Source organism: Chitinophaga sp. NPDC101104, from assembly GCF_050277495.1.
Classification (GTDB): domain Bacteria; phylum Bacteroidota; class Bacteroidia; order Chitinophagales; family Chitinophagaceae; genus Chitinophaga.
On record NZ_JBNNSF010000005.1, the window covers coordinates 173,014 to 286,421 of the forward strand.

The window sequence follows — 113,408 nt, forward strand, 5'->3', positions numbered from 1 at the left end:
TTATCGTAATAAGGTTACATTTCCTTTTAGGGTAAATCGCTCGCCGGTATCGCAAACCGCATCCAGCAGCCAGATGTAGACGTCGGGCGCAAGGAGCTTCCCGTTCTGCAGGCCTTTCCAGCCCGCTGCCGGATCGTTCATCTGGAAATTGCTCCTGCTGAACACTTCCTGGCCGCTCCTGCTGTATATCCGGAAAGAATTGACGCTCCGCACGCCTTTGCCACGGGGGTAGAAGTCGTCGTTCATCCCGTCGTTGTTCGGCGAAAAACCGCTGGGAAGGAACACGTTGCCCTGGTCGCAGATCAGCCTTACATTCATCACGTCCGACTTCTTGCAACCCTCGTTATTCGTCACTTCGTAAGCGTAGTCGATGCCGGAACGCGGTGCGGCCACGGTCTGCGGACAGGTAGCGCAATCGATCCAGGTGTTGGGCTTCCATTCGCCGCGCACCACATCGGCGCTATACGACGCTTCGAGCACTACGGTATTGCCGGCCACAAGTACCTGGTCTGGCCCGGCGTTCACGGTGGGCGAGGGTTTTACCGTCACCTTCACCTGCCGCGTTTCCGTGGGGCAGGCGGGATCGTTGCCGGCCGTTACGGTATAAGTGGTGGTAACCGTGGGCGTGATGAGGGGCATCGCCGTGTTGCCGCCTTCGGTTACCGTCGGCGCCCAGTCATAGTAGGCGGCACCGCTCGCGCGGAGGCGGGCGCTGCTGCCTGCGCAGATCGCGGTATCGGGGCTCACGGTGAGCAATATCTTTGGCACTACACGCAGGGAAAGGGTGTCTTTTACGGTACAGCCGAACGTATTGATGGCCGTTGCGATGTAGGAGGTGTCTTCGTCAGGGGAGGCCACCGGTGTAGGGCAATTGCTGCAACTCAGCTGCCATGCCGGTTCCCAGGTTACGTTGCCGTTGGAAATGGCCTGGAGGTTGGAGGAGCCGCCCTCGCAGATTTTGACAGCGGAGGCCTGTACGTTGAGGAAAGGCGTGGGATTGATGGCCACATTGAGGGTGATGGAATCCATACAATTCCGCGCGTCCGTGATCACCAGTTTCACGGGGAAGTTACCGCTGGAATGGAAGGTAGGCTTGTCTGGCGTGGATTTGTCGGACGTAGCCACGTTCCCGAATTCCCATTTCCAGCCGATCAGGGGAATGTTGGGCGTGGGAACGGATTGCTGGATGAACAGCACCGGTTGCCCCGCGCAGGCGGACGCGCCGGTTGCGAAACGTGCTTCGGGCGCCATGACGGTGAGATGGTCTTTTTTGATGATCGTGTCCGGGCAAAGCGCGGCATCGTTGTAGAAGATAATGAGTGTGTCGGAGAATACGCCTTTGGTATTGACCATCCTCCGTATATCCACATCCGTAGTCACGATCCGTTCGCCGTCGCCGAACCGCCAGTCGTAGTGGCGCACCAGCGCATGGGGCACCTGCACCACGCCGTAATGCACCTGGCTGTTGCGGCAGATGGAGCCCACGCCGGTATGGTAATCCGCCGCAAACACCTGGATGGTATGGTAAATAGTGCTCATGCAGGTCTGTGCCGCATTCCGCACAATGAGACGGACGTTGTAGGTGCCGGGCTGTGTAAACGTATGGGTGGGATGGATGGTGTTGACGGACGGGGAATTGTCGTCGAAATTCCATTCATAGGTATCGCTGGTAGTGGCGGTGGACGTGTTCGTGAAAGTATATGTCATCCCCCCGCTCCCGCAATCCCTAGCATACCTGAAATCCGCTACAGGACCGGTATTGGTTACCGTAACCGGTGCGGCGTCCGTATAGCAGCCGTTGTTTCCCGCGCTCATCCTGGCCGTCACGTTGCCGGCTGCACGAAACGCGTGGTTGATATCGTTTTCCGGCCCTTCGTAGGTGGTCCCGTCCCCGAAATCCCACCGGTACCGCGACGCATCCACCGCACTGGCGAGCAACCGGGCCATGGTGCCGGCGCAATCGTCCGGCCGGGAAACGGTGAAGCTTACGTTAGCCGGTTTGCTGCCGGTTTTCACCTGTTTCGGGAACGTCTGCATCACGGCGCAACCCTGCTGCGTGGTAACGGTCAGCGTCACGTTGAAATCGCCGGCGGTCGTGTATTGATGGGTGATGACAGGCGTGGTGGAACTGGCCGTGGTATTGTCGCCGAAGCCCCAGCTGTAGGAAGCCACCGGGTCGCCGGTGGGCGCCTGCACGGAAGCGTCGAACACGGCCGTAAACGGGAGACAGCCTTCCTGCGGTGTCGAATTCATGGTGATAACGGGCGCGGAAACCATAATGAAATCGTCTTTCCGCAAAGTCTGCGTACAGCCGGTGGAATTGGTCACCGTTAAGGAAACATCGAAGGTGTCGATCTTGCTGAAAGTATGCTGAACAGTGGGCGCGCCCGACGTCACGGGCGCCGTTCCATCCCCGAAATCCCAGGTGCGGACGGTTGCGCCCGGCGTTTCGTCGGTAAAAGTGGCGGTGTAAGTGCCGCAGGCTTTTTGTTTATCCACCTTGAACGCTACCACAGGCATGGCATATATCGTGAAATTGGCGGTAGCCGTGGCCGTGGCCGCGGTATAATATGCCGTGAGCTTGATGGAAACGGGGCCCGGTGTGTTGAAGGTCACCTTGGGATCGGTTTCCGTGGAACTTCTCCCGTCGCCGAAATCCCAGAGGTACGACGCCGCACCGCCCGTGCTGGTATTTTTCAGCGTCACCGTGGCCGGCGCGCATTGCGACACCGGCGCCACCGTATAGGTAAACCCGGCCTGCTGGGCCGAGGCGCCTGCCGGCAATGCCAGCAACGCCCACAACAATCGGATCAGGTTTTTCTTCTCAGGTGCTTTCATTTTTCACAGGATATGGGAAAGTATAGGTTTATGGATTACACAAATTTATTATATTTTTTCCATTTCCCTATCTCAGCAAGGTCACATTTCCTTTGAGGGTCATGGGCTCCCCGCTGTCGCACACGATTTCCGCATAGTAAACGAATACGTCCGGCGGAAGGGCCTGTCCGGCGAAACGCCCGTCCCATCCGCATCCCGGGTCGTCCGACTGGCAATTCGCCCGTTCGAACACGAGTTGCCCCCAGCGGTTGAACACCCGGAACGATTTAATGGTCCTCACTCCACGGCCGCGCACATAGAAAATATCGTTCTGTCCGTCGCCGTTCGGCGTGAAAGTGTTGGGAATGAACGCGGTACTTCCGGAACAGAACAGTTTTACGGGCAGCAGAACGGTCGACTGGCAGCCGTAAACGTTGGTGGCGGTGATCTGGTAGGTCACCGGCCCCTGCGTCTGCATTTCCGGCTGCGGACAGTCATAGCAGCTGAGCCATTTCTCGGGGTACCAGGCCCAGGTGATGATGTCCGGGCTGCCGGTCACCGGCGCAGGCATCACGGTGCCGCTGGGAACGTTCAGGCTCTGCGGAACGGTGATCACCGGTGGTTGATGCACGGTTACGGTCACGCGGGCGGTATCTGTAAAACAGGCGTCGTTGCCATAACCCACCACCCGGTATTGCGTGGTGGCCTGCGGCGTGGCCACGGGGTCCTGGAGGCCCGCGTCGTTCAGTCCGTCGGCCGGGATCCAGCGGTAGCGGACGGCCCCGGAGGCGCGGAGGCGGGTTTGTTTGCCTTCGCAGATCTCGGCGTTAGATGCATTGACCGTGAAAGGATGCGATACGCGGATGCGGAGGGAGTCGGTGGCGCGGCAGCCGAACTGGTTGACGGCGGTTACGCGGTAAAGGGTGTCTATCACCGGGCTGATCACGGGGTTCTCGGCCGTGGCGCTGGAAATATTGTAGGGCGTCCAGCTGTATTGCGCGGGGCCGCCGTTGCTGATGACCTGCAGCGATTGCCCTTCGCAAACGAGCGCCTGGCGCGGCGTTACGGCGAGCGATGGCAGCGGGTTCACCACCAGCCTGAATTCCGCCGTATCAGGACAGGTGCCTTCGGAATTGCGGATCACGAGGCGGACGTCGTGCGGGCCGGCCTGCTGGTAAACGAGGCTCGGGGGAAGGGAGGGGCTGTTGCCGGGTTGGCCGTCTACCGTCCACGTCCAGCTGGTGGCGGGCAGCCCGCGGTTGTCGGAACCGGAGAACTGCACGGGCTCGTTGACGCAAACGGGGCCTGCCGGGGCAATGGCGGCCTCCGGTTTCGGGTCGATCTTCAGTGTCAGGAAAGCGGAATCCTCGCAACCATAACGGGTAACGGTCAGGAGTTTAATGCGGTAATCGGCCGCGCCGGTATAGTCGAAACGCGGGTGCTCGTCGGTGCTGACATCATCCGTTCTTCCGTCCACCCCAAAATCCCAACGGTATTGCATGGCATCGCCGTGGCGTTCGGCAGACAATGATGTGGAAGCGTTGGTGAACAGCACATCGGCTGCGTCGCAGGCCGCGAGCGTGCTCATGGTGAAACCGGCCGTGGCCTTGTCTACCACGATGCTGTCGGGCAGGCCCTGTGCGGGCACCTTGCAGCCTTTCGCGTCTTCCAGCACCACGCGGGGATAGTAAACGCCGGGCTGCGTGTATTCGTAGGAGAAAGTATTGGTACTGGTGGTGGTCACGGTACCATTGTCCATGTCCCAGGTATATTTGGTGGTGTTGGGCGAACTGGCGCTGAACGAAGTAGTATGCGGTGCGCAGCCGATTTTATTGGTGATGGTCTTTGTGCCGATGGGGCCTTCGATAAAGATGTCCTGCGTGGCAGTGCTTATGCAATCGCCGGCGGAATACACGTTCAGGGTAATGGTATAGTTGCCGGGAAGGTTGTACACGTGGTCGGGCTCGTCGTTGGTGGAGCGGCTGTTGTCCCCGAATTCCCATACTACGCGTGCATATCCGGTACTTTGGTTGTCGGGCGAAACGAGGGCCGGAGGGCATTGGGCCACCTGGCCGGGAACGGTGAACTTCGCCTGCGGATCGGGAACGGTGATGAACTGGTTTTTGGTTTCGGTGGACGTACAACCCTCGTCGTCCGTCACTGTCAGTTTTACGGTGTAAATACCGGCAGTGGTAAACGTTTTCAGCGGGTGCCGGTCGGTGGAAGTGGAATTATCCCCGAAATCCCAGGCATAGGTGAGATTGGTACCGGTAGAGGTATTGCTGAACTGGAATGCGGTATTTTTACAGGCCACCTGCGCGGGCGCCTGGAACCCCGCTTTCACGTCGCGCACGGTCACCGGCCGTGAGATCGACGTCAGGCAGCCGGCTTCGTCTTTCACCTGGAGCACTACGTTGAAAGTGCCGCTGGAAGCGAAAGCGTGTTTGTAATTGGTGGGTTTGGTTGTCACGGTTTCGTCGGCCGTCCCGTCCCCGAAATTCCAGGTCCAGTTTTCGATCGCTTTGCCGTGGAAGGAAGTGGACGCATCGTTGAATACCTGCTCATCGCCCTCGCACCGCCTGCCCGTCACCGAGAAATTAGCCGTGGAACCGTTCACCTGGATGTCGAGCACGTTAGACGAAGTCACGCAGTTATTGCGGTCGGTCACCGTCAGCACTACATTATAGCGCCCCGGTTGCGAGAAAACCTTGGCGATATTGTTGCCGCCAACGGGCGCGTAAGTGCCGTCTCCCCAGTTCCACTCCCAGCGAACGATATTGTTTTCGTCCACATTGCTGCGCGAGAACACGAGCGGATTGGCGGCGCAGACTTCCAGTGCAGAGCTGATCACGGGCCGTTCATCGATGATGTCTACCACCTGCGTCATTTCCGATTCGCAATTCCCGTCGGTCACGACCAGCCTCACGCTGTACGTGCCGGGCGTCGCGTAAACGTGGGTAGGCGATTGGGCGGTGGATGAATTTCCGTCGCCGAATTCCCATCTCCAGAATCGCGGCGTTCCGGGAATGGGGCCGAAGTCGGAGAGGTCGGTGAACGTTACGCGCATTTTATCGGAACAAGGGTTGCTCATCCCGAAATTGGCGATGGGCGGGAGGATGCGGATAAAATCAGGCTTGGTGAGGGTGCGGCGGCAACCGAAGTTGTTGACGGTAAGGGTTACATCGTGCAGGCCGAGATTGCGGAACCGGTACACGGGGTTTTCGGTGCGCAGGATCATCCCGCCGTCTTCCGGCAAAACCCATTCCCATTCCGTGCCGCGGGGCTGGGAAAGGTTGGTGAAGCTCACGGGGTCCCTTTGGCAGGGCGCTTTGGGATTCGCGTCGAAATCCACGACCGGGATGCGGCCCGCCCGCGCGGTAGTTTGCAGATCTACCCGGCAGGTACCGTTCACCATGAGCACCAGGCGTACCGTATAGGCGCCTTCGTTAGTATAGGTGTGCGATGGATTGGGCGAGGTGGAGGTGTTGGCGGCGCCGGAAGCCGGGTCCCCGAAATCCCACTGGTAGCCGGTAATGACGCCGGCCGTCAGCAACCGGGCGCTGAATGCGGCGGTGTGGGGGATGCAGCCTTCGGGATCGGGCACGTCGATCACCGCCTGCGGCCGCTCGGCGATAATGAAATCGTTCATGGAAAGACGGTCGGTACAGCCTGCGGCGTTGGAAACATCGAGCGTGACGTCGAACTGGCCGAAGTTGTTGTAGGTATGCAGCGGGGAAGGGCCGGTGCCGGTGGTGCCGTCGCCGAACGTCCACTGGTAGGTAGATGCACCGGTAGAAGTGGAGGTGAACTGCACATCGAACGGCGCGGCGCAACCTGTTCTGGGCGTTGCCGTGAAACCCGCCGTGGGCCTGGGGTGCACGGTAATCGCTTTGGTCACGGTTTCCAGGCAGCCCGGCCTGCCGGACGTGAGTGTCACGTTATAGGTGCCGGGCGCCGTAAAGTTGAAAGACGCGTCCCTGCCGGAGGATGTGCTTCCGTCCGGGAAAGTCCAGCTGGAAAGGGTGGGGACCGGCGATGTGGTATTCCGGAACCGGGTAGGCGCGCCGATACAGGCGGTGCCGTCTACCACAAAATCCGTCCGGGTGCGCTGGATCACGACGAATGCCGTTTTGGAAACGGTATTTTCGCAACCTTCGGGCGTGCGTGCCCTCAGGGTGACGGTATAACTGCCTTCGTTGGCATAAGTATGTGAGGGGTGCTGCGCGGAGGAAGTATTGGCGGCGCCGGAAGCCGGGTCCCCGAAATCCCATGCGTAGGTGAGCCCGCCGGGCCCGCTGCTGCGGAAATTGACGGTGAGGGGCGTGGTGCAGGAAGTCTGCACGTCCGACACGAAATCGATCTGCGGCGTGCTGCCCACGCGGATGTATTGGGGCAAAGTGAGACCTTCCTTGCAGCCGAAGCTGTTTTCCACGATGGTGGAGATGGAGAAGGCGCCGTTGACGTTGAAGGTATGGAAAACGCCGGCCCCGGAAGCGGAGTTGCCGTCGCCGAAATCCCAGGTGATGGAGCGGATGGTGCCGGATCCGGGAGTGGAAGCGTCGGTGAACTGGACGGTCATGGGCGTACAGCCGGACAGCGGCGTAGCGGAGAACCTGGGCACGGGGTTCTGGTACACGGTGATGGTCTGGGTGGCCGTCCGGGTGCCACCGGGGTAGGTGGCCGTTAAGCGGACATTATAGGTGCCGGGCACCGTAAACACCTTGGAAGCGTGCTGGTTATTGGAATGTGCGCCCAACTGGAAATCCCAGTCCCAGGTGGCGCCGGCGTCGGAAGTATTGTTGAAGGAAACCGTAAGCGGTGCGCAGCCGGCGGTAACGTCGGCGGAAAACGAGGCTTGTTGTGCACGGGCGGTGAACGAACAGAAAATTGTCAGGCAGCAGCATATGGCCGCAATATGGCTTTTCAGTTGGCGTCGGTTGATCATAGGTTTACCCGAAAATTGGAGGTATAACCCGCTCGGGGCTTTTGTGTCAAAGAGGTAAAAATAATATTTAAAAAAGAATTATCTGTTTATATTAACATTATGTTTTCATCGTGTTAAGCGATTAATTATTTATTTGCCCCCATAACGGATGTGTAAGAAGTACATTTACTTGGATTTACGTCCGAATTCCAAACCAAATGGATATGGCTGAATTGGATAAAGCTTATTGGAATGCGCGCTATGAGCGCGGGGAAACCGAATGGGACATGGGAACCGTATCACCCCCTTTGCGGGATTATTTCGACCAGCTGCCCAACAAAAACCTCCGGGTGCTTATCCCGGGCGGGGGTAACAGTTATGAAGCCAAGTATTTGTGGGACAGCGGGTTCCGCGATATTACCGTGCTGGATATTTCTTCCGTGATCATCGACCGTTTGAAGCAGAAATTTTCCGGGACGGGGATCAAGTTCGAAACGGGGGACTTTTTCGAGCATGAGGCCGAGTATGACCTGATCGTGGAACAAACCTTCCTTTGCGCGCTGGACCCGGCCCTCCGGCAAGCTTACGCGCGGCATATGTACGACCTCCTTTGGGAAGAAGGCCGCCTGGTAGGGGTGCTCTTCAACCGCGAGTTCGACGAGCCCGGCCCCCCGTTCGGCGGCGGCATCAAAGTCTACCGCAGGATGTTCGAACCGTATTTCGCCTTCAAAACCTTCGCCCCCTGCTATAACTCGCATCCCGCAAGGTCTGGACGGGAAGTGTTCATCAATTTCCGGAAACTCGACAGCGTAGGCCGCCGCCGGTCGTAACGTTTCCCATGGATTGTGTATCTTTATGGATTAGCCGTTAAAGACAAAACAATCAAGGAAACCGATGAAAAATCTCATAGCCATTGCCGCTTTGCTCTGTAGCGTAACCTTTGCCAACGCCCAACAGACCGTTTCGGCCGATATGTTTGAAAAAGGCCTTCGCCAGTCAGACGTTCAGCTGCTCGATGTCCGCACTGCCAAGGAATTCAAGACCGGCCACCTGCCCAACGCGCTCCAGGCCGATTTCACCAATAAGGAAGAATTCGCCCATCGCGTCAAATCCCTCGACAAGTCCAAACCCGTATTCGTATACTGCCTCGTAGGCGGACGGAGCGGCGCTGCTGCCAAATGGCTGGCAGATAACGGTTTCAGGGACGTGACCGACCTTTCCGGCGGCATCAACGCCTGGAGAGCCGAAAGCAAACCCATCGCCGGGGGCGAAAAAGTGCCGCAAATGAGCATGGACCTCTACAAACAGGCCATCTCCAGCAGCGACTGGATCCTGGTGGACGTTGGCGCCGAATGGTGCCCGCCCTGCCGCAAAATGGCGCCCATCGTGAAACAGTTCACCGAAGAAAAGAAAATCAAAATCCTCAACGTCGACGGCGGAAACGACACCGATGTCATGAAGGCCATCAACGCCACCGAATTGCCCACTTTCATCCTGTACAGGAACGGGAAGGAAGTCTGGCGGAAATCCGGGACCGTGGAGCCGGAAGAATTCCGCAAAGCGATGAAATAAATGAAAAAGGGGCCGTTAAGCCCCTTTTTTTATGCCCGTCAGTATCCGATCGGGATGATGAATTTGAGGATTTTGATTTACGGCCCAGGATGTCATGCCGCCAAATCAGGCAAATCCGGTTAAATTACCGCATATCCCACGGAATATAATTCTCCCAATACCATGGCGTATATACATCACCGATAGCCGCCTCGAGCAGGTATTTGAAAATACTCTCCCCGTTGTCGGAATTGGTCAATATCACTACCGCGATCTTTTTGTCGGGGTAGGCGATGGTATAATGCCCCCAGCCCTGGTCGTTACCTTCCTTGAAATAAGCCCTGCCATACGGCGATTGCAGCACCCCGAACCCTAATCCGTATCCCAGCTGTATGCCATCGTTCAACGTGGAATCCCGCCACGACAAAGGACCGAACTGCTGGATGGAACGGATGCGGATCTGGCTGCCCGTCATTTCGTTGAATGCCTTTCCCGACAACCGTTTCCCATTGATCAGCATAGTGTAGAACCGGTTGAATTCGTCCATGGTAGTAGTGAGGGAGCCGGCCGCATTGGCGAGCGGCCGCCGCGGGAAGAAAGTGCTGTCGCCCGTTTTGTCGTGCCCCACCGCATAGGCTTTCTCATATCCGGCCTGGTACACGTAGCTCGACGTTTCCATGCCGCAGGGCCCGAAGATATACCGCCTCGCCAGCGATTCCAGGTTTTCTCCTGTCATTTCCTGGATCACCATTTGCAGCAGGTACATCCCCTCGCCGGAATAACTCACGCGGCTGCCCGGCTCAAACTTGATCCGGAGCTTCTTGTCTGGCTCAAACCACCGGAAGTTGGGAAACCCGGTCGTATGATCGAGGCACATCCGGGCCGTGATTTTTTTGTAGCGCTCGTCGCCCTCCAGGTCTTTAAAATTGGATAGCTTGCCGGGAAAGGTATAATCCATCAGCGGCCGTGGCAAATATTCCACCAGCGGTTTATCCAGATCGATGATTTTCCGGTCGGCCAGCTGCATTACCAAATGTGCGAAAACCGCCTTGCTGAGGGAAAGCCCATACAAATGCGTGGAAGGCGTCATCGGCTCCATGGTAGCCGCTTTCGCATAACCGTACGCCTTCGCGAAAACGGGCCGGTTATCGTTGAAAATGGTCAGGCAAAGCCCCGTGACCTTCGCATCCGCCATCAGCTGGCGAACCCGCGCGTCGAGCGCCGGCGCTTCTATGCCGGACCCGTCGATCCGCCGGATAGTTTGGGCAAAACCGCCGGCCCATGCCATGGTGAGCAACAGGGCCGGCAGTAAACAGGTGATTGAACGCATACAGAACTTATTTTCAGTAAGCGTGAGCTCCGCGGCTACTATGCTTCCAGATTATACATCTTCCCGTATTTCTCCTGCGCGTACGCCATGAAATGTTTGAAATTGAGCTTCTCGCCGGTTACTTTTTCGCATAACTCATTGGACGTGTAATACCTGCCATGGCGGTGGATATTATCCCTCAGCCAAAGCAGCAGGCCGTTGTACCGGCCATCGGCGATGGCGCTGTCCAGCCCCGTGATCTGCTTGCGGGCGGCGGAAAAGAACTGCGCCGCATAAAAACTGCCGAGCGAATACGTCGGGAAGTATCCGAAAGCGCCGTGGCTCCAGTGAATATCCTGCAGCACCCCGTGCATATCGTCCGTCACTTTCACGTTGAGGAAATCGAGATAATATTGGTTCCAGATGTCGCGCAGGTCTTTCGTCTGCAGATCGCCACCGATCAATCCCTTTTCGATCTCGTAACGGATCATGATATGGAAATGGTAGGTGAGCTCATCGGCTTCGGTGCGGATCAGCGAGGGCTGCACCTGGTTGATGGCTTTGTAGAAATCCATGATGGGCACGGCTTGCAGGTTGGCGCGGAACAGCCCCTGGAGATGGCCGTAATGTTTCTGCCAGAAAATGAGGCTCCTGCCCACATTGTTCTCCCAGAGCCGGCTTTGCGATTCGTGGATGCCCAGGCTGGCCGCTTCGCCGCAGGGAAGGCCATACTGTTCCACGGGCAGACCTTGTTCGTACAGGGCGTGGCCGCCTTCGTGGATACAGCTCCAGGTCATATTGCCGAGGTCCTGCTCGTCGATGCGCGTGGTCACGCGGACGTCCAGCGGATTGAAGCTCGTCGTGAAGGGGTGTTCGGACACATCCTGCCTGCCCGCGCCGAAATCATAGCCCATGGCTTTGAGGATATCGATCCCGAACTGCCATTGCTGGTCTTTGGGATAGAGCCGGTTCAGGAACTTCTTGTCTGGCGGGGTTTGAAGGGCAATTTGCTGCAGCAGGGGGAGGAGCGACTGGCGCACGTCGCGGAAGATGGCGTCGAGCATGGCTACGTCGGCGCCTTTTTCGTATTCATTGAGCAGCGCGTCGTAAGGGTGGCCGGTATATCCGAGGATGTCGGCCTCCCTTTTCTTCAGTTCCACCATTTTGGCCAGCATCGGTTCGAACACGGAAAAGTCTTTTTCCTTGCGGGATTTGATCCAGGCGTGATAGGCGGCGTTGGAGGCGGTGGAGAGCTCGGCTACGAAGGAGCCGGGGTATTTCCGCTGTTTTTCGAAGTCTTCGGCAGACAGTTCCACGTTGCGGCGCTGCACGTCGTCGAGGTCCTGGCGGCTTTTCAGTTCCTGTAGGAGATCGCCGAGGGCGGGGGCGGTAGACAGTTCGTGGGAGATGGTGCTGAGCGTGGTGATCTGGCGGCCGCGGAATTCCGCGCCTTTTTCGGGGAGGTAGGTTTCCTGGTCCCATCCGAGGATGGACACGGAATTGCGTACGTCGGCGATTTGCTGCATCCGGGCGGTATAGTCCTGGTAAAGGTCTGCTGAAGTTTTTTGCACTGTCATGAAAAGCGGTTTATTTTACAAATCTAAACAACTAATCCGCGCCAGCAATTTCGGATGCGGAATGTTGACTATCTTGAAGATATGACGATTCAATCCATCATACAAGTGATCGAGCGGTTTGCGCCGCCGGCTTACCAGGAAAGTTATGACAATGCGGGGTTGCTGTTCGGCCATGCCGGATGGGAGGCGAAAGGTGTGCTCCTCACGCTGGATGCTACCGAAGCGGTGCTCGACGAGGCCATCGAAAAGGGTTGCAACCTGGTGATCGCGCATCACCCGATCGTTTTCGGCGGACTGAAGCGCATTACGGGCCGCAATTACGTGGAAAGGGTGGCGATCAAGGCCATCAAGAACGATATTGCGGTGTATGCGGCCCATACGAACCTCGACAATGTGCGCGCCGGTGTGAGCGCCATGATGGCAAAGCAGCTGGGGCTGGAGAAAACCCGCGTCCTCGACCCGAAACAGGGCCTTTTGCGCAAATTGTACACCTTTGTGCCGGCCGGGCACGCGTCGGCCGTGCAGGATGCGCTGTTTGCCGCGGGGGCGGGTCATATCGGGAATTACAGCGAATGCAGTTTTTACCATGAAGGAACGGGCACTTTCAAGGGCGGTGAGGGAACGGACCCCTTCGTCGGCAAGCCCGGCGAGCGGCATGGCGAGGCGGAAGTGAAGGTGGAGGTCATATTCCCGGCACAGTTGGAAGGAGCGGTGACGGCCGCCCTGCGCCAGGCGCATCCTTACGAGGAGGTGGCGTACGACGTGGTGAAGCTGGAAAACCGCTGGGCCGAGGTGGGATCGGGGCTGATCGGCGAGTTGCCGGAAGGGATGGACGAAATGGCATTTCTCCGGATGGTGAAGGAGCGTTTCCGCACGGGATGCGTGCGCTATACCCCCCTGCGGGGCAAAAATGTGCGGAAAGTGGCGGTGTGCGGCGGGGCGGGGAGCTTCCTGCTCAGGCAGGCCCGGAGCGCCGGGGCAGACGCCTACATTTCGGCCGATTTCAAATACCACGAATTTTTTGATGCTGAAAATCAATTAATTATCGCAGATGTCGGACATTTTGAAAGCGAACAGTTCGCAGTAGACTTATTTTATCATATATTGACTGAAAATTTTAGTAACTTCGCGCCTCTAAAATCTACCATCAACACAAACCCGGTAAATTATTTATAATACATGGCTACTGTAAAAGAATACAACGTCGAGGAAAAGCTGGTTTCTGTACTGCGGTTACAGAAGATCGATTCCAAGTTGGATGAAATCCAGATCCTGAAAGGGGAGTTGCCGATCGAAGTGCGGGATCTTGAGGATGAGATTGAAGGCCTGAACCACCGTTTGGCCCATATCGAAGACGAGATCAAAGGCATCCAGGATTTCGTAGCCGCCAAGAAAAACGCCATCAAAGATGCGGAAGCGCTGGCCAAGAAATACGAGAAGCAGCAGGATAATGTGAAGAACAGCCGCGAATTCGAAGCCATCTCCAAAGAGATCGAAATGCAGCAGCTGGAGATCAAACTGGCAGAAAAGCACATCCGCGACGCTAACGACGATATCAAGGAAAAATCCCGCTCCCTCGAGGTAGCCAAGCGCACCATCAGCGACAAGGAAACCAACCTGAAACATAAGAAAGGGGAACTGGAGAAAATCATCGGCGAAACCGAAAAAGAAGAAAAAGGGTTCGAAAAGCAGAGCGAAGAAGCCCGCACCAAAGTGGATGCCCGCCTGCTCGCCGCTTACGAAAAGATCCGCAAGAACTACCGCAACGGCCTGGCCGTGGTAACCGTCGTGCGCGATTCCTGCGGCGGCTGCTTCAACGCCATCCCGCCGCAACGCCAGGCGGAAATCCGCCACCGCAAAAAGATCATCGTTTGCGAACATTGCGGACGTATCTTGGTAGATAATGATCTCGACGCCACCGTAACCATTTAAGTTCCGGTCGCCGAAATAATAACATGTTAGGAACTCCGCGCATATCCATTGCGCGGAGTTCCTTATTTTTGCCCCTATGCGTTTTATCCTCCTCTTCGCCCTGATATGCAGTATAGTCGTGCCCGTGAGCGCGCGGCAGCCCCGTTACGATTTCAACGACCGCTGCCAGCAAGCCTATCACGCGATCATGCAGCTCCGTTTGCAAACGGGCATCGGGCTCCTGGAAGCGGAAAAGCGCGAAAACCCCGACAACCTCCTTCCTTATTTCATCGAGAACTACGCGGATTTCTTCACCCTGTTTTTCAATGAAGACGCCGGCGCCTACGCCCAGCAACGGAAACTGCGCGCCACGCGGCTGGACAAGCTCGCGGAAGGCCCGGAAGACAGTCCGTATTACCTCTACACCCAGGCGGTGGTGAAATTCCAGTGGGCCCTCATCAAAGTGAAATTCGGGGAAAAGTGGGACGCCGTATGGGAAGTGCGCAAATCGTACATCACCCTGAAAGAGAATGAGCGCAAATATCCCGGTTTCCTGCCCAACAAAATGATCCTCGGGCCCATGCAAACCGTGTTCGGCACCATCCCCGAAGGCTATAAATGGATCACCAACATCCTCGGCCTCCGCGGCAGCATCAAACAGGGGATGGGCAACCTCTCGCAGGTCATCGAAAGCCGGGACCCCGTGGCCGATATCTTCCGCGAAGAATCCTACTATTATTATTGCTACCTCAAGCTGTTCATCGAAAACAAACCGGAACAACTCTGGGATTTCGTGGAGAAAAAACAGCTGGACACAAAAAATAACTATCTTTTCGCCCTGATGGTGGCCAACCTGAGCCTCAATAACCAGAAAGCCGACCAGGGCATCCGGGTGCTGGAAGAACGCCGCCCGAGCCCTGAATACGCGCACCTTTGGTACAGCGAGTACGCCATGGGCCTCATGAAGTTCGAACGCGGCGACGCCGACGCCATCGCCCACCTCGAAAAATTCGTGAACGGCTTCAAGGGCAAATTCTATATGAAGGAAGCCCTCCAGCGGCTGAGCTGGGCGTATTACCTGAAAGGCGATATGGCGAAGGCGCAATATTACCGGAACCTCGTTCCCCAACGCGGCAACATGGAAACGGATGCCGACAAACAGGCGCAGAAAGAAGCCAAAAGCGGCAAATGGCCCAACGCCATACTGCTGAAAGCCCGGTTGTTGAGCGACGGCGGATTTTATACCGAAGCGCGCGACCTGCTCCTGTCCAAAAAAACGACCGATTTCTCCCTGGTGGAGCAAAAGCTGGAATACGCCTACCGCCTGGCCCGGATTTACGACGAAATGGGGAACGATTCGGCCGCGCTTCGCCTGTACGAAGCCACCATCAAGATCGGCACCAACCGGCCGGAATACTTTGCCGCAAGGGCAGCGCTCCAGGCCGGGTACATCTATGAAAAAGCGGGCGACAAACAAAAAGCCCGTACCTACTTCCAGACCTGCCTCGATATGGAAGGCCACGATTACAAAAATTCCCTCGACCAGCGCGCCAAATCCGGCATGCTCCGGCTCGACGGTAAATAAAACACAACGGAACAACACTGATATGTTATACCGCCTGGTTATTCAGAATTACGCGATCATCGACGAGCTGGAAGTCGATTTCGCCGGCAACCTAAACGTCATTACCGGCGAAACCGGCGCCGGTAAATCTATCCTTTTGGGCGCCCTCAGCCTCATCCTCGGTGAAAGGGCAGACCCGGCCGTGCTGTTCGATAAAACCCGGAAGTGCGTCATAGAAGGCGCTTTTCGGGTAAAAACGGCACAGGTGCAACCCTTTTTCGAGGCCAATGAACTGGACCTCGACGATCCTGTGATCATCCGCCGCGAGATCAGCGCCGCCGGCAAATCGCGCGCGTTCATCAACGATACGCCCGTCAACCTGTCCCAACTCCAGGAACTGAGCTCCCTCCTCGTTGACCTCCACCAGCAGTTCGACACGCTGGAACTGGAAAAATCCAACTTCCAGCGCGAAGTGATAGACGCGCTGGCGGGGCATACGGAGCTTTTGCAGGCCTACGGCAAGCGGTTCAGCCAATATGCCCGCCTGCAGCGCGAATTACGGGAAATGACGGCCCTGCGCGACAATGCCAACAAAGAAGCCGACTACAACCGGTTCCTGCTCGACGAATTGCTCGAAATCAACCTGCAGGACAATGAAATAGAACAACTCGAAGCCGAACAGCAACTGCTGAGCCACGCCGAAGAGATCAAGGGCACGCTGAACCGGATCTACTTCCAGCTGAAGGAAGACGAACAGCCCCTCCTCCAGCAGTTGCGCCAGCTGCAGCAAAGCCTCCAGGGGCTGTCGGCCTTTCATAAAGACGTGCCGCCCATCGCCGAAAGGATGCAGTCGAGCTACCTCGAGCTGCAAGACCTCGCCGCAGAAGTGGATCGCCTTAACGACGGCGTTCAGTTCGACGGCGAGCGGATGGAACAGCTGAACGAAAGGCTGGCCGTCGCTTACAAGCTCCTGAAAAAGCACGGCGTGCAGGATACGGCCGCGCTGCTGGCCATCCGCGACCAGCTCCAGGAAAAGCTGGACGGCGTCCTCAACCTCGACGACCGCATCCGCGAAACCGAAAAGCTACTGGCCGAAAGCCAGGAAGTGCTGGAGAAAGACGCGCAAAAGCTCTCCGACCAGCGCAAGGCACAAACGGCGCCCTTCGAAGCGAAAGTGAACGATCTGCTGGCGCAGGTGGGCATGCCCAATGCGCGCATCCGGGTGGAAATCGCCGAAGGCGCGCTGCAGGCTTTCGGGAAAGATACGATCGAGTTCCAGTTCGATGCCAACCGCAGCAACCAGTTCGGGCCCATCCGCAAGGTGGCCTCGGGCGGGGAGCTCAGCCGTTTGATGCTGTGCATCAAATCGCTGGTGGCGCGGTCGGTATCATTGCCCACGCTCATTTTCGACGAGATCGATACCGGTATTTCCGGCGAAGCCGCCAAACAGGTGGGGATCATCATGAAAGAACTGGCGCGCGGGCACCAGGTAATCTGCATCACCCACCAGCCGCAACTGGCCGGTAAGGCAGACGCACACTACTTTGTGTATAAGCAGTTGGTGGACGATAAGGTGAAGACGGGCGTACGGCTGCTTACGCAGGAAGAGCGGATCACGGCCATTGCGAAGATGCTGGGCGGGGAGAAGCCTACGCAGGCGGCGCTGGAGAACGCGCGGGAGATGGTTACGCAATAAGATTTCAATTTTCGACTTTAACTGCTAAATTTGCCCAAATTTTAATCAATGGCTCATAACTTATTACAAGGGAAGAAAGGGATCATCTTTGGTGCGCTGGATGAAAATTCCATTGCCTGGAAAACAGCCGTGCGTTGTGTGGAAGAAGGCGCGCAAATCGTGCTGACGAACGCTCCCATCGCCATGCGCATGGGGGAGATCAACAAGCTGGCCGAAACCTGCAACGCCCCGGTAATACCTGCAGACGCCACCAGCATGGACGATCTGAACAACCTGTTCACCAAGTCCATGGAACATTTCGGTGGTAAAATTGACTTTATCCTGCATTCTATCGGGATGAGCGTCAACGTTCGCAAAGGAAGACCCTATACCGACCTGGACTACGACTTTTTCCATAAAGGGAACGATATTTCGGCCATGTCTCTCCACCGCGTGCTGCAAACGGCTTACAAGCTGGATGCGATCAGCGAATGGGGCTCTGTGGTGGCACTCACCTACATCGCCTCTCAGCGCGTATTCCCCGATTACAGCGATATGGCAGACAACAAGGCCATGCTGGAATCCATCGCCCGGAGCTTCGGTTTCCATTACGGCGTGAAGAATAAAGTACGCATCAACACCATTTCGCAGTCGCCCACCCGTACCACGGCAGGCAGCGGCGTAAAAGGGTTCGACGGGTTCATCAGTTACGCTGAAAAAATGAGCCCCCTCGGTAATGCGACCGCCGACCAGTGCGCGGATTACACCGTTACCCTGTTCTCCGACTACACCCGCATGGTAACCATGCAGAACCTGTTCCACGACGGCGGTTTCTCCTTCACCGGCGTATCCCGCGACGTGATCGAACAAATGGAAAAATAAGCCTTTCGCCTTCGGGCCAAAAAAATAAAAACCGTCCCGGGAGTTGCTCACCAGGACGGTTTAATTTTTTGCAGCATAGGCATACGCTAAGGGGCGAATGACAATGGGGCAGGAATACGGCGTCTTTTAGTATTCGTCTTCGTTGAAGAAGAAGTCGTCTTGTGACGGGTAGTCAGACCAGATATCCTCAATGCCCTCATAAATTTCCCCCTCGTCCTCCAGTTCCTGAAGGTTTTCGATAACTTCGATGGGTGCACCGGAGCGGATGGCGTAATCTATGAGCTCGTCTTTTGTGGCCGGCCATGGAGCATCCTCCAGGTACGACGCTAGTTCTAAGGTCCAGTACATCGTATATAAATTTTTACTTTTCCAAATTTTCGCAAAAGTATTATTTAATTTGAAATAAACAACTATTACTATTTTAACGGTTATTTATCGTTCGGTTATGCTTGTTGCTCGCAATGTCACCAAAAATTATTCCAACCTGCCTGTTTTGAGGGGGGTGGATATTTCTGTCAGTAAAGGGGAGATCGTTACGATCGTAGGGTCGTCTGGCGCAGGGAAAAGCACGTTGCTGCATATCCTCGGTACGCTGGATGCGCCTTCCGGCGGGGAAATCTTCATTAACGATGTGCAAACCAGCCATTTGGCAGGCGATGCCCTGGCAGATTTCAGGAACCGCCATATCGGCTTCATCTTCCAGTTCCACCACCTGCTGCCTGAATTCAGCGCCCTCGAAAACGTGTGTATCCCGGGTTTTATCGCCGGCACCCGCAAAAACGAAGTGCGTGAAAGGGCAACATACCTGCTTGAAACGCTCGGCCTCAAAGACCGCCTCCACCACCGCCCCACGCAGCTTTCCGGTGGCGAACAGCAGCGCGTGGCCGTTGCCAGGGCCCTCATCAACAAACCCGATGTGGTAATGGCAGACGAGCCCACCGGTAACCTCGACTCCCATAATGCGAAAGAGCTGCATCAACTCTTTCTGCAGCTCCGCGACCAGTTCGGTCAAACTTTTATTATCGTTACCCATAACGAAGAGCTGGCCACGCTCAGCGACCGGCAACTCGTCATGAAGGATGGGAAAATAGTCGCTTAGCGGACTATTTTCCCAGGCATACTGCCAAACTGTCTTTCCAGTAAGGTATTTCCAGTCCGAAAGCCGCCTTGATCTTGCCTTTGTTCAATACGCTGTAAGCCGGGCGTTGCGCCGGTGTGGGGTATTGATCGGAGGTGATCGGCTGCACTTTACAGGCCGCGCCGGTCAGTTCCCGGATCGCCACCGCGAAATCGTACCAGGTGGCTACACCTTCATTGCTGTAATGGTACACGCCGCCTTCGGGGGCGGGGTGGGAGAGTATCGTGAAAATGGCTTCCGCCAGGTCGGGCGCATAGGTAGGCGTTCCGGTCTGGTCGAACACGACGTTGAGGCTTTCCTTTTCTTGCATAAGCTCCTGCATACGCAGCAAGAAATTCACGCCATAGCGGGAATACAGCCACGATGTGCGCACCACGATGGCGTTGGGATAGGAGCCCAGTACCGCCGCTTCTCCACGGAGCTTGGACGCGCCGTAAATGCTCTGGGGCGAGGCATCGTCGCTTTCGGTGTAAGGCCGGTTCTGACGGCCGTCGAACACATAATCGGTAGACACCTGGATGAAAGCGATACCTTTCGCCTGGGCGGCTTCGGCCAGCAGCAGGGCTGCCTGGAAGTTGAGCAGGAAAGCCGCTTCTTCGTCGGTTTCCGCCTTGTCAACAGCCGTATAGGCGGCACAGTTCACCACCCCGTCGATGTCCTGGCTATCCAGGAAACCGGCAACGGCGTCGGCATCGGTGACGTCGAGCTCTTCACGGTCGGTCAGCACCAGCTGGAAATCGGGAAATTTGGAGGAAACGGCTTGCATGGACAGGCCTAGCTGACCTTTGGCACCGGTTACCAGTATTTTTTTCATGGCGTCTTTTTTTAAGGCTGGAAGGTGAAATTATGCCGGCAGTCTGCCAGCAAAGGCAATTCCGCGTCTTTCCCGGAAATGATGGCATCGGCCAGGGGGAAGCCCCAGTCGATGTTCAGCGAGGGATCGTCGTACCGGATGCCGCCTTCGCTCGCCTTGTGATAGAAATTATCGCATTTGTAGAACACTTCAGCAGTAGGGCTCAGTACGGAATACCCATGTGCAAAACCCTGTGGTATCAGCAATTGCTTTTTGTTTTCAGCCGAAAGCTCGATGGTATATACTTGTCCGTACGTAGGCGACCCTTTGCGGATATCCACCGCAACGTCCCATATACGGCCTTCCAGCACGCGGATCAGCTTCGTTTGGGAATGTGGGTCCAGTTGGTAGTGCAACCCGCGCAATACGCCATAAGTGGAGCGCGCCTGGTTGTCTTGTCTGAACTGGATGTCCAGGCCTCCTTCCCGAAAAGTGTTGGCATTGTAGCTTTCGAAAAAATACCCGCGTGCATCGGTATGCACAACGGGTTCGAAAATATACAGCCCGGGGAAGCCGGTGGCGGTTAAAGGCATTATCGTTGTTGGTATTGTTCTTCGTAATATTTTTTATAAGCGCCGCTGGTCACATGGTCCAGCCAGTCCTGGTTGGCCAGGTACCAGTCTACCGTTTTTTCCAGTCCTTCCTCGAATTGCAGGCTCGGCGCCCAGCCCAGCTCCTTATTTAGCTTGCTGGCGTCAATCGCATATCGCTGATCGTGGCCTGCACGGTCTTTCACAAAAGTGATCAGTTGCGCGGAGGTTCCCGGTTCACGGCCCAGCTTGCTGTCCATGATCTTGCAAAGCAGACGGATGAGGTCGATGTTCTTCCACTCGTTGAAGCCGCCGATATTGTATGTTTCGCCGGTTACACCGTTGTGGAAAATGGTATCGATGGCGCGGGCATGATCGTCCACAAACAGCCAGTCGCGCACGTTTTCGCCGGTCCCGTAAACGGGGATGGGCTTATTGTTGCGGATATTGTGAATGGCCAGCGGGATGAGTTTTTCCGGGAAGTGATGGGAGCCGTAGTTGTTGGAACAGTTGCTCAACACGACCGGAAGATGGTACGTATGATGATATGCCCGCACGAAGTGGTCGGAACTGGCTTTGGACGCGGAGTAGGGCGAACGGGGATCGTAGGCGGTCTCTTCCGTGAAGAAGCCTTCTTCGCCGAGGGAGCCGTACACTTCGTCTGTAGACACATGGTAGAAGCGTTTTCCGTCCATATCGTCTTTCCAGTATTTACGCGCAGCGTTCAGCAGCACGGCGGTACCGAGCACGTTGGTACGGATGAACGCCAGCGGATCGAGGATCGAGCGGTCTACATGGCTTTCTGCAGCGAGGTGGATCACGCCGTCAAAATGATATTTTTCGAAAGCTGCATAGACGCCGTTCTCGTCCGTAATATCAATTTTCTCGAAAACATAGTTCGGTTTATCCTGGACATCGTTCAGGTTTTCCAGGTTCCCGGCATATGTGAGCGCATCCCCGTTAACGATGGTGTACGATGGATACTTGTTAACAAAAAGCCTTACAACATGGGAGCCGATAAAACCGGCTCCCCCTGTAATCAAAATGGTTTTCTTCATACGGTGTTTATTGGCTCAGGCTTTCCCGAGCGCCTGTTTGAAATACTCGTAGGTGATCTTCAATCCTTCCGCACGGTCTACTTTCGGTTCCCATCCGAGCAATGCTTTCGCCTTGGTGATGTCGGGCTTGCGTTGTTTCGGATCGTCTTTCGGCAGCGGCTGGAATACGATTTTCTGTTTGGTCCCGGTCAGTTTGATGATCTCTTCCGCGAATTCGAGCAGGGTGATCTCTGCCGGGTTGCCGATGTTGACGGGCATATGGTAATCGCTCATCAACAGGCGGAAAATACCTTCCACGAGGTCGGCCACGTAGCAGAAGGAACGTGTTTGCGAACCGTCGCCGAAAACGGTGAGGTCCTGGCCGGTAAGCGCCTGGCTCATGAACGCCGGCAAAGCGCGGCCGTCATCGAGCCGCATGCGCGGGCCGTAGGTGTTGAAGATGCGGATGATGCGGGTATCCACGCCATGGAAGTTGTGGTAAGCCATGGTGATGGATTCCATGAAACGCTTCGCTTCGTCGTACACGCCGCGCGGGCCCACGGGGTTCACATTGCCCCAGTATTCTTCGGGCTGCGGGTGAACGTTGGGGTCGCCATATACTTCGGAAGTGGACGCCACAAGGATGCGGGCATTCTTTTCCTTGGCCAGCCCCAGCAGGTTATGCGTGCCGAGGGAACCCACCTTCAGCGTCTGGATCGGCATCTTCAGATAATCGATCGGACTGGCGGGTGAAGCGAAATGCAGGATGTAATCCAGTTCGCCGGGTACATGGACGAATTTGGTCACATCATGATGGAAATATTCGAATTCCTTTAAAGGAAAAAGGTGTTCGATGTTCTTGATATTGCCGGTGAGGAGGTTATCCATCCCGATCACATGAAATCCTTCTTTGATGAAGCGATCACAAAGGTGGGAACCGAGGAACCCTGCCGCACCTGTGATGAGCACACGTTTTTTTGTCATTTTACTACAGAGTTTAAACGGGTAACGGCTTGTCTTCCTACACTTTCATAATGGAAACCGAGTTCCTGCATCCTGGGAACATCGAACAGGTTCCGGCCGTCGAAGATAACCTGATCTTTGAGGTGGGTACGGATCTTGTCGAAGTCGGGCGTGCGGAATACGCTCCATTCCGTGGCAATGATCAGGGCATCGGCATTTTCCAATGCTTCATATTGATGGTCCACGTAACGGATACGGTCGCCGATCAGCTGTTTCACGTTGCTCATGGCTTCCGGGTCGAACGCGGAAACGGTAGCGCCCGCCGCCAGCAACCGGTCGATGATGTATAATGCGGGTGCTTCGCGGATGTCGTCCGTATTGGGCTTGAACGCAAGGCCCCACAGCGCGAAATGCTTTCCTTTCAGATCGTTGTCGAAATACGCTTCGATCTTGGGGAGGAGAAACACTTTCTGTTGCTCGTTCACGTCCATCACCGCATTGAGGATGCGGAAATCATAATCGGCATCCTGCGAAGATTTTACGAGTGCCTGCACGTCTTTGGGGAAACAGCTGCCGCCATACCCGATGCCGGGGAAGAGGAAGCGTTTGCCGATGCGGTCGTCGCTGCCGATACCGCGGCGCACCATGTCTACGTCTGCGCCCAGGCGCTCGCAGAGAATGGCGATCTCGTTCATAAAGGAGATCTTGGTGGCGAGGAACGAATTGGCGGCATACTTGGTCAGCTCGGCGGATTTTTCGTCCATGAAGATCACCGGGTTTCCCTGGCGAACATAAGGCGCGTACAGTTCGCCCATCACCTTGCGGGCTTTTTCCGAAGATGTCCCGATCACAACGCGGTCGGGCTTCATGAAATCTTCCACGGCCACGCCTTCGCGGAGGAATTCGGGGTTAGACACCACATCGAATTCTACTTTCGCGTTCCTGGCGATGGCTTCGCGCACCTTTTCGGCCGTACCAACCGGTACCGTGCTCTTGTCGACGATCACTTTGTAATCTTCCAGGATGTAACCCAGCTGATCGGCCACTTTCAGGATGTAGGAGAGATCGGCGGAGCCGTCTTCACCGGGAGGGGTAGGGAGCGCGAGGAATATCACGTCGGCATCGCTCACGCCTTCCTTCAGTTGGGTCGTGAACTGCAGGCGGCCTTCCTTGAGATTGCGCTCGAACAATTTTTCCAAACCTGGCTCATAAATGGTAATCTGTCCGGCGGCGAGTTTCGCTACTTTGCCGGCATCGATGTCGACACAGGTAACATTGTTGCCTGTTTCAGCGAAACAGGTGCCGGTCACAAGACCAACATAACCGGTGCCAACCACTGTAATTTTCATGGGGGATCATTTTAAGAATGAAAGAACGGATTCAATGATGTGATTCAGTTGGTCTGCGTCCATTTCTGTGTGAATGGGAAGGGAGATGACCTTGGTGGTCAGTGTATCGGTAACAGGAAGGTGTTGATGGGTTTCGGTCATGCCTTCGAACATTTTCTGGCGATGCCCGGGCACGGGATAATAGATCATCGCCGGCACTTTCTGCTCGGCGAGGAACGCCTGCAGCTCGTTGCGGTCTTTCCCTTCGATCTGGAGCGTGTACTGGTGGAACACGTGCACCTGGTTGGGCGCCTGGTAGGGTGTGACGATATATTTGTTTCCGGCGAAAGCCTTGTCGTAAGCGGCAGCCACTTCGCGGCGCGCGGCAATGTATTGGTCGAGCTGTTGCAGCTTGATGCGGAGCACCACGGCCTGCAGGGTATCCAGCCGGCTGTTGACGCCTACTACGTCGTGGTAATAACGGGCAGACTGGCCGTGATTGGCTACCATGCGGATCTTCGCGGCCAGGGCATCATCGTCGGTAAAGAGCGCGCCGCCGTCGCCATAGCATCCCAGGTTTTTGCTGGGGAAGAAGGATGTGCAGCCGATGTGGCCGAAGGTCCCGGCTTTTTTGATAACGCCGTTTTTCGAGGTATAATCGCTGCCGATGGCCTGGGCGTTATCTTCGATCACGTAAAGGCCGTGTTTTTCGGCGATTGCCATGATGCTGTCCATATCTGCGCTGTGTCCGTAAAGGTGTACCGGCACGATGGCTTTCGTTTTCGGCGTAATGGCCTTTTCAATCGCCTGGGGATCAATGCAGTATGTTTTGGGATCGATGTCCACGAACACCGGTTTCAGTTGCAGCAGGGCAATCACTTCGGCGGTGGCGATGAAGGTGAACGACGGGGTGATCACCTCGTCTCCGGGCTGAAGCCCCAGCGCCATCATGGCGATCTGAAGGGCGTCGGTCCCGTTGGCACAGGGGATGACATGCCTGGTCCCCAGGTATTGCCCCAGTTCCTGTGCGAATTGCTGGACGGGGGCTCCGTTAATGAATGCGGCGCTGTCCAGCACTTCCAACATGGCTGCGTCTACCTCGGGCTTGATTTTGTTGTATTGGCGTTTTAAATCCACCATCTGAATTGGGACCATGAACGATGTCTTTTTATGAGAGGGCAAATTTACAAATTTTGGGTTAGGCTGCAGAGACTATCTTTGCAGGGCAAATAGTTTTTATCTGGTTAAAGTTCAATAACGTGGGCGTATCGATTTTTCTGTATAACATGGGCATCCGGATGTACCGGGCCGTGGTAGGACTGGCCGCCGGCGCCGGAAAAGCAAAGGCGAAAGCCTGGATCGAAGGCCGGGAGCGGCTTTGGCCCGAACTGGAAGCCGCCATGGCCAGCCGTAAGCCCGCTATTTGGGTGCACGCCGCCTCGCTGGGGGAGTTCGAGCAGGGGAGGCCCATCCTGGAAGCCCTCCGTACGGAATACCCCGGTCACCGCATCGTGCTGACCTTTTTTTCGCCATCCGGCTATGAAGTCCGCAAAAACTGGCCGGGCGCGGACTTTATCTGCTATCTCCCGCTCGATACCCCGGCCAACGCAGCCCGGTTTCTCGGCCAGGTGCGCCCCCAGCTGGCTATTTTCATCAAATACGAATTCTGGTACCATTTCCTGCAAGCCCTTTACGCCCGGCAGGTACCGGTACTGCTCATATCCGGTATTTTCCGTCATAAACAGCTCTTTTTCAAGCCATATGGCGGCATGTTCCGGGATTTGCTCAGGAAAATGGACCATCTCTTCGTCCAGAACGAAACTTCCATCACCCTGCTGCATAACATCGGCATCCGGCAGGTGACGCTGGCGGGAGATACGCGGTTCGACCGGGTTTGGGCGCTGCGTCAAAATCCCGTCGGGTTGCCCGCTATCGAAGCGGCGCTGCGGGTGGAAAAAGTGCTCGTGGCCGGCAGTACCTGGGAAGCGGATGAGGAAGCATTGGCCAAATGGTGGTACGGCGGCGGAAAGGAAGGCCGTCAGCTTATATTGGCGCCGCATGAGATCCATGCCGCCCATCTCGATAAAATTCAGTCACTTTTCCCCGACGCCGTGCGTTTCTCGCAGCTGAACGGCCGCCAGCCGGATGTGCTGGTGATCGATAATGTGGGAATGCTGTCGGCCCTGTACCGGTACAGCCGCATCGCTTATGTGGGCGGGGGATTCGGGAAGGCGGGGATCCATAACCTCCTGGAACCGGCTACTTACGGCCGGCCGGTGATCATCGGCCCCATATTCCACCAGTTCCACGAAGCCATGATGCTCGTGCAGCTGAGGGGGGCCATCGTGGTGCAGGACGCCGATGAGCTGTCGAAAGCGATCACGGCGCTCAATGATCCGTTTTATTACGGGCAGACCGCGGAAATCGCCGCCCGCTTCGTGGAAGACCACAAGGGGGCAACCGGGAAAATCATGGGCTATATTCAGGAAAAACGCTTCCTGACGAGCGAGTAGAAGTGCTGTGCCACGGCATCGGATTCGTCCCATCCCAACTTGATCTTCAGCTCCCGTTCGATCCAGTATTCGGCTTCCTGCAGCGATTGGCATTCGTTGATGGTTTTCACCGAACGCTCGTAATGGTCTTTATCACCGCGGAAAAGTTCTTGCATGAACTGGAACTTGTCGTTGATCCCGATCGCGCTTTTCAGGTCGGGCACGCCCATACTGCCGATCTTTTCTCCCACTTCCATGTTTTTACTGCTGAAGCGGTCGTTCAGCGAAGCGGCAGGCTTGCCTACCAACTCGTTGAGATCGCGGCGGATGCCGTTGCCTTCGGGCACCGGGACCGGCTGTTGCTGAACGGGCTGCGGCTGTACAAACTGTTGTTGGACAGGCTGTTGGACAGGCTGCGCTGGCGCGGGCGGGTCGAAAAGGGTGGCGCTGGCGGCGGGTTTCTCCGCCGGGCGGGTGGGCTGTTTTACCGGCACACGGTCGGGCGCGTAACCATTGGTATGGCCGTTGGAAGACGGCGCCGCAGCGGAATTCGCAACCGCGGCGGGTGCAGCGGGAACAGGTGCGGGAGGCGGCGGCGCGGGGACGGGTTCAGGGATATGTTCCGCAACATGGACGTGCGCCGGCATGATCACTGCAACGTGACCATGGGAAGCGTGCTCCTGTTGTTTCTGAAGGTTCCGCTGATGGAGGATCTCCGCCTGCAGCAACTGTGTGTAGTAGGACATGGATTGCAAACTGCCGGCCGAGTTCTTCAGTTCCTGCAGTTTGTCAATTAAGGCATATATCTTTTCCATGCGTTAATTGAATTTTGTTCCGTAAATCTGTGATGATAACGTAGTCCGCAAAAAATTATTTTATTTGCAACTAAGTTATACTTTTTTAACCACTTGTTTATCAAAATAGTACAATATGTTTATTGAACCTTCGCTTACAGGAGGCCGGAGAGGATGGATCGAAGTGATTTGCGGATCGATGTTTTCCGGTAAAACGGAAGAACTGATCCGCCGGCTGAAACGGGCGAAGATCGCTAACCTGACCGTCGAGATTTTTAAACCTGCGATGGACGTCCGGTACGATCATGAACATATCGTGTCTCACAACGAATCGCGCATCCTTTCCACACCCGTCGAAAGCTCGCAACAAATCCTGCTGCTGGGGCAGGGGGTAGACGTAGTCGGTATCGACGAGGCCCAGTTCTTTGACGCAGAATTGCCCAATGTGTGCGACCAGCTGGCGCTCCAGGGCATCCGTGTCATCGTGGCGGGCCTCGATATGGACTTCCGCGGGCAACCTTTCGGGCCCATCCCTGCCTTGCTTGCAAAGGCCGACTACATCACCAAACTACATGCCATTTGTGTGCGATGCGGTAACATTGCGACACATTCTTACCGGAAATCTGCCGGATCGCAAACGGTTTTACTGGGTGAAAAGGACCACTACGAGCCCCGGTGCCGTCATTGTTACGCGCTGGGAGAAGATGCCTGAGCCTTCGTTTCCGCAAGGCTTTCGGGGTCTACTTTCACCTTGAACGTGAATTTCTTCTGCGTGATGTAACTGAAACATACGACAACGACCGTAGTAAGGATTTTGCTGATGGTGGGATAGAAGCCGCAGTAATCCACGAAAAGCTTCATCAGCACGTAATTCATCATCAGGCAAACCGCCACCAGCAAAAAATACCTGGCCAGCTGCACCCGCCCGCGAAGATTGGAGTCGGAGAAAACGATGTATTTATTTAACAGGAACCCTGTCGGAAAGCTCACCAGGAAAGCCATGAAAACCGCCGCAATGTGGGGGCTCAGCGCAATGAAAGGCAATTGCACCACTTCTTTCTTCAGCACGAAATTGTAAAAAACGAAAAACAGGAAAATATCCAGCACGGTATTGCCCCCGCCGCATGCCAGGTAACGGAAGGTCTGGAAGGGCATCACCTTCGCGAATGGCCGGTAGAAAAAGGCCAGGATATGTAAAATCAACTGCTTCATCGTAAAAAACGGGGCAAAGCTACGAACGAAAAAGGAATTCTTCCTGCCGGAATACGGGTTTTAACATCCCTTTTGCCGCGGATCAACGCGCTTTTCTCCGCTGTTTCCACCGCGACGGGGCTTTCACGTTGCCGGTCACCTGTAATGGGGCCGCAGCGGGCTGTTCCCAAAGAACGGCGGCCAGGATGGCGGCTGCGCGGGCGGCTTCATCGTCGGCCGAGGCGTCGAGCGCCTGCGGCGTAAAATACCGGCCGATGAAATTCGTATCGAAGTTCCCGTCGATGAACGGCGCCTGCTGCAACGCCCACCGGCCGAAAGGCAGGGTGGTCTTAATACCCGTCACCCGGTATTCGTCGATGGCGCGGATCAGCCGGAGGCGCGCTTCTTCCCGGTCTGCCCCCCAGGCGATCAGCTTGGAGATCATGGGGTCGTAGAAAATGGGGATGTCCATTCCGGCTTCATACCCGTCGTCTACCCGCACGCCGGGGCCCTGTGGCCGGATATAGGTTTCCAGCCTGCCGGTGTCGGGGAGGAAATTATTGGCAGGATCTTCCGCGCAAAGCCGCAGTTCTATTGCATGTCCGTTGATTTTCAAGTCGTTCTGCCCGAAAGGAAGCTTTTCTCCGCGGGCTACGCGGATTTGTTCCTTCACCAGGTCGAGCCCCGTGATCATTTCCGTGACGGGGTGTTCCACCTGCAGGCGGGTATTCATTTCGAGGAAATAGAAATTCAGTTGTTCGTCGACGAGGAATTCCACCGTTCCCGCGCCATAATAATTACAGGCGCGTGCCACGTCGACCGCGCACTGGCCCATGGCCTGCCGGATGTCAGGGGTGAGGCAGGAGGAGGGGGCTTCTTCGATCAGTTTCTGGTGCCGGCGCTGGATGGAGCATTCCCTTTCGAAGAGGTACACCACGTTGCCGTGCTGGTCTCCCAGCACCTGGATCTCGATATGCCGGGGCGATCCCACATATTTTTCGATGAAAACGGCGTCGTCGCCGAAGGCGCTGAGGGCTTCGCTTTTGGCCAGCCTGATCTGTTCTTCCAGTTCGCTTTCCTTTTCCACCACGCGCATGCCTTTGCCGCCGCCGCCCGCGGAGGCTTTGATAAGAATGGGGAACCCGGTTTTTTTGACCACTTCCCTGGCTTCTTCGATGCTCGTGAGGGGCGTTTCGGTGCCGGGCACCATGGGTACGCCGAATTTTTGCGCGGCCTGTTTGGCGGCGAGTTTGCTGCCCATGGTCTCAATGCTGGAAGCGGAAGGCCCGATGAAGATGAGCCCTGCGTCGGCCACGGCCTGTGCGAATTTCGCGTTTTCGCTGAGGAAGCCGTAACCGGGATGGATGGCGTCGGCGCCGGTGGATTTCGCTACTTCGATGATCCGGTCGCCCAGCAGATAGCTCTGCGAAGAAGGGGCGGGGCCGATGCACACGGCTTCGTCGGCATATTGAACGAACGGCATGGTACGGTCGGCTTCAGAATAAACGGCTACGGTGGCGATTCCCATCTCGCGGGCAGAGCGCATGACGCGCAGTGCGATCTCTCCCCGGTTGGCGACAACGATTTTCTTCATATGCTTGGCATTGCGATAAAACGCTAAAGTTAATGGATTTCAAATTGGCGGATCAAAGTTATCTTTGCCGTTGTGAAAAGTCCCATTTCCCAGATTTACGCGCTTGTCCGCAAGGATGTGCTGCTCGAGTGGCGGCAACGCCACGCCCTTTTCGGCATACTCCTGTATGTTTTCTCGACGGTGTTCGTCATCAATCTGATGGTGCGGGAGCCGGAGGAGCGGATGTGGAATGCGTTGTTCTGGGTGGTGCAGCTATTTGTGTGCGTGAATGCGGTGGCGAAGAGTTTTCTGCAGGAGAGCCGGGGGCGGCTGTTGTACTTTTATTCGTTGGTACACCCCCGTTATTTCATCGCGGCGAAGCTGATTTACAATGTGTTGCTGATGCTGCTGTTCAGTGCGGTGACACTCCTTTGCTGCATGATGTTCCTGGGGAACCCCCTGGTGAAGCCCTGGTATTTCCTGGGGGTGGTGCTCCTGGGCGGGGTGAGCCTGAGCCTGCTGTTTACCATGCTGGCGGCCATTGCGGCGCAGGCGAGCCAGAATGCGGCGCTGATGGCGATCATGGGTTTCCCGCTGATCATGCCCATCCTGATTTTGCTCAGCAACGTTTCCCAGAGCGCGTTTTCGCCGGTGGTGCAGCCCGGGCTGGGGGGGATGTTCCTCATGCTGGCGGGGATGGACCTGCTGGTAGTGGCGCTGGCGCTCATTCTCTTCCCCTTCCTCTGGAAAGAATAATTTTTAACAAAATACCTTCCGGGGTGCGGATTATTCAATGCGGAACGGATGCTTTGCAGGTTCATCAAAATCCTCAATTTGCTTTGCCGTTAGCGGATAATCGTGTAGGTTTGCCCCCAATATTTCAATTTGAGAAATGGCTAGAAATTGGTGGAAAATACTCTCCGTGATGTTGCTCCTGTATGTGATCATCGGAGGGTTCATGGTCCCGGTTCCCGTGATCGGCAACAACCAGCAGGCTGCCCGCAGCATCTTCTTTCACTTGCCGATGTGGATGGCAATGTATACCCTGCTCACGATCTCCGTCGTAAATTCCATATGGTACCTCGCAACCAACGATCTCAAAAGGGACGTCCGCGCTTCCAGCGCCGGCAGCGTAGGCGTACTGTTCGGCGTGATGGGGTTCCTGACCGGCATGCTCTGGGCCACCTATACCTGGGGCGGCACCATCGTGAACGATCCCAAGCAGATGACCACCGCCATCGCCCTGGCGATCTACATGGCGTACCTGGTGCTCCGCATGTCGTTCACCGATATCGACAAAAGGGCCCGCGTTTCGGCGATCTATAATGTTTTCGCCTTCGCCCTGCTCATCCCCCTCACTTACATCATCCCGCGGACGGTGGATTCCCTTCACCCGGGAAGCGCCAGCAGCCCCGGCTTCAGCGATAAAGACACCGCCGGCACCATCAAAATGGTGCTCTGGCCCGCCTTCATCGGCTTTACGCTCCTCGGCATCTGGATCTACACCCTTCGCAACCGTTATAAAAGATTGGCTCTTAAAAATATCCTTCATGGTTAACAGAATATCCTTTTCCATTTTCACCGCTCTCATGCTGCTCGTAACCGCCGTTTTCGGACAGGAAGGCGCCGAAACCGTACAACAGGCCGCTACCCAGCAAAATACAGAGACCGGCCCCGTGAACGAGTTTTTCCGCAGCAACAGCAAAATTTATGTGGCCGTGGGCATCCTGGTGATCATCTTCAGCTGTATCACGATCTACCTCGTCCGTCTCGACCGGAAGATCTCCAGGCTCGAAAAAGAAAAATAGCCCGCTACGCCGCCCCAACTACAAGTCTGCTTACAACACCAAAACAACATATCTAAACCGTTTTTTATGGCTAAAGCAAAAGCGCTGACGCAAGAACCGCATTATAACTTCTTCCACAGCGTGGAAATGAGTTTCGACAAGGCTGCGCAATTCACCAAATGGGAGAATGGCATCCTGGAGCAGATCAAAGCCTGTAACGCCGTATACCGCATGAAATTCCCCGTTCGCGTGGGCGACGGGATCGAAGTGATCGAGGCATACCGTGTGCAGCACTCCCATCACAAACTGCCCTGTAAAGGCGGGATCCGCTTCAGCGACGAAGTGAACCAGGACGAAGTGATGGCCCTCGCCGCACTCATGACCTACAAATGCGCCATCGTAAACGTGCCCTTCGGCGGCGCGAAAGGCGGCATCCGCATCAATCCCCGTAACTACACCCCCTTTCAGCTCGAAAATATCACCCGCCGGTACACCGCCGAGCTCGTGAAGAAAAACTTCATCGGCCCCGGCATCGACGTTCCCGCCCCCGATTACGGTACCGGCGAGCGCGAAATGAGCTGGATACTCGACACTTACATGAGCCTCCGCCCCGGAGAGATCGACGGCTACGGCTGCGTGACCGGCAAACCCGTTTCCCAGGGCGGCGTTCGCGGCCGTAAGGAAGCCACCGGCCTCGGTGTGTTCTACGGCCTGCGCGAGCTCTGCAACGTGAAGGAAGATATGAAACGCATCGGCCTCGAGCCCGGCCTCGAAGGCAAAACCGTAGCCGTTCAGGGCATGGGCAACGTGGGCTACCACGCCGCCAAATACTTCCATGAAGCCGGCGCGAAAGTAGTATGCCTCATCGAATGGGATGGCGCCATCTACAACCACAAAGGCCTCGACCCCGACGCCGTCCTGAAACACAAAATGGAAACCGGCTCCATCACCGGCTTCCCCGGTGCCAAAAACCTGAAAAAGAACACCGATGGCCTCGAAGTGGATTGCGATATCCTCATCCCCGCCGCCCTCGAAAATGTGATCCACGCTGAAAATGCACCCAAAATCAAAGCAAAGATCATCGGCGAAGCCGCCAACGGCCCCCTCACACCCGAAGCAGACGAGATCCTCGCCAAAAAAGGCGTGATCGTAGTTCCCGATATGTTCCTCAACGCCGGCGGTGTTACCGTGTCTTACTTCGAATGGCTGAAAAACCTCAGCCACGTGCGTTACGGCCGCCTCGGCAAACGCTTCGACGAAAACATGAACATCCACATCCTCGGCCAGATCGAAGAACTGACCGGCAAAAAAGTGTCCGAAAAAGAAAGGAAATTCATCGCCCACGGTGCAGACGAAGTAGACCTGGTATATTCCGGCCTGGAAGAAACCATGATCACCGCCCTCCACGAAGTGCGCGAAAAATCGCTCGAACACAAAAAAATCAAGGACATGCGCACCGCCGCTTACGTTTGCGCCATCGACAAGGTGGGCGCCGCTTACGAGCAGCTCGGCATCTTCCCCTGATTTTTATTCGATAAAGGAACTGTATTACCGGGGTGGCCACGATCGTGGCCACCCTTTTTTAACTGTAACAGCCTAGAAAATAGCCAGGCATAGCTATTTTTTAATTAAAAGAGTGGTTGTTTATTCTACTTTATGCCGTAATGTTTTAACTTGGCTACAATCATTTTCATTTCATATACCTACTGAGGTTCCTGCAAATCAACCTACAAGAAAGCGATATCATTAATTAAGCTGTCAAATCCCCAAGCATGAGCAATAAAAATGATTTATACCTGGAAGTAAAAAAATATTGGGCGAGCGTAGCAGGTAAAGAGGGCAATGTAGACTTCAGTACGCTTCAGGCGCAAATTGAAACACATAAGCGATTATTTAACATTTTTCAGGCAGGGAGCTATTTTTTTCTATTATTCGACATCTACAATGGCGAGATTGCTGAAGTAAGCCCAGGACTTTTCGATGTATTGGGGTATACCCAGGGAGAACTGAATATGGAGGAATATGTAAACAAGATCCATCCGGAGGATATGCCCTTTTTCTTAAAATTTGAACAACATCTCTTCAATTTTTATCATGGGCTTACGGTCGATCAAATAGGCCAATATAAAGTACAGTACGATCTGAGGATTAAAAAGAAGAACGGAAATTATGCCCGAATCCTCATACAATATATAATCGTTAATCATCATGGGCATGATTTGAAACATAGTTTTCATTTGCATACCGATATTACGCATATTAAAAACGAAGGGGAGCCCCATTTCTCCGTGATCGGGTTGAACGGCCTGCCATCCTACTACGATATTCAGAAAACGATAACCAGCAGTTCTTCAAAAAGCTTGTTCACCGCCAGGGAAAGGGAAATCCTGAAAGGAGTAGTGGAAGGTAAAAGCAGCCAGCAGCTTGCAGGAGAATTATTTGTAAGCATTCATACGATCAATAGTCACCGCAAAAATATCCTGGCGAAGGGTAATGTTAAAACGCCGCTTGAGCTGGTGAGAAAAGCGATTATAGAGGGGTGGATATAATCCGGGTGGTTAAAGTGGCGTGATCGTTTGCACCGGCGGATAATCCGGCAGATCCTGCTCGAAAACCCAGCTCCCCGCGGCCCCGTCTAACCGGCAGCACCAGGTGTTCACGCCATTGGTGATCACCAGCCAGGGCGCGGGCAACGCCATATGGTACCGTACGATCTGCTCCAGCACAGGCTGTTTCAGCGGAACGCCCATTTCCTTGCACTCCACGATCATCCAGGGCGTGGCTTCACGCGAATACACGACGATGTCGCACCGCTTGCGGAGTTCCCCGAGATGCAGTTCCTTTTCGATACTGAGCAGCGCCCCGGGATACTGGCGGGATTTTACGAGGTAATTCAGGAAATTCTGCCTGACCCACTCCTCCGGCGTCAGCACCACGTATTTCTTCCGGTAAGCATCGTAAATCATGTCTTTACCGCCATTGGCCGTGATCTTGAAGTCGGGTTGCGGGTATCGGATGGAAATCATGCCGTAAAACTAGGGATTGATGCCGGATTGCCGAAAAAACATTACATTCACTTGTCAAAAGGCTATGAAGACGAAAGAAGAGATAGTAGCTAACTGGCTGCCCAGGTACACGGGCGAGAAGCTGGAGAACTTCGGTTCACACATCCTGCTGACCAATTTTTCCAACTACGTACTGCAATTTTCCCAGTGGCATAACGCGAAGATCGTGGGTGCCGACCGCCCCATGCAATGCTGTACCGCCGGAGACATCACCATCATCAATTTCGGGATGGGAAGCCCCGGCGCCGCCACCGTCATGGACCTCCTCAGCGCCATCCAGCCGAAAGCCGTGCTGTTTTTGGGGAAATGCGGGGGGCTGAAGAAGAAAAATACCATCGGCGACCTCATCCTGCCCATCGCCGCGATCCGGGGCGAAGGTACCTCCAACGACTATTTTCCCGCCGAAGTGCCCGCCCTTCCTGCGTTTGCCCTGCAAAAAGCCATTTCCACGACCATCCGCGAATATGGCTGCGATTATTGGACCGGCACCTGCTACAGCACCAACCGCCGCGTTTGGGAACATGACGCCGACTTCAAAAAATACCTCGAAAAAATCCGCGCCATGGCCATCGATATGGAAACGGCGACCATCTTTTCGGTAGGTTTCTATAATAAGATCCCGACCGGCGCGCTCCTCCTCGTTTCCGACTCGCCCATGGTCCCGGAAGGCGTGAAAACCGAGGAAAGCGATAAAAAAGTGACGAGCGAATTCGTAGACCGGCACCTCCGCATCGGGATCGACTCCCTGAAAAATCTCATCAACAGTCACCAAACCGTTAAACACCTCCGATTTTGAGCCCTGTACCGCTGGTTTCCATCCGCAACCTGACCGTCGAATTCCGCGGCGACGGCCATACGGTCACGGCCGTGAAAAGCATTTCGCTGGACGTTCGGCCCGGCGAAATCCTCGGTATCGTGGGTGAATCCGGTTCAGGAAAATCCGTCACGTCGCTGAGCATCATGCGGCTCATCGCGGAACCGGGGCGCATCAGCGGCGGTGAGATCGTCTATCAGCCGGAAAACAAACCGGCGGTGGATTTGCTTCGCCTGCCGGAAGCGGCCATGCGCAGCTACCGCGGGCACGAGATCGCGATGATCTTCCAGGAGCCCATGACCAGCCTGAACCCGCTGCACACCTGCGGTAAACAAGTGGCGGAAGCCATCATCCTCCATAAAAAAGTATCCCCGCGCGAAGCCCGCCGGCAAACCATCGCCCTGTTCGAACGGGTGAAACTGCCCCGGCCGGAAGAAGCGTACGATAAATATCCGCACGAATTGTCGGGCGGACAAAAGCAGCGCGTCATGATCGCCATGGCCATTTCCTGCGGTCCGCGCCTGCTCATCGCCGACGAGCCCACCACCGCGCTCGACGTCACCGTCCAGAAAACCATCCTGGAGCTGCTGCGCGAATTGCAGCGCGAAATGGGGATGAGCGTGGTTTTCATCACACACGACCTGGGCGTGATCGCAGCAATAGCGGACCGGGTAGCCGTCATGTATAAAGGTGAAATCGTGGAAGAAGGAACGGTGGAACAGATTTTCTCGCGCCCCGGCCACGCCTATACGAAGGGGCTGCTGGCTTGCCGCCCGCCGATGGACCTTCGCTTGCGCCGCCTTCCTGTTGTGAAAGATTTTACGGGCAGCCGGGAGCCGGTGGAGGTGGAGGCGTTCGTCCGCTCGCTGGAGATGCCGGCGGAGGAAATGAAAGCGCGCGCTGACATGCTGGCGGAAAGGCCGCCATTGCTGGAAGTGGCGGGCCTGAGCACATGGTTCCCGACGGGGCGGTCGCTCTTCGGGAAGCCCAAAAGCTGGACGAAGGCCGTGGACGATATCAGTTTCACGGTGCGGGAAGGGGAAACGCTGGGGCTGGTGGGAGAATCCGGTTGCGGGAAAACCACGTTGAGCCGGACGCTCCTGCGGCTGGTGGAGCCCACGCACGGGGCTATACGCTATCGCGGCCGCGACCTGTTATCGCTTTCCGCCGGAGAAATGCGGGAGATGCGCAAGCATATCCAGATCATTTTCCAGGACCCGTATTCTTCGCTGAACCCGCGGATGACGGTGGGGCAGGCCATTTTGGAGCCGATGCAGGTGCACGGGATGTTCGGCAACGACAGGGAACGCCGGGAGCGGGTATGGTCGTTACTGGAAAAGGTGGGATTGCTGCCGGAGCATTACAACCGTTATCCCCACGAATTTTCGGGCGGTCAGCGGCAGAGGATCGTCATTGCCCGGGCGTTGGCGCTTAACCCGGAGTTCATTATTTGCGACGAATCGGTTTCGGCGCTGGACGTGAGCGTGCAGGCGCAGGTGCTGAACCTCCTGCGGTCGCTTCAACACGAGTTTAATTTCACGTATATATTTATATCTCACAATCTGTCGGTTGTGAATTTTATGAGCGATACCATGATGGTCATGCAGCGGGGAAAGATCGCGGAAATGGGGCCTGCGGAGGCGGTGTACCATCGTCCGGCTTCGGATTACACGCGCGAGCTGATCGCTGCGATCCCGGGGCGGTGAACCTTATTTCATGATATGCGTTATTATTCCTACCTTTGCAGACTTTAAATTCATTCATACCGTAATATGAAATTATCACAATTCAAGTTCGATCTGCCTTTAAACCTGATCGCACAACATCCCTCCAAGACAAGAGACGAGAGCCGCCTGATGGTAGTAAACCGCGCCACCGGCAAAATCGAGCACAAGGTTTTCAAAGACATTCTGGGTTATTTCAACGACAAGGACGTAATGATCGTGAACAACACGAAAGTGTTCCCTGCGCGTTTATACGGCCGTAAGGAGAAAACCGGTGCGAAGATCGAAGTGTTCCTGCTCCGCGAGCTGAACAAGCAGAACCGTCTGTGGGACGTTATCGTGGACCCGGCCAGGAAGATCCGTGTAGGCAACAAGCTGTATTTCGGGGACGATGAGAGCCTGGTGGCGGAAGTGATCGACAACACCACTTCCCGCGGCCGTACCATCCGCTTCCTGTTCGAAGGGAACGACGAAGAGTTCAAGGCCGTACTGGACAGCCTGGGCGAAACCCCGCTGCCGAAGTACATCAAACGCAAGCCGGAAGAAGAAGACAAGGAACGTTACCAGACCGTGTACGCCAAGTACGAAGGTGCGGTAGCCGCTCCCACCGCTGGTCTTCACTTCAGCCGCGAACTGATCAAACGCCTCGAGATCAAGGGCGTGAAATTCGCCGAAGTGACCCTTCACACCGGCCTGGGCACCTTCCGCCCCATCGAGGTGGAAGACCTGAGCAAGCATAAAATGGACGCGGAATATTTCCACATCGATGAATATGCGGTGAAAATCGTGAACAAGGCGAAAGAAGAAAACCGCAAGATCTGCGCCGTAGGTACTACCTCCGTACGTGCCGTAGAATCTTCCGTTACCGCGCAGAACCACCTGAAAGCGGCCGAAGGATGGACGAACACCTTTATCCATCCCCCGTACGATTTCTCGATCCCTAACGCATTGGTAACCAACTTCCACCTGCCGAAAACCAGCCTCCTCATCATGGTTTGTGCCTTCGCCGGTTACGACCTGATCATGGAAGCCTACCAGCAGGCCATCAAGGAAAAATACAGGTTCTTCAGCTATGGCGACGCCATGCTCATTCTTTAATCCGGTTTCCGGATGTGTAAAAGGCAAACAGTTTCCGCTGTTTGCCTTTTTTTGTCAAAATATCCTTACTTCGCAATATGCCAGACAGGAATAAGATAGCGGTCATCGTTGCAGGCGGCTCCGGCCTCAGGATGGGCAGCGCCGTTCCCAAACAATTCATGGAAATCGGCGGAAAACCCGTTCTCCATCACACCATCAACGCTTTCCGGACGGCTTATCCAGACATCCGCATCGTGCTCGTCATCCCCGAGGCGCACCGCGCATTCATCGCGCCACTGCTGGTTTCTTTCGACGAACCGCCTTCCATGACCATCGTTCATGGCGGCGAAACCCGCTTCCATTCCGTGAAAAACGGTCTTGCCACCATTACCGGACCGGCCGTTGTGTTTGTGCACGACGGTGTTCGCGCCCTCATTTCCCCGGAGCTCGTCCGCCGTTGCTGCGAAGGTGCCCTGGCGAAAGGGAACGCCATCCCCGCCATAGAAGTGAAAGACAGTCTGCGCGAGGTCGACGACGAAGGCAACCTGGCCGTAGACCGCAGCCGGTTCCGGATCATCCAGACGCCGCAAACCTTCCTGTCCGAACAACTTTTGCCCGCTTTCGAACAGCCCTATGATCCGTTGTTTACCGACGAAGCCAGCGTGGCAGAGCGCTTCGGCGCGGAAATCCACCTGGTGGAAGGAGAGGAGCGGAATATCAAGATCACCCGTCCGCTGGACCTTGCCATCGCGGAAGTTTTCCTGAAAAAATAATTACGGTTTCCTGAATCCCAGGTCGAGGAATTTTTGTTCCGACCCAGCCGGCGGCCAAACGTAAATCACGTTGCCGGTGGTGCAGGAGCATGCGTAGCAAAGGATGGCCTTGTCTTTGAAGAATTTTATGTAAGGTTTCCCGATAGCTGCGCCGGTTTTGGTTTCCAGCCAGCTTTCCAGCCGGGCGGGGAAATCGTTGCCGCGTTCTACATCTTTGGCCCAGGGGTCGCTGCACTGGGTTTCGGTGTATTGAAGGGCGTCCTTCAGATCGGGGGATTTGTCCTTTTTGCAGGCAGTAAAGAAGGCGAGGGCGAGCATCAGCGGCAGTGTGTAGCGCATGAACATAGTTTTGGGAGTAGCGAAATTATTGTGGTTTAGAGAAGCCGAGGTCGATGAATGGCTGTTCGGAGCCGGGTGCCGGCCAGATTAAGAGCTTATAACCGGAAGAACAGGTGCAGGCATCACATACGATCAGGTTGCTGCGGGGCGGGATGCGTTTGATGTTGTCGATAGCGGCACCGGTTTCCTTTTCCAGCCACAGCTCCAGGTTTTGCACAAACCCTTCTGTGCCGGGCGCCGTTACTTCTCCGCGCCACGGGTCAGAACATTGGGTTTCATAAAAAACCAATGCGCCTTTCATGCTGAGTTTATCTTTCTTCTTGCAGGAGAAAAGGAGGAGGGATGCGGCAGTGAGGAATAACAGGTAGCCGTTTTTCATAAACGCGTGATTTATTCCTGAAACGTCCCCGTAAATCGAAAGGTTACAGGATGCCAGGCAGGCACGCCTGAAAATAACGGTGGAGAAGCATTGTTGCCCCTGGCTATTTAAAACCCAGCGCGGTGAATTTGGCGTCAACGCCCTTGGGGAGCCAGATGGTCAGCACATTCCCTGTTTTGCAGGTGCAGGCCGAGCAGGTGCCGGCGTTTCCGGGGTGAAATTTTAGTTGCGGCTCTGGAATGGTGATCCCGGTTTTGGCTTCCAGCCAGGCGTCCAGTTTTTTAAGAAAATCGGGGTCTGTCCGCTGGATGTCGTTAGACCAGGGATCGTTGCAATAGGTTTCGGAAAACTGCAGCGAGTGGTCTAATGAAGGTATCTGTTCACTTTTTTTGCAGGATGATCCGATCATCAACATGGCAGCTGCGAAAAATAGCATCCGTCCGAACTTCATGATTTCTATATTTAATTGGGGCAGGTTTTGAGTGAATATGTGACGAAAAAGGTTATTCCGACTGGCCTTTCCCGATTTTTTGAAGGATCTGGTGAGCCGCTTCCAGCGCCTGGAACCCGTCGCGCACGTTTACAGGCACGGGTTTGTTTTCGAGGATGCTGTCGCGGAAAAATTCCAGTTCCATGCGGATGGCGTTCGATTGTTTGATTTCCGGGTTGGCGATGGCGATGGTTTTTTTGCCGTTGTTGGTAGCGATGTCGAGTGTGAACAGGCCTTCGTCTTCCGGGGTTTTCAGTTTGATGATCTCGGTTTTTTTGTCGAGGAAGTCGATACCGATATAGGCATCTTTCTGGAACAGGCGCATTTTCCGCATTTTTTTGAGGGAAATGCGGCTGGAAGTGAGGTTGGCGACGCAGCCGTTATGGAATTCTATACGAACGTTGGCGATATCGGGCGTGTCGCTCATCACGGCAACCCCGCTGGCGGAGATGCGGCTGATGCTGGATTGTACGATGCTGAGCACGATATCGATGTCGTGGATCATGAGATCGAGGATCACGCTCACGTCGGTACCTCGGGGGTTGAATTCCGCCAGGCGGTGCACTTCGATGAACATGGGCTTGAGATCGACCCCTTTCAGGGCGAGGAATGCGGGGTTGAAGCGTTCCACATGGCCCACCTGGAATTTGATATTGGCTTCTTCCACCAGTTTCACCAGCAGCCGGGCTTCTTCCATGGTGTTGGTCATGGGTTTTTCCACAAAAACATGCTTGCCCATCCGGATGGCGGTTTCGCATAGCAGGAAGTGCTGGGTAGTAGGCGCCACGATATCGATCGCGTCGGATGCACGGATCAGTTCTTCTGCGGCGTCGAACCGGCGAAGATCGGGATACGCTTCCCGGATACTCTCCGCATTGGCATCGCTGGGGTCGAAGTATCCTGTCACTTCCACGTCTTTCATCGTCGATAATTGGGACAGGTGAATTTTTCCCAGATGCCCTACTCCAAACAAGCCGATTTTAAGCATTCGCTGTTATTTTTATGAAAATTCCTGCAAATGTAACAAAACGACATGTTATTACTTTATATATATTCGCAGGACCCCCATAACAACCAAATGCGTTTTCTAGTACTGGCCATATGTTTACCGCTATTATGCTCGCTTCAGGCGGCCGGACAGGCATGTCCCAACCTTGGACAGACGCCTCAGAGCGCATTTCCCATTTGTGGCACGAAGAACCTGGTGCAAAATTCCGTTCCGCTTTGCAGCGGGCGTGTGCTCCGGCTGGATTTCTGCAGCAGGGTCGATCCCAGGACGGATTACACCGACCGTAACCCTTACTATTACAAGTTTACCTGTTACCAGGCCGGCACCCTCGGCTTCACGATCACGCCGAAAGATTTGGGCGATGATTACGACTGGCATGTTTTTGACGTGACGGGAAGGAACGTCAATGATATTTTCACCGACATGTCTATGCAGGTTTGCGGGAACTGGAGCTCGAACCCCGGCGTTACCGGTGCCAGCGCGGCGGGGCAGGGGCTCATCAATTGCGCCGGGCCTACGTATCCGAACTTCAGCAGTATGCCCACGTTGCAGGTGGGGCACGAATATCTTTTGCTCGTCAGCCATTTTACCAATACGCAAAGCGGATATTCCCTGGCGTTTGGTGGCGGCACGGCCGTGATTACCGATCCCAAAACCGGGGATTTCGTGTCTGCCGCGTACAAATGTCTCGATAACCGCGTGGCCGTAAAATTGTCCAAGCGCTTCCGTTGCGCCACACTGGCCGCCAATGGCAGCGATTTCGAGCTGCTGGGCACTGCGGCGCGCATCACCGGTGCGCAGGGCGTGAACTGTGGAAGCGGGTTCGATATGGATTCGGTGGTCCTGCAGCTCGACCGGCCCCTGACGCCGGGCAACTATACCGTCCGCATCAAGCAGGGCAGCGACGGCAATACCCTGCTCGATGCCTGCGATAACCCCATGACGGCAGGGAAGACCATCAACCTGGACATTCCCATCTTTCAACCCGCGCCTTTCGATTCCATCAAGCCCGTAGAATGCCGGCCAGACAGGCTGATGGTTAGATTGAAGTCGCCCGTGCGCTGTAACTCCGTAGCTGCGAACGGCAGCGATTTCGTGATCGCGAACCTGGGTACCGGCCCCAATGTTTCCGTCGTAAGCGCGAAAGCATTCTGCAATAACCAGTTGACGGACAGCATCGAGATTTTGCTCAGCGGGACCATTCTACGGCAAAGCGACTATCGACTGAACCTCGTGCGCGGCAGCGATGGCAATACGTTGATCAGCGAATGCCGTGTGGAAACGCCCCTTGGCCAATTCATCCCATTTTCCACCAGCGATACCGTGAATGCGGCATTCGCTTACCGGACGAGCCTGGACTGCGATGCCGATACCCTGTATTTACGGCATGATGGCGCTCACCAGGTTTCGCAATGGGCCTGGGAATTCGACGATGGTACTACACTGTCCACACGCGAAGCCACCAAAAATTTCGTGCGCGGGCCCAATAGTTTCCGGGACATAAAGCTTACGGTCGCCAACAGGCAATGCCAGGCGGTCCACAGTGAAAGGATTACATTGCCGGTGGAAGTGGTGGCGGCCTTTACGCTGGGCGCTACCGTATTGTGCCCGTTGGACATGGTGCGGGTCACGAACGAGAGCCACGGGAACATCGCATCCTATCGCTGGAGCATGGGCGTCGGGCCCGGTTCGATCCTGCGGACGCCGGCTGCATGGCGCTACCCCATGTCTTCGCGGGAGGAATCATATAACGTCAGGCTGATCGTAACCGATAATCTCCAATGCGAGGATACGGCCATTCATGTGCTGAAAACCGTACCCAGCTGCTATGTGACAGTGCCCACGGCATTTACGCCGAATAATGACGGGATCAATGATTTCCTGTACCCGGTTAATGGGTACAAGACGGCGGACCTCCTTTTCAGGGTGTTCGCACGAAACGGGCAGCTCGTTTTCGAATCCCGGAACTGGCAGCACAAATGGGATGGCCGGATCAACGGCTCGCCTGCATCTGTAGGCACGTATGCCTGGATGCTCGAGTTCACGAACACCGAACTGAACACCAGGATTTTCCAGAAAGGCGTCACGACGTTGTTGCGATGATCCGGTTCGGTTCATCCGCTCCATGTACGTAAATGACCTGGACAAGTTGTCGAAATGCGCTGCACCTTCATGCGCTCTTCGTATGTAAAAGTCAGGAAAATGTTATCGTATGCGCTTCACTTCTTCCGTTCCACGTACATCAAAACCGGGTAATCATCACAGCTTACGTTATCGTATGCGCAGCACTTCATCCGCTCCAAATATATAAAAACCGTGTAATCCTCATAGCTTACGTTATCGTCTGCGCAGCACTTCATCCGCTCCAAGTACATAAAAACCGTGTAATCATCACAGCTTATTATGTCGTATGCGCAGCACTTCTTCCGCTCCACGCACATAAAAAATACCAGGTGATCACCACAGCTTAGGTTTATCGTATGCGCAGCACTTCTTCCGCTCCACGTACATAAAAAACACCAGGTAGTCACCTCGGCTTACGTTTATCGTATGCGCAGCACTTCTTCCGCTCCACGTACATAAAAAACACAGGTAGTCACCTCGGCTTACGTTATCGTCTGCGCAGCACTTCATCCGCTCCAAGTACATAAACACCGGGTAATCACCATACCTTACGTTATCGTCTGCGCAGCACTTCATCCGCTCCAAGTACATAAAAACCGGGTAATCATCACAGCTTACGTTATCATATGCGCAGCACTTCTTCCGCTCCACGTACATAAAAAAACACCGTGTAATCACCACAGCTTACGTTATCGTCTGTGCAGCATTTCTTCCGCTCCACCTACATAAAAACCGTGTAATCACCACAGCTTACGTTATCGTATGCGCAGCACTTCATCCACTCCAAGTACATAAAAACCGTGTAATCACCACAGCTTACGTTATCGTTGCGCTACACTTCATCCGCTCCACGTACATAAAAAAACACCGTGTAATCACCACAGCTTACGTTATCGTATGCGCAGCACTTCTTCCGCTCCACGTGCATAAAAACACCAGGTAATCACCGCAGCTTACAATACTTCCGACCGTAAATTCCGTTGCGATACAACGAAGCCGGAATCAGTGCGCAACCATTCGTTGCCGATTTAACGCGCCCCAAGCCCACGATCATCACAACGCCCCATCTTCCCGCAAGCTGTAATAACCGCTTTCCGTGACGATCAAGTGGTCCAGCACCTCGATGTCGAAAAGGCGCCCGATTTCCTGGAATCGGCGGGTCGTGTTCATGTCTGCCTTGCTCGGGCGTAATGTGCCGGAAGGATGATTGTGGCAGAGCAACAGCCGCGTGGCCCGGTACTCCAGCGCAATACCGAACACGATCCGGGGATCGACGGTCGTGGAAGTGATACCGCCCGAACTGATGCAAGCCTCGTGCACCACCTTGTTGGCATGATTGAGATAAAGCACAAAAAAGCGCTCGCAGGCATGCTCCGACAACAGCGACCTGAAATAATCGGCGATCTCCGGGATAGACGTAACTTCCCGCTGCTCCCGCTGCTGGCTTTGCTGGCGCCTGCGGCATAACTCAAGCGCCGCCAGGATGGTTGCGGCCTTTTTGAGACCGATCCCCGGAAAACTCCGCAGCTGCCGGATGTTCAGGCGCCCCAGCTCCCGCAGGTTGTTGCCGCAGTAAGCCAGCACTTCCCGCGCCAGGTCCAGCGCCGACTTATCCCGCGTTCCCGTATTGATGATAATAGCCAGCAACTCGGCCAGGCTGACCGATGCGGCACCCGTAGAAAGCATTTTTTCCCGCGGCCGGTCATCTTCCGGCCATTCTTTTATGCGACGGCGCCTCAGCACCTTCAAATGCCTTACCGGCGCGGGCTCGCGGTAGGCCGGGTTAACAAAAACGGCTTGCATATATCTTAGGAATTGTCCATCAAAGTACACCTTTTTTCGCAAATGCTAAAATTTTTAGTAATCTTTTCCCCACGGCCCGGATTTTTTTTCTGCATATCCATGATTAAATCCTTAGTTTTGCAACCTCTTTTCTTTGTCTTTGTCATGAATCCATCGGTTAAAATCTTTACGGGTAACAGTAACCCCGCCCTGGCTGAGCGCATCGCCGCCAGGTATGGAAACGGTCTGGGTAAAGTGAATATCCAGAAGTTCAGCGACGGCGAATTCCAGCCGGTTTTCCTGGAAAGCATCCGCGGTGACTATGTTTTTCTCGTCCAGGGCACCAACGCCCCGTCCGACAATCTCATGGAACTCCTGTTGATGATCGATGCCGCCAAACGCGCGTCTGCCGGGTACATTACCGCTGTAATCCCGTATTTCGGGTTTGCCCGGCAAGACCGGAAAGACAAGCCCCGCGTAGCCATCGGTTCCAAGCTGATCGCCAACCTGCTGACCGCAGCTGGAGCTAACAGGGTGATTACCATGGATTTGCATGCTCCGCAGATCCAGGGTTTCTTCGATATCCCGGTGGATCACCTCGACAGCTCGGCCATTTTTATTCCATATATAGAGAATCTCAAGCTGAAAAACCTTACCTTTGCGTCCCCGGACGTGGGCTCTACCACCAGGGTGCGTGAAGTGGCCAGCTATTTCAGCGCCGAAATGGTGATCTGCGACAAGCACCGCAAACGTGCCAACGAGATCGCTTCCATGGTAGTAATAGGGGATGTGACCGACAGGGACATCGTTTTGATCGACGATATCTGCGACACCGCCGGTACCCTCACCAAATCCGCCGCCTTGCTGAAAGAGAAAGGCGCCCGCAGCGTAAGGGCTTTTTGTACCCACCCCGTGTTCAGCGGCAAGGCATACGAAAATATTGAGAACTCCGTCCTCGAAGAGCTGGTTGTCTGCGACACCATTCCGCTCAGACAGGAAAGCGCGAAAGTAAAAGTGATCAGCGTGGCCGAACTTTTCGCCGTTGCCATCCGCAACATGTACGAAAACAAATCCATCACCAGCCTGTTCATTCACAGCCAGCGCCGGATGCCTTAACCAAGTGTATTTTTTTACAACATAAATGTTTAAACAATGAAAACAATAACCATCGAAGGACAACTCAGAAGCGAATTCGGCAAAAAAGCCACCCGCCTTCTCCGTTCTGAGGAAAAAGTGCCTTGCGTTATTTATGGGGGTGCAGAAATCGTTGCTTTTTCCGCTCCGGCTACTGCTTTTAAAAATCTGGTGTACACACCCGAATTCCAGATTGCTGAAATCAAACTGGAAGGTAAAACTTACCGCGCGATTCTGAAAGATCTGCAGTTCGACACCGTTACCGACGAGCTCACGCACATCGACTTCCTGGAACTGGTAGCCGACAAGAAAGTGGTAGCTTCCCTGCCCATCCGCGTCGTAGGTCAGTCCGTAGGTGTTAAAGCCGGCGGTAAACTCGTGGTAAAACTGAAAACCCTCAAGGTGAAGGCGTTCCCGAAAGATCTGCGCGAATACCTGGAGCTGGACATCACGAACCTGAACCTGAACGAAAACCTCCGTGTGGAAGACGTTAAGGCTGAAGGCATCGAGCTGATCAACTCTCCCCGTATCCCTGTTGCTTCCGTGGTAATGACCCGTCAGCTGAAACAGGAAGAAGCTGCGGCAGAGAAGGAGTCCAAGAAGAAATAAATTGGCAAAATAATTATATTAAAAAGCCCGGCAGAATATCGGCCGGGCTTTTTATTTTTGGCATCCCGTATAACCGGGATATTTTTCATCGCCTCCCATATGAAATATTTGATCGTAGGATTAGGGAACATCGGGCCGGAATACCACCACACCCGCCACAACATCGGATTCGATGTGGCAGACGCGTTCGCCGCCAAACATCAGGCTGTTTTCCGGAGCGACCGGCTGGCAGACGTGGCAGACGTCCGCTGGAAGGGCAAAATCTTTGTGGTCATCAAACCCACTACCTACATGAACCTCAGCGGCCGTGCCGTGAAGTACTGGATGGACAAGGAGAAGGTCCCTGTCGAAAACGTACTCGTGATCATGGACGAGCTCGCCCTCCCGCTGGAAACGCTCCGCCTCCGCCCCGGTGGCAGCGACGCCGGCCACAACGGCCTTAAAAGCATACAGGACAGCATCGGGACCAACCAGTATCCCCGCCTCCGGTTCGGTATCGGCAACGATTTTCCGAAAGGCCGGCAGGTAGATTATGTGCTCGGCAGATGGTCGGCCAAAGAAGAGCCGGTCGTACAACAAAAGATCAATACATGTGTGGAAATCGTGGAAAGTTTCGCCGCGATCGGCCTGCCGCGCACGATGAACAATTATAACAACCTTACTTTTCCAATATAGAAATGTAAATTGTATATTTCATGCCGAAAGGTGCCCCTACCTTAACCGCTATAGGTCATGATCCGTGTACCACTGATCGTTATATCAACCGGCATAGTTTTTCCAGACATCCGGATGATAGTGCGCACAGTGGGCAATGTGTTGTGGGCTATGGGTCTAACCATAGGCTTTATTAACCTTACAAAATACACGCATTATGAAAATTATCTGCGTTGGAAGAAACTATGCCAAACATGCAGAAGAATTGAAGAACGAAGTGCCCTCCGAACCCGTGATTTTCATGAAACCAAAGAATGCCCTGCTGCAAAACAACCATCCATTTTATTATCCGGAATTCACGGATAACCTGCATTATGAATGCGAGCTGGTGCTGAGGATTTCTAAAAACGGGAAACACATCCAGGAAAGATTTGCCAGCAAATATTACGACCATATCTCGGTTGGCATCGACTTCACCGCCCGCGATCTCCAGGAAAAACAGAAAGCCAAAGGCCTCCCCTGGGAAATCGCAAAATCGTTCGATAATTCAGCCGTTGTCGGCAAATTCATCCCCATCACGGAAACGACAGACCTGAAAGACATGAACTTCTGTCTTTACAAAAACAAGGAAATCGCCCAACAGGGCAACACGGCCGATCTCCTGTTTTCTTTCGACAAACTGATCGCCTACATTTCCCGTTTCTTTACGCTCAACATCGGCGACCTCGTCTTCACCGGCACTCCCGAAGGCGTAGGCCCCGTTGAAATCGGAGACACCCTCGAAGCGTTCATCGAAGACGACAGCCTGCTTGAATTCATGGTAAAATAATTGACCCGTTCACCTGTTCGCCAGACTAAAAAGTAAAAATTAAAAAGTTAAAAGAGTACGGGCTTTTTCCTTTTTAATTTTTTCTTTTTACGGGATATTGGAATAAATCACGTCCAGGATCCGCGTCATCTCCTGAAAATCCCCTTCCGTCAGGTTCTTCCAACCGATCTCGCGCATCTCCAGCACCAGGGGCCTCACTTCCTTATACTTGTTCACCCCCTCGGGCGTCAATTGCAAAAAGACCTTCCGACGGTCGTCCGTAGACCCCTGCCGCTCCACCAGCTCCTTGCGCACCAATAACTCGATAATCCGCGAAACCGTAGTGATATCTTTCGACGTGAGCCGGGCTAACTCATTGTGGGTTATGCGCTTATGCTTGTAGAGATTCTCGATCAGCAACCACTGGTCCACTGTAATGTCTAGCCCGCGGGCATCGAAACTCTTCTGCCAGTAATTCTTTATTTTTTTTAATGTGGCATCCAGCTTAAAAAAAGACGGATTACTCACGAAAGATTCATGCATATTCATTAATTTGCAGTAGCAATAGTTGCTATGGCAACTAATTGAACGATCCGGCCATCATCACCAAAACAATATTGCGTGCTTAAAGATAACATAAGCGTTCCTGTTTTGAAAGCCACCATTACGCACCGGGAGGAAGACCCCGATTTCCAGGCCCTCCTCCGCAAAGCGTACGGCCTCATGTGCACCGCGCGCCGCATGGCAGACCAGTACGAAGCCAACCGGCCCATCTGTAAATACGTCCACTCCACCTCCGCCGGCCACGAAGCCATCCAGGTGGCCGCCGGCCTCCAGCTCAAACCCTGCGATTACGTAAGTCCTTATTACCGGGACGATGCCATGATGCTCGCCCTCGGTTTTTCTCCCTACACCCTCATGCTGCAACTCCTCGCCAAAGGCGACGACCCCTTCAGCGGAGGCCGATCTTATTACTGCCACCCTAGCTCGCGGGACGCCGACAAGCCGATCATCCCTCATCAAAGCAGCGCCACCGGCATGCAGGTCATCCCCACCACCGGCATGGCCCAGGGCGTGCAATACCTGGAACGGTCCGGCCTGCTGGCAGATGATGAGAAACCGGTAGTCCTCTGTTCCCTGGGCGACGGCAGCGTGACCGAAGGCGAGGTAGCCGAAGCTTTCCAGTTTGCCGCGCTGAAACAATTGCCCATCATTTTCCTCGTGCAGGACAACGATTGGGGCATCAGCGTGAGCGCCGACGAGGCCCGCGCCATGGACGCCTACGAATACGCCGCCGGGTTCAAGGGCCTGGAGCGCATCCGGGTAGACGGGGCCGATTTCGAAGCCAGCTACCGCGCCATGGAATCCGCTATTTCTTTTGTCCGCTCGGAACGTAAGCCCATCCTCGTTCACGCCACCGTTCCGCTGCTCGGCCACCACACTTCCGGCGTTCGCCGGGAATGGTACCGCACGCCGGAAGACCTGGCCCGCCATCAGTCCCGCGACCCGTTGCCACGCCTCCGCAGCCAGATCGGCAGCGTCCGGGAAGCGACGGATATCGAGCTGGACGCGCAACGCGAAGTGGAAGAGGCTTTTTCCGCCGCTGTGGCCAGTCCTGACCCGGATATTTCCACCGTTCGCGATCATGTTTTCGCGCCCACGCCGGTGACGGAAGAACACGGAGAACGTACGCCCGCCGGCGGTAGTAAAGTAGTGATGGTAGATGCGGCGTTGCATGCCATCGAAGAGATCATGACGGCGCATCCCGAAGCAATTTTGTATGGGCAGGATGTGGGGCGCAGGCTGGGAGGGGTTTTCCGCGAAGCGGCCACGCTGGCCGAGAAATTCGGGGACGACCGTGTTTACAATACCGCCATCCAGGAAGCATACATCATCGGCAGTACCGCCGGGCTTTCCGCTACCGGCGTGAAACCCATCGTGGAAGTGCAGTTCGCCGATTACATCTATCCCGGTTTCAACCAGTTGGTGACCGAATTGTCGAAAAGCTGTTATTTATCCTGCGGGAAATTCCCCGTTCAATCGCTCATCCGCGTGCCCATCGGGGCTTACGGAGGCGGGGGGCCGTATCATTCGGGGAGTGTGGAAAGTACATTGCTGACGATCAAGGGCATCAAGATCGTATACCCGTCGAACGCTGCCGACCTGAAAGGCTTGATGAAAGCGGCTTTCCTCGATCCGAACCCCGTGGTGATGCTGGAACATAAAGGGCTGTACTGGAGCAAGGTCCCGGGCACGCAAGACGCGATGACCATCGAGCCCTCGGCCGATTACATCCTGCCGCTGGGCAAGGGGCGCGTGGTCCAGGAAGCGGAAGAAGGCATGACCGTCATTACCTACGGAATGGGCGTTTACTGGGCAAAAGCCGCTGCGGCGCAATTTCCGGGGAAGGTGGAAATCATCGATCTGCGGACGCTGTTCCCCCTCGATGAGGCGCTCGTCTTCGCATCCGTGAAGAAACTGGGCAAATGCCTGGTGCTGACGGAAGAGCAGCTCGGCAATTCTTTCGCGGAGTCCCTGGCGGCGAGGATTTCCCGCCAATGCTTCCGTTTCCTCGACGCACCGGTTTTCACTTATGGCGCGCTCGATCTGCCCGCTGTTCCGCTTAATACCGAACTGGAAAAACAGATGTTGCCCACGCCGGAAAAAGTGACCGCACAAATCCGCGAGATCCTCGCTTATTGATCCTTACTCGGTTTTCAGGCTGATCGCAGGGTTCATCAACGCCGCGCGGACAGACGTGTATCCTACCGTGAGCACGGTGATGGCCGCGCAAAGCGCGATGGTTACTGCATAAATTTCCGGTCCTATATCGATCCGGTACTGGAACCCTTCCAGCCAGCTCGTCATCAGCCACCACGAAATGGGGGCCGACAGCACGAAGCCCGCCACCAGCATAAATGTAAATTCGCGCCCGAAGAGCCAGATCACCGATGGAACGCTGGCGCCGAGTACTTTCCGCACACCGATTTCCTTCTTTTTCTGGATGGCCATGAAGCTGATCAGACCGTACAGCCCGAGGCAGCCGATCAGCACCGCCACGATGGCAAAGATCTGCACCAGCTGCATCAGCATGGTTTCCGCTTCGTACATGCCGGCGATGTCCTCGTCCATAAAGCGGGATCGATACATATAGTCGGGGAAGGTTTCGTTCCAGATTTTATCGATGGCGGGCAGGAGGATGGAAGCCTGCTGCATATTGAGGCGGATGGCCAGTTCATCGAACTCATCGATATTGGAATATACGACCAGGGGTTCTACCTCGCTGTGGAAACTATGATTGTGGAAATCCCGGAAAACCCCGCGCACAACGGAACTCGTTCCATCGATACGGACCTGGTGGCCGATAATATCTGCCGGAGATGGCACGTTCAGTTTGCGGAGCAGCACTTCATTGACGAGCATGCCGTTGACAGTATCTGACGCGGGAATATTGCTGCCGGCGATAAGCTGAATTCCGAAAGTCGATAAATAGTTATCATCACCGAATTTCACACTAACCTGCCAGCCTTCGTCGGCTGTTTTGGCGCCGTACCGGATCGACGTTGCCCGGTTGGTATTAGACAGCGGTGCAGACATGCAATAGGATGCGTTTTGTACACCGGCCAGTTGCATGATGCGGTTGCGGAGCGTGTGGAGCGTGGCGGGTTTTCTGTCCGGGATATTGACGAGGAGCACACCTTTTTTGTGCATGCCGTCGTCTGCCGTCATGGAATAATTCATTTGCCGGGCAATGACGAGCGCGCCGACGATCATGACCTGCATGATGATGAACTGCATGACGATGAGCGTTTTCCGCATCGTGAAGATTTTCTTGCCGGTGGTTTCGCCCTGGGCGCGGATGGCTTTAACGGGGTTCAGTTTTGACTGCATCACGCCGGGGAAATATCCCGCCAGGAATACTACCGCCAACAGGAGGACAGCGGAAAATACGATGAGGGTAACAATGGTTTGTTGATCGAGCGAAATATCGGTGAACAGCGATTTGTTGAGTTGTGGAAGGGTGAGGGTAACAATGGTGCCGGCGATGATCACCGCGGTGGCTACGATGAGGAACGTTTCGGAAAGGAATTGGCTGAAGATCTGCCAGCGCGTGCTGCCCAACGCTTTGCGGACGCCCACTTCGCGCATGCGGCGGAGCGATTGTGCCGTGGAAAGATTGATGAAGTTAATGCAGGCCGTGAACACGAGAAATGCACCCATCCATCCCAATGACCATAAGTATTTCCGCTGGATGGTCCCACTGTAGCGCGTATCGTAATGAAGGTCGCGGATGGGCACCATTTGGAAGAACATCAGATTGATTTCGTTCGGCTGGTATTTTTTGAGTACTTCCGGAAACACGGCTTCCACCTGCTCCGGCGTTACGCCGGGTTTCAGTTTCACGTAACATTGGATGGAGCTGGCGATACTGCCCCAGCTGCTATCGCTGGCCATGTAAGGGTTTATGTCTTTGTGTGCCGAATAGGAGACGAAAACGTCGATTTTATGGTCGGTATTTTTCGGGAGATTTTGAGCGATGCCTCTGACAGTGAAGTCCTGCGTATTGGAAAGGCGGACCATTTTGCCGATGGGGTTTTGGCCCGGGAAGAATTTTTCCGCCATTTCCTGGGTGATGATGGCGTTGTTGGGTTCGTTGAGGATTTTATCCGGATCGCCGGAAATGAGCGGGAAGTTGAGGATGCGGAAATAGGAGGGTTCCACGTATGCGGGGCGTACGTCGTACTTCCGTTTTTGCCCGTTTTCCTGCACCGTGAGGAGCCGCCGGCCATAGGCGACGCGCATCGCTACTTCGTCGAAGTAAGTATAATCGTTGCGAAGCGCCTTGCCGAGCGGTTGCGGCACACCATCGTTAAAATCTTCGATCCCGCCGTACATCGTGCGGGTGCTGATACGGTAAATGCGGTCGGCATCAGGATGGAAATTATCGAACCGGAGGTGATAATTGATAAACAGGTAAAGCAAAATGGCGCAGGCGAGGCTGGCACCGAGACCGGCGATGTTGATGATCGCGTAGGGTTTATTGTTTTTAAGGCGGCGCCAGGCGGTCAGCAATTGGATTTTCCACATACATGAACGAATATGAAGCAGGGAATCGGCATAAAAAAGGCCAAAATCATTAATTATTGATAATCAATATGTTGATGGGATGGAATTGTCCGGAATGGTACAGGTGGTTGTCCGGAAACGGACAGTGGGGGCATAAAAAAGGAGGCTATGGGGCCTCCTTTTCTGAAATGCTTATGGGCAGGATTACTTCAGGTGCTTGTTCACGATTCCGGCCAGTTCGAACATCGAAACCTGCTTTTTACCACCGAAGATTACTAGCAGTTTGGCATCGGCATTGATCATGCGTTTGTTTTTTTCATCCTGCAGTTTGTTTTTCTTGATGTAGTCCCAGATTTTTTTGGTGGCTTCAGTTCTGGGGACGGCTGCGGCACCGATTACGCCAGCGAGGTCAGCGCTGGGCGTCAGGGGGGCCATGAAAGCCGCATTGGGTTTGCGGGCAGTTTTGGCGGCAGCCTTTTTGGGTGCAGCTGCTTTGTCAGCGGCTTTCTTAGGGGTTGCGGCTTTCTTCGCCGTTGTGCTGGTTGCGGCCTTCTTTGCGGGCTGCTTCACCGATTTTGCCATGATACGCGATATTTAATGTGGTTAAAAAGGATTTGATAGCACTAATATAAACAGTCCAATCCTATCCTGGTTCAACTTTTCCTATCAAAATCATGCCATTCCCCCCGGAAATGCAGTTTTTTTTGTCAAAAGGGGGGGATTCGGCGGTTTGAATTATGCAATTTTTGGTTTCCTGCGTGTAAAGTCCCTCCCGCCCGGGCCCCTAACTTTGCATTCGTTCACTTCTTAGAACGATCACCTTTTAACTGACAATCAATGAACACGCAAGTCTGGTTTGTAACCGGGGCCTCCAAAGGCCTGGGCCTTTCTTTGGCCAAAACCCTTATCAGCAGAGGCTTTCGAGTAGCCGCCACTTCCCGCCGCCGCGCCGATCTCGTGGCTGCCCTCGGCGAAACCTCCGCAAATTTGCTCCCCATCGCCCTGGATATCCGCGACGAACCGGCCGTTAAACAGGCCGTTGCCGCTACCGTAGCGCATTTCGGGCGGATAGACGTTATCGTCAATAATGCCGGGTACGGACAAGTTGGCGCGATCGAGGAGCTGACAGACGCGGAATCCCGCGCCAATTTCGACATCAACGTCTTCGGATCGCTCAACGTGATCCGCCAGGCGCTCCCGTTCCTGCGCGCCCAGGGAAGCGGTCATATCTTCAACATCGCGTCTATCGGCGGTTTCACTGGCGGGTTCCCCGCTTTCGGGATCTATTGTGCCACCAAATTCGCCGTGCACGGGCTTTCCGAGTCGCTGGCCCAGGAAGTGAAACCCTTCGGCGTGGGCGTTACCGTTGTATCTCCGGGCTATTTCCGGACAGATTTCCTGGGCGGATCGCTCGGCGTTCCGGCCAACGAAATGCCCGAATACAAAAATGTCCGCGAAATGCAGGCCCTCCATCAGCAGGATTACAACGGCCAGCAGCCCGGCGATCCTGACAAGGCGGCAGATGTAATGATAACTGTCCTGGAAAACGGTACGGCACCGCTTCACCTCTTCCTCGGCGCAGATGCCTATCAGCTGGCCGAACAGAAGATCGCAGCAGTAGGCCACGATCTCGCCGCCGTCAAAGCCCTGGCCACCGCCACGGCCTTCGGAAATTAATGTTTCGCGGAGCCTCCATCCACCCGCATTCCAGCCGCCGTGTCTGTATACGGCGGCTTTCTTTTTGGCATGGCAGGAGCGCTGCAAATGCGGAAGTTCACCAGGACGGAGATTCCCATCCCGGGGCGGCTGATCTTCTTTTCATGTAGCAGGAAATTTGAAATTGCAGGATGAATATTCCGTAAATTGATAGGAATAATCCCTTCAATTAACGTTATGCTATCCCGATTACTTCCTTTATGCCTTGGCGCTATCGTCCTTTATTCCTGTAAAAAATCCGAACATTCCGATCAGTTGCCCACGACGCGTGTAGACAGTATGCTGGTGATGTACACCAAACAGTATGTAATGGTATCTCCCGTGCCCGGGCCCGTTTTGGTGATGCCCAAATATGCGCTCCATTTTTCGCTGGAACATATCACCAGAAGGGTCGGGGTTGTTGTACCGGGCAGTTTACCGGGGAGTTATATTTTCGATCAGCGGCGGTATGAAAAAGTATCCTACGAAAAGGATTCCATCGTTATCGGAACCTATGTGGAAGGACAGGATGGGCCGCCCACCTCGAGGAGGAAATATCTGCTCGATAAAGGGAACGTTTGGGTGCGGGTGCGTTACAGCGACGCCACGGGGCTGCCGACCGATACCGCCTGGTATTATTTCAAAACGATGACTAAACTCGACCGCATCGAGTGGAAAAATGGCAACATCTTAACGAGGAACACCTTCCAGCACGACAGGCGGGGCAATGTACATACCAGCACCGCTGAAACCTATATCGACGGGAAACTCGTAGGACAGGGGGTTACGCAATATCTGGAGTACGACGACAAGATCAATCCCGTCAAAGGCGTTGTTTTGTTTGAAGATATGCTCGAGCGCGGACAGTCGGAGAACAATGCGCTCCGGATAAATGCTTATGGCTGGGCGACAGGGAGTGGAGGCGGAATGAGCCGGTACCAGTCAACCGAATCGATAAAATATTTCTACGATGGGCGCGGCCGGGCGGATTTAAGCAAACCGCCCCGCTTCTGAATAAAACAGCCGGCATCCCAGGGAGCCGGCTGTTTCGTTTCTATGGCAATACAAACTTAGCTGATCGCTTTGCCCATGACGGGGTCCGTAATGGATTCCTTCCCGCTTTCCGCGCGCCCCGCGAAGCGTTGGCTCCAGCCGGGAAACTTGTCTGCCAGCACGCTGAAATCGTACCAGCCTTTATGCTCGCTTTTCGTCACGATGATTTCTTTCCTTGCGCCGGGAGCGATGGTGAAGGCGTTGTCGGATTTGCCGTAGCCATGGTCCAGCAGCCGCATGGCTACCGTTTCTGCACCGCGGTTTTCCAGGGAGAGGAGGAGGTTGCCGGTCGGGGATTTCGTTTTTCCCGCAGTTTCATAATTGATATCTACCCGCACGCCATGGTCTTGCTTGCCGCCGCGGAACTCGCGGTAGAAGCCGTTGGGGCCGTGGAGGCGGAGCGCGTAATTCCCCGAACCGAATTCAGCGAGGGGCCATTCGTAGGTGAACTGGTCGCCCGCTTTGGCCGCGAAGTGCCAGTTGCGGCAGGTTTCGCCGGCAAAGCTTTCCGGCGCGTAGACGGTGAACGGCGCGCCGGCCGAACGTTGCCCGAATAACTTATTGCCCGCGCCCATGATGATCACGAAGGCTTTTTGGGCAGCATCGTACCCGCCGCTGGCATACAGCTCGTAAGGCAATGCCGTAGACGGGCGGGTGCCGGTTTCCTGTTTGGCAAGCGGATTGGCTTTCTCCGGATGCGCGATCATGTTGTCCAGCTCGCTGCCGCTGATTTCGCGGAAGCCGGACGGCAGGTCTTTAAACTGCGCGGAATAAATCTCCGACACGAATTTTTGCTGGTCGAGGAAAGGCAGTTTGGACGAAGGAACGGCGTTGGTTTCGCTGAAAGCCGATGTGAGATCGCCGCAGATCGTGCGCCGCCATTCGCTGATATTGCCGCTGCGGATTTTCTTTTTGAATTTCTTTTCGACGTACGTTTCGAGGAACTGGAGGGTAGAAGTGTGATCAAACACTTCGGAACATACTTTACCGCCGCGGCTCCAGGGCGATGCGATCAGCAGCGGGACCCTGTACCCCAGGCCTATCGGGGCTTCGCGGGCGTGTTTCTCCGCAACGCCTTGTGCCACTTCGTTTTCCTTGCGCACATGCTCTATTTCCGTGTCGATACCGGCCGAAACCTTACCGGTGCCGGGCTTCCTGCTGTCGGGGATGGAGAACGGCGGCACGTGGTCGAAATAACCATCGTTCTCGTCATAGGTAACGATGAAAATGGTTTTCTTCCAGACTTCCGGGTTTTTCGTCAAAATATCCATCACTTCAGACACATACCAGGCACCATACCAGGGCGCGCTGGGGTGATCGGAGAAATTCTGCGGGCTGGCGAGCCACGACACGGTCGGCAGTTTTCCTTTTTCCACATCGTCGCGGAACTGGAAGAATAGATCGCCGGCGGGAACGGGCAGGGTGCGCTTCGTACCGTTGTCGTCATATTCGAGCTGCGAGAGCTTTCGGAACTGGGGATCGTTGGTATTGATCACGAAAGCGCGGTGGAACAGTTCTTTCTGCTTGTTGTCGAGCTTCGCGTAGCTTTCTTTCCCCCATTTCGCCATTTCAGCGGTAGCATTGTCCAGCACTTCCTGTTTCTTCTTAATGGCGGCCTGGTTTTTCTTCGATACTTCGTCAGACGAAGGGCTGGCTTCCGTCAGCGCGCGGATTTCGGCCGGCAGTTCGTCGATCTGTTTTTGCAGATTGGTGACGTACCGGTCGGAGAATTGCACATTATACACTTTAAAGAATTCGAGCAGGTTGCAGCCAAAGTTCGCGAGCCAGGAACGTTCTTCGCCCTGGAAGCCGCCGCCGCATGAGAGATCGTTCTGGTAGAATTTCCAGTCGATCCCGTTTTGGGACAACAGTTCGGGGAAAGTTTCCCATCCGAGCTTGCCGTAACTGTAATCGGTGTTGCGGATGTGCGCTTTGGGCGCGCCGTTTTCCGGAACGGTGATTTTGCCTGTCCAGAAAAACGACCGGTTGGGCGTGGTGCTGGTCATGGCGGAGCAAAAGTTCTGGTCGCAAATGGTGAAAGCGTCTGCCAGAGCGTAGTTGAAGGGAATATCTTCGCGGGTGAAGTAGCCGAGGGTGAGGGGCATGTTCTTCCAGCTGGCCTTTCCGGATTGTTTGACGAGGAGCCACTGGTCGTATTTGCCTTTGTTGTTGGCGTCTACCTGGTCGTGCCGCCCGTGCGGCAAAGCGCCCATCCAGGTGATGCGGCTGTCTTTCAGATCGAGCCGGAAGGGCGAATAGGTTTTGCCTTCCTTATCGGTTTGCAGCCAGACCGGTTTGCGGTTGGGGAGCGTAATGGCGCGGGGATCGTTGAACCCGCGGACGCCTTGGAGGGTACCGAAGCAATGGTCGAACGACCGGTTTTCCTGCATGAGGATGACGATGTGCTCGGCATCCGCCCAGCTGGAGCCCGGCGCCGGCTCGATGGCCATGGCACGCTGAATGGAGGCGGGCACGAAAGAAGACAGGCCGGCGGCGCCGGAGAGGAGCATTGATTTCCTGAGGAATTCCCTTCTGTTATCCATGTTGACGTGGTTTGAGAGATATAGGACGTTAAAATATAAAAAAACATTTTTTAAGTATATTAAAATAATGTGAACGGAAATAAAACCTGAAATCGAAACAAAAAAGAGGTTGGAAAATCCCCGGGGAATTTTTCTAACTTACGGCATCCAATCAACCAGCATCATCGGGAATCAATTTCATTAGACGACAGCAATCATCGGGGTTAAGGAATACGTTATGGACCAATCTCCAGACATATTATTGGTAGACCGGCTGAAAGAGGGAGACGTTACCGCGTTCGACGCATTGTTCCTGAAATATTATAAGGTTCTCTGCGCCAACGCTTTCTGGTTCCTGCAGCAGGAACATGAAGCGAAAGACCTGGTGCAGACTTTCTTCATGGACATCTGGGACAAAAAGCTATATCTCCAGTTCAACGGGGATGTGAAGGGCTATTTGCATATGGCCGTGAAAAACCGTTGCCTCAACCACCTGAAGCGCCAGAAGATCCGCGACGGGCACCAGGAAGCGTTTTCCAGCCTGCAAGACGAAAGCTGGCGGCCGGAGCAGGAGGGCAGCGGCGGGGAATATTACCGGCAACTGCAATCGTCGCTCGAGCAGGTGACCGGCCAGAAACGTATGGCGATCCACATGGTATATATGGAGGGCAAGCGTTACCAGGAAGCGGCAGACGAGATGGGGATCAGCGTCAATTCATTCAAAACCCACCTGAAACGCGGGCTAAAACTCCTTCGTTCGGTCATTCATCAGAAAAAACCATAACTTGTTAACCGGCATCATGGAGTACCAGGACCACATATTTCAATTATACATGGATAAACTTTCCGGCGGATTGTCGCCGGAAGAGGAGGCCGTTATCGAGCGGAAGCTGGAGGAAGACCCCGCGTTCCGCGAAGCCTGGGAAGCCCTATCGGCCGACGCGCGCTCGCAGCGTACGGCGGTATACGTGAAGGCTGTGGAGCCGGTAGAAGGGCTGGACGAGCTGAGGCTGCGCAGGAAGCCCCGCAGGCCCCTCCGCGCCTGGATGCCTTACGCCGCCGCAGCAGCGGTTGTGGGCGCCGGCATTTGGTTCGCGTTCCATTTCGATGCCAAGGAAGGTGCGAAAACCGCTCAACACGCCGCGGCGCCTTTGCCCGGCATCAGTTTGACCATGGCCAACGGCAAAACGGTCAACTTCCATCCAGACAGCGCCGCACAAACCGTATCCCTCGGCCAGTCCACCCTGCGCTCGGAAAACGGCCAGCTCGACTACGAAAGCGCCGATACCACCGTGACCATCCTCAACGTTCCGGCCGGCGGAAATTACCGGCTGACATTGTCCGACGGTACCGAAGTATGGCTCAATGCCTCCACACGCCTGCATTTCCCGTTCCAGTTCGGCGCGCGGCAACGCGAGGTGACGGTAGAAGGCGAAGCGTATTTCCATGTGGCGAAAGAGACCGAACGGCCTTTCATCGTGCATACGCCGCAGGCGGACGTGCGCGTGCTGGGCACTTCTTTCAATATTAATACCTACACGGCTGGTTCCGATAAAACCGCGCTGGTGGAGGGGAGCGTACTGCTGCAGGCGCGCAACGGCCGCCAGCTCAGGCTTACGCCCGGCCAGCAGGCGGAAAGCTCAGGTACGGGGCTTACGGCCGCACCGTTCGATGCAGACGACGTGCTCAGCTGGATGAACGGCATCCAGTATTTCCATCATGCCAGCGTTCCCGATCTGCTGACAGACGCCTCCCGGTTCTACGGGCTTCCGTTCGAAGCCGCCGCGGGCAAGTTCGACGGCGTGAAGGTGACAGGGCTGATGGACAGGGCGCGCCTCCCTGAATTCCTCAACGATCTCGCCATTACTACCGGCGGAAAAGTGGATTACGACGGCCGGACGGTCCGCCTCCACTGATTTTTCTTCCTTCCCCGAAAAAATTTTTCGACCCCTGTCACCCATTCCGGTGGATCAGGTGTAGTTATGTTGATTTGATATCAACCAAAACCAATTTTTCCACATGAGAAAATGTATGCGCAATTGCCGGCAGGCAGTGCGATCCCTGGTGATTGTATGTTTGATGTTTTCCGCGTTCATCCCCGCATTTGGCCAGGAAAAAGATCCTGCCCTGCAGAAACCGGTGACCGTGACGGGCAGCAACATGCCGATCGTCCAGGTGTTCCGCTCGATCAAGAAACAGACCGGCTTCACGCTGGTGTACAGCAATCAGCTGTTGAACGACAACGACAGGCTGAACCTGGATTTTCGTAATGCGAAACTGGAGGAAGTGCTGGATTTCGTGCTGAAAGGCCGGAACCTCGCTTACCAGGTGCGCAGCAACCGCATTGTGCTGGAGCGCAAGGCGGCGCCTGCCGCAAAACCGGCCGTAGCGCAGGAAGCGCCGAAGGAAACCACCGTGCGCGGGCAAGTCATGGACCCGGAAGGGAACGCGCTGCCCGGGGCCACGGTGGCGGTAAACGGCACCTCGCGCGGAACGGCTACAGACGAAATGGGCGTGTTCAGCATCGCCGTTTCGGAAGGGCAGACGCTGCGCGTAGCCATGATCGGGATGAACCCGGTGGAAATCGCCTACAACGGGCAGCGCACCCTCAAAGTGACGCTCTCCGCGAAAGTGGACAAGCTCAATGAAGTGGTGGTTGTGGGTTTCGGTAAACAGAAAAAAGTAACGGTGACCGGCTCCGTAGCTTCCGTGAACATGGCGGACATGCGCACGCCCGTTCCCTCGCTCACCAACGCCCTCGCAGGTAAAGTGGCCGGCGTGATCAGCATGGGCAGCGGCGGGGGAGAACCGGGATACGACAACCCCACGTTCACCCTGCGCGGCATCGGCACCTTCAGAGGCAGCGTGAGCCCGCTCATCATTGTCGACGGCGTTCAGCGGAACGACGTGAACAGCACCTATGGCGGCGCTTTCAACAACATCGATCCCGAAGATATCCAGAGCATCTCGTTGCTGAAAGACGCGTCAGCCACGGCCGTGTACGGCGCCAAAGGGGCGAACGGCGTGCTCATCATCACCACTAAACGCGGAATAGCCGGGAAGCCGAAAGTAGCTGCCAAGGCGGAAGCCGGCGTTAACGGCCTCACCAGGCTCCCCCAAATGGTGGACGGCGTGAAATATATGCAACTGTATAACGAAGCGCGCACCAACATGGGCGAACAGCCGCAATATTCCGAAGAGACCATCGCTAAGACCGCCAGTGGCCTGGATCCCTATATTTATCCGAACGTGGACTGGATCGGCGAGATCTACAAACCCTGGACGCCGATGACCAACTCGAACGTGAACGTGTCTGGCGGTGGAGAGGCCATGCGGTATTATGTGTCCATGTCGTTCTACAACCAGGACGGCCAGTACGACGTATCGAAAAAGAACGGTTATAATCCCAACCTGAATTTCAAACGTTACGACTTCCGCAGCAATGTGGACCTCAATGTGACCAAAACTACCACCTTATCCCTGAACCTCGCGGCGATGCTCGTCAACAGCCGCTACCCGGGCGCTTCGGCCGGTAATATCTGGTACGCGGCATACGCCACCAATCCGATCGCTTACCCGATCGAATACCCTGGCGGTTTTGCGGCCGGCCCGCCGAATACCGCCGGTGTGAATCCCTTTAACCTCGTGCAGAACCAGGGGTACGCTACGGAATTCAAACCTTCCGTGCAATCGGTGCTTTCCCTCACGCAGAACCTGGACGGGGTACTGCACGGGCTTTCGGCTACCGGCCGGTTCTCGTTCGACTCCTACGGCGAATTCTCCAACCAGCGCCGTGGCCTGAACGATCTGTGGTATGCCAACCGGCGCGATGCGAACGGCAACCTCGTGCTTACGCAAACGCGCTTCGGCGACCGGTTCCTGGGATATGGATCGTCTTCTTCGGGGGAAAGGATGATGTACCTGGAAGGGAACCTTAATTACGACCGCACCATCGGTCAGCATACCATCGGAGCCATGGTCGTGGGCGCGATCCGCAACCGCGTGATCGGCAGCGCCGGCGACCTGAAAACTTCCATCCCGTTCCGCAGCCAGAACGCCGCGGCCCGCGTCACATACGCTTATATGGATAAGTACCTCCTGGAAGGCAACTTCGGCGCCACCGGCTCCGAGAACTTCCAGAAAGGGGAACGTTGGGGCCTGTTCCCCGCCGTTTCCGCAGGTTGGGTGATCTCTAAGGAAGCTTTCATGGAACAGCAAAAGGCGTTTTCGTTACTCAAGCTGCGCTTCTCCGTAGGTAAAACCGGTAACGACGTGCTCGACGGTAACCGCTTCGGTTACCTGACCTACCTGGAATCCGGTAAATCCGGCATTGGATTCGGAACGAACCCTACCGACTTCGGAGGTATCGCGGTATCCGTATTCGGGACGGAAGGGCTGACCTGGGAAACATCCCTCAAAACGAACGTGGGCCTGGATGTGGGATTGTGGGAAAAGGTGAACCTGACGCTGGACGTGTTCAAAGACCGCCGCCGCCAGATCCTCATCGGCCGCCAATCCATCTCCTCCATCGGCGGTTATGACGGCAGCGCCATCTACGCCAACCTCGGTGAAATGGAGAACAAGGGTTTCGACGGCAGTATCGAATATAACACGAAACTGGGCAAGGATTTCACGCTTCGTTTATTCGGAAACGTTACTTACGCGCGCAACAGGATCATCAATGCCGACAATCCGGTCGCTTTATTCCCCTACCAGCAATTCGAAGGCACCATGTACGGCGAGTTCAGGGGGTACAGGAACCTGGGCCTGTTCACCGACGACGACGACGTGGCCCGGAGCCCCGAACAGATGCGCCCCATGCATCCCGGTGATATCAAGTTCACCGACCTGAACGGTGATGGCGTGGTGGATGCCAACGACAGGGACTACCTCGGCAAATCCAGCTTCCCGGTTTGGTCGTACGGTTACGGCCTGAACCTCGGTTACCGCAGGTGGGAGATCTCCGCACTGTTTGCCGGTGTGGCGGACGTTGGTATTATGGCCAACGGTTCCGTGATCGATCCGGGGACCGGCGCGTCCGCCGGCGTGGGCGTGGTACCTTTTGCGGGTATCGGCCTGTATACCGCCAGCGTCCTCAGCAAAATGGATGACCGCTGGACGAAGGAGAATCCCCGCCAGGACGCGTGGTACCCCCGCCTCACGGTCGCCAATACGTCCGACAACAACTACGTAGACAGCGACTGGTGGCTGAAAGACGGGAGCTTCATGCGCCTCAAGCAGGCTTCCATCTCCTATAATATCATCACCTCCGCCAATCATATCAAGGGTATCAGCAACCTGCAGGTATACGCCAACGGCACCAACCTGCTGACGTTCTCCAAATTCAAACTGTGGGACCCCGAACTGGGCTCCTACGGCGCGAGGTACCCGTATTCCAGGACCATCACCCTCGGGCTGAGGGCGCAATTCTAACCGTTACAAAGATCCGATATGATCAAGAAGATAATTTTTCCGCTGCTGGCCATTTGCTTCGCATCTTGTACGAAATATCTCGACAAACAGCCGGATAACCTGCTGACCGAGGAAATGGTTTGGCAGACCAAAGCCAACGCAGAAGGCTACCTGTACAACACCTATAGCCACATGTACCTGACCGATGGCGGCGACTTCGCCACCATGGGCGCTTCCGACGAATCGCACGTCTCTATCGGCACCACGGCTGCACGCCAGATGGTGGCCGGGAACTGGAGCCCCGCGTCCGGATACTTCAACAACTGGGGCAGCATGTACGCCGGCATCCGGAAAACTTTCGTGTTCGAACAGAACATCGATAAAGTCCCCTCCAACCAGCTGAGCGACGAACTGAAAGCGCAATACAAAGCCGAAGTACGCTTCCTCCGCGGGTATTACTATTTCTTCCTCCTCCGCCAGTTCGGTCCGTTCGTGCTCGTGAAAGACATCATGAGCCGCAATGACGATTATAACAAATACCCCCGCGCATCGTTCGACGAATGTGCGGCGTACATCAATGAAATGATGGACGCGGCCGCTGCGGGGCTCCCGGTAGCCTGGGAATCCATCAGCAACAACGGCCGGCCTACGAAAGGGACCTGTCTGACCATCAAAGCGAAAGTGGCCCAGCTGGCGGCGAGCGAGCTGTGGAACGGCAATCCCAATTTCGCCAACTTCAAGAACCAGGATGGTAAGCCCCTGGCACCGGCCTCCAAAAATCCCGACCGCTGGCGCGATGCAGCGGCGGCCGCCAAAGCCGTGATCGACCTGAACGCTTACAAACTGTTCGTGAACACCGATAACGGCGGCAGCTCCTTCAATCCCTACGAATCCGTTCGCGACGTGCATACCACCGCCTGGAACGACGAGATCATCCTCGGCGTGGTTACCTGGTGGCGCTGGGGCTTCACCAAATGCGCTTCCCCGCAGCCCGGCGGCTACGGCATGTATTGCGCCACCCAGAACCTGGTAGACGCGTTTGCCATGAAGAACGGGCGCATCATCAGCGATCCTGCATCTACTTACCAGGAAACCGGTTTCGCGGACGACAACCAGGCCGAAAGCTGGGGCCACAAGAAAGGCCAGTGGAACATGTACGCCAACCGTGAGCCACGCTTCTACGCTTTCATTCAATACAACGGCAAAACCATCGTTCCCGCCACTACGCCCGATGAGCGCAACCGTTACTCTTCCGGCGGAAACGCGGACGGAACGGGCCGGATAGAGTTTTATTACTCCGGGAAGTCGGGCCAGCGCGAGAACGGGAGCAACAGCATCACGGGATACATGCCCCTCAAGCGTATCAGTAGCACCAGCAACATTTATACGGAGCTCGTGCCGCATAAGGCGCCGTTTATTCTTTTCCGTTATGCTGAAATTCTGCTCGACTATGTGGAAGCCCTCAACGAATACGATCCTTCCAACCCCGACATCGTGAAATACCTCAACCAGGTGCGCACCCGTGCAGGACTGCCCGGCATTGAAACCGTGTATGGCGGCGCTGTGGGCAATAAAGACGAAATGCGTAAGCACATCCTCCGCGAAAGAATGGTGGAACTTTGCTTCGAAGGCGACCGCTACTGGACGCTGACCCGCCGCCTCCTGCTCGGGAAAGCCGAATACTCCGCCGTGTATGCGCTCGACGTGAATGCGCCGGACAATGGACAGGGCTTTTCCTTCACTGGTTTATATACCCGTAAACTGTTGCAGCAACGCTACTGGAAAGATAAGATGTATCTCTTCCCCATCGGCCAGGGCGATATGGAGCGCGACCGCGCGCTGGTACAAAACCCCGGATGGTAATTTCATTCCTCATTTCAATGAAAGCAAACATGTTAAAAACATTCTCACGATACCTGCTGGCCGCCGCCGTGTTGCTGACGGCCTGCTCGAAGGACAAGGAGCAGCATGAGGCCGGGGTGCCCATGACCATCTCCGGGTTCATCCCGCAAACGGGCGGGCATGGCACGTCTATCCTTATTTCCGGTTCCAATTTCAGTAACGATTCCAACGAAGTGGAAGTGACCATCAACGGCAAGAAGCTCGCCATCGTTGGTTGCAATACCCGCCAGATCATGGCCATTGTCCCCAAAAGATGCGGCTCAGGCGCCGTTTCCGTGAAAATCGGGGGGAAGGAAGTAGTCAGCTCCGGTGAATTCGATTACATCTTCACCCGCACCGTTACTACTTTTGCCGGTAGCGGGGTAGCAGGATACCTCAACGCCAAAGGCGAAGATGCCATGTTCAATTTCGGCGGGACCGACTGGCAGCGCGGCTCCGGCATCGTGACCGATAAAGACGGAAATGTGTACGTGACCGATGTGGGAAATACCTGCATTCGCAAGATCGACCCCTCCGGCCGGGTAAGCACTTTCGCCGGCACCAACTCCCCCGGCGATGCGAACGGCACCGGCACGGAGGCCCGATTCCTCCTGCCTTACGGCCTCGCCATCGATAAAGACGGCAACCTTTACACCGCCGATCCCAGCACCTGGAAAATCAAGAAAATATCCCCCCAGGGCGTAGTGACCGACTATCACGGCGCTTCGCACGAGCCCTGGCACGTTACGGTGAATAAAGCCACCAACGAAGTTTTCTACAGCTCCACCGGCGCAGGCGGCGTTTACCGCATCAAGCCCGGCGGCGGCGAAGAAACCGTTGTCAGCGGTGTGCTGTATGCCGCTGGCATCGGGTTCGATAAAACGGGGAATCTATATCTTTCGGGCAGCGGAGACAACGTGATCTTCAAATATGCGAAAGATACCTGGGCGCGCTCCGTTGTAGCCGGAAAACTCGGTGCCAACGGTTCCTCGGCTCCCGCGGGTTACAGGAACGGAACGGCGGAAGAAGCGCAGTTCTCCCTGCCCTGGGCGCTGTGCGTAGACGATGACGGGAATATCTACGTAGCCGGGAACGGCAGTTGGAACGGAGGTTCGGGCAACGCCGACCAGAGCATCCGTTATATCGACGGCAGGACCGGCCGCGTGAGCACCTACGCCGGCAGCAACGCCTACGGCTATGCCAACGCACTCGGCGAAGCCGCCAAGTTCGCCGGCGCACAGGGCATCACTACCGATAACAACGGTATTTCATACGTGCTGGATAAAAACAATAACCGGGTCAGGAAGATCGTATCTGAATAATTAAAGTATGAAACGGATGATTATACAAGGATTTGCGCTCCTGGCGCTGCTCGCGGCTACCGCTTGCAGCAAGGGAGGGAACGGTGGAGAAAGCCCGAAACCGCAAAACGGGCCCCGCACGCTGTATGTGTCAACCTCCGGAAACGACAATGCGCCCGGAACGAAGGATGCGCCCTACGCGAAAATCAACGACGCCCTGGCGAAAGCCGTGGCCGGCGATACTGTGATGGTCAGGGGAGGGAAGTACTTCGAAAAGGTACGCTTCCCGCGAAGCGGCCGCGAAGGAAAGCTGATCACCCTCAAAGCATATCCCGGCGAGCAGCCCGTGATCGATGGTACCGGGCTGGGCGTTTCCGGGAAAGACGCCATGGTATTCATCCGTAACGCCAGTTACGTGGTGCTGGAAGGTTTCGAGATCTGTAACCTCATCAGCAGCGCGCCCTGGGTGAGCCCCAATGGGGTGTTGGCAGACGAAGGCTCGGGCAACATCATCATCCGCCGGAACAAAATCCATCATATCGAGCACAATGCCGCGCCCACAGACGGCCGCAGCGGCCACGCCATCGAGATCATCGGCAATACGGCCGTGGCGATGAAAAACGTATTGGTGGAAGATAACGAGATCCACGACTGCAACACCGGTTACAGCGAAAACCTCACCATCAACGGTTTCGTGGATGGGTTCGTCATCCGCCGCAATAAAATTTACAACGCCGAAAACATCGGGATCGACGCGGCCGGCGGGTACGCCGGAAACCCCGTGCCAGAGCGCAACTACGCCCGCAACGGCGTTATCTCCGAAAACGAGCTCTGGAACATCGACATGACCACCGGCCCCATCGGCGGCACGCATGGCCACGGCGCTATCGGCATTTATGTAGACGGCGCGCGCAACATCATCGTGGAGCGCAACCGCATCCGCGATTGCGACCGCGGCATCGGTGTGGTCAGTGAAACCGACGCATTCCCGACCAGCGATTGCATCGTCCGCAACAACATCGTAACCGGCAGCCATCGTGTAGGGATTTACATGGGCGGATACCTGAATTACACCGGCGGCGGTTCCCGCAGATGCTACGTGCTCAACAACACACTGGTGGGCAATAACCGTGAAAGAGGCGCCTATGGCGAGATTGAAGGGGAACTGCGGATGACGGAGCATTGCTTCGATAATGTTTTCCGGAACAACCTCGTGGTAGCCGGCGCCGACGATCTATTCTTCCACAAATACACCAACACCGGCAGCGGGAATGTGGTGGATAACAACCTCTACTTCGCGCCGGCGGCGCCCGCGGGCTGGATATGGAATTCGATCAACGGTCCTGCCATCACCGATTTCACCACCTGGAAAACGACTTCCGGCGTAGACGCGGCGAGCATCCACGGTAAAGACCCCCTCTTACCGGGCGACTTCCGCATTCCCGCCAACTCCCCCGCGAAGAACGCAGGTTTCGTGGTGGCGGACGAAAAAGCCGGAACGGTCGATTTCTACGGTCAACCGCGCGTCGTGAACGGAAAAACGAGCATCGGCGCGGTGCAATAAATTTTTTACAGAAGGAACGGGAGAACGGCCCCGATGCCGACCATCCCGCCAAGAATGCTGGCAAAGGCGTCCATTACATCGTAATGCCCTTTGCCAGTTATTTTTGAGAACAACTCAAATCCATAACTGATGCCGACAACCGGCACAAGCGCCAGCGCAGCGGCTTTGATTGGGGCCGAAGGGAGGATGTAAGCGCAAAATCCCAGGAGCACGGCGCCCATGGGGATGCCTACGAAGAAGTGTTTCCATTTGTCTGGAGCGATTTTCATAAGGTCGGACACGTTTACGGGCCGAAACTACATAAAAATGCCGGGCTTGCAACTTTCCCCGCCGGGCCGTAATTTGACGGTGCATTTTAAAAATTCCATATGAAACATTTCCTGTTGGCAGCCGCGCTGCTTTGCTCCATGCTGGCGCGAGCCGCATCGCCCGAGATTTACGAGATCCGCATTTATCATTTCAAAACGATGGCCCAGCTGCAAAAGGTCAGCGATTACCTGCGCACCGCGCACCTGCCCGCGCTGCACCGCAACGGCATCGCGTCCGTCGGCGTTTTTCAGCCCATCGTGCAGGATACGGCCGATCTGCGGATCTACGTGTTCGTCCCTTTCAAATCCCTCGAACAGTTCAGTTCCCTGCAATCGCGCCTCGACCGCGACCAGCAGTGGCTTTCAGCCGGGAAGGATTACATCGACGCGCCCCACGACCAGGTTCCCTACACCCGTTTGGAGACCATACTGCTGAGAGCGTTTTCCGGCATGCCCGCCATGCAGGAGCCGCAATTGACCGGCCCGAAAAGCAAGCGCGTGTACGAATTGCGGAGTTATGAAAGTCCGACGGAAAAATATCATCGCAACAAAGTGAAGATGTTCAACGCCGGAGACGAGATCGGCATCTTCAAAAAACTGCATTTCAACGCCGTGTTTTATGGCGAAGTACTGGCGGGTTCCCGGATGCCGAACCTCATGTACATGACCACTTTCATGGACCAGGAAGACCGCGATGCCCACTGGAAGGCATTTTCAGCGGATGAGGACTGGAAAAAGCTCCAGGCCGACGAGCAATACAAGAACAACGTGTCCCGCAACGAGAAGTTTTTCCTGCGGCCGATGGAATATTCCGACATTTAACGCGCGCAACCTTATTTGCGAAGCCTCCCGGGAACGGGGGGCTTTTTTATTGCCGCCGGAATAACGGCGGGCGCGTAACGGTGTGTATCGGGGAGACTGTCACATACAGAGAACTTGACCGATGCTAAGGAAAGGATACCATTACGACAAGCATTTCATTTTCTGGGCGGGCTGTGCCGGGCTGCTGCTGTTGGGGGCGTCGCTGGCGATACCGGGCGCCATGGCATTGGACCTGCGGCTGGCGTTTGCCCTGGGCGAGGCGGAGATGCGGGCCCTTTCCCGGTGGTTGCTGCTGGGGATGCTCGTGGGCACGCTGCTGATGGGGCCGGCCAGTGAGCGATGGGGATACCGTTGGTTGCCGGGGCTTGCGGCGGCGGGTTTTTTCGCGGGGTTTCGCGGGATGGCGGCTGCGGAAAGTGCCGCTGCGCTGGCGTGCTGGTTGTTTTGCATCGGCGTTTCCGGCGGTATGATGAACGGCGCCGCGAATGCCGTGGTGGCCGACATATCCGTGCGGGAAAAGGGTGTGCGGTTAAGTTTGATGGGGGTGTTTTTCGGTCTGGGAATGCTCGCGATACCGCAGGTGGTAGCGGATTTGAAGCCGTTGTTGACGTGGAGGGGCGTATTGCGGTGGATGGCGTGGCTGGCCTTCGGGCTCGCATGGTTGTTTGTGTGGATCCGTTTCCCGGCGCGCCGGCCATCCGGAGAGGGGCGCTGGCTGCGGGATCCGGCGGTATGGCTTACGGGAGGGTTTTTGTTTTTGCAGGCCGGTTTCGAGACGGTTTTATATAACTGGTCGATGATGTATGTAATGGCCGGCCACGGCATGAAGGAGCGCGACGCGCTGTATGGGCTTACGTTGTACGCTGCGGGGTTTACGGTGATGCGGATGCTGGCGGGCAGTGTATTCCGGAGCGTTCCTGCGCGACAGCTGCTGGCAGTGAGTATGCTGTTGTTGCCGGCGGGAATTTTGTTGTTGAAGGTGGGCGGAGGATTTTTGCCGGTGGGGATGGGGATGATATTGATGGGAGGGGGTTTGGGGGGAGGGTTTCCGATCATGTTGGGATGGTTGGGGGAGCGTTATCCTGGCCGGTCGGGGATGGTGTTCGGTGTGGTGTTGTCTGTCGCGGTGACGGGCCGGTTGCTGGTGGATATCTGGATGGACTGGGTGGTGAGGGAGTTGGGGATTCAATTCCTGACGACGGTGGCGCTTTCGGGGTGGATGTGGATGTTGGTGCTGGGGGGCGCAATGCTGCGGCGGATGCATTAAACCCTTGCGGGGCGTGTCTTTCAGGGACCGTAAAACTTTTCCATGATTTTTTTTGACTTTTAAAGGATAGCCGTTATCTTTGCACTCCGATTTTGAACAACCGGTAACGGATCAGGATCGAACCGGCGAGATAGCTCAGGCGGTTAGAGCGCAGGATTCATAACCCTGAGGTCGAGGGTTCAACTCCCTCTCTCGCTACACAGCCCGATAACAATTGATAGTCAATTTGTTGTCGGGTTTTTCTTTTTAGTTTTATTTGAAATGATGATACCAATTTCCGTTAGATTCCCTATCGACAGTTTCTTAAGGCTCAAATGATATTTCAACATGCAATCTCGCTTCGGCGGGATAATCATGAAAATCCGATAATGCAGGACTTGGTTATCTGTGGTTCTTTTTTCACTTTATCGCTCTTAACACAAACCGCAAATAATTTTTTATCACAAACTTCTTCAATTTATTTTTTGTAAAATCTTTTTTACGTTTTTGAAGACGCTGATACAGGAAGGCCACTTTCTAAGATCTCGGAAAATTCGATGAAAGTAATTGGAGCATATCTTAAAAAGGTAATTAAGTAATTAATCTGATCAACTGTTAAGGCCGGCTATGAATAGTTCGCGCAGTAGATTACGCGCATGTAATCTTCCAAGCATTCTTCACTTTCTTATCGTACGAAAATCAGAGACTAAAATTTTCAGTACGATTTTCCTATATTTAGGAAACCGAAAGCCCTATAGGCCCCGAAACACAAACCATAAAACGTTAACCAATACCTAATATCCCTTTTTATGCGATCATTTGTCACCATTTTGAGCATTCTGCTCTATTGCGCCACAGTGAAGGCGCAGATCATCGAAGAAGATACCGTTAACTCCAGCCGGACCGCCTTCCGGGACCAGTCATTCGGCTTGCTGAACCTAACTGCTTCCCAGATACCGTCAGGATATCTGCTCGACTACAGTCTGGCAGATTTTCCCAGCGAAAAGTATGACGGTGTGGGAACACCCGGAGATACGATCCGTTCGTATCGCGACTTTCTCTACCTATACAATATCCTGGAGATGGCGAAAGTCAATTCCAATGGCACGCTGATCCCGACAGACAGCCTTTACCTTATTGCCAACCGGCGCAAACGCAGTGGAGCAATTCCTTTTGTCTTCCTTCGACAGGGATATCAGCGGGTGAGCCCTGGCGCACTTTCGGCGAACTTACTAGCAGTATCCGCGGATGAAAAGCGGCTAATGGATGTTCCCAACCGAACGGCAAGTCCGTATCTTAATAAAGAGCTATTCCTGTTTGCTCCGTTCGAAATGTCTATCACCTCTTCAGAGGCATTGGGATTTACATTTCCGGCAGAATGTTGGCTGATGCCGGGCATTACGGCCGTGTCTGTGGATTTTGGTGATGGGGCCGGCGCCCGGTCAATCAACAAGGGCGACAGTGTGGGTGTGTATTACAGCACGAGTGGCACAAAATATATCACGGCTACCATCCAAACCACAAGCGGTACTCGCACCGCCAAATCCCTGATCCACTATACCCGGCCTTCCTTCTTCTTCAAGGCAGACCAAAGTGTAAGTTTCGACGTTGATCCTGTATTTACCAGTATAGACCAATATCTGGATCCCAAAGCTTCCACCGCATTAAGGACAACGTCCCTCTGCCTGCGCGATGACATTTTTACCCAAGGTGATTCAGACATTAGGCCAGGCGCAGATATCCAGGTAATGCTGAGTTGTGATAAAATCTTCGACCGTCCGGTGATCATTCTGGAAGGGTTTGACGTGATCGATAATGTCGGATTGGGCGACCAGTTCAATATGTATAATCAATTCAACTTCCTGACAAGGTTGTTCTCGCAAGGGCACGACATCGTGTTCGTGAACCTTCGGAGGCCGCGAGACTTCATAGAAAACAACGCTGCAGTGCTGGAGCGGGTCATCAACTGGGTGAACCAGAATAAAACCGGGACCTTCAGAGGATCTGTAATCGGGTTTAGCATGGGAGGGCTCATTGCCCGTTGGTGCCTCAAAGATATGGAAGATCGCGGCATCGATCATAAAATTGCGCATTACTTCAGCTATGACGCGCCGCATCAGGGCGCCAATATTCCATTGGGGCTACAATATATTATGCGTGAAATGATTACCGACTTTCCTTTTCTGCGATGGAACTGGCCTTCCGGAGAGCCGATTGCCGGCGACTTGAAAGCATTATTGGAATCATATGATAGCCCCGCCGCACAGCAGATGCTTGTCACTATGGCCAATTATGACTGCTCATACGCACTGCCGTTCACCCTTAACCCGGTTCGAGCCAAATTCGCCTCGCAGCTCGCTGCAAAAGGATATCCGCAGCAGGCTGTCTGTCATGGTATATCGAAAGGACGAGGCAACAATACTGCGGGCACTCGCAACGCCGGAAACGGCGTCCAGTTCGGCAATTTCGGGCCTGGTCACAAACTCTTCGACGGGCAGATCGGGTATGTGCTGGTGAATTTGCAATGTGCAGCATATGCAGTGCCCGAAGGCGCAACAGAGTATATAGCCCGTTACAGATTTTCGGGGCATTCCGTCCGCAGGATCTTCGGAATTTTCGTACCAGCGCTCCTTCCCGATATTCGCGTAAGAAACTTCAAACTGAACGGCGTCTATCCGTACGACGATGCACCGGGGAGCTACGAAGCTTCCCAGACGGAGTTCATGGCGTCATTCAACCTCAGTCGTGGATTAGGCAGGGAGGCAACGAACATGGGACATCACGGGCATAATTTTATTCCCACCGCGAGCGCTCTCGATCTCACGAACCAAGGTTATAGCGCAAGCAACCAGTGGCAAAGCGGTAATATGTTTTTCAATATTGATAACTTTATCACGCCGGCGCAATCTACTACGGGGAACCAGTTAACTAACCCAGCCCTTTCTCCGTTCGACTTCGTGCATACTTATACGTCCGATTGTGGCGATGCGAATATTTTTTGCCAGGGTGATAACGATGAAGCATTATCGTCGCAGGATCCGGATTGGCGTTTTAACGACTGGAACCAGTATCATAATGGTCCCATATCCAATCAGGCGAGCGTTTATATCGTGCGAAAAATTCTCGGGGCTTTCGCAAATTCCGATTGTGAACAAACCTGCGCCAATACCACACAAATTCACGGTACTAATAAGCTGTGTACTTCAGCAATATATTGGGTGGACATTACCAGCCAGGGTGTTCAAATCGTATGGGAAAACCTGTCTCCATCGCTTATTACACTTGTTTTTGGCCAGTCAAGCAACCAGATCGAATTGCGGCGGGTACCGAACGCGCATGGTACCGCAAGTATCCGCGTAACCATTACCAATCCTTGCGGCATATCGAGACAGCTAACCGCAACGATCGTCGTTGGCTCACCAAGCCCGGTATTTACGTCGGTATCGGTTGACCGGAGTGGTAAAATAATCGCTAATACGGCGCCTATGACCGGTGTCAACTCTTACAATTGGTACCTCGACGGGGCATTCGTCAAATCAACCACTACAGGCAGCACCACCATGCCGTCTGGCGTGCCTTGCGGCTCGGAGGTATTATTGTCGGTGGAAGCCGTTGACATATGCGGTACTTCGCTGCCAAGCAGCAGGGACCTCATCACCCAATCCTGTCTGGGCGCGTTTACTGTATCGCCCAATCCGGCCAAAAGTATCGTGTCGGTACAGGTTGATTCCGAGGAAGAAGTACGGATCAATGAGCGCTTGATTAAGATAGCCGCAGCAACGGCGGCAAGGCAAACAGCCGTTGTGCAACAGCGGCAATCCATGGTAAAAGAGCCATATATCGAGCAAATTCTGGAAGTCAAAATTACCGATATTCAAGGCAAGACCATGCAGCACATTAGGTACGGCGCCGAAAGTAGGTCCGTACAGATTGATGTGTCCGGTTTAGCGTCCGGCAATTATTTGATACAGATTTATAACGGCAGAATCTGGACGTCCAAATCGATCGTAATAGTGAAGTAAGCTGGCGGAATGTGCTGCGACTATACCAGCCCGGTAACCCAACACTTGGTTATCGGGCTTTCTATTTCGTGAAATATTGACAAATAGGAATATTGGGGTATGAAAATTTATAATGGCGTATCGACAAAGCTAGAATCCCAGAATCCCAGAATCAAAATCCATCGGTAGATAGAATCAAAAATAATTCCGAAATAAAAAGCACTTTGAATTACAAAGTGAGTTATCTTTGTACCGTTCAAGTTACCTCACCTCAAAGCCGGTGGTTTATGAAAATAGACATCATCATCGCCTATCTCCAGCGTTATGAATTCGGCCACGAACGCGATTTCGTGCCGCCCATCACAGGGATCCATCTCGCCGCCATCACGCCCGCCCATCATACGGTGCGCGTATTTCACCAACAGGTAGACCCCATCCCGCCAGACTCGGATGCCGACCTCATCGCCATCTCGTTTTTCAGCGGCTTCGCCATCCCCGCCTATCAACTCGCCACGGAATTCCGGAAGAGAGGGAAGACCGTCGTTGCCGGCGGTCCGCACGTCACCTATTGCGCCGACGAAGCCCTCGGGTATTTCGACGCCGTGGTCACCGGCGAAGCCGAAAGCGCCTGGCCCGCGCTGCTGGCAGACCTGGAAAAAGGAGAACTGAAAACCATCTACAAAGGCACGCCTTGCGACATGCAATCGCTGCCCACGCCGCGGTACGATCTCCTGCCCAATCGCTTCTTCATCAAAAAAGTCATCCAGGCCACCAGGGGCTGCCCCTTTTCATGCTCCTTCTGCACCGTTCCCTCACTGAACCCCGGATTCCGGCTCAGGCCGGTGGCAGATGTGGTACGCGATGCGTCTTACGACCGTTTTCCCTGGTGGTGGCAGCGGAAAATCGTCTGGTTTTGGGATGATAATCTTACCATCCGACGGCCATTTATCCGCGAACTGCTCCGTGAAATGATACCGCTGAAAAAATGGTGGCTCACACAGGCCAGCATGGACATCGCCAAAGATCCCGAGCTGCTCGACCTCATGAAGGCCTCCGGCTGTATCGGGGTATTTTTGGGGATAGAATCATTCGGGGTGGAAAGCCTGGCGGATGCGAACAAACGGCAAAACCGGATCGAACAGTACAGCGTGGCAGTAAAGGCTATCCGGAAGCGGGGAATAGCCGTGATGGCGGGTTTCATCGCAGGCTTCGATCACGACGATGAAAAAAGCATCGTGCAAATGGCCGACCAGCTCATGGAAATCGGTATCGACGTGCCGTTCCTCAGCATCATGACCCCATTCCGCGGAACGCCCATCTACTCCGCGTTGCAACAGGAAGGCCGCATCCTGGAAAACAGGAACTGGAATTTCTACAATGGCTACAACGTAGCGTTCGTCCCGAAAAAGATGTCGGAATCACAACTGCTGAACGCGCACCGCGCCCTGTGGAAAAAGTCGTTTTCACCGTGGTACGCATGCAGGCGGATCGTTCGCGGAGCGTTGACCTTGCGATGGGGCGCATTCCTTATGTCGATGTTCATGAACGGTTTTTATGCATACAAACGGGTGAGGAAGAATTCCCCGATAGACATGAGCAAACGGACCGACCTCAACCAACTGGCAGAACAGTTGGAAATGCAGCGCCGGGAAGTGGTCCAGGCCAGGGACCGCGCCATCAGGCCTGCGGTGTAGGGAAGTTTACAATGGGGTGGGATGGGAGTCTTGCTGCCGGGCCGCGCGCAGTTTATCGCGTGGGCTCCGCGGCACCGGGGCGCTTCCATCCCCATTCCAGTAATATCACACCGGCGATCCCGAGGGTATAGGCCGCCATGTCCGACCAGCTGAAATGATTCCCGATCACCACGTTCGCCAACCGCGAATGACCCAGGCCCAGGAGCTTCACCACCTGGAAGTATTGCATCACCTCTACGATGTACGAAAATACCAGCACCCCCATCGCCACGGGCAACACCGGCGCCTCCACGAAACTGCGGACGAAGCAGTAGATGAGCATCACCACGAGGAAATCGCCCACGTACGGCCTTACGAAATCGTCGTGAACGTACAGCGCAATAAGCACCTCCGTCACGAAAAGCAACAGCGTCAACCAAAAATAACCGGCGTTAAAACGGAATTTCATATTTAAAAAGCACTTTGAAATACAAAGTTAATGAATGGCAGGAGATTTCCAAATTGGCTTTTCCACCGGGATTTTTCGAATAAGTACACGAAGTGGGGATAATGCGGAACGATATTATCCGTAAATTGATTCCCCATTAACCCTTACCCTATGAACGCGACAGCATCCCTGAGCCTCCGTAAAAGCATATTGATCTACGTTATCGTCTGGTTGTTGGTTTCCATCGGCTACACGCTGCTATCCGAGCCGCTCGTGGAGTGGCTCTTTCCCGGTTTTTATGATGTGGGGCTGTTCGTTTTCGTTTGGACGGGCGGATTGGCCGTCATTTCCGGCATTACATTGCTGGCAATGGCTATCCGTGTTGCCAGGATATTGCAGGCCCGGAGGAAGGCGAAGCAGCGGCTGGACGAAGCGGACTGACCGGCACGGCCTGCATTTTGCTGCATCACACTGGAAGCGTATCGTTAACAACTGTATCAAAACCTCCAGCCATGAGAAGCAAAGCAAGCATCAAGGGCCATTCATTGCATCCAATGCTGGTTTCTTTCCCCATCGCCTTTTTCACCGCCACACTCGTTTTCGACGTACTGGGGCATTTCACGGGAAAAATATTCTACAACGACATCGCCGTAATGCTCATCATCGCGGGCATCATTTCGGCGCTCCTCGCCGCCGTGCCGGGAATCATCGATTTCCTGTACACCGTGCCCCCGAAAAGCTCGGGCAAGAAGCGCGCGGCCAAACACGGCATCGCCAACGTATGCGTACTGCTTATCTTCATCGCCTCGCTCATCTACCGCAGCAATAACCCGGACGCCAGTATGAACGTCATTTTATTGCTGGAAACCGCCGGTGTGGTATTACTGGTCATAGCAGGATGGATGGGCGGCACGCTCGTGGCGCGCAACCAGGTGGGCGTAGATCACCGGTATGGGATGCCGGAAAGTGGAAGGAAGTATATCTCAACGCGGAAAACGGCCGGGTGGAAATCGCCGGTTACGGCCAGCTGAAAACCGACCAGATGATGCTCGTGCATGTAGACGGGCGGCGCATCGTGGTGGCGCGGACGGAAAGCGGGTTCGCGGCGTTCGACGATCATTGCCCCCATCGCGGGGGCTCCCTCGCGGGCGGCACCCTTATCTGCGGCACGGTCCAATGCCCCTGGCACGGGTCGCAGTTTCTTGTAGACACGGGCGCCGTCAAGGCGGGGCCTGCCACAACGGGTATTCCCGTTTACCCGTTGCAGTTATCAAACGGGAAACTCTGGCTGCAGCTTACCTGACCTGCGATCTCGCGTAAATATTTTCATGCACCCAGCGCGCTTCTTCTTCCGGAGAAATCCCGTCATCCTGCTGCGTAAGCCGGCTGAAAGTAGCGGCCGGATGATCGTAAGGTTCCCCGCCGGGGAAGTACGGGCCCGCCACGCCCAGCATCCAGTCTCTATCTGCCGCCCAGTGCGGCGGCCGCACACGGAACCTGAAAACTTCATATTGCACGTACTGCTGCCCAGTCCCGTCGACGTCGATGGATGGGGTTTGCAGGTATTCCATCTCGTCGGGGAAGGCGTCGAGCTCCGTAGGGAATTCCAGCCAGTTGGCGAGGTGGCTTTCGGCGGCTTTCACCTGTGTATGGAGGTTTTGCGGGAAGAGATATTTCAGGTCGAAATGATGCAGCAGCGCAAAGGCCATCACCCGCGTGGCGGGATTCGCGGCGAAAGGCAGCACATCGTGGGAATCGAGCTCCCGGCCGCTTTCCAGCTGCTCCACCAGTTTCGTGATGCGTTGCATTTTTTTGCGGACCAGTTGCCGGCGTTGCCGGAGGCGTTTGAGGTAAACAAGACCAAGCAAACCGGCGATGACAGCCAGGATCGCGAGGATGATGAAGACAATCGTCATAAGCCAGGGGATAGGGATTTATTCAATGATACGATAAAAGAGGGGATTGGCAAAGGGATCAGGGCTCCTGTTTCCGTTGCACAGTATCGGCGGGCGCAGTGGTGGTGTTTTGCGTGGTATCGCGGGTTTTCCCGGTGAGTAGGCTGTCTGCCTGCATGGGCGAAATGCGGGTGCTGGGCGCATCGGTAGTTTTAGGGGTGTAGCGGCCCATTTTTTCCATTTCCTTCCGTTCCTTTTTGCTCCAGAGGTTTTGCGGGTGCTTCTGCCGCCGGAGCCCGTCTTCGAACCGGTATTCCGCGCCAAGCCGGGGCGGTTGGTACACCCGTTCTTTCCGCTGGAAGGCAGACCGCATGCCGCCGTTGCAACTGCATAGCACAATGGCAGATAAAACGAGGATGGAAATGCTGCTCGGCATGATGGAGGTTTTGAAGTGGAGCAGATATGGTTACTGTCGCAAATCTAACGCCGGACCGGCCACCGCTATTGTCCGGTTTCCGTAAAAGAAAAGCTCCTTACGCATTGATATTCAAATATTTTTGTAATTTATCATACATTACGAAATGACCCTAATCATGTTGCCATTTTCAACTTCGGAATACAAGGACGCCCTTTCCGGCCAGCGCATCCGGTTCTCGCCGGAATCGCGTGGAAGCGGCATGGTTTGGATTGGGGAAGGATGGGAGAAGGTTGGAACGTGGAAACGCGCACCGCAGGGCGAAAAGGAAATCCTGGAAATCACGTATAATTTTGCGCGGGAGGAAACTTTCCTGTTGACGGTAACCGGTGTGGAAAATGGCATCGTCGCTGCATTCCGCCTGGCGGGCAGGAATGATAAAAAATGGGAATTCCGGGTTTAGAAAAGCGTGGCCGCTTCGAGCAGATTCCAGCTGCCCTCGGCAATCTCGGCATCCAGCTCCCCCTTATCCCAGCCGCAATACCCGATGAAAATGCGGACGTCGCGCTCGGTGAGGAGGTTTTGGTTGATGAGCGCCACCGCCGTTTTGAAATCCCCGCCAAAGAAGGTCTTTCCATCCACTTCCGCGCCCCCGGCAATGAGATCTGCCCGGCGATGCACGAAATACAGGTGCTCCCGGTCCACCGGCCCGCCCAGGTACAACGGGAACGCTTTCCCATGCCTGAACTCCTCCAGCTCGTTGAGCCCCCGCGAAAACGGCTGGTTCGTCACGAAGCCGAGTGCGCCCTTATCGTTATATTCGGCAATGAAAATCACCGTATTTTCGAAAACAGTGCCTTCCAGCGCCGGCGTACTGCTGATGAATTGACCCGCTTGCATGCGGCAAAGGTAAGACGCTTTCGCACATCCAGCGCTATCACCCAATTTTTGACATCGCACAACGTTTACAAAATATGATCAAAACCAAACGCATCTACGAGCCCCCGGCATCAACCGACGGCTTCCGCATCCTGGTAGACCGCCTCTGGCCCCGCGGCATCAAAAAGGAAAACGCGCAGATCGATCTGTGGGCGAAAGATGTAGCCCCGTCCAACGACCTGCGGAAATGGTTCCATCACGATGCCGGTAACTGGACCGAATTCGAGCAACGCTACCGCGCAGAACTGAAAGCTTCCGGCGCCGTGGAATCCCTCCTCCCGGAAATCCGCAAACACAAAACCGTAACCCTGCTCTACGGCGCGCGCGACGAGCAACACAACCAGGCCGTCGTGCTGCAGGAACTGTTGTCCAAATAATAAGCACATTCATCCACGCAACAACGACCGCGGAAATCAAACCTCCCTTCCGCCAAATCCCTTATTTTGTACCCGTTAACCATGCTTACATGAAAAGATTGCTTTGGGTGGTAGTTCTGCTGCCTTGCATAGCATTTGCGCAGAACGCGCCCGCTTTCCAGGAAAAATCCGTGATCGCTGCCATCGACCGGTTCATCGGATCACAGCGGGAAAATTACTACGCATACGAAAACATGCTGGAAGAAGTGGCTGACGCGCCCGATTCCGTCCGATTCCAACAGTATCGCAACGATGCGTTCGTAATCGCGTTGCGGAAATTTTTCGGAGACCATGCCGGGGAATACATGCAATTGCGGCGCGTCCGCTTCGCCATGTACGCGCCCCCGCCGCAGGGGCTCCTGCGCATCAAGTGGGATTCGGCCGGTGTCAGGAAAGATGTCGCGGAGATGGATGGGAATTTCGATCTGCTCACGCCCGCGTTCTTCCGCGTGTTCGATCCGCATGTGCTGTCACAAATCGTTTCCGGGTTCATGTTGATGTCTGCCTACGACGAAAATCCCTCCGCCAGGAAATCGCATCTCGCCGCACGGGCCTGGTATGGAACGCGCATTTACACGAAACGGATCACCCCGGCGGTATGGCAGGTTTGGGCGGCCGACCGGATGATGGCCTTTACCTTCAAATTCGATCTCGCTACCGGCATCGTGCAGCCCATCGCGCGCACGCGACCCGGCGATCCCGCATACGGAAAAATCACCTGGGCGCCCACGCCGGTCCATTTCAGAGAAGAGGCGGACCATATACTGGCGGATGCGTTTACCGAAATCTGGAACAGTTACCGCCCCGGCGCTTCTATCGAAAGCCGGGCAGACCTGGAAAAGAAGCAAACGATGTTACGGAACTTCCGCACGGCAAACGCGCAACGCTACCGCGCCGCTATCCTGCAACAGCTGGACCGGCTGGAAGCCCCGCCCGCCATGCCTGCCGCCTTCCGCGAACGAACGAAGCCGGGCGATGCGCTCCTGCAATATGCCGATTCGGTTGTCAATGCCGCCATCAACGTATTCCCCGCGCAATGGGCATCTGCCATCGATGCGGCGGCATTCCCTTTTTTCGAATTGAACAGGGGCCTGTTGAAAGTGGTGGTACGGAACAGTTATTTCCCCACGCATCAGTATGCCAGGAAAATCAATGCGTTGGAATGGGAAGTGATGGTTGTCCAGGAAATGTCGGCCACGGTTTTCACCTGGAACACCGGCTCAGGGATGGTCGGCAATATCCGCTACTGGATGAAGGAAGGCTAGGAATGATCAGTACTGGTGACGGCTGGAAATGCAAGGCTCCGCGTAGTCCAGGATGCCGCCGAACATGTAGTCGTCGAGCTGCTTTTTAACGGGCACGTAATCCACATGCACCGGCACATCCATCACGAAGTACCCCGAACCGGTGCTGGCCGTTGCGCAGCCGAGGTCCTGGAACAGTTCGCGGAGAATGGCCGCATCGTTTACATCGTCCATCACAAACACCTGGATGGTGGAATGGCCAGAAGCCGACAGTAACCGGCGGAACACCAGCGGGGCGCCGGGTTTGTCGGGCGTGGCCTGTACCACATCGCCACAGGCGAGGCCAGGCGCGTAGAACGGGATCGCGTCTATCCGGTAAAATCCTTTCGTGGCATCTACCGGCAACGCCAGTACGGTCTCGGCGGTTTCATCGCCGGTAACATCGCTGTGATAATATAGCAGCATCGAAACGTGAGGCATGTGCGTAGATTGTGTCGACTCCATCAAAAAAGGGGAAAATTACGTTTTTATACACATAAATGAAGCACGATATGGATTTTCAATATTATCTGGACCAATGGCAATTGCAGCAAGACGGGCAGCCGGTCATCACGCACAGCAGCCGGTTGCTGCCGGTGTTGCACGAAGGCCTGCCCGCCATGTTGAAAGTGGCGGTGGAAAAGGACGAGCAGCTCGGGAACGAAATTATGGTATGGTGGAACGGGCAGGGCGCGGCAAAAGTACTGGCGCATAACGGGGAGGCTTTGCTGATGGAGCGCGCCACCGGCCCGCGAAACCTGAAAACCATGTCTATGAACGGGGCCGACGATGCCGCCACCAAAATCCTCTGTGCCACGGCGCTTCAGTTGCACGCCGTTCCCAAACCGCCGCCGGATGGAATGATCACGATGGAGCGTTGGTTCGCGGATTTGTTTGCGCATGGGCATAAGTATGGAGGCAGTATTGCCCATGGCCTGGAGCTCGCGCGCCGCCTGGTGACGGAGGAAATCGAAAAATGCGTCCTGCATGGGGACCTGCATCACGAAAACGTGCTGGATTTCGAAGGGAAAGGATGGCTCGCCATCGATCCAAAAAAACTCTATGGCGACCGAGCCTTCGACTTCGCCAATATTTTCTGCAACCCGGACCTGTCCATAGCTGCAGCGCCGGCGGCGTTCCAGCGGCGGCTGCAGACTGTTTGCAGCGAAACCGGTATCGAACGGCGGCGTTTGCTGGAATGGATCGTGGCCTGGGCGGCGCTTTCGGCCGTGTGGTTCATCGAAGATAACCTGGAGGCCGATGCCGCGACAGACCTCGCCGTCGGTACATTGGCGATGGTCGAATTGGACCGGTAATGCAGCTTGGGAAAGTTCATTCGTCAGTTCAGATAACCAGTTGTAATATTTTCTGCGGAATGCCGTTTTAAGATGTAATTTTGCACAGCAGCATAGCAGTTCCTGAGTCCGGGGACTGCTATTTTTTTTCGGATGCTGACAAAACTGAAGAGCGCCCCAAACCCAAAAACAACCTCAAATGATGAAGCGAAACCATCTGCTTTTGATGTTTACTGTATTGTTGACCACCATCATGTCCTGCAAAAAGAAGGACAAAGTCGATATCGACCTCAACAACAGCAAGCAGCCCGAGATCACGGGCTTCACACCCGGCCACGGGATTCCTGGCACGGAAGTGACCATTACCGGGAAGAATTTTTCCACCAACATCCCCGACAACAAACTGTTCCTCGGTCCCGATCAGATGGTGGTAACGCAGGCTACGGCCACAACGCTCAAATTCAAAGTGCCTTACCTCGCGGTTTCCGGGAAGATCAAGGTGGAAAATGGCAACAAATCCGCTACTTCCGCCAATAGCTTTACCGTAGATCCGCTGCCCGACGGCATCGCGGAGTTTGCACCGCTGGAAGGGCCTTTCGGTACGGAAGTCACCATCAATGGCGCCAACTTCCCGCTTTCCCCGATCGTCTCGATCAACGGGATCGAGGGAATGGTCATTTCTTCCAGCGCCAGCCAGATCAAGTTCAAGATACCGTACCATACCGGGCTTACCAAACACAAGATCGTGGTGGAACGCGACGGCAAAACCTTTACGTCCGCCCAGGATTTCACCGTCATCGCAACCGGTAAATATGCGGATTGGCACCTGCTGCCGGAGCCGCTCAACACCGCCCCCGCCAATATTTTCACGAACGGGGCGTCTTTCACCTACAACAAAAAACTGTATTGGGGCTTCACCAATATCGCCGGTACCGACAAACGGGTGTACTATTATTTCTATGACCCGGCCGCTGCTGACAAAGGCTGGCAGGTGCGCGAGATTACCGGCAAATTGCCTGCGCCTATTAGTTTCCTTTCTGTAGCCGTTTTGGGAAATATGGTATACATGGGCAACGGCAGTCCGGATAGCGAACACGGGAAATGGTGGTCGTTCGACCCGTCCAATGACGCCATTCAGCCCATCGCGGCGTATCCGAAAGACAATGCAATGATGGGATTCGCATTTACCGTCGGCAATAAATGCTATGCCGCGGGCGGATTGGGCGAAAAACACATTTACAATTACGACCCCGCCACCAACACCTGGACCAAAGCCGTGGATGTGCCTTACGCGCAGATCGACGCCGGTGCGGCCGTGGTGCTGAACAACGACGTCATCATCGGAAGGGCGCTGAAAACCCTCACCAGCACTAAGCGTGAATCCATCTACAAATTCACGGCGAACGGCGCCGGCGGCACGTTGACGGAATTGCCGGTAATCCCCGACGCGGGACAGTCTTCAGGATTCAAAACACCTTCCTTCTCGCTGAACGGCAAAGCTTATTTCGTCATCAATAAACGGGTGTGGGAATACGATCCTGCCGTGGCAAGCCCCTGGCGCATGGTGCTCCAGGAAAACATCACGTCTACCATCCAGCATGTTGGGGTGATCGACGGGAAAGTGTATGGCTGGACAGGCAGGGGCCGGTTCTTTGAATTCCGCTTCCGCAACTAGTTTCGGCTGACCGAACAGGAAAAAGCCTCCCGCACTGCCGGGAGGCTTTTTCCTGTTCGAATGTTAAGGAGCGGGAAATTGTCTAATCTTTTTTCATCCACTTGCGGGCGATGCGCATGGCGGTTTCCACCATGTACGGCGACCATTGCTCTATCTGCCAGTCGGTTTGCGCGAGAGACGAGGCTTCCAGCGAACGGAGCGCATCTTCCAGCGAAGCGGCGTTTTCGAGAATGGAAGATAGTTCGGTTTGCTGCCGGTGAAGGGCGAGGTCTTCGGCGGGAACGCTTTGCAGGCGGGAAACGGGCGGAGTGAAGGGGTGGATGGATTCGTCGGACGCAGGATTGTTCCACGTCCCGGCGATGTCTGCCATCCGCCTGAAATCTGCGCGGAAAGCGGATTTTGCGGCTTCCGTCTGCAATCCGGCGCCGAGTTGTTCCATCACCACATACCGGAGATGCGGGCATTGGGGGATGATACGTTCGAGGTACTGGAACACTTTTTCGGGAACGGCGTCGTCGTGGGTATCGCGGCGGATGTTTTGGGAGCCGTCTGCCGAAGGTTCCCAGCTGCCGCCGGAAATATGGATTTCCCGAACGCGGTGCAAAGGGTACATGGCCGCGAGGGTATCGAAATCGATATCGAAATTTTCCACCTGGCAATACACGTTGTGCAGGTCGAGGATGAGAAATCCATTGACGGGGGCCAGCAGTTTGTCGAGGAAATCCCCGTGCCGGCGCACTTCTTCGGCCGAATACGAAAACGCGAGATTTTCGAGCCCCACCGGCCGCCCGCATGCCTCCGCGATCCGTTGCAACCGGTCTTGACCGATGCGCAGCGTGGCCGCGGTATACGGAATATTGAGCGGCGCGCCGTGATGGAAATCCTGGCCGGTCATGAACCCGAAATGCTCGGTAATGTGATCGAAACGGTAGCGGTCGCAGATGGAAGCGAGCTCCTTCAGCCAGGCTTGCTGCTCCGGGTGCCATTTCCCGGAAAACAACGAAAAGAAAATGCCATGGCCGATGAGGCGGTCGCCCTCACTGAAAGCGCCGATCAATCCATGAAACCATTCGGGCAATTCGTTGAGGCGGTACAACGCGTCGAAGCTCCACTCGATGGCGTCGGCTTCGCCGGACTCGAACAGCGGCAGGCAGGCTCCCAGCAATTGGGGGTCCAGGTTGCAGGCTACGGTAGATAGTAAACGGGGCAAGTAATTCGGTTTGGATGGTCAGGATCAGCCCATGCCGCAGGCAGGACAGGGGAAGTTGTTATTTTCCTGTTTCTTCTTTTCCGCTTCCTTTTTGTCTTTGGGCGTTACGTCATTGTCTTTGGAGCAGGAAGGCAGGGTGTGGATGGCGATGCCGGCGATGATGGCGCCGATCAGTACTTTTGGCAATTTCATAAAACGTGTTTTGTTAAAGAATGATGAAGAGGCATCCTCACTAAGCAACGGCACCGTGATGAGGTTAAAACGGCGGTTGTCGGGGAAAGGTTACAGCTTCATCATTTCTTAACAATTAACACGACAGGAGGTGAAAGGTGATTTCGCGCCGGGTGGCGAAGCCGAGCTTTTCGTACAGGCGTATCGCCCGTTCGTTGTGGCTGGCCACATGCAGGAAGGGGGTAATGCCGTCCGCCCGCTGGCGGTCCACCAGCCCGGCGATCAGCTGGCCGGCGTACCCCCGGCCGGTAAAGTCCGGGTGGGTGCAGATAGCGCTCAGCTCGGTGAGCCCGTCCAGCCGCATGCGCTCCCCGGCAACGGCCACCAGTCGCCCGTTTTCGCGGATGCCGGTGTAGCGGCCCATGCGCCAGGTTTCGGGCATGAAGTAGCCGGGTTGCACCCGTTGCACGAGGTCGTACAGTTCCGCCGCCTCCGCAGGCGAAAGGTCGGAGAGAGGAGCGGAAGGACTGGGGGCTTCCAACGGGCGTTCGCTGATCATTTGCAGGCAGGGCAGCTGATGTTTGATCTGCCAGCCGGGCTGCAAGGGCGGAAGTTCCCCGATGAGGTAAAAGGTTTCCCCCGGCACCAGGAGCCCGTTCAGTTCCGTCGCGCAACTTTCATCCGGCCGGGCCACCGCGGCAAACGGCACCACTTCGGGGAAATACCGCGCGCCGCCGCCGGAAACCTTCGCCAGGTGGAGCTGCGGGCCATTCAGCGCATGCCATGCCGGGTTATCGAGCATGTGCAGATTGATCGGGTTTTGCATCCGGTAAAGATACGTCAATGGAAATATCGTTCCGCGGCAAAGCAATGAACGTCCGGCACTTCACGGAAAGAATCCGTCGTGTAGATTTCGTCCACGTATTCGATGGAAGTTCCCTTGCTGAAAATGCCATGGCTCACGGCCAGCACCACGCGCGAAGCGCCTTTATCTTTCAACACTTTCGCCGTTCCGGCAAATGTGCCGCCGCCGTCGCAGATATCGTCGGCGATGATGCAGGTTTTGCCGGAAAGGTCTTCTGCACTGGTTTTGAAGCCAGACAGCGCACCGGTTTTCACGTCGCGGGTTTTCATGCATTCCACCACATCGGTAGTGCCGGTGAATTTAGCGAGCGAATAGATCTTCTTCAGCGCACCGCCGTCCGGCGACACCAGCACGATTTGTTCCCCCGGCCGGCGCATGTTGTAATCTTCCAGCACATCGCGCATGAACCGGTGGTTTTCCACGGCATATGCCCGGTCGATGAGCGCGGTGGTCACTTCGGAATGCGGGTCGAAAATACGGACCTTCCGGAACTGCGCGGCATTCAGTACCGCGGCGATCACCTTCAGGGAAAACGGTTCCCCCGGGCGCATGACACGGTCCATCCGTGCCGAGGTAAGGTAGGTGATATCTGCGCGGACGTCGCGGAACTCGAGATGGGAAAGGGCTTGCTGCGCGAAGAGGAGCATGAGCAGATCGTTCCCGTCGTTGAGCCGCGTCAGGATGCGGACGGGCGTTTGCCGCTCGATGAGGGCGATGGCGGAAGTATCGATTTTCAAATGCGGCTGCCCATCGGGGAAGCGCAGCGTTTCTACCGGGATGTCCGATTTTTCGGGATGGATGAGGTGAAGTGTCAGCATGTGGCGTCGTTAAAAGGTTCGAGGAATTCGGGCGGAACGGCATCCGTGAGCCAGACGCCGTTTTCGCTGATGTGGAAAATATGGCCCCGGCGGTGCATATCGCCGCTGCGGACCGCCAGGATCACGGGTTTCCCTCGGCGGGCTCCCACCTGGCTGGCGGTCTGGACGTTTGCGCTGAGGTGCACATGTTGCCGTTTCATCTTCTGCAATCCGCCACTGCGGATGCTTTCGAGAAATTTCTCCACGGTGCCGTGATAGAGCGTTTCGGGCGGCGTCATGGCGGGCAGCGCCAGCTCCACCGCCACCGAATGCCCTTGCGAAGCGCGGATGGCCGTCTGGCCGGGGTTGAGGGCAAACCGCTGCTTGTCGTTGGTGCGCACGGCTTCCAGGAGCTCCTCCCGGGAGAAGCGCATGCCCGATGCGGCGGATTTTTCGATCAGTTCCCCGATCTCCGCCCAACCCTGCGCATCGAGCCGGAGGCCGATTTTTTCGGGTTGGTGACGGAGAACGAGACTGAGAAATTTACTGATATGTTTGTAAGGATCGTGTTGCATGTTGTGTCGGGTTAAGCCATCACCGCCTCGTCGCTGGCCGCCAGTTCTTTTTCCAGGCTGGCCTGGATGCGGGCGCGGATGTCGGCGAGGGTATGGGTTTGGGTGATTTTTCCGTCGCGGAACACCGTCTGCAGTTCACCCTGCGCCTCCTCGTCCCAGGTGCACTCGTCTTTGAGGGCGAGTTTCCCGGTAGCGGGGTCTGTGAACACCTGCAGCAGGCCTTTCGCGGAATTTTTGGTGCCGTCGTCGGTTTTCGGGGCTTTGAAAATACTGCGGCCAACGCCGTTGATTTCGCCGTAAGTGGCTTTCATCGCGAAGCCGAACGTGTCCCGCGTAACGTATTCGTAAGTGAAGCTGCCGATACCGAGCACCACGTTGTAACTGGCGAAGCCTTTGGCTTTCAACTGGCCGAGGATGGCTTCCTGGCGTTCGGTGGTAATGCTGTCGCCGTATATAAGGCCGATATGCCCATCGAGGAGTTTGTAGCCCTGCGGCGTGATCGTTCCGCCGAAAATCTCCCACATACACTCGATCGCGCCTTTGTGCTCGGGCGTGCCGGCAGGAGCGTCGGGGTCACCGGCAATGATTTTTACCGGATCGCCGCTGTCGGGGCGGATCACCACCTTGCCGTCGCGCGCCAGGATTTTATCTTTCAGCCTGGGGAGGAAGTCGGTGATCACCTGCCAGAAATCCCAGGTATCGCTCACGATGGAAACGATGCCGGCCGGGTATACTTTCGTGATGAGCCTTTCGAAGGTTTCGATCTCCGCGTCCTCCGTTCCCATGCACATCACGCTGTGTTCCGTAGCGGGAACGGAGCCGCCCACCAGTTCTTTCGTCGCATCGGCACCGTAGTATTGCTCCAGGAAATCGATCGCGGGTATGGTATCCGTTCCGGCGAAGCTCAACAGGTGGCCGGCGCCGCTGAGCAGGGCATCTTCCACACCGCTCATGCCGCGGAAGGAGAAATCGTGGCCCTGCCAGGGAACGAATCCCATGTCTTCACCCACCGTTTCCCGGGCGAAGCGGGTGAAGGTTTTCAGGTAGCGGAACGCCGTGGTGGCGGATGTGGAAGGCTTCCAGAAGATGGCGCTCAGGAGGGTCTCCAGCATATTGGTGAGCCAGAAAAATTCCGGTTTCGTATTGCGGATGGTAAAGAAAGGCACGCGCATCGGTACGAGCGTCCCTTCCGGCAACGCCTTGATTTCCAAGGGCAGATACCCGAGGTCGTGCAGGTCGGCGATGTGTTGGTAGGAAATACTGTCCTTGCCGAGATAATTGTCCATCCGCCGCGCGTACATCTCCAATACCTGCGCTTTCGGCAGCTGGAAGAAGTGTTCGTTGAACTGGCGGATGAGGTATTCCTCCATAAAATATTGCATGCCGAAGAAAACGACTTCATGGATATCGGCATCGCGGGATTTGCGGGGCGTGAGGTTAGAGTAAACAAGGGTGGTGCCTTCGGGATACTGGAACTTGTGGCCAACTTTGTAGCCGTCTTTAAGGAGAATGGGAGCGATGTTCATAATTACAGATTTAAATGGAAATGCTGTGGGTGCAGCTGTTTGTTGAATGTATAATAGTCGGCCGGACGATGTTGCAGGCCTTCGGTTTTATCGCCCGTCAGTTGCACGAAACCCGCGTCCAGGAGCTTGCGGCGGAAGTTGCGGCGGTCGATGGGGAAGCCGAGGATGCTTTCGTAGAGGTCCTGCAGTTCGGGCATGGTAAACTTTTCGTCGAGCAGCTCGAAGCCTACCGGTTGATAGCGGATCTTGGCGCGGAGGCGTTCCAGCGCGGTGTCGAAGATCAGGCGGTGGTCGAATCCCAGTTCGGGGATTTCGGTGACGGGGAACCAGCGCACGTCGTTGGCCATCTGGCCGGCCACGGCATTCAGTTTGCCCTGGCTCACGAGCGCGAAATAGGCGACAGACACTACACGGCCCCGGGGATCGCGTTCCGGCCCGTCGAACGTATATAATTGTTCGAGGTAAATGGATGGCAGGCCGAGCTTGCTGGCCAGGATGCGGCGGCAGGCGGCGGAAAAGGTTTCCTGCAGGCCTACGAAAGCGCCGGGCAACGTCCAGCCGTCTTTAAACGGTTCCGATTTCCGGTTCAGCAACAAAACCGACAACGTCTTGCCCTGGTAGCCGAAAACTACGAGGTCGGTCGTTAACGCCGGGTTTTGATAAGTGTGGAAGTCGGACATTTTTCGTTTGCGTTATTTTGACACAAACAACGGCAATAAATTCCAGACGGCCAAATATTTTCTTCTTGGGGGAACATGGCCGGCGGGTGGGATGTTGTATAGATGATTGGGATTGAGTAATTTTCGGGCCGGATGTGAATGTAATCGCCTGCAACAAAAACCGGACAGCACATATCCTGTGAGCTTCAGTAGAATGGACCTATAACCTTATCACCTGTAACATGAAGTGTTGTGTATTGTTTTTCAAGTTGATACGATGGCCGAACCTCGTAATTATCTTTCTTACCCAGTGGTTGTTCCAGTATTGTGTGATCGTGCCGCTGTTGAATGCGGCTGGCCTGGAGCCCAGAGTGGGGGCGTCTGCTTTTTTTATGATCACGGCGGCATACATGCTGGTAGCGGCGGCGGGGTATGTGATCAATGATTATTTCGATTTGGGGATAGATACGGTCAACAAGCCAGATAAAGTTTTCATTACCCGCGGCATCAGCAGGGGCGGGGCGCTGGCGGCTTATGTGTTGATGAACGTGTTAGCGGCGGGGCTTGGTTGCGCGGTGAGCTGGCAATTGGGCGGATGGGCGCCACTGTATTGTATTTTCGCCTGTATCGTGTTGTTGTACTTTTATTCCGCTTTCTTCAAGAAACGTTTCCTCATCGGGAATATCCTCGTGGCGGGGATTTCCGCTTCCGCCGTTCCCGTGCTCGCGCTCGTGGAGGGCGATGCGGGCGGCATTTTCCCGGAAACCCTTCGCTATATGACGATCTACACGGTCCTTTATACGGGCTTCGCGTTCATCCTTTCCTTTGCCCGTGAGCTGGTGAAAGACCTGGAAGACGCCGAGGGCGATCGCCGGTACGGTGGCAGAACGATGCCCATCGTATTGGGAGCGCGCACGGCCCACTGGATCGTGGCGGGCGCCCTGCTCAGCCTTATCGGCGTGCTGGCCGCCCTGCAACCCGTTCTCTGGGCGCAGGGAAGCAACACTTCCATGCTGTCGCTCTATTCCATCTGCCTCATCATCCTCCCGCTGGGCTGGATTTTGCTAAAGGTTTTCGGCGCCCGGGCGGTCCAGGATTACCACCGCCTCAGCACCTGGATCAAGCTCGTGATGCTGACGGGCATTTTGTCGATGTTGTTCATCCAGTTTATGATCTTATGAACATATTCCAGTTTGGCGGAAGCGTAGGGGCGAGGGTGTGGGAAATCATGTCGGAAAGGAAGAAGGAAGCCCCCCGCGCCGAGACGCTCCTGCAAAAGCTGGAAGCCCGATTCGGCGGCCGCATGCCCGAAGAGGCCCGACGCAAGGTGATCGTCAGCTACAGCATCTACCAACCCATGATCATCGACGCGTTCACCGCCCTCCGCGGCCGCGAAGCCACGCCGGAAGAAAAGGAACGCCTGGTCCAATATTTCATCTGCAGCGGCGCGTTCGACGATTTCGTGGACCGCAATGAGCTTTCTCCCGAAGACCTCGACACCATTTCATTCGCCCCCGAAAACTTCCAGCCGCGCCGCATCGAGGAAAAAATGTTCCTGCATTGCCACCTGGAACTTCGCAACTTCGTCCGCGACCGCGCCTCCTACGACCAGGCCGCCCGCGGCCTCTTCCGCGCCCAGGCGGATTCCGGGAAGCAGTCGCGCCCCGAGCCCATGTCCGCAGAAGAACTGCTCCGCATCACGCTGGAAAAAGGCGGATATGCCGTGCTCCTCTGCCACTTCTACCTCGACCACGACGCCTCCGAAGCCGAACGCAGCTGCTGGTACCGCATCGGCGGCATCATCCAGCTCACCAACGATCTGTTCGACATCTGGAAAGACATCCAGGCCGGCGTACAAACCCTGCCCAACACAATGACCGACGCGCACGCGTTCCACGCATTCCTGTCGGCCCGGGTGCGGGAAATGATGGAGATCATCGGCACGCTGCCGGTGCCGAAATCCCGCAAGCGCGTGTTCCTCCTCAACATGATGGCGATCTGTTCCTTCAGCGACATGGCCGTTGCGCGGCTTCGCCGCATCCAGGGCGCCGCGCCGCGATTGCCGGACCTCAAGGCACTCCCGCGCAAAGCATTGATCGTGGATATGGAAAAACCTGCCAACATCTGGCATTGCATGCGTTACACTTTCCGGCAGTGCCGCGATGGCCAGCGCCTGTTTTCATCCACCAAACCCATCCCCGCATGAATTTCCGCATCATTTTACTTTTTATATTGACCACATCGTTGTGCGCCCGCGCGCAGCAGGATACTTTCGCTACCCGCATGCTGCACGAGATCGCCGCGGCGCAATGTGACCGCGACAGTTTCTACTATGCAGGCATGTTCCCCAGCCACCGCTATTATGGCGCGCCAGACGGTAAAATGAAGCACGATAACAACGTGTTTTTTACCGGCCTCATCGCCATGACGCTGGGGGAATTGCAGGACGATTTTACCGGGCCCGACAGCGCCACCTGCCGCGAAATCAGGACGAAGGCCTGCGCATCGTTCCCGAAATTCCGGAACAAATCGGGCCGCAGCACTTACAATTTCTGGCGGACCAATCCCAGCATGGTTTTCCCGAATTCCGGATTCCTGAACCTGTTCAAAAAATGGCATTCCCTGCCCGACGATATCGACGATACATCGATCCTGTTAATGGCCATGGAAGCGGATTCCGGCACCGCCCGCGCCGCGAAGGCGTTGATGGAGCAACATGCCAACACGGTCAGCTACGGCATCCGCAATACCTTCAAAAAATACCGGCATATTCCGGCTTATTCCACCTGGTTCGGTAAAAGCATGCCGATCGATTTTGACGCCTGTGTACTGGCGAACACGCTGTACTTCATGCATCATTACGGGATGGCGGGCTCGCGGTACGACAGCGCTACCGTTCAACTCCTGGATTCGTTCATCCGCAACCGTGAGTACATGACCCACCCGGCATACATTTCGCCGCATTATGCGCGCTCCCCGGTGCTGATCTACCATTTTGCGCGGCTCATCGGGCGGTATCCCATACCGGAGCTTTCGCAGCACCGTGCGCAGCTCGCCGCCGACGCAAAGGCGCAGCTCGCCGCTACGGCAGACGATATGGACCGCGTCATCCTGTCCACATCGCTCCTGTGGCTGGGAGAGCGGCCGGCGGAGATCAACCTCCCGGAAGTGGATACGGACGGGGATTTCGTGTTTTTTGTGGCGGGGTTCAATTCGCTGCTGCCCGATTTCGGGAAGAAGGCGTTTTCGGGGTACCATCTTATCAGTTATTACTACCGCTGTCCTGTGTACAACAAAGTGTTGCTATTGCAGCATCACCTCGTCAGGCAGGCGTTACGTTCATAAAAAAATCCCCCTCGCGCGAGGGGGATTTTTGTTTCACAGTGCGTTATCGTTACCGGAGATCGGAATCCCATTCCTGTTTCCCGAGCTCGTCGATCCTTTCGCGGCTGGTGTTGACCTGGGCTTTGAGATCGCTGAGGAGGGAATATAAACCGAAGTAGGTACGGTTGATGTACAGCGAATGGCGGCTGCCACGCGCTACCTTCGATTCACGGACTTCCTTCAGGTTGTAGAGATAGTCCATGTAGGCGTAGATTTCGTTGAAATAGGCTTCGTCTCCGAAGTCGAAATGTGCTACGGTAAAGGGAAGCGTGAGCATGCGGATCATTTCCTGGAACAGGCCGGAGAAGAAAACGATGTCTTTTTCCGTATCGCTGGGATGGATCATTTCGAGCTGCGTGTAAATTTCGCGGCGGCGGGTTTCGTCGGCCAGGATGTTTTTATCCGTGAGGTGGAAATAGTTGACGTAAAAGTCTTCGGGGATTTCCTTCACGCAGCCGAAATCGAAAATGCCGACGGTGCCGTCTTCGCGCAGGAGGAAGTTGCCGGGGTGGGGATCGGCGTGAACGGTGCGGAGGTGATGCACCTGGAACTGGTAGAAGTCCCACAGCGCCTGTCCGATTTTGTTGCGGACTTCCTGCGGGGGATCGGTGGCGAGGAATTCTTTCAGGTGTTTACCGTGGAGCCAGTCCATGGTGATGATCCTGTCAGACGACCATTCCGGGTAATATTCCGGGAACACGAGGTTGGGGATGTGGGCGCACCGGGCGCTGAGCTCCCGCGAGCGGCGGAGTTCCAGCCGGTAATCGGTTTCTTCGAGGAGCTTGGATTCGATCTCTTCGAAATACTTGTCCATATCCACTTCGTTCATGCCCACGATCCTTACGGCGAAGGGTTTCACGATGCGGAGGTCGGATTTCACGCTGCTGGCTACGCCGGGATATTGAATTTTCACGGCGAGGGGCTTCCCGTTTTTCTCCGCTTTGTGGACCTGCCCGATAGACGCCGCGTTGGACGCTTTCAGGTCGAATTTATCGAAAAGCTGGGAGGGCGGCTGGCCGAGGGTTTTGATGAACGTATTTACCACGAGCGGCCCCGACAGCGGCGGCGCGCTGTATTGGCTCATGGCGAACTTGTCTGAATAAGCCTTCGGCAGCATGCCACGGTCCATACTGAGCATCTGCGCCACTTTCAGTGCGCTGCCTTTCAGGTGGCTGAGCGTATCGTAGATGTCTTCCGCATTGTCGTGATGGAGCTGCTCTTTGGAAACCGTGGGGTCCATGAGCTTGCGGGTGTAATGTTTGATATAATTGGTGCCCACTTTCAGCCCGGTGGTCACGAAGCGGCCGGCCCGCTCCACTTTGCCGGTGGGGAGGTGTTGTTGTTCTTTCATGGCGGTCGCTATTTCCGGGTGAACATGAATTTACCGAAATCGATCAGGCTGTCGATCGTATTGCTATGGATGAGCTCGAAGCTCAGGTTCACGGCCTTTTCGATGGCCGCGTCCGTCAGTTCGAACTGCTCGCTCCTGTCGCCGATCCAGTATTTGAGGACGAACAGGGCCTGCACCCAGAATCCGTGCACGTACTGGTCGGAAATGTACTTTCTTTCCTTGATCTCGGCGGTGAGATAGCCTTCTTTCACGAGGCCGGAAGCGTATTCGTAAAACGCCTTTTTGAATTCCGACAACTGCCGCAGCTGGCTGAGCGGCAGCTGCGAACGGCGGTATTGCTGGAGAATGTAGCTCCTGTCGTCCTTCAGGCGTTGCACCCAAAGGAAGTAGAAGGCGAGGAGCTTTTCCCGGGAAGAATACTGCTGGTAGGTTTCATCGCCCTTCAGCTGGTCGAGCGTGCGCTGGAAATAATCCAGCCAGATATCCGCCTCCAGGGCTTCGAAATTGCTGTAAAACTGGTAGAATTCCGCCTCCGGCACATCGAGGATTTTGCAGAGTGCGAACACGGAAACAGGCGCCTGGCCATTTTCAAGCCAGTAACGCTTGTACGCATCGCGAATGGATTGTTTTTCCATAATCTTTTTCGGTTTAAGAAAATGAATCGAAGGGGGAGGAACGGGTTATGAAGCAAAATTACGGCACCAATCGATACGCCCGTCAAACCATGTGGAAAAAATTTTCTGAATGAGGTGGGAAATGAAGCGGGGTGGGGGTTTGACGTGAATTGTTAATTTTTTCCAAAAGGCCGGAACGGGAAAGAATTGTAATATTGGGACAAACCGGAATACATGCAAAAAAGATTCGCCGGTCTGCGGACCGTCATTTACCGCGTGCCCGATGTTGCGGCGGGCAAGGAATGGTATCGGAAAGCATTTCAGACCGATCCCTATTTCGACGAGCCCTTTTACGTGGGCTTCGAGATCGGCGGCTACGAACTGGGCGTTCATCCGCTGGAGCCCGGGGAAGCGCATCCCGGGACGGGCGGCGTGGAAACCTATTGGGGTGTGGAAAACGTCCGCGAAGCGTATGATTTCCTCCTTTCGCTCGGCGCCACTTCGCATTCCGCACCGCAGAACGTGGGCGGCCCCATCGAAGTAGCCACGGTAACCGATCCCTGGGGCAATATCATCGGGTTGATTTACAATCCGTTGTTCCAGGTGAAACCATAAAAAAAGGGCGCTTGTACGGCGCCCTATTTTTATGGAATGCGATAGGGGTCAGGATGCCGCGGCAACGGGACCGGCCTGTTTCATGGCGGCTTCGGTGGTTACCTGGCGGTTGAGGAAGTACATCATGACCATCGTGATCAGGAGCGCCACTGAAATCACGTACCCCAATACGGGATAATGTTCCAGGTACCCCGTTTCCGTGGAGTGCACGATGCGGCTGGCCGCCACTGCGGCAATACCGCCGGAAAGCTGCTGTATGGCAGCGTTCACGCTCATGAACGAGCCGCGGTCCTGCAGCGTGGGCAGCGATGTCATGGTCGCCTGCATGGGAATGATCCGCGCGAAAACGGCGACCATCATCAACACGTTGATGATCAATGCGAGGTAGAACGGCGTCAGTCCGCGGTTCGTGTAAATCAGCACCATGACGAGCGTCAGCGAACTGGCGGCGTAGAAAATGTTGGCACGGCCCACTTTGTCGGACAGTTTCCCGATGATGGGCGATACCAGCAGGTTCGCCAGCCCGGAAGCCATGAACAGCAGCGTGATGTCGTGTTTGGAAATGCCCATGTTGTGTTGGGAGAACGCGTTGCCGAAGGGCATGAGCATGTACCCGCCGGTGGCGATGAGCACGGTGGTGAAGAAAGCGAGCCGGTAGCGCGGGTTCTGCACCGTATGGGCGAGGTGTTTGAATGCGTTTTTTTCGGTGCCTTTGCCAAGGTGGCCGGTGATCGGTTTCATGAAATAACCCAGCATCAGGCCGAGAAGGGTGCCGAATACGGCGATCATCCAGAAGGGGAAATGCCAGTTGAAGCGGATGGCCAGTTCCCAGCCGATGGGGATGCCGAGGATCTGGCTGAGGGCAAATGCCATCTGGGTGTAGCCCATCACCCGGCCACGCGTTTCGGGGCGGAAAAGGTCTACGATGATGGCCATCCCGATAGAGCTGATCACCCCGCCGAAAAGCCCCGTCACGATGCGCGCCACGAGCAGCGAAGGATAATCGTTGGCAAGGGCGCAAAAGTAAGTACCGATGATAAAACCGGTGTAAAATATCATGAGGATCTTCTTCCGGTCGAACTTATCGGCGAAGCCTGCCGTTGCGATGGCGGAAATGCAGGCGCTGAAAGGATATGCGGCCACAACCATGCCGAACTGTTTGGCGGAGAAATCGTGCAGGAGGATTTCGCCCAGGGGGTTCATGACCATGAAATCAAGTACCACGGTGAACTGCATGAGCGATAATAGCACGATCATGAGCACCTGGTAGCGTGTAAACACGCGTTCTTTGGGAGCGTTTGTTGTCATTGGAGGTTTTGAATCGTAGTGTGTGTCTGTTGTTGCAAAAAGTTAATCGGGCAATTCCTCGCATAAATAGCCGCAGGCTTCCACCAGCCGGATAATGGGCGTGGGGTCGGGGTTGCGGGTCTCGATGCGGAGCACTTTGTCGGTGTCTTCCCGGTCAACGGTCCATTTGTGAAGGCCGGGCGCCTCGTCGAGGACGGGGGCCACCAGCCGGAGGTCTTTTTTGAATCGAAGGTTGGTCCGGAATACGAGCACTTCCATTCCGGATGCCGTTGCATAAGCTGGGTTCATGGCGTCAGGTTTAATGGTGATTGGATAGGTTACAAATCATGCGGGTTTCAGGGCTTTGAGCACTAACTGGAGCGTTTGTTCCATGGCTTCCGGCGTGAGCTCGAACGGTTTGTGGCCGAACGTTTTCTCCTGCGTATGGAACTTGATCAGCTGGTACAGCGGCGCGAACGCTATCGACCAATACACTTCGAAAGGCAGCTCGATCAACTCTTTCCGGTTTATCGCATTGTGCACGAACCTGCCCATCACATCCTTGAACGACGCATAAATCTTGCCCGAAACCTTGTTGTACAGGTGCGAATACCGCATCTTTTCCAGGAATTCCACATCCAGCTGGTGCTTCATGAAGTGGTTGGCGCGGTTCTGCCACTGCTTGCGAAGCCCTTCTTCGAAATGCATCTCGGGATCGAAATCCTGGAGGCTTTCCGCCAGCATGGTATCCGCTACGCGGTAAGTGACCTGCAGGATGAGGTCTTCCCGGTCCTTGAAATAAATGTAGATCGTAGCGGGCGATACACCGGCCGCACGGGCGAGCTTGTTCACCCCAAACCCGTCCAGCCCTTCCCTGACGATCATCTCGATCGCCTGCTTGTGGATCTCGCATATTTTGTTTTCATCCCTCGGTCGCATGATGCCACAAAGATAAGTGAGCGTTCGCTTACTTTTAAAATATTTTTTTGGCTGGATGGGTTGAAATGCGGGTTGGGAGGGATGGGTGGATTGATTTTCAATGGTACGGAATGAAAAAAGGGCCGCCCTGGAAAGGCGGCCCCATGCTTTGGCGATCCTTCCGGCTTTCGGCCGTCGGGCAGCGCGTCAATATTTTTTCGGTAGACATTCCGCAGCCAGATCGCCGGCTGCAGTCCGGCCGGCCCGGGTGCGGAATGTGGGCCGGACGCCGGTGAGGCATCCGGCCGCTCGGCCGCCTGGTTCGCGCGCCAGGCGGCTTGCCTGGAAAGGTTGAGTACGCATGCGGACGTTCGCATGCCTGCATATCTTCGTTCCTCCGGCGGCCCGGTTGCCGTTCGTCAGGGTCTTGGAAACTGGTAGACGTACACGTTTACCCAACCGCCTTGGTGAGGAATTAAAAAATGAATGGGAATTAAAAATTTGTGAAGAAAGGTCAGCAGGGCGGGCGGAAGATGGCGCCTGCGGCGGGAGAGGGATAGCGTTCGTCCACCCATCCCGTAAAGGGTTTCGCCACTGCGCCGGAGACGGCGGGGCGGGGGCTTTCGGTCTGCATCACAACGTCTGCAAACTTCAGCGTAACGGGGGCAGAAAGCATCTGCCGCTCTTCCGGCAAGGCGTTCCCGAAAGCGGCGGCCATGATCTTCGCGCAACCGCAATCCTCCGCGAAAGCGCGGTGGTCGATCACGTAGGCTTTCACCATACACTGCATGTACCCGGTGATCCGGGTCCCGAAGTGAACGCTGGTGAGCGCCAGAAGACATATGGCCAGGAAGGAACGCAAAGCAACCTAAATATAGTAAAAAAATTGGGGATATGAAAATACCTTTTTCCCGATCGCGCAACTCAATTTCCCGATACGATCACCCCGGGCGCCCGCACTGTTGCATTTTTGCAGAACATTTTTGCTCCATATGAGAAAGTTAGTAGGGAAAGTTCATCTTTGGCTGGGTCTGGCGTCTGGGTTGATCGTATTCATTATCAGCATCACCGGCTGCCTGCTGGCTTTTGAGTGGGAGTTGCGCAGCCTGTTCGGCAAACAATGGTTCCACCTGGAGCCGGGCGCCAAAACTGCGCAGGCAGCCCCGCTTCCCCCGTCTGCCCTGCGCGCCATCGCTGAGAAAGAATTGGGCAAAACGGCGCAGGGCATCATCTATGGCGGCAAAAATTATTCTTCCGTGGTGCAGTTCTACGGCCGGGGGGAAAACGCTTATTATCAGCAGGTTTTCGTCAACCCTTACAATGGAAAGGTGTTGAAGGTGTGGGATGCCAGATCGGATTTTTTCCGCGTGGTGCTGGAAGGGCACTTCAGCCTGTGGCTTCCCCGAAAGATCGGCCAGCCCATCGTCGCCTATGCCACCCTCGTTTTCTTCGTGCTCCTGGTGTCGGGGCTCGTGCTCTGGTGGCCGCGCAACAAAGCAGCCCGCAAGCAGCGCTTCTCCGTGAAGTGGGACGCGAAGTGGAAACGCAAAAACTACGATCTGCATAACGTGCTAGGCTTTTATGTAATGAGCATTGCCCTCATCCTCGTGATCACCGGCCTCGTGTGGGGCTTCAAGTGGTGGAGCAACGGCCTGTATTACGTGACCACCGGCGGCAAATCGCTCTCCCAGGCCGTGATCCCCATTTCAGATACTACCCGCCTCACACCCGGCCATTCCGTAGCGCAGAACACCGATATCGTTTGGGCCAGGGTTTGGAAATCGAAGCCCGCGGAATCGGGCATGTCGATGTACTTCGGGGCAGACAAAGATCCGAAAGCCGCCATCAGCGCAACCATCAACCACCGTCCCGGAACTTATTACAAAACGGACAACTATCTCTTCGACCAATACACGCTGCAACCCCTCAAAGCCACAGGCCCTTACGCCGGCAAATATGCAGAAGCGGCCATGGGCGACAAATTGCGCCGCATGAACTACGATCTGCACGTGGGCGCCGTTTGGGGCCTGCCGGGCAAACTGCTGATGTTCTTCGCCAGCCTCATCTGCGCCAGCCTCCCCATCACCGGGCTCTGCGTTTGGCTCGGACGGAAAAAGAAAGCGAAGAAGGCAAAGAAAGTCCCGCTGAAGCAGGCGCCCGTTCAGCCGCAACCCGCATTATCTTAAATTCCTGCGCGCTGGTGCCGATAAAAGCAGTAAGTTTAGCAAATGAAAACATCTGCTGCCTACTGGCGGGAAACACTCCAATTGACACAACATATCGAAGGCGGCTCTTTCCGTGAAACTTACCGTGCACCGATGGCCATCCAGCCAGACGGGTTCGCCGGACCGAGGAACGTTTCCACGGCTATCTATTTTCTGCTGGAAGACGGCGACTTCTCCGCTTTCCATCGCATCGCATCAGACGAAATGTGGCATTTTTACGATGGCACACCGCTCCATATTTATGAAATCCGGCCCGATGGTACGCTGAAAGTTCACCTGCTGGGGCGTAACATCCGCAAGGGAGAACAGTTGCAGGTATTGATCCCTGCAGGCAGCTGGTTCGCTTCCAGCGTCGAGGAATCGGGCGGATATTGCCTGGCCGGATGCACCGTGGCGCCGGGGTTCGATTTCGCCGACTTCGAACTGGCCACCCGCGCTACACTGGGCGCAAGATTCCCGCAACACGCCCAACTCATCGCTTTACTTACCCGGTCATAAATATTCACCCGGGATTTTTTCATGGACGGGAATGCAGTTTTCTTGTCCGGATTTTCTATTTTTCAGGTTTAATCAATTGATATGAGCAGAAGAAATTTTCTCCGTCAAACCGCCATACTTTCCTCCGCCGCGCTCCTGCGCCCGGCGCTCTCCTGGGCTTCGGCCGATCCGTTTCCCGTGGTGCGCGTGCCCGAAGCGCAGCGTAAGTTTCGCAGCAAAGCCGTAGAAGATGCCATCGCCGCCGTGCAGAAAGGTGTGAAAGACCCCGAAATGGCCTGGCTGTTCAATAACTGCTTCCCCAATACGCTCGACACCACCGTCGAATACACCTCCGAAAACGGAAGGCCCGATACTTACGTGATCACCGGGGATATCGATGCCATGTGGCTGAGAGACAGTACGGCGCAGGTTTCGCCGTACCTCCAGCTGGTGGCCAAAGACAAGGATCTCCAGCATCTCATCGCCGGGGTGATCAATCACCAGGTGAAATGCATCCATAAAGACCCCTACGCCAACGCGTTCTACAAAGACGAGAACAAACGCGGCGAATGGGCGTCAGACATCACCGACATGAAGCCCGGTATCCACGAGCGCAAATGGGAAATCGATTCGCTCTGCTATCCCATCCGCCTCGCTTACCTCTACTGGAAGAAAACCGGCGACACTTCGCCGTTCGATACCGCCTGGAAGGAATCCATCGCCCTCACCGTGAAAACGTTCCGCGAGCAACAGCGGAAAAACGGCCCCGGTCCTTACACTTTCCAGCGGACGACCTCCTGGGCAACGGACGGTGTTCCCCTCGCCGGATACGGCTACCCGGTGAAGCCCGTAGGACTCATCTGCAGCACGTTCCGCCCGAGCGACGATGCCACCATCTTCCCGTTCCTCATTCCTTCCAACTTCTTTGCCGTAGTGAGCCTTCGCCAGGCAGCGGAAATCCTCACGGCGCAAAAGCTCGACGCTTCCCTGGCCGCGGAATGCCGCGCATTGGCCACCGAAGTGGAAAACGCACTGAAGAAATACGCCGTAACCACGCACCCGCAATTCGGAAAAGTATATGCGTTCGAGGTGAACGGTTTCGGCAGCTTCAACCTCATGGACGATGCGAACGTGCCCAGCCTCCTGTCGCTGCCCTACCTCGGCGCGGTGAGCCCGAACGATCCTGTTTATGCGAACACGCGTAAAATGATCCTCTCTTCCGAAAACCCATTCCATTTTTCAGGGAAAGCGGGGAAAGGGATCGGCAGCCCGCATACGGGAATGGACCGCATCTGGCCCATCAGCCTCGTGATGCAGGGGCTAACGAGCAAAAGCGAACCGGAAATCCGCGAATGCCTGCGCATCCTCAAAAGTTGCCACGCCGGCAAAGGTTTCATGCACGAATCTTTCCATAAAGACGATCCCGCACAATTCACCCGTTCATGGTTCGCATGGGCCAACACGATCTTCGGCGAGTTCATCTGGAAAGTATTCAACGAACGGCCGCATTTACTGCAATAATTACTTACATTTAATTATTCACGCACCCGACCCCCCGTTTATGGAGCGAAAGCCAGAAGGAAACGCATATTTTATTACACGATGGCAATCCCAGATCAAAAAGGGATTGTTCGAATATATTATTATGCTGCTGTTGCAGAAAAAGGAACGGTACGGGTATGAATTGATCAGCGAAATCAAAAAGCTGGCAGACATGGATATTGCCGAAGGCACCATCTATCCGCTGCTGAGCCGGCTCAAGAAAGAAAAACTCGTGGAATCGAGGTGGGTGGAGATGGACGAAGGCGTTCCGCGAAAATATTACCAGCTGACCGACCTCGGCAACGAATACCTGGAAACGATGTATCAGTATCTCGGCGAACTGATGCAGGCCATTACCGACCTGAAGCATGTTTAAATTAATTCCCGGCAGATGAACGGCGACAAGAAATATATCCTCTCTCTCGATCTCGGCTCCAGTGCTGCGGGCGCCGTGCTTTTTTCCCGCGAGGGACAGGTGGTGAGGCAATTGCAGAAAGAATACGAAAAATATTATCCGCAACCGGGCTGGATCGAAGTGGACCCGAACGAGATCTGGTATACGATGCTGTCGGTGATGGAAGAACTGATCGCTTCGGCGGGCATCCGGGCAGACGAGATCGCCGGGATCGGCATCGCCAACCAGCGTGAAACCACCGTGATCTGGGATAGGGAGAAAGGGGAGCCCGTGTATAATGCCATCGCCTGGCAAGACCGGCGCACGTCCAAACTGGTAGACGAATTCCGTTACCAGGGTTTTTCCGGGCTGGTGCAGCGCAAGACAGGATTGATCCTCGATGCTTATTTCTCCGCCAGTAAAATTTCCTGGATCATCGATCACATCCCCGACGCGCGCCTCCGGGCCGAACAGGGGAAACTCGCCTTCGGGACGATCGACGCCTGGCTGATCTGGAAACTGACCGGCGGAAAGGCGCACGTCACGGATCTGACGAATGCGTCGCGCACGATGCTCTTCAACATTCATTCCCTGGAATGGGACGAAGAGCTGTTGCGCCTGTTCAACATCCCCCATCAATTATTACCCGCGATCTGCTCCAACAGCGAGATCATCGGCTATACCCAACCCGGCCTCCTCGACGCCGCGATCCCCATCGCCGGCGTAGCGGGCGATCAGCAGGCCGCCCTTTTCGGGCAAATGTGCCTGGAGCCCGGCATGGTAAAAAATACTTACGGGAGCGGGTGCTTCGCACTGATGAACACCGGCCCGAAACCCGTCACCTCCGATAACCACCTGCTCACCACCATCGCGTGGAAAATCGGGGACGAAACGACTTACGCCCTCGAAGGCAGCGTATTCGGCGGCAGCTCCGTTTTCCGCTGGATCAGGGATGGACTGGGGCTGATCGAATCCACCGCGGAGATCGAAGCGCTGGCGCAAACGGAGCCCGACAATGGCGGGGTAATGTTCGTTCCCGCCCTGTCGGGATTGGGTACCCCGCACTGGGACCCCTACGCCCGCGGCATGATCATCGGTATCACGCGCGGCACATCCTCCGGCCACATTGCCCGCGCTGCGCTGGAAGGCGTAGCCCTCGGCATCGCCGATGCGCTCGACGCGATGGAGAAAGACAGCGGTCGCGCTATCCGTGAACTGCGGGTAGACGGTACTTCCGCCACTTACGATTTCTTCATGCAGATGCAGACCGATATCCTGCAATACCCCGTTATGCGCCCGGCCGTTATGCCGGCCAGCGCCACCGGCGCCGCATACCTCGCAGGCCTGGCCACCGGCTTCTGGACCCTGCAGGAAATCCGCGAACGATATACGATCCAGCGGGTTTTTGGCCCCGAAGAACAGCCCGGCCCCGCCCTGCGCGAACGCTGGCAGAAAGCTGTAGCCCGCGTCAAAAACTGGGACTTCTAGATTTCTGGTAACCGGTGCCCGGCACCCGACTTATATTCATTTCACGACATTCGAAAAGCAGGCATTCCCGGGGCATAAAACCCCGGGAATGCTTTTTTACCCCAACCGTCCGGAAGGGACAATGCAGCAGTAATATGGCAAAGGGAACAAATCCCCCCTGTCCGCGTTAATATTGTAAACCCCTGACATGCAATGACAAGACAAAATTTACCGGCAGTATTCCAGATTTCCCGGAAATAGCAGGTAAAAACGATTAATTTTGCCAGTATCGGAATACGATGTATATTGTATAATAATGCCTTGAATCCAACAGCGAAAATGAACCGTTTAGAACAACTGCAGCAACTCGGGGAAACCAGCGAATGGGATGTAATCGTGATCGGCGGGGGCGCCACCGGCCTGGGTGCCGCAGTGGAATCCGTGACCCGCGGCTACAAAACCCTGCTCCTGGAACAGTCCGATTTTGCCAAATCCACGTCCAGCAAAGCAACGAAACTCCTTCACGGCGGCGTCCGCTACCTCGCACAGGGCGATGTTGCCCTCGTCCGCGAAGCCAGCATCGAAAGGGGGCTCCTCCTGAAAAACGCCCAGCACCTGTCCCGGAACCTGTCTTTCGTCATCCCCGCCTACAGCTGGTGGGAAGGCATTTTTTACACCATCGGCCTGAAAATGTACGACTGGATGGCCGGGCGCCTCAGCCTGGGCAGCTCCAAACATATCTCCCGGAAAAAAACACTCCATCTATTACCCGGCCTCAAGGAAGACCACCTCACCGCCGGTATCCTGTATCACGACGGACAATTCGACGATGCCCGCCTGGCCGTAAACCTCATGCAGACGATCTACGATAAAGGCGGTGTAGCACTTAATTATGTGAAAGTCACAGGGCTGGATAAAGATGCTGCCGGCCAGTTGAACGCCGTCAGGGCAACCGACACCGAAACCGGGCGCCAGTTCACTTTCCGCACCAAAGGCATCATTAATTGCACCGGCGTGTTCGTCGACGATATCCTCGAGATGGACGACCCCGCCGTCAAACGCAAGATCGTGGCCAGCCAGGGCGTTCACCTCGTGCTCGACCGTTCGTTCCTGCCGGGAGACAATGCGCTCATGATCCCCAAAACTTCCGACGGGCGCGTGCTTTTCGCCGTTCCCTGGCATAATAAAATTGTTGTCGGCACTACCGACAACCCTGTCAACGAAATCAGCCTCGACCCCGTGGCCATGGAAAAGGAGATCCAGTTCATCCTGGAAACCGCGGGTCAATACCTCGATAAAACGCCGCAACGGTCAGACGTAAAAAGCGTATGGGCGGGCCTCCGGCCGCTGGCCAAACCCGAAAAAAGCGAGAAAACGAAAGAAATCTCCCGCAATCATAAAATCATGGTTACGCCTTCCGGGCTCGTAACGATCCTCGGCGGTAAATGGACGACCTACCGGAAAATGGGGGAAGACGTGGTAGACCGGCTGGAAAAGGTGAAAGGATGGGCCGCCACGGAATCCGTGACCCGGAGCCTCGCCGTCCACGGCGCTTCCATCAAACTCGACGAAAACGATCCTTTATATTTCTACGGTGCAGACGCGCAAACCGTGAAAAGCCTCAATGGTGGCGGAAAATTGCTCAGCGAATCGCTGGGGATCAACAGTAACCAGGTTATTTGGGGCATCCGTTCCGAAATGGCGCAGACGGTGGAAGACATCCTCGCCCGCCGTACCCGTGCCCTTTTCCTCGACGCCGAAGAGGCCGTGCGCATCGCGCCGGAAGTAGCCAGGATCATGGCTGCGGAAACCGGAAAAAACGGGGAATGGGAAACCCAGCAGGTACGCGATTTCCAGGAACTGGCCAAAACGTACCGGCTGAGTTAATGTAAAAGGATTACATCCATTTAACTTTTTCTTCAAGAGGCTTCACGCGCCGCCCGGTGCGTGGAGCCTCTTCGGTATAACCGAGGTAGAGGAACCCCATCACCTTGTCTTCGTCGCGCAGCCCCAGGTAGTCCTGCATGGCAGGGGAGTAGGTCATACCGCCCGAGCCCCAGTACACCGCAATGTTCTTAGCAGTGGCCGCGAGCCAGAGGTTTTCCACCGCGCAGGCCGTTGCCGCCACTTCCTCGATCTCGGGGATCTTCGGGTTGGCGCCGCGTCGCATCACCACGGCAATCACGTGCGAGGCCAGGTCGCCCTGGGTCTTCAGTTTCTCGTAATTCCCGGGGATGAATTGTGCGGAAGGCGTGAATTGTTTGTACAGCTCCGCGTGGTCGGTACAGAACTGTTGTACCTTTTCACCGCCGTATACCATAAAGTACCAGGGCTCGGTGAGGCCGTGGGTGGGCGCCCAGTCGGCCAGCTGCAGCAGTTCGCGGATGGTTTCGTCGTCGATCTTCTTTCCGTTCATGGCCGTCGGTTTCACCGTACGGCGGTAAAGGATGATGTCCTGTATATTATTCGTCATGCGTTGGTTTTACTGAGTTGTGCTTTCAATTCTTCGGGAAGGCGCGCCACTTTACGGGCGGTATAGTCGAAGCAGACCATCCCGGTTTTGGCTTCGGCAAGGAGGGTGAGTTGTCCGCCACGGAAGGTGCTGAGGCTGTAAAACAGGTCGAAGCCCACGGAGCTGAACTCCCCGGCCGTCACTTCTACTGTCAGTTGATCGCCGTAAAATCCCTCACCTTTATATACGACGGCCAGGTCGGCCATGATGAGCGCGGTGCCGAGCGCCTTCAGCTCCGTTGCCCCGAAAGAAGCGAGATAGCGGACGCGCGCTTCCTGGAGGATAGACACGATGGCATCGTTGCCGAGATGCCCGCCATAATTGATGTCCGTGATGCGGACAGGCAGCTGGGTGACGAACCGGTAGCTTTCCGGCATGTCTATTTTAACTCTTGCCATGGCGTTCCTGTAAAAAAGCGATGAGCTTTTTGAAGGCCTTCGCACGGTGACTGTACTGGTTTTTCTCGCTCATTTCCATTTCGGCGAAAGAGCGGTCGCCGCCGGCCGGCTTGAAGATGGGATCGTACCCGAACCCTTTTCCGCCCGACCTTTCGGTGAGGATTTCGCCTTCGGCCACGCCTTCGAACTGGTGCTCCACGCCATCGAGGAACACGCTGATAACGGTGCGGAACCGGGCGGTACGGCTGTTGTTGCCTTCCAGGAGACGGAGCACTTTTTCGATATTATCGTCTGCGCTCTTGGCTTCGCCGGCATACCGGGCGGAAAGTACGCCGGGCTCGCCGTTGAGGGCGTCGATCTCCAGGCCGGTGTCTTCCGAAAAGGAATCCTTGCCGGTCATATTATAAATAGTGAGCGATTTCTCGCGGGCATTCTCTTCCAAAGTCGGGTGCGGCTCGGGGATATCGATGTCGATCCCCGCTTCGCGGAGGGTGACGATGGAGAACTGATCGCCCAGCATGGAGCGGATCTCTTTTACTTTATTGTCGTTGTTCGTCGCAAAAACCAGTTCCATATGATTGTTTATATACCGAATAATTGTTTGAGTCCCATCCAGAGGCGGCCTTTCAGTGCCTTGTCGGTTGCAATGAGTTGCAGATCGTCCGAATACAGGACGGGGATGCCGGTGAAGGAGCCGGTCTGGTAGGGTTGGGCGGGCGGAAGGCCCAGGTTGGCGGGGTCGATGGCGAAATGGATGACCTGGCGCGCGGGGATCTGCCGGAGGTAATCCTGCAACCGGAGGCCGGGATAATTTGCTGCATTGACCAATGCAACATCCTGCATGCCCAGTTTGCACGCATTTAATATATTGGCGAGGAGATTAAACGTTTCTTCGCTTAAATACGCTTCGCTTTCGTTTTGTATCAGCAGCAGGATGTTTTTTTGATTTTCGCCTAAATATTTGATTTCAGGCAACACTTTCGCCTCGGCTGGAACAACAATGATTTCCTCCGGAATGATAGGCTGGTGGTACATTTGCGCCAACAGAAACGGGTCCAGCTGTAATCGCTCAAGGCTCATAAATATTGAATTAATACTTAATGTGATAATCCCATGTGTGGGAAAAAACGTTTATTTGCGGATCGTTCGGTGGAACGGGACCATGCAAATGAGCGTGTAAAAATATTGAGATAAAATTGATTAACCATGATGGCAGTAGAATATCCCACCGCTAAATCTACCGTGATGGAAGAAGCGAAGCAGAGGATTAAGGTGACGAAAACCTCGCAGAGCAGGCTCCCCGAGGTAGATTTCGATCACCTGGTATTTGGGAAGAAATATGCAGACCATATGCTGGTGGCGGATTTCGACGGAAAAGAATGGAAAAATGCGGAAATCGTCCCCTTCCAGCCCTTCTCCGTAAGCCCTTCCAACGCCGCCTGGCATTACGGGCAGGCGATTTTTGAAGGGATCAAGGCGTATAACGATCAACAGGGCAACCCCATGATCTTCCGTCCGTACGACAACTATGCCCGTTTCAACAAAAGCGCCGAGCGGATGGGCATGCCCGAGGTGCCGGAATGGCTGTTTATTGGCGGCATGGCCATGCTGATCGACCTCGACCGCGGCTGGGTGCCTTCCAACGAAGGCTGTTCCCTGTACCTGCGGCCGTTTATGATCGCGATGGACGAGTTCATCGGCGTTCGGCCTTCGGACACATACCGGTTTGCGGTGATTAATAGTCCCTCGGGCCCTTATTTCAACAAGCCTATTCACCTGCTGGTGCAGGACAAATACATCCGTGCATTCCCCGGAGGCGTGGGCTACGCGAAAGCAGCGGGCAACTACGGCGGGGCGATGTACCCGACCATGCAGGCGCGCAAGGATGGTTACGACCAGATCTTGTGGGTGGACGGCGCGGAACATAAGTGGCTGCAGGAATGCGGTACCATGAACGTGTTCGTGATCATTGGCAACCGTGCCATTACGCCTGATCTCACGAACGGGACGATCCTGGCGGGCGTGACCCGTACCAGCGTGATGGACGTGCTGGCCGATATGGGCCTGGAAGTGGAAGAGCGCCCGGTTTCCATCGAGGAAGTGGTGGCGGCCCACCAGAACGGTACCCTGCGCGAAGTGTTCGGGACGGGCACGGCGGCGAGCGTGGCGTATGTGGAGCAGCTGGATTATAAAGATCACAAGATCAGCCTGGATACCACTAAATATGAAGTGGGGCCGGAGGTTATCGAGCGTTTGGACGCGGTGCGGACGGGCAAAGTGGCCGATACGCGGGGCTGGAATTTCATAATCGACTGATAACCAGTAGATGTTCATATAGGAAGCCGGGTTGTGTAAGCGCAGCCCGGTTTTTTATTTTGGGGATATCATGTATATAAAGGAGTGGGCGGGGTGCTTGCAGGGCACATGGAATCGTCGTATCTTTGCGGCCTTATGACGCTTTCGGTATTCAAAACGACTTTGCAGCACGACGTGCCGCCGGCGGGGTTAACGCCCGCTTTGCTGGCGATGTGGTGGGACGGCAAAGGTAATTGGGACCGGAGTCACGATATCGCGCAGGAAGACCATTCGGGTGCGGGGTCGTGGGTGCATGCGTACCTTCACCGGAAGGAGGGGGACGCGGGCAATGCGGCGTATTGGTATGCCCGGGCGGGGAAGCCTGTGTTCCGGGGTACTGTAGAGGAGGAGTGGGACCAGCTTTCGGGGGCTTTATTGATGGAAAATACCCGTTAATTGGCCTTTTTCGGAAAAAACTTCCTTGTAATTTTGTAATGTAATAGGGAAGTGATACCTTTGCCCTCCCAAATTCCCTTTATCGGGAACATCGGGTTTCATTGTAAAACGTAGTAAAATATAAAATAGGTAAGAATGCCTACTATACAACAATTAGTAAGAAAAGGAAGAGAAATTATCCGGGCCAAATCCAAGTCCAGAGCGTTGGATGCTTGCCCGCAGCGTCGTGGCGTATGTACCCGTGTGTACACTACCACTCCGAAGAAACCGAACTCCGCACTGCGTAAGGTTGCGAAAGTGAAGCTTACCAACAAAGTGGAAGTGATCGCTTACATTCCGGGTGAAGGCCATAACCTGCAGGAGCACTCTATCGTACTGATCCGTGGTGGCAGGGTGAAAGACCTTCCGGGTGTTCGTTACCACATCGTTCGCGGTAGCCTCGATACTGCCGGTGTGAAAGACAGGAAGCAAAGCCGTTCCAAGTATGGTACCAAAAAGGAAAAGGCTAAAAAATAATTTGTAATAAATAGTCGAAATTTTTCAAATAAATGAGAAAGCAAGCTGCGAAAAAATTACCCCTGGCTCCCGATCCCAGGTTCCAGGACAAACTGGTAACCCGTTTCGTGAATAACATCATGGAGCAAGGAAAAAAGAGCATTGCCTACCGTATTTTTTATGATGCGGTTGACCGTGTAAGCCAAATGACCAACGAAAACGGTTACGATGTTTGGAAAAAAGCGCTTAGCAATGTAACTCCTGCGGTTGAAGTACGTAGCCGTCGTATCGGTGGTGCTACTTTCCAGATTCCCGCTGAAGTTCGTCCCGACCGTAAGGTGTCTCTGAGCATCAAATGGCTGGTTCGTTATGCAGGTGACAGAAATGGTAAGAGCATGGCTGAGAAACTGGCGAACGAGATCGTAGCCGCCAGCAAAGGTGAAGGTGCCGCTTTCAAAAAGAAAGAAGATACGCACCGTATGGCTGAAGCCAACAAGGCATTCTCCCACTTCAAGGTATAACCATTCCGTTTTTTTAAGACGGTTTGTAAACATATTACAGGCTGATCCGGTATTCCGGGTCAGCCTTATGTTTTTGGGCTTTTCCCATTTGTTACCGCTGTTTGAGATAGCTTGTTTTCCGGATTGGCCTTGGTTTTATGCTATCCCATTTGTCAGCGCCAATTGAGACATCATTGCTTCCATGGCCGCATGCCGAAGTGCTGAACCTGATGGCCTATTCCCGTATCATGCTGAAGGAGTACCTTCCGGCCCGGTTAAGTTCTAAGCTCCCCACTTGTTTCACTATTCGGGATTTATAGTGCAGTTGCATGTACATACATCCCAACTCCATTTTCTACGTCTATACAGCCGCCGGATCCAGGTATAATTGAATATGGCTCCCTTTCGTCATGAATTCAATATTTCGTTTCCTCTTTTCAATTTCTCCTTTCAACTTGAATGGTAGAAAAGCAGATGCATGGCTTTAGGTACATTTCCTTGTAAACCCATTGTTTTAACCCCCTCACGACCTTTCGTTCAGCTTTGAAAACTGCGGGCCGAATGGTGGAAATCAAAAACGTAGGTACATATCCCTGTGAACCCATTGTATTAACCCCTCACGCCCTTTCGTTCAGCTTTGAAAGCAGGGGCCGAATGGTGAGATCAAAAACGAAGCTCCAATTCAATCTCTCAACCAGGTCATGTATGTTGCAGCAGTTGTTAATCTTTCCTTCAGTGATTGGTCTGATGAAGATGCGCGACCGGATGATCGAGACATTTCCAACAATGGAGATACCAACAAAATCATGGCAACCGTGGCTGTTGCAGCATGCAGTTAAACAACTCGAAAATTACTCGTTTTAGGGGCTCAACAACAGCAGGGACAAGACTTTTATCAGATAAGAACACCAGCAGAACTTAACGGGATAACCGGGAAAAGGTACGGATCATGATTGCTGCCGGGCGCAGGTATAATGGAAGCGAATCGTAACTGTTGATCGAAATGACAGGAAATAAAAATGGCCGCCTCCATAGGAAGCGGCCATCATAGCATGGCTAAACGAAGTTTGTGTTACTTCACATTCAC

The 113,408-nt window shown here is 55.1% G+C and carries 107 protein-coding genes, 1 tRNA gene and 1 pseudogene (1 of these 109 running past the window's edge); 61 read left to right on the top strand and 48 right to left on the bottom strand.

What is annotated here, in order from left to right:
- Positions 1–2,838 carry a PKD domain-containing protein gene (locus ACQKLP_RS25990; protein WP_427326087.1) on the bottom strand — a complete coding sequence of 946 codons (2,838 nt, stop codon included), beginning with the start codon at positions 2,836–2,838 and terminating at the stop codon, positions 1–3.
- A 67-nt stretch (positions 2,839–2,905) separates the two neighbouring features.
- Positions 2,906–7,762 carry a PKD domain-containing protein gene (locus ACQKLP_RS25995; RefSeq protein WP_427326088.1) on the bottom strand — a complete coding sequence of 1,619 codons (4,857 nt, stop codon included), beginning with the start codon at positions 7,760–7,762 and terminating at the stop codon, positions 2,906–2,908.
- A 203-nt stretch (positions 7,763–7,965) separates the two neighbouring features.
- Between ACQKLP_RS25995 and ACQKLP_RS26000 the strand changes: the two genes are divergently transcribed.
- Complete coding sequence (locus ACQKLP_RS26000; protein WP_126247530.1) at positions 7,966–8,571, top strand: methyltransferase domain-containing protein; 606 nt, start codon at positions 7,966–7,968, stop codon at positions 8,569–8,571.
- Between the two features lie 64 nt (positions 8,572–8,635).
- On the top strand, positions 8,636–9,313 hold the full coding sequence (locus tag ACQKLP_RS26005; protein WP_427326089.1) for a rhodanese-like domain-containing protein: 678 nt from the start codon (positions 8,636–8,638) through the stop codon (positions 9,311–9,313).
- A gap of 124 nt (positions 9,314–9,437) precedes the next feature.
- Here ACQKLP_RS26005 and ACQKLP_RS26010 read toward each other — a convergent pair whose 3' ends face one another.
- Positions 9,438–10,622, bottom strand: coding sequence for a serine hydrolase domain-containing protein (locus ACQKLP_RS26010; RefSeq protein ID WP_427326090.1), 1,185 nt, complete (start codon positions 10,620–10,622; stop codon positions 9,438–9,440).
- Positions 10,623–10,660: 38 nt separating this feature from the next.
- Positions 10,661–12,178 (bottom strand): carboxypeptidase M32, encoded by a 1,518-nt coding sequence (locus ACQKLP_RS26015; RefSeq protein WP_427326091.1) that lies wholly within the window; start codon positions 12,176–12,178, stop codon positions 10,661–10,663.
- An 81-nt stretch (positions 12,179–12,259) separates the two neighbouring features.
- Here ACQKLP_RS26015 and ACQKLP_RS26020 point away from each other — a divergent pair, with 81 nt between their 5' ends.
- From ACQKLP_RS26020 to ACQKLP_RS26040, 5 genes are all read left to right on the top strand, one after another.
- Positions 12,260–13,354 carry a Nif3-like dinuclear metal center hexameric protein gene (locus ACQKLP_RS26020; RefSeq protein ID WP_427326093.1) on the top strand — a complete coding sequence of 365 codons (1,095 nt, stop codon included), beginning with the start codon at positions 12,260–12,262 and terminating at the stop codon, positions 13,352–13,354.
- A 3-nt stretch (positions 13,355–13,357) separates the two neighbouring features.
- Positions 13,358–14,110, top strand: coding sequence for a zinc ribbon domain-containing protein (locus tag ACQKLP_RS26025; protein WP_427326094.1), 753 nt, complete (start codon positions 13,358–13,360; stop codon positions 14,108–14,110).
- Positions 14,111–14,186: 76 nt separating this feature from the next.
- Positions 14,187–15,674: a tetratricopeptide repeat protein gene (locus tag ACQKLP_RS26030; protein ID WP_427326095.1), complete on the top strand. Its 1,488-nt coding sequence runs from the start codon at positions 14,187–14,189 to the stop codon at positions 15,672–15,674.
- Positions 15,675–15,696: 22 nt separating this feature from the next.
- Positions 15,697–17,349: a DNA repair protein RecN gene (recN, locus tag ACQKLP_RS26035; RefSeq protein WP_427326096.1), complete on the top strand. Its 1,653-nt coding sequence runs from the start codon at positions 15,697–15,699 to the stop codon at positions 17,347–17,349.
- Between the two features lie 48 nt (positions 17,350–17,397).
- Entirely contained in the window at positions 17,398–18,210 is an 813-nt protein-coding gene (locus ACQKLP_RS26040) for an enoyl-ACP reductase FabI (protein WP_427326097.1), read from the top strand.
- A gap of 126 nt (positions 18,211–18,336) precedes the next feature.
- On the opposite strand, the gene ACQKLP_RS26045 is transcribed toward ACQKLP_RS26040, so the two are convergent.
- Positions 18,337–18,558, bottom strand: coding sequence for a DUF2795 domain-containing protein (locus ACQKLP_RS26045; protein WP_012794455.1), 222 nt, complete (start codon positions 18,556–18,558; stop codon positions 18,337–18,339).
- A 97-nt stretch (positions 18,559–18,655) separates the two neighbouring features.
- On the opposite strand from ACQKLP_RS26045, the gene ACQKLP_RS26050 reads away from it, so the two are divergent.
- The gene (locus ACQKLP_RS26050) at positions 18,656–19,309 is read left to right on the top strand and encodes an ABC transporter ATP-binding protein (protein ID WP_427326101.1); all 654 of its coding nucleotides are present in this window, start codon (positions 18,656–18,658) and stop codon (positions 19,307–19,309) included.
- A 4-nt stretch (positions 19,310–19,313) separates the two neighbouring features.
- Here the strand turns inward: ACQKLP_RS26050 and rfbD are convergent, their stop codons facing one another.
- Genes rfbD through ACQKLP_RS26080 form a run of 6 tightly spaced genes read right to left on the bottom strand, consistent with a single transcriptional unit; the run spans position 19,314 to position 25,214 of the window.
- Entirely contained in the window at positions 19,314–20,162 is an 849-nt protein-coding gene (rfbD, locus tag ACQKLP_RS26055) for a dTDP-4-dehydrorhamnose reductase (protein WP_427326103.1), read from the bottom strand.
- 11 nt (positions 20,163–20,173) lie between these two features.
- On the bottom strand, positions 20,174–20,734 hold the full coding sequence (gene rfbC / locus ACQKLP_RS26060) for a dTDP-4-dehydrorhamnose 3,5-epimerase (RefSeq protein ID WP_427326105.1): 561 nt from the start codon (positions 20,732–20,734) through the stop codon (positions 20,174–20,176).
- Positions 20,734–21,789 (bottom strand): dTDP-glucose 4,6-dehydratase, encoded by a 1,056-nt coding sequence (gene rfbB / locus ACQKLP_RS26065; protein ID WP_427326107.1) that lies wholly within the window; start codon positions 21,787–21,789, stop codon positions 20,734–20,736. Before rfbB ends, rfbC begins: the two co-directional genes overlap by 1 nt.
- 15 nt (positions 21,790–21,804) lie before the next feature.
- Positions 21,805–22,752, bottom strand: a complete 948-nt coding sequence (locus ACQKLP_RS26070; RefSeq protein ID WP_341841245.1) for a UDP-glucuronic acid decarboxylase family protein — start codon at positions 22,750–22,752, stop codon at positions 21,805–21,807.
- A complete protein-coding gene (locus ACQKLP_RS26075; protein ID WP_427326109.1) occupies positions 22,749–24,080 on the bottom strand; it encodes a UDP-glucose dehydrogenase family protein in 1,332 nt (443 codons plus the stop codon). The genes ACQKLP_RS26070 and ACQKLP_RS26075 overlap by 4 nt, the downstream gene beginning before the upstream one ends.
- A gap of 6 nt (positions 24,081–24,086) precedes the next feature.
- Positions 24,087–25,214, bottom strand: coding sequence for a DegT/DnrJ/EryC1/StrS family aminotransferase (locus ACQKLP_RS26080; RefSeq protein ID WP_427326111.1), 1,128 nt, complete (start codon positions 25,212–25,214; stop codon positions 24,087–24,089).
- A gap of 104 nt (positions 25,215–25,318) precedes the next feature.
- Between ACQKLP_RS26080 and ACQKLP_RS26085 the strand changes: the two genes are divergently transcribed.
- The gene (locus ACQKLP_RS26085; protein ID WP_427326113.1) at positions 25,319–26,572 is read left to right on the top strand and encodes a 3-deoxy-D-manno-octulosonic acid transferase; all 1,254 of its coding nucleotides are present in this window, start codon (positions 25,319–25,321) and stop codon (positions 26,570–26,572) included.
- On the opposite strand, the gene ACQKLP_RS26090 is transcribed toward ACQKLP_RS26085, so the two are convergent.
- Positions 26,542–27,366, bottom strand: coding sequence for a hypothetical protein (locus ACQKLP_RS26090; RefSeq protein ID WP_427326115.1), 825 nt, complete (start codon positions 27,364–27,366; stop codon positions 26,542–26,544). The genes ACQKLP_RS26085 and ACQKLP_RS26090 overlap by 31 nt on opposite strands.
- 115 nt (positions 27,367–27,481) lie before the next feature.
- Between ACQKLP_RS26090 and ACQKLP_RS26095 the strand changes: the two genes are divergently transcribed.
- A complete protein-coding gene (locus ACQKLP_RS26095; RefSeq protein WP_427326117.1) occupies positions 27,482–28,057 on the top strand; it encodes a thymidine kinase in 576 nt (191 codons plus the stop codon).
- Here the strand turns inward: ACQKLP_RS26095 and ACQKLP_RS26100 are convergent.
- Both ACQKLP_RS26100 and accC read right to left on the bottom strand, forming a co-directional pair.
- The gene (locus tag ACQKLP_RS26100) at positions 28,033–28,557 is read right to left on the bottom strand and encodes a GtrA family protein (protein ID WP_427326119.1); all 525 of its coding nucleotides are present in this window, start codon (positions 28,555–28,557) and stop codon (positions 28,033–28,035) included. The two genes, ACQKLP_RS26095 and ACQKLP_RS26100, sit on opposite strands and share 25 nt — an antisense overlap.
- 82 nt (positions 28,558–28,639) lie before the next feature.
- Positions 28,640–30,130 (bottom strand): acetyl-CoA carboxylase biotin carboxylase subunit, encoded by a 1,491-nt coding sequence (gene accC / locus ACQKLP_RS26105; RefSeq protein WP_427326121.1) that lies wholly within the window; start codon positions 30,128–30,130, stop codon positions 28,640–28,642.
- A 72-nt stretch (positions 30,131–30,202) separates the two neighbouring features.
- On the opposite strand from accC, the gene ACQKLP_RS26110 reads away from it, so the two are divergent.
- From ACQKLP_RS26110 to ACQKLP_RS26130, 5 genes are all read left to right on the top strand, one after another.
- Positions 30,203–30,865, top strand: a complete 663-nt coding sequence (locus ACQKLP_RS26110; protein WP_341841237.1) for a heme exporter protein CcmB — start codon at positions 30,203–30,205, stop codon at positions 30,863–30,865.
- A gap of 136 nt (positions 30,866–31,001) precedes the next feature.
- Positions 31,002–31,667: a cytochrome c biogenesis protein CcsA gene (ccsA, locus tag ACQKLP_RS26115; protein WP_341841236.1), complete on the top strand. Its 666-nt coding sequence runs from the start codon at positions 31,002–31,004 to the stop codon at positions 31,665–31,667.
- Complete coding sequence (locus tag ACQKLP_RS26120) at positions 31,660–31,917, top strand: CcmD family protein (protein WP_427326124.1); 258 nt, start codon at positions 31,660–31,662, stop codon at positions 31,915–31,917. Before ccsA ends, ACQKLP_RS26120 begins: the two co-directional genes overlap by 8 nt.
- Positions 31,918–31,983: 66 nt before the next feature.
- Positions 31,984–33,420 carry a Glu/Leu/Phe/Val family dehydrogenase gene (locus ACQKLP_RS26125; protein ID WP_427326126.1) on the top strand — a complete coding sequence of 479 codons (1,437 nt, stop codon included), beginning with the start codon at positions 31,984–31,986 and terminating at the stop codon, positions 33,418–33,420.
- A gap of 248 nt (positions 33,421–33,668) precedes the next feature.
- Positions 33,669–34,445, top strand: a complete 777-nt coding sequence (locus ACQKLP_RS26130) for a LuxR C-terminal-related transcriptional regulator (protein WP_427326128.1) — start codon at positions 33,669–33,671, stop codon at positions 34,443–34,445.
- Positions 34,446–34,454: 9 nt separating this feature from the next.
- Here ACQKLP_RS26130 and ACQKLP_RS26135 read toward each other — a convergent pair whose 3' ends face one another.
- Positions 34,455–34,922: a type I restriction enzyme HsdR N-terminal domain-containing protein gene (locus ACQKLP_RS26135; protein WP_427326130.1), complete on the bottom strand. Its 468-nt coding sequence runs from the start codon at positions 34,920–34,922 to the stop codon at positions 34,455–34,457.
- 64 nt (positions 34,923–34,986) lie between these two features.
- On the opposite strand from ACQKLP_RS26135, the gene ACQKLP_RS26140 reads away from it, so the two are divergent.
- The 4 genes from ACQKLP_RS26140 (at position 34,987) to ACQKLP_RS26155 (ending at position 39,349) form a co-directional block, all read left to right on the top strand.
- On the top strand, positions 34,987–35,757 hold the full coding sequence (locus ACQKLP_RS26140; RefSeq protein ID WP_341841231.1) for an AMP nucleosidase: 771 nt from the start codon (positions 34,987–34,989) through the stop codon (positions 35,755–35,757).
- Positions 35,754–37,481, top strand: coding sequence for an ABC transporter ATP-binding protein (locus tag ACQKLP_RS26145; RefSeq protein WP_427326132.1), 1,728 nt, complete (start codon positions 35,754–35,756; stop codon positions 37,479–37,481). The genes ACQKLP_RS26140 and ACQKLP_RS26145 overlap by 4 nt, the downstream gene beginning before the upstream one ends.
- 66 nt (positions 37,482–37,547) lie before the next feature.
- The gene (gene queA / locus ACQKLP_RS26150) at positions 37,548–38,597 is read left to right on the top strand and encodes a tRNA preQ1(34) S-adenosylmethionine ribosyltransferase-isomerase QueA (RefSeq protein ID WP_126247479.1); all 1,050 of its coding nucleotides are present in this window, start codon (positions 37,548–37,550) and stop codon (positions 38,595–38,597) included.
- Positions 38,598–38,674: 77 nt separating this feature from the next.
- Positions 38,675–39,349 (top strand): 2-C-methyl-D-erythritol 4-phosphate cytidylyltransferase, encoded by a 675-nt coding sequence (locus ACQKLP_RS26155; RefSeq protein ID WP_427326134.1) that lies wholly within the window; start codon positions 38,675–38,677, stop codon positions 39,347–39,349.
- Here ACQKLP_RS26155 and ACQKLP_RS26160 read toward each other — a convergent pair whose 3' ends face one another.
- From ACQKLP_RS26160 to ACQKLP_RS26175, 4 genes are all read right to left on the bottom strand, one after another.
- Entirely contained in the window at positions 39,350–39,688 is a 339-nt protein-coding gene (locus ACQKLP_RS26160; RefSeq protein WP_427326136.1) for a hypothetical protein, read from the bottom strand.
- A 25-nt stretch (positions 39,689–39,713) separates the two neighbouring features.
- On the bottom strand, positions 39,714–40,067 hold the full coding sequence (locus ACQKLP_RS26165; RefSeq protein WP_427326138.1) for a hypothetical protein: 354 nt from the start codon (positions 40,065–40,067) through the stop codon (positions 39,714–39,716).
- A 103-nt stretch (positions 40,068–40,170) separates the two neighbouring features.
- On the bottom strand, positions 40,171–40,518 hold the full coding sequence (locus ACQKLP_RS26170) for a hypothetical protein (protein WP_427326139.1): 348 nt from the start codon (positions 40,516–40,518) through the stop codon (positions 40,171–40,173).
- A 52-nt stretch (positions 40,519–40,570) separates the two neighbouring features.
- Positions 40,571–41,545: a Gfo/Idh/MocA family protein gene (locus ACQKLP_RS26175; RefSeq protein ID WP_427326141.1), complete on the bottom strand. Its 975-nt coding sequence runs from the start codon at positions 41,543–41,545 to the stop codon at positions 40,571–40,573.
- Between the two features lie 90 nt (positions 41,546–41,635).
- Between ACQKLP_RS26175 and ACQKLP_RS26180 the strand changes: the two genes are divergently transcribed.
- Positions 41,636–43,669, top strand: a complete 2,034-nt coding sequence (locus ACQKLP_RS26180) for a gliding motility-associated C-terminal domain-containing protein (protein ID WP_427326143.1) — start codon at positions 41,636–41,638, stop codon at positions 43,667–43,669.
- Between the two features lie 1,074 nt (positions 43,670–44,743).
- On the opposite strand, the gene radC is transcribed toward ACQKLP_RS26180, so the two are convergent.
- Positions 44,744–45,493 (bottom strand): RadC family protein, encoded by a 750-nt coding sequence (gene radC / locus ACQKLP_RS26185; protein WP_427326145.1) that lies wholly within the window; start codon positions 45,491–45,493, stop codon positions 44,744–44,746.
- Positions 45,494–45,637: 144 nt separating this feature from the next.
- Here radC and ACQKLP_RS26190 point away from each other — a divergent pair, with 144 nt between their 5' ends.
- The 4 genes from ACQKLP_RS26190 (at position 45,638) to ACQKLP_RS26205 (ending at position 48,698) form a co-directional block, all read left to right on the top strand.
- Positions 45,638–46,588, top strand: a complete 951-nt coding sequence (locus ACQKLP_RS26190) for a ribose-phosphate pyrophosphokinase (protein ID WP_427326147.1) — start codon at positions 45,638–45,640, stop codon at positions 46,586–46,588.
- Positions 46,589–46,624: 36 nt separating this feature from the next.
- Complete coding sequence (locus tag ACQKLP_RS26195; protein WP_427326149.1) at positions 46,625–47,215, top strand: 50S ribosomal protein L25; 591 nt, start codon at positions 46,625–46,627, stop codon at positions 47,213–47,215.
- 99 nt (positions 47,216–47,314) lie between these two features.
- Positions 47,315–47,890 carry an aminoacyl-tRNA hydrolase gene (pth, locus tag ACQKLP_RS26200; RefSeq protein ID WP_427326151.1) on the top strand — a complete coding sequence of 192 codons (576 nt, stop codon included), beginning with the start codon at positions 47,315–47,317 and terminating at the stop codon, positions 47,888–47,890.
- Between the two features lie 196 nt (positions 47,891–48,086).
- Positions 48,087–48,698 carry a fumarylacetoacetate hydrolase family protein gene (locus ACQKLP_RS26205; RefSeq protein WP_341841221.1) on the top strand — a complete coding sequence of 204 codons (612 nt, stop codon included), beginning with the start codon at positions 48,087–48,089 and terminating at the stop codon, positions 48,696–48,698.
- An 87-nt stretch (positions 48,699–48,785) separates the two neighbouring features.
- Here ACQKLP_RS26205 and ACQKLP_RS26210 read toward each other — a convergent pair whose 3' ends face one another.
- Entirely contained in the window at positions 48,786–49,220 is a 435-nt protein-coding gene (locus ACQKLP_RS26210; RefSeq protein WP_205687058.1) for a MarR family winged helix-turn-helix transcriptional regulator, read from the bottom strand.
- A 108-nt stretch (positions 49,221–49,328) separates the two neighbouring features.
- Between ACQKLP_RS26210 and ACQKLP_RS26215 the strand changes: the two genes are divergently transcribed.
- A complete protein-coding gene (locus ACQKLP_RS26215; protein WP_427326153.1) occupies positions 49,329–51,380 on the top strand; it encodes an alpha-ketoacid dehydrogenase subunit alpha/beta in 2,052 nt (683 codons plus the stop codon).
- Positions 51,381–51,383: 3 nt separating this feature from the next.
- Here the strand turns inward: ACQKLP_RS26215 and ACQKLP_RS26220 are convergent, their stop codons facing one another.
- A complete protein-coding gene (locus ACQKLP_RS26220) occupies positions 51,384–53,765 on the bottom strand; it encodes an ABC transporter permease (protein WP_427326155.1) in 2,382 nt (793 codons plus the stop codon).
- A gap of 183 nt (positions 53,766–53,948) precedes the next feature.
- Complete coding sequence (locus ACQKLP_RS26225; protein ID WP_126247455.1) at positions 53,949–54,326, bottom strand: SWIB/MDM2 domain-containing protein; 378 nt, start codon at positions 54,324–54,326, stop codon at positions 53,949–53,951.
- A gap of 255 nt (positions 54,327–54,581) precedes the next feature.
- Here ACQKLP_RS26225 and ACQKLP_RS26230 point away from each other — a divergent pair, with 255 nt between their 5' ends.
- The gene (locus ACQKLP_RS26230) at positions 54,582–55,421 is read left to right on the top strand and encodes an oxidoreductase (RefSeq protein WP_427326158.1); all 840 of its coding nucleotides are present in this window, start codon (positions 54,582–54,584) and stop codon (positions 55,419–55,421) included.
- A 216-nt stretch (positions 55,422–55,637) separates the two neighbouring features.
- Positions 55,638–56,453: a hypothetical protein gene (locus ACQKLP_RS26235; protein WP_427326160.1), complete on the top strand. Its 816-nt coding sequence runs from the start codon at positions 55,638–55,640 to the stop codon at positions 56,451–56,453.
- A gap of 56 nt (positions 56,454–56,509) precedes the next feature.
- Here the strand turns inward: ACQKLP_RS26235 and ACQKLP_RS26240 are convergent, their stop codons facing one another.
- Positions 56,510–59,035 carry a phosphocholine-specific phospholipase C gene (locus ACQKLP_RS26240; RefSeq protein WP_427326162.1) on the bottom strand — a complete coding sequence of 842 codons (2,526 nt, stop codon included), beginning with the start codon at positions 59,033–59,035 and terminating at the stop codon, positions 56,510–56,512.
- A gap of 217 nt (positions 59,036–59,252) precedes the next feature.
- Here ACQKLP_RS26240 and ACQKLP_RS26245 point away from each other — a divergent pair, with 217 nt between their 5' ends.
- From ACQKLP_RS26245 to ACQKLP_RS26270, 6 genes are all read left to right on the top strand, one after another.
- Positions 59,253–59,798 (top strand): RNA polymerase sigma factor, encoded by a 546-nt coding sequence (locus ACQKLP_RS26245; RefSeq protein WP_126247448.1) that lies wholly within the window; start codon positions 59,253–59,255, stop codon positions 59,796–59,798.
- Positions 59,799–59,847: 49 nt separating this feature from the next.
- The gene (locus ACQKLP_RS26250) at positions 59,848–60,930 is read left to right on the top strand and encodes a FecR family protein (RefSeq protein WP_427326164.1); all 1,083 of its coding nucleotides are present in this window, start codon (positions 59,848–59,850) and stop codon (positions 60,928–60,930) included.
- Between the two features lie 103 nt (positions 60,931–61,033).
- Complete coding sequence (locus ACQKLP_RS26255; protein WP_427326166.1) at positions 61,034–64,447, top strand: TonB-dependent receptor; 3,414 nt, start codon at positions 61,034–61,036, stop codon at positions 64,445–64,447.
- 18 nt (positions 64,448–64,465) lie between these two features.
- The gene (locus tag ACQKLP_RS26260) at positions 64,466–66,289 is read left to right on the top strand and encodes a RagB/SusD family nutrient uptake outer membrane protein (protein WP_427326167.1); all 1,824 of its coding nucleotides are present in this window, start codon (positions 64,466–64,468) and stop codon (positions 66,287–66,289) included.
- A 29-nt stretch (positions 66,290–66,318) separates the two neighbouring features.
- Complete coding sequence (locus tag ACQKLP_RS26265) at positions 66,319–67,629, top strand: IPT/TIG domain-containing protein (RefSeq protein ID WP_427326168.1); 1,311 nt, start codon at positions 66,319–66,321, stop codon at positions 67,627–67,629.
- A gap of 7 nt (positions 67,630–67,636) precedes the next feature.
- Complete coding sequence (locus ACQKLP_RS26270; RefSeq protein ID WP_427326170.1) at positions 67,637–69,172, top strand: right-handed parallel beta-helix repeat-containing protein; 1,536 nt, start codon at positions 67,637–67,639, stop codon at positions 69,170–69,172.
- 5 nt (positions 69,173–69,177) lie between these two features.
- On the opposite strand, the gene ACQKLP_RS26275 is transcribed toward ACQKLP_RS26270, so the two are convergent.
- Positions 69,178–69,441, bottom strand: a complete 264-nt coding sequence (locus ACQKLP_RS26275) for a hypothetical protein (RefSeq protein ID WP_341841207.1) — start codon at positions 69,439–69,441, stop codon at positions 69,178–69,180.
- A gap of 99 nt (positions 69,442–69,540) precedes the next feature.
- Here ACQKLP_RS26275 and ACQKLP_RS26280 point away from each other — a divergent pair, with 99 nt between their 5' ends.
- From ACQKLP_RS26280 to ACQKLP_RS26300, 5 genes are all read left to right on the top strand, one after another.
- A complete protein-coding gene (locus tag ACQKLP_RS26280; RefSeq protein ID WP_427326172.1) occupies positions 69,541–70,302 on the top strand; it encodes an NIPSNAP family protein in 762 nt (253 codons plus the stop codon).
- Positions 70,303–70,522: 220 nt separating this feature from the next.
- Complete coding sequence (locus ACQKLP_RS26285; protein ID WP_427326255.1) at positions 70,523–71,569, top strand: MFS transporter; 1,047 nt, start codon at positions 70,523–70,525, stop codon at positions 71,567–71,569.
- Positions 71,570–71,693: 124 nt separating this feature from the next.
- Positions 71,694–71,767: transfer RNA gene (locus tag ACQKLP_RS26290), tRNA-Met, on the top strand.
- A 590-nt stretch (positions 71,768–72,357) separates the two neighbouring features.
- Positions 72,358–75,570, top strand: a complete 3,213-nt coding sequence (locus tag ACQKLP_RS26295; protein ID WP_427326173.1) for a T9SS type A sorting domain-containing protein — start codon at positions 72,358–72,360, stop codon at positions 75,568–75,570.
- A 266-nt stretch (positions 75,571–75,836) separates the two neighbouring features.
- Entirely contained in the window at positions 75,837–77,243 is a 1,407-nt protein-coding gene (locus ACQKLP_RS26300) for a B12-binding domain-containing radical SAM protein (RefSeq protein ID WP_427326174.1), read from the top strand.
- 52 nt (positions 77,244–77,295) lie between these two features.
- Here ACQKLP_RS26300 and ACQKLP_RS26305 read toward each other — a convergent pair whose 3' ends face one another.
- The gene (locus tag ACQKLP_RS26305) at positions 77,296–77,691 is read right to left on the bottom strand and encodes a DUF2809 domain-containing protein (RefSeq protein ID WP_427326175.1); all 396 of its coding nucleotides are present in this window, start codon (positions 77,689–77,691) and stop codon (positions 77,296–77,298) included.
- A 150-nt stretch (positions 77,692–77,841) separates the two neighbouring features.
- Here ACQKLP_RS26305 and ACQKLP_RS26310 point away from each other — a divergent pair, with 150 nt between their 5' ends.
- The 3 genes from ACQKLP_RS26310 (at position 77,842) to ACQKLP_RS26320 (ending at position 78,973) form a co-directional block, all read left to right on the top strand.
- Positions 77,842–78,111: a hypothetical protein gene (locus ACQKLP_RS26310; protein WP_427326177.1), complete on the top strand. Its 270-nt coding sequence runs from the start codon at positions 77,842–77,844 to the stop codon at positions 78,109–78,111.
- Positions 78,112–78,182: 71 nt separating this feature from the next.
- Complete coding sequence (locus ACQKLP_RS26315) at positions 78,183–78,701, top strand: DUF2231 domain-containing protein (protein WP_427326178.1); 519 nt, start codon at positions 78,183–78,185, stop codon at positions 78,699–78,701.
- The gene (locus tag ACQKLP_RS26320; RefSeq protein WP_427326180.1) at positions 78,674–78,973 is read left to right on the top strand and encodes a Rieske (2Fe-2S) protein; all 300 of its coding nucleotides are present in this window, start codon (positions 78,674–78,676) and stop codon (positions 78,971–78,973) included. The genes ACQKLP_RS26315 and ACQKLP_RS26320 overlap by 28 nt, the downstream gene beginning before the upstream one ends.
- On the opposite strand, the gene ACQKLP_RS26325 is transcribed toward ACQKLP_RS26320, so the two are convergent.
- Both ACQKLP_RS26325 and ACQKLP_RS26330 read right to left on the bottom strand, forming a co-directional pair.
- Entirely contained in the window at positions 78,966–79,586 is a 621-nt protein-coding gene (locus tag ACQKLP_RS26325; protein ID WP_427326182.1) for a hypothetical protein, read from the bottom strand. The two genes, ACQKLP_RS26320 and ACQKLP_RS26325, sit on opposite strands and share 8 nt — an antisense overlap.
- Before the next feature lie 58 nt (positions 79,587–79,644).
- Positions 79,645–80,001, bottom strand: a complete 357-nt coding sequence (locus tag ACQKLP_RS26330) for a hypothetical protein (protein WP_427326183.1) — start codon at positions 79,999–80,001, stop codon at positions 79,645–79,647.
- A gap of 157 nt (positions 80,002–80,158) precedes the next feature.
- Between ACQKLP_RS26330 and ACQKLP_RS26335 the strand changes: the two genes are divergently transcribed.
- On the top strand, positions 80,159–80,443 hold the full coding sequence (locus tag ACQKLP_RS26335) for a hypothetical protein (protein WP_427326185.1): 285 nt from the start codon (positions 80,159–80,161) through the stop codon (positions 80,441–80,443).
- Here ACQKLP_RS26335 and ACQKLP_RS26340 read toward each other — a convergent pair.
- Positions 80,440–80,880: a YqgE/AlgH family protein gene (locus tag ACQKLP_RS26340; protein ID WP_427326187.1), complete on the bottom strand. Its 441-nt coding sequence runs from the start codon at positions 80,878–80,880 to the stop codon at positions 80,440–80,442. The two genes, ACQKLP_RS26335 and ACQKLP_RS26340, sit on opposite strands and share 4 nt — an antisense overlap.
- 74 nt (positions 80,881–80,954) lie before the next feature.
- Between ACQKLP_RS26340 and ACQKLP_RS26345 the strand changes: the two genes are divergently transcribed.
- Positions 80,955–81,296, top strand: a complete 342-nt coding sequence (locus ACQKLP_RS26345; RefSeq protein ID WP_427326189.1) for a DUF488 domain-containing protein — start codon at positions 80,955–80,957, stop codon at positions 81,294–81,296.
- A gap of 89 nt (positions 81,297–81,385) precedes the next feature.
- Positions 81,386–82,600 carry a hypothetical protein gene (locus ACQKLP_RS26350; protein ID WP_427326191.1) on the top strand — a complete coding sequence of 405 codons (1,215 nt, stop codon included), beginning with the start codon at positions 81,386–81,388 and terminating at the stop codon, positions 82,598–82,600.
- A gap of 6 nt (positions 82,601–82,606) precedes the next feature.
- Here ACQKLP_RS26350 and ACQKLP_RS26355 read toward each other — a convergent pair whose 3' ends face one another.
- Positions 82,607–83,059 carry a DUF4265 domain-containing protein gene (locus tag ACQKLP_RS26355; protein ID WP_427326193.1) on the bottom strand — a complete coding sequence of 151 codons (453 nt, stop codon included), beginning with the start codon at positions 83,057–83,059 and terminating at the stop codon, positions 82,607–82,609.
- Between the two features lie 59 nt (positions 83,060–83,118).
- Here ACQKLP_RS26355 and ACQKLP_RS26360 point away from each other — a divergent pair, with 59 nt between their 5' ends.
- Both ACQKLP_RS26360 and ACQKLP_RS26365 read left to right on the top strand, forming a co-directional pair.
- On the top strand, positions 83,119–83,934 hold the full coding sequence (locus tag ACQKLP_RS26360; RefSeq protein ID WP_427326195.1) for an aminoglycoside phosphotransferase family protein: 816 nt from the start codon (positions 83,119–83,121) through the stop codon (positions 83,932–83,934).
- 178 nt (positions 83,935–84,112) lie between these two features.
- Positions 84,113–85,588, top strand: a complete 1,476-nt coding sequence (locus ACQKLP_RS26365) for an IPT/TIG domain-containing protein (protein ID WP_427326197.1) — start codon at positions 84,113–84,115, stop codon at positions 85,586–85,588.
- A gap of 82 nt (positions 85,589–85,670) precedes the next feature.
- Here ACQKLP_RS26365 and ACQKLP_RS26370 read toward each other — a convergent pair whose 3' ends face one another.
- From ACQKLP_RS26370 to ACQKLP_RS26400, 7 genes are all read right to left on the bottom strand, one after another.
- A complete protein-coding gene (locus ACQKLP_RS26370; protein WP_427326199.1) occupies positions 85,671–86,798 on the bottom strand; it encodes a DUF692 family multinuclear iron-containing protein in 1,128 nt (375 codons plus the stop codon).
- Positions 86,799–86,822: 24 nt separating this feature from the next.
- Positions 86,823–86,990 carry a chryseobasin-related MNIO class RiPP peptide gene (locus ACQKLP_RS26375; RefSeq protein ID WP_341841182.1) on the bottom strand — a complete coding sequence of 56 codons (168 nt, stop codon included), beginning with the start codon at positions 86,988–86,990 and terminating at the stop codon, positions 86,823–86,825.
- Between the two features lie 115 nt (positions 86,991–87,105).
- Positions 87,106–87,795: a GNAT family N-acetyltransferase gene (locus tag ACQKLP_RS26380; RefSeq protein WP_427326201.1), complete on the bottom strand. Its 690-nt coding sequence runs from the start codon at positions 87,793–87,795 to the stop codon at positions 87,106–87,108.
- 14 nt (positions 87,796–87,809) lie between these two features.
- A complete protein-coding gene (prs, locus tag ACQKLP_RS26385; RefSeq protein ID WP_427326203.1) occupies positions 87,810–88,652 on the bottom strand; it encodes a ribose-phosphate diphosphokinase in 843 nt (280 codons plus the stop codon).
- Complete coding sequence (locus ACQKLP_RS26390; protein WP_427326205.1) at positions 88,646–89,206, bottom strand: RNA 2'-phosphotransferase; 561 nt, start codon at positions 89,204–89,206, stop codon at positions 88,646–88,648. Before ACQKLP_RS26390 ends, prs begins: the two co-directional genes overlap by 7 nt.
- An 11-nt stretch (positions 89,207–89,217) precedes the next feature.
- Entirely contained in the window at positions 89,218–90,732 is a 1,515-nt protein-coding gene (locus ACQKLP_RS26395; protein WP_427326207.1) for a nicotinate phosphoribosyltransferase, read from the bottom strand.
- 2 nt (positions 90,733–90,734) lie between these two features.
- Positions 90,735–91,412: an NUDIX hydrolase gene (locus tag ACQKLP_RS26400; protein WP_427326209.1), complete on the bottom strand. Its 678-nt coding sequence runs from the start codon at positions 91,410–91,412 to the stop codon at positions 90,735–90,737.
- A 371-nt stretch (positions 91,413–91,783) separates the two neighbouring features.
- Here ACQKLP_RS26400 and ACQKLP_RS26405 point away from each other — a divergent pair, with 371 nt between their 5' ends.
- The 3 genes from ACQKLP_RS26405 to ACQKLP_RS26415 are packed head-to-tail and all read left to right on the top strand — an operon-like array spanning position 91,784 to position 94,736.
- A complete protein-coding gene (locus ACQKLP_RS26405; protein ID WP_427326211.1) occupies positions 91,784–92,572 on the top strand; it encodes a geranylgeranylglycerol-phosphate geranylgeranyltransferase in 789 nt (262 codons plus the stop codon).
- A complete protein-coding gene (locus ACQKLP_RS26410) occupies positions 92,569–93,597 on the top strand; it encodes a class 1 isoprenoid biosynthesis enzyme (RefSeq protein WP_427326212.1) in 1,029 nt (342 codons plus the stop codon). The genes ACQKLP_RS26405 and ACQKLP_RS26410 overlap by 4 nt, the downstream gene beginning before the upstream one ends.
- Positions 93,594–94,736, top strand: coding sequence for a hypothetical protein (locus ACQKLP_RS26415; protein WP_427326214.1), 1,143 nt, complete (start codon positions 93,594–93,596; stop codon positions 94,734–94,736). The genes ACQKLP_RS26410 and ACQKLP_RS26415 overlap by 4 nt, the downstream gene beginning before the upstream one ends.
- Positions 94,737–94,785: 49 nt before the next feature.
- Here the strand turns inward: ACQKLP_RS26415 and ACQKLP_RS26420 are convergent, their stop codons facing one another.
- Together ACQKLP_RS26420 and ACQKLP_RS26425 are read right to left on the bottom strand one after the other, a co-directional pair.
- Positions 94,786–96,126 carry an ABC1 kinase family protein gene (locus tag ACQKLP_RS26420; protein ID WP_427326216.1) on the bottom strand — a complete coding sequence of 447 codons (1,341 nt, stop codon included), beginning with the start codon at positions 96,124–96,126 and terminating at the stop codon, positions 94,786–94,788.
- 8 nt (positions 96,127–96,134) lie between these two features.
- Entirely contained in the window at positions 96,135–96,761 is a 627-nt protein-coding gene (locus tag ACQKLP_RS26425) for a TetR/AcrR family transcriptional regulator (protein WP_427326218.1), read from the bottom strand.
- Positions 96,762–96,974: 213 nt separating this feature from the next.
- Between ACQKLP_RS26425 and ACQKLP_RS26430 the strand changes: the two genes are divergently transcribed.
- Positions 96,975–97,355, top strand: a complete 381-nt coding sequence (locus ACQKLP_RS26430; protein ID WP_427326220.1) for a VOC family protein — start codon at positions 96,975–96,977, stop codon at positions 97,353–97,355.
- Positions 97,356–97,403: 48 nt separating this feature from the next.
- On the opposite strand, the gene ACQKLP_RS26435 is transcribed toward ACQKLP_RS26430, so the two are convergent.
- The 4 genes from ACQKLP_RS26435 to ACQKLP_RS26450 all read right to left on the bottom strand — a co-directional run bounded on the left by ACQKLP_RS26435 (position 97,404) and on the right by ACQKLP_RS26450 (position 100,422).
- Positions 97,404–98,663: an MFS transporter gene (locus ACQKLP_RS26435; RefSeq protein WP_427326222.1), complete on the bottom strand. Its 1,260-nt coding sequence runs from the start codon at positions 98,661–98,663 to the stop codon at positions 97,404–97,406.
- A 42-nt stretch (positions 98,664–98,705) separates the two neighbouring features.
- Positions 98,706–98,951, bottom strand: coding sequence for a hypothetical protein (locus ACQKLP_RS26440; protein ID WP_341841169.1), 246 nt, complete (start codon positions 98,949–98,951; stop codon positions 98,706–98,708).
- Between the two features lie 36 nt (positions 98,952–98,987).
- A complete protein-coding gene (locus tag ACQKLP_RS26445) occupies positions 98,988–99,581 on the bottom strand; it encodes a TetR/AcrR family transcriptional regulator (protein WP_427326224.1) in 594 nt (197 codons plus the stop codon).
- A 493-nt stretch (positions 99,582–100,074) separates the two neighbouring features.
- A complete protein-coding gene (locus ACQKLP_RS26450) occupies positions 100,075–100,422 on the bottom strand; it encodes a hypothetical protein (protein ID WP_427326226.1) in 348 nt (115 codons plus the stop codon).
- Between the two features lie 130 nt (positions 100,423–100,552).
- On the opposite strand from ACQKLP_RS26450, the gene ACQKLP_RS26455 reads away from it, so the two are divergent.
- The 6 genes from ACQKLP_RS26455 (at position 100,553) to ACQKLP_RS26480 (ending at position 107,552) form a co-directional block, all read left to right on the top strand.
- Positions 100,553–101,746 (top strand): PepSY-associated TM helix domain-containing protein, encoded by a 1,194-nt coding sequence (locus tag ACQKLP_RS26455; RefSeq protein ID WP_427326228.1) that lies wholly within the window; start codon positions 100,553–100,555, stop codon positions 101,744–101,746.
- A 42-nt stretch (positions 101,747–101,788) separates the two neighbouring features.
- On the top strand, positions 101,789–102,283 hold the full coding sequence (locus tag ACQKLP_RS26460; RefSeq protein WP_341841165.1) for a cupin domain-containing protein: 495 nt from the start codon (positions 101,789–101,791) through the stop codon (positions 102,281–102,283).
- 81 nt (positions 102,284–102,364) lie between these two features.
- A complete protein-coding gene (locus tag ACQKLP_RS26465; RefSeq protein WP_427326230.1) occupies positions 102,365–103,783 on the top strand; it encodes a glycoside hydrolase family 125 protein in 1,419 nt (472 codons plus the stop codon).
- 124 nt (positions 103,784–103,907) lie between these two features.
- Complete coding sequence (locus tag ACQKLP_RS26470) at positions 103,908–104,180, top strand: PadR family transcriptional regulator (protein WP_341841163.1); 273 nt, start codon at positions 103,908–103,910, stop codon at positions 104,178–104,180.
- 15 nt (positions 104,181–104,195) lie between these two features.
- Positions 104,196–105,686, top strand: a complete 1,491-nt coding sequence (gene glpK, locus ACQKLP_RS26475; protein WP_427326233.1) for a glycerol kinase GlpK — start codon at positions 104,196–104,198, stop codon at positions 105,684–105,686.
- A gap of 318 nt (positions 105,687–106,004) precedes the next feature.
- A complete protein-coding gene (locus tag ACQKLP_RS26480) occupies positions 106,005–107,552 on the top strand; it encodes a glycerol-3-phosphate dehydrogenase/oxidase (protein WP_427326235.1) in 1,548 nt (515 codons plus the stop codon).
- A 10-nt stretch (positions 107,553–107,562) separates the two neighbouring features.
- Here the strand turns inward: ACQKLP_RS26480 and ACQKLP_RS26485 are convergent, their stop codons facing one another.
- From ACQKLP_RS26485 to ACQKLP_RS26500, 4 genes are read right to left on the bottom strand one after another with little or no spacing between them, the layout of a single operon-like run.
- Complete coding sequence (locus ACQKLP_RS26485; protein ID WP_423737555.1) at positions 107,563–108,138, bottom strand: nitroreductase family protein; 576 nt, start codon at positions 108,136–108,138, stop codon at positions 107,563–107,565.
- Positions 108,135–108,575 (bottom strand): acyl-CoA thioesterase, encoded by a 441-nt coding sequence (locus tag ACQKLP_RS26490; protein ID WP_427326238.1) that lies wholly within the window; start codon positions 108,573–108,575, stop codon positions 108,135–108,137. The genes ACQKLP_RS26485 and ACQKLP_RS26490 overlap by 4 nt, the downstream gene beginning before the upstream one ends.
- Positions 108,562–109,149, bottom strand: a complete 588-nt coding sequence (rdgB, locus tag ACQKLP_RS26495; RefSeq protein ID WP_427326240.1) for an RdgB/HAM1 family non-canonical purine NTP pyrophosphatase — start codon at positions 109,147–109,149, stop codon at positions 108,562–108,564. Before rdgB ends, ACQKLP_RS26490 begins: the two co-directional genes overlap by 14 nt.
- Before the next feature lie 8 nt (positions 109,150–109,157).
- Positions 109,158–109,655, bottom strand: a complete 498-nt coding sequence (locus ACQKLP_RS26500; RefSeq protein ID WP_427326242.1) for a hypothetical protein — start codon at positions 109,653–109,655, stop codon at positions 109,158–109,160.
- A gap of 126 nt (positions 109,656–109,781) precedes the next feature.
- Between ACQKLP_RS26500 and ACQKLP_RS26505 the strand changes: the two genes are divergently transcribed.
- From ACQKLP_RS26505 to ACQKLP_RS26525, 5 genes and pseudogenes are all read left to right on the top strand, one after another.
- A complete protein-coding gene (locus tag ACQKLP_RS26505; RefSeq protein WP_427326244.1) occupies positions 109,782–110,891 on the top strand; it encodes a branched-chain amino acid aminotransferase in 1,110 nt (369 codons plus the stop codon).
- A gap of 135 nt (positions 110,892–111,026) precedes the next feature.
- The gene (locus tag ACQKLP_RS26510) at positions 111,027–111,326 is read left to right on the top strand and encodes a hypothetical protein (protein WP_427326245.1); all 300 of its coding nucleotides are present in this window, start codon (positions 111,027–111,029) and stop codon (positions 111,324–111,326) included.
- A gap of 135 nt (positions 111,327–111,461) precedes the next feature.
- Positions 111,462–111,842, top strand: coding sequence for a 30S ribosomal protein S12 (gene rpsL / locus ACQKLP_RS26515; protein WP_109698242.1), 381 nt, complete (start codon positions 111,462–111,464; stop codon positions 111,840–111,842).
- A gap of 32 nt (positions 111,843–111,874) precedes the next feature.
- Positions 111,875–112,342 carry a 30S ribosomal protein S7 gene (rpsG, locus tag ACQKLP_RS26520; RefSeq protein WP_427326247.1) on the top strand — a complete coding sequence of 156 codons (468 nt, stop codon included), beginning with the start codon at positions 111,875–111,877 and terminating at the stop codon, positions 112,340–112,342.
- Positions 112,343–112,977: 635 nt separating this feature from the next.
- A pseudogene (locus ACQKLP_RS26525) lies at positions 112,978–113,160 on the top strand (DUF6934 family protein); the annotation flags it as partial.
- A gap of 233 nt (positions 113,161–113,393) precedes the next feature.
- Here ACQKLP_RS26525 and ACQKLP_RS26530 read toward each other — a convergent pair.
- Positions 113,394–113,408, bottom strand: partial view of a beta strand repeat-containing protein gene (locus ACQKLP_RS26530; protein ID WP_427326249.1) — the 3' portion only. 2,340 nt of this gene lie beyond the right edge of the window; the window shows 15 of its 2,355 coding nt (coding positions 2,341–2,355); its start codon lies off the right edge, out of view — the gene reads right to left on this strand; its stop codon occupies positions 113,394–113,396.

What these genes read in the sequence shown, in the direction of transcription:
- ACQKLP_RS25990 (WP_427326087.1), bottom strand. Translation starts at nt 2,838, where the DNA reads ATGAAAGCACCTGAGAAGAAAAACCTGATCCGATTGTTGTGGGCGTTG.
- ACQKLP_RS25995 (WP_427326088.1), bottom strand. Translation starts at nt 7,762, where the DNA reads ATGATCAACCGACGCCAACTGAAAAGCCATATTGCGGCCATATGCTGC.
- ACQKLP_RS26000 (WP_126247530.1), top strand. Translation starts at nt 7,966, where the DNA reads ATGGCTGAATTGGATAAAGCTTATTGGAATGCGCGCTATGAGCGCGGG.
- ACQKLP_RS26005 (WP_427326089.1), top strand. Translation starts at nt 8,636, where the DNA reads ATGAAAAATCTCATAGCCATTGCCGCTTTGCTCTGTAGCGTAACCTTT.
- ACQKLP_RS26010 (WP_427326090.1), bottom strand. Translation starts at nt 10,622, where the DNA reads ATGCGTTCAATCACCTGTTTACTGCCGGCCCTGTTGCTCACCATGGCA.
- ACQKLP_RS26015 (WP_427326091.1), bottom strand. Translation starts at nt 12,178, where the DNA reads ATGACAGTGCAAAAAACTTCAGCAGACCTTTACCAGGACTATACCGCC.
- ACQKLP_RS26020 (WP_427326093.1), top strand. Translation starts at nt 12,260, where the DNA reads ATGACGATTCAATCCATCATACAAGTGATCGAGCGGTTTGCGCCGCCG.
- ACQKLP_RS26025 (WP_427326094.1), top strand. Translation starts at nt 13,358, where the DNA reads ATGGCTACTGTAAAAGAATACAACGTCGAGGAAAAGCTGGTTTCTGTA.
- ACQKLP_RS26030 (WP_427326095.1), top strand. Translation starts at nt 14,187, where the DNA reads ATGCGTTTTATCCTCCTCTTCGCCCTGATATGCAGTATAGTCGTGCCC.
- recN (WP_427326096.1), top strand. Translation starts at nt 15,697, where the DNA reads ATGTTATACCGCCTGGTTATTCAGAATTACGCGATCATCGACGAGCTG.
- ACQKLP_RS26040 (WP_427326097.1), top strand. Translation starts at nt 17,398, where the DNA reads ATGGCTCATAACTTATTACAAGGGAAGAAAGGGATCATCTTTGGTGCG.
- ACQKLP_RS26045 (WP_012794455.1), bottom strand. Translation starts at nt 18,558, where the DNA reads ATGTACTGGACCTTAGAACTAGCGTCGTACCTGGAGGATGCTCCATGG.
- ACQKLP_RS26050 (WP_427326101.1), top strand. Translation starts at nt 18,656, where the DNA reads ATGCTTGTTGCTCGCAATGTCACCAAAAATTATTCCAACCTGCCTGTT.
- rfbD (WP_427326103.1), bottom strand. Translation starts at nt 20,162, where the DNA reads ATGAAAAAAATACTGGTAACCGGTGCCAAAGGTCAGCTAGGCCTGTCC.
- rfbC (WP_427326105.1), bottom strand. Translation starts at nt 20,734, where the DNA reads ATGCCTTTAACCGCCACCGGCTTCCCCGGGCTGTATATTTTCGAACCC.
- rfbB (WP_427326107.1), bottom strand. Translation starts at nt 21,789, where the DNA reads ATGAAGAAAACCATTTTGATTACAGGGGGAGCCGGTTTTATCGGCTCC.
- ACQKLP_RS26070 (WP_341841245.1), bottom strand. Translation starts at nt 22,752, where the DNA reads ATGACAAAAAAACGTGTGCTCATCACAGGTGCGGCAGGGTTCCTCGGT.
- ACQKLP_RS26075 (WP_427326109.1), bottom strand. Translation starts at nt 24,080, where the DNA reads ATGAAAATTACAGTGGTTGGCACCGGTTATGTTGGTCTTGTGACCGGC.
- ACQKLP_RS26080 (WP_427326111.1), bottom strand. Translation starts at nt 25,214, where the DNA reads ATGGTCCCAATTCAGATGGTGGATTTAAAACGCCAATACAACAAAATC.
- ACQKLP_RS26090 (WP_427326115.1), bottom strand. Translation starts at nt 27,366, where the DNA reads ATGGAAAAGATATATGCCTTAATTGACAAACTGCAGGAACTGAAGAAC.
- ACQKLP_RS26095 (WP_427326117.1), top strand. Translation starts at nt 27,482, where the DNA reads ATGTTTATTGAACCTTCGCTTACAGGAGGCCGGAGAGGATGGATCGAA.
- ACQKLP_RS26100 (WP_427326119.1), bottom strand. Translation starts at nt 28,557, where the DNA reads ATGAAGCAGTTGATTTTACATATCCTGGCCTTTTTCTACCGGCCATTC.
- accC (WP_427326121.1), bottom strand. Translation starts at nt 30,130, where the DNA reads ATGAAGAAAATCGTTGTCGCCAACCGGGGAGAGATCGCACTGCGCGTC.
- ccsA (WP_341841236.1), top strand. Translation starts at nt 31,002, where the DNA reads ATGGCTAGAAATTGGTGGAAAATACTCTCCGTGATGTTGCTCCTGTAT.
- ACQKLP_RS26120 (WP_427326124.1), top strand. Translation starts at nt 31,660, where the DNA reads ATGGTTAACAGAATATCCTTTTCCATTTTCACCGCTCTCATGCTGCTC.
- ACQKLP_RS26125 (WP_427326126.1), top strand. Translation starts at nt 31,984, where the DNA reads ATGGCTAAAGCAAAAGCGCTGACGCAAGAACCGCATTATAACTTCTTC.
- ACQKLP_RS26130 (WP_427326128.1), top strand. Translation starts at nt 33,669, where the DNA reads ATGAGCAATAAAAATGATTTATACCTGGAAGTAAAAAAATATTGGGCG.
- ACQKLP_RS26135 (WP_427326130.1), bottom strand. Translation starts at nt 34,922, where the DNA reads ATGATTTCCATCCGATACCCGCAACCCGACTTCAAGATCACGGCCAAT.
- ACQKLP_RS26140 (WP_341841231.1), top strand. Translation starts at nt 34,987, where the DNA reads ATGAAGACGAAAGAAGAGATAGTAGCTAACTGGCTGCCCAGGTACACG.
- queA (WP_126247479.1), top strand. Translation starts at nt 37,548, where the DNA reads ATGAAATTATCACAATTCAAGTTCGATCTGCCTTTAAACCTGATCGCA.
- ACQKLP_RS26155 (WP_427326134.1), top strand. Translation starts at nt 38,675, where the DNA reads ATGCCAGACAGGAATAAGATAGCGGTCATCGTTGCAGGCGGCTCCGGC.
- ACQKLP_RS26160 (WP_427326136.1), bottom strand. Translation starts at nt 39,688, where the DNA reads ATGCGCTACACACTGCCGCTGATGCTCGCCCTCGCCTTCTTTACTGCC.
- ACQKLP_RS26165 (WP_427326138.1), bottom strand. Translation starts at nt 40,067, where the DNA reads ATGAAAAACGGCTACCTGTTATTCCTCACTGCCGCATCCCTCCTCCTT.
- ACQKLP_RS26170 (WP_427326139.1), bottom strand. Translation starts at nt 40,518, where the DNA reads ATGAAGTTCGGACGGATGCTATTTTTCGCAGCTGCCATGTTGATGATC.
- ACQKLP_RS26175 (WP_427326141.1), bottom strand. Translation starts at nt 41,545, where the DNA reads ATGCTTAAAATCGGCTTGTTTGGAGTAGGGCATCTGGGAAAAATTCAC.
- ACQKLP_RS26180 (WP_427326143.1), top strand. Translation starts at nt 41,636, where the DNA reads ATGCGTTTTCTAGTACTGGCCATATGTTTACCGCTATTATGCTCGCTT.
- radC (WP_427326145.1), bottom strand. Translation starts at nt 45,493, where the DNA reads ATGCAAGCCGTTTTTGTTAACCCGGCCTACCGCGAGCCCGCGCCGGTA.
- ACQKLP_RS26190 (WP_427326147.1), top strand. Translation starts at nt 45,638, where the DNA reads ATGAATCCATCGGTTAAAATCTTTACGGGTAACAGTAACCCCGCCCTG.
- ACQKLP_RS26195 (WP_427326149.1), top strand. Translation starts at nt 46,625, where the DNA reads ATGAAAACAATAACCATCGAAGGACAACTCAGAAGCGAATTCGGCAAA.
- pth (WP_427326151.1), top strand. Translation starts at nt 47,315, where the DNA reads ATGAAATATTTGATCGTAGGATTAGGGAACATCGGGCCGGAATACCAC.
- ACQKLP_RS26205 (WP_341841221.1), top strand. Translation starts at nt 48,087, where the DNA reads ATGAAAATTATCTGCGTTGGAAGAAACTATGCCAAACATGCAGAAGAA.
- ACQKLP_RS26210 (WP_205687058.1), bottom strand. Translation starts at nt 49,220, where the DNA reads ATGCATGAATCTTTCGTGAGTAATCCGTCTTTTTTTAAGCTGGATGCC.
- ACQKLP_RS26220 (WP_427326155.1), bottom strand. Translation starts at nt 53,765, where the DNA reads ATGTGGAAAATCCAATTGCTGACCGCCTGGCGCCGCCTTAAAAACAAT.
- ACQKLP_RS26225 (WP_126247455.1), bottom strand. Translation starts at nt 54,326, where the DNA reads ATGGCAAAATCGGTGAAGCAGCCCGCAAAGAAGGCCGCAACCAGCACA.
- ACQKLP_RS26230 (WP_427326158.1), top strand. Translation starts at nt 54,582, where the DNA reads ATGAACACGCAAGTCTGGTTTGTAACCGGGGCCTCCAAAGGCCTGGGC.
- ACQKLP_RS26235 (WP_427326160.1), top strand. Translation starts at nt 55,638, where the DNA reads ATGCTATCCCGATTACTTCCTTTATGCCTTGGCGCTATCGTCCTTTAT.
- ACQKLP_RS26240 (WP_427326162.1), bottom strand. Translation starts at nt 59,035, where the DNA reads ATGGATAACAGAAGGGAATTCCTCAGGAAATCAATGCTCCTCTCCGGC.
- ACQKLP_RS26245 (WP_126247448.1), top strand. Translation starts at nt 59,253, where the DNA reads ATGGACCAATCTCCAGACATATTATTGGTAGACCGGCTGAAAGAGGGA.
- ACQKLP_RS26250 (WP_427326164.1), top strand. Translation starts at nt 59,848, where the DNA reads ATGGATAAACTTTCCGGCGGATTGTCGCCGGAAGAGGAGGCCGTTATC.
- ACQKLP_RS26255 (WP_427326166.1), top strand. Translation starts at nt 61,034, where the DNA reads ATGAGAAAATGTATGCGCAATTGCCGGCAGGCAGTGCGATCCCTGGTG.
- ACQKLP_RS26260 (WP_427326167.1), top strand. Translation starts at nt 64,466, where the DNA reads ATGATCAAGAAGATAATTTTTCCGCTGCTGGCCATTTGCTTCGCATCT.
- ACQKLP_RS26265 (WP_427326168.1), top strand. Translation starts at nt 66,319, where the DNA reads ATGTTAAAAACATTCTCACGATACCTGCTGGCCGCCGCCGTGTTGCTG.
- ACQKLP_RS26270 (WP_427326170.1), top strand. Translation starts at nt 67,637, where the DNA reads ATGAAACGGATGATTATACAAGGATTTGCGCTCCTGGCGCTGCTCGCG.
- ACQKLP_RS26275 (WP_341841207.1), bottom strand. Translation starts at nt 69,441, where the DNA reads ATGAAAATCGCTCCAGACAAATGGAAACACTTCTTCGTAGGCATCCCC.
- ACQKLP_RS26280 (WP_427326172.1), top strand. Translation starts at nt 69,541, where the DNA reads ATGAAACATTTCCTGTTGGCAGCCGCGCTGCTTTGCTCCATGCTGGCG.
- ACQKLP_RS26285 (WP_427326255.1), top strand. Translation starts at nt 70,523, where the DNA reads ATGGCATTGGACCTGCGGCTGGCGTTTGCCCTGGGCGAGGCGGAGATG.
- ACQKLP_RS26295 (WP_427326173.1), top strand. Translation starts at nt 72,358, where the DNA reads ATGCGATCATTTGTCACCATTTTGAGCATTCTGCTCTATTGCGCCACA.
- ACQKLP_RS26300 (WP_427326174.1), top strand. Translation starts at nt 75,837, where the DNA reads ATGAAAATAGACATCATCATCGCCTATCTCCAGCGTTATGAATTCGGC.
- ACQKLP_RS26305 (WP_427326175.1), bottom strand. Translation starts at nt 77,691, where the DNA reads ATGAAATTCCGTTTTAACGCCGGTTATTTTTGGTTGACGCTGTTGCTT.
- ACQKLP_RS26310 (WP_427326177.1), top strand. Translation starts at nt 77,842, where the DNA reads ATGAACGCGACAGCATCCCTGAGCCTCCGTAAAAGCATATTGATCTAC.
- ACQKLP_RS26315 (WP_427326178.1), top strand. Translation starts at nt 78,183, where the DNA reads ATGAGAAGCAAAGCAAGCATCAAGGGCCATTCATTGCATCCAATGCTG.
- ACQKLP_RS26325 (WP_427326182.1), bottom strand. Translation starts at nt 79,586, where the DNA reads ATGACGATTGTCTTCATCATCCTCGCGATCCTGGCTGTCATCGCCGGT.
- ACQKLP_RS26330 (WP_427326183.1), bottom strand. Translation starts at nt 80,001, where the DNA reads ATGCCGAGCAGCATTTCCATCCTCGTTTTATCTGCCATTGTGCTATGC.
- ACQKLP_RS26335 (WP_427326185.1), top strand. Translation starts at nt 80,159, where the DNA reads ATGTTGCCATTTTCAACTTCGGAATACAAGGACGCCCTTTCCGGCCAG.
- ACQKLP_RS26340 (WP_427326187.1), bottom strand. Translation starts at nt 80,880, where the DNA reads ATGCAAGCGGGTCAATTCATCAGCAGTACGCCGGCGCTGGAAGGCACT.
- ACQKLP_RS26345 (WP_427326189.1), top strand. Translation starts at nt 80,955, where the DNA reads ATGATCAAAACCAAACGCATCTACGAGCCCCCGGCATCAACCGACGGC.
- ACQKLP_RS26350 (WP_427326191.1), top strand. Translation starts at nt 81,386, where the DNA reads ATGAAAAGATTGCTTTGGGTGGTAGTTCTGCTGCCTTGCATAGCATTT.
- ACQKLP_RS26355 (WP_427326193.1), bottom strand. Translation starts at nt 83,059, where the DNA reads ATGCCTCACGTTTCGATGCTGCTATATTATCACAGCGATGTTACCGGC.
- ACQKLP_RS26360 (WP_427326195.1), top strand. Translation starts at nt 83,119, where the DNA reads ATGAAGCACGATATGGATTTTCAATATTATCTGGACCAATGGCAATTG.
- ACQKLP_RS26365 (WP_427326197.1), top strand. Translation starts at nt 84,113, where the DNA reads ATGATGAAGCGAAACCATCTGCTTTTGATGTTTACTGTATTGTTGACC.
- ACQKLP_RS26375 (WP_341841182.1), bottom strand. Translation starts at nt 86,990, where the DNA reads ATGAAATTGCCAAAAGTACTGATCGGCGCCATCATCGCCGGCATCGCC.
- ACQKLP_RS26380 (WP_427326201.1), bottom strand. Translation starts at nt 87,795, where the DNA reads ATGCAAAACCCGATCAATCTGCACATGCTCGATAACCCGGCATGGCAT.
- prs (WP_427326203.1), bottom strand. Translation starts at nt 88,652, where the DNA reads ATGCTGACACTTCACCTCATCCATCCCGAAAAATCGGACATCCCGGTA.
- ACQKLP_RS26390 (WP_427326205.1), bottom strand. Translation starts at nt 89,206, where the DNA reads ATGCAACACGATCCTTACAAACATATCAGTAAATTTCTCAGTCTCGTT.
- ACQKLP_RS26395 (WP_427326207.1), bottom strand. Translation starts at nt 90,732, where the DNA reads ATGAACATCGCTCCCATTCTCCTTAAAGACGGCTACAAAGTTGGCCAC.
- ACQKLP_RS26400 (WP_427326209.1), bottom strand. Translation starts at nt 91,412, where the DNA reads ATGTCCGACTTCCACACTTATCAAAACCCGGCGTTAACGACCGACCTC.
- ACQKLP_RS26405 (WP_427326211.1), top strand. Translation starts at nt 91,784, where the DNA reads ATGATCACGGCGGCATACATGCTGGTAGCGGCGGCGGGGTATGTGATC.
- ACQKLP_RS26410 (WP_427326212.1), top strand. Translation starts at nt 92,569, where the DNA reads ATGAACATATTCCAGTTTGGCGGAAGCGTAGGGGCGAGGGTGTGGGAA.
- ACQKLP_RS26415 (WP_427326214.1), top strand. Translation starts at nt 93,594, where the DNA reads ATGAATTTCCGCATCATTTTACTTTTTATATTGACCACATCGTTGTGC.
- ACQKLP_RS26420 (WP_427326216.1), bottom strand. Translation starts at nt 96,126, where the DNA reads ATGAAAGAACAACAACACCTCCCCACCGGCAAAGTGGAGCGGGCCGGC.
- ACQKLP_RS26425 (WP_427326218.1), bottom strand. Translation starts at nt 96,761, where the DNA reads ATGGAAAAACAATCCATTCGCGATGCGTACAAGCGTTACTGGCTTGAA.
- ACQKLP_RS26430 (WP_427326220.1), top strand. Translation starts at nt 96,975, where the DNA reads ATGCAAAAAAGATTCGCCGGTCTGCGGACCGTCATTTACCGCGTGCCC.
- ACQKLP_RS26435 (WP_427326222.1), bottom strand. Translation starts at nt 98,663, where the DNA reads ATGACAACAAACGCTCCCAAAGAACGCGTGTTTACACGCTACCAGGTG.
- ACQKLP_RS26440 (WP_341841169.1), bottom strand. Translation starts at nt 98,951, where the DNA reads ATGAACCCAGCTTATGCAACGGCATCCGGAATGGAAGTGCTCGTATTC.
- ACQKLP_RS26445 (WP_427326224.1), bottom strand. Translation starts at nt 99,581, where the DNA reads ATGCGACCGAGGGATGAAAACAAAATATGCGAGATCCACAAGCAGGCG.
- ACQKLP_RS26455 (WP_427326228.1), top strand. Translation starts at nt 100,553, where the DNA reads ATGAGAAAGTTAGTAGGGAAAGTTCATCTTTGGCTGGGTCTGGCGTCT.
- ACQKLP_RS26460 (WP_341841165.1), top strand. Translation starts at nt 101,789, where the DNA reads ATGAAAACATCTGCTGCCTACTGGCGGGAAACACTCCAATTGACACAA.
- ACQKLP_RS26465 (WP_427326230.1), top strand. Translation starts at nt 102,365, where the DNA reads ATGAGCAGAAGAAATTTTCTCCGTCAAACCGCCATACTTTCCTCCGCC.
- ACQKLP_RS26470 (WP_341841163.1), top strand. Translation starts at nt 103,908, where the DNA reads ATGCTGCTGTTGCAGAAAAAGGAACGGTACGGGTATGAATTGATCAGC.
- glpK (WP_427326233.1), top strand. Translation starts at nt 104,196, where the DNA reads ATGAACGGCGACAAGAAATATATCCTCTCTCTCGATCTCGGCTCCAGT.
- ACQKLP_RS26480 (WP_427326235.1), top strand. Translation starts at nt 106,005, where the DNA reads ATGAACCGTTTAGAACAACTGCAGCAACTCGGGGAAACCAGCGAATGG.
- ACQKLP_RS26485 (WP_423737555.1), bottom strand. Translation starts at nt 108,138, where the DNA reads ATGACGAATAATATACAGGACATCATCCTTTACCGCCGTACGGTGAAA.
- ACQKLP_RS26490 (WP_427326238.1), bottom strand. Translation starts at nt 108,575, where the DNA reads ATGGCAAGAGTTAAAATAGACATGCCGGAAAGCTACCGGTTCGTCACC.
- rdgB (WP_427326240.1), bottom strand. Translation starts at nt 109,149, where the DNA reads ATGGAACTGGTTTTTGCGACGAACAACGACAATAAAGTAAAAGAGATC.
- ACQKLP_RS26500 (WP_427326242.1), bottom strand. Translation starts at nt 109,655, where the DNA reads ATGAGCCTTGAGCGATTACAGCTGGACCCGTTTCTGTTGGCGCAAATG.
- ACQKLP_RS26505 (WP_427326244.1), top strand. Translation starts at nt 109,782, where the DNA reads ATGATGGCAGTAGAATATCCCACCGCTAAATCTACCGTGATGGAAGAA.
- ACQKLP_RS26510 (WP_427326245.1), top strand. Translation starts at nt 111,027, where the DNA reads ATGACGCTTTCGGTATTCAAAACGACTTTGCAGCACGACGTGCCGCCG.
- rpsL (WP_109698242.1), top strand. Translation starts at nt 111,462, where the DNA reads ATGCCTACTATACAACAATTAGTAAGAAAAGGAAGAGAAATTATCCGG.
- rpsG (WP_427326247.1), top strand. Translation starts at nt 111,875, where the DNA reads ATGAGAAAGCAAGCTGCGAAAAAATTACCCCTGGCTCCCGATCCCAGG.